Raw genomic sequence first — 113,618 nt, forward strand, 5'->3', positions numbered from 1 at the left:
TCTGGACCGACCTCGACGGCACCGGTGCCCCCGGTGTCTTCGCCGGGACGCTGACCGACGGCGTCGACACCTGGCTGGTCGTCGAGTACCGGGTCAACGTGTTCGGTACGAACAGCAGTCGGGTGTTCCAGGTCTGGATCGGCGTCAACGGGACGCAGGACATCACCTACGCCTACGACCCGGCCAACCTGCCCGCCAGCCCGAACGGCCAGCCGTTCCTCGTCGGGGCGGAGAACGAGTCCGGCCAGGGCGCCATGGCGGCCACGCTGCCGACCGGCGACCTGCGGGTGACCTCGACCGACCCGGTTCCCGGCGACACGGTGACCTACACGCTCGTCGTCCGCGGCGATGCGCGCGGCCCCGGCCAGGTCACGACCGAGATGAACGCGACGGGAGTGCCGGGCACGACGATCGTGAGGACGCCGGTCCAGGTCACCAGACGGTGAGGACCGTGGCCCCCGTCAGCCCCGGCCGGCGGGGGCCAGCACCTCGCTGAGGGCGGTCCAGCGAGCGATCTCGCACCCGTCCGTGCGCCGGTACGTCGCCGCGACCTGCTCGCCGTGCCAGGTGCCGGTGATCGTGGCGGTCTCGGGGCCGCCGTACACCTGGATGCACCGCATGTCGGCCGGCACCGGTGCGAACGGCCGACGGGCCGCCTCGAGCGCCCGGCACGCACCCTCCGGGTCAGGATGGGTCCCGCCGGCAGGGTCGCAGACCAGCGTCCACGTGGTCGGTGGCTGACCGGGCCCGTCCGTGACGGTGACGGTCAGCCGGCTGCTGGCGGGGGAGTCGTCCGGACGCTCGGTCACCTCACCACTGTCGCCCGCGCACGCCCACAGCGCCAGGTTGTCTGACACTTGGTCTCCGCACAGGTGGTTCGGGTACCAAGGAGTGATGGCCTCAACACCTCGGACTCGGGACCCGTGGCTCGACAACGCGAAGATGGGCCTGGTCACGCTCGTCGTGGTCGGGCACCTGCTCGCGCTGCTGCCGTCCGACGGCCCGGGCGGACGGGCGTACGACTTCGTCTACCTGTGGCACATGCCGGCGTTCGTGTTCCTGTCCGGCTACCTGTCGCGGGGCTTCCGCTACACACCGGCGCGGCTGTGGCAGCTGGTGACCACGCTGCTGGTGCCGTACGTCCTCTTCGAGGGTGCGCTGGCCTGGTTCCGGATCAACGTCGGCGGCGAGCACCTCTCGGACCTGTGGACCGACCCGCACTTCCCGCTCTGGTACCTGCTCGCGATGGTCGCCTGGCGATTGGTGACCCCGCTGCTGCGGCCGCTGCGGGGCGGCGTGGTGCTCGCTGTCGGCCTCAGCATCGCGGGTGGTTTCCTCCTCGCTGGGGACTGGACGCGGTGGCTGGACGCCCCTCGGATCGTGGGCTTCCTGCCGTTCTTCGTGCTCGGGCTGAAGACCACGCCCGAGGCGCTGGAGTGGTTGCGTGGGCGGTTCGCGGCTGTGGTCGGCGTCGTGACCTTCGCGGCGCTGTGGGTCGTCGCCGGCTCGCTCGACGAGTGGGCCAGCCGTGACTACCTGTACCAGCGGCCGTTCGCGCTGCTCGACGACCCGACCTCGACCGCGATCCTGACCCGGCTGCTCGTGCTGCTCGCCGGTGTGGCCGGCGCGCTGGCCTGGCTGAGCGTCGTACCCCGGATCGGGGGCTGGTTCACCCGGATGGGCTCGGCGACCCTCGTCGTGTACCTGTTCCACGGGTTCGTGGTGAAGGAGCTCGAGTACCTCGGGTTCGTCGAGTGGGCCCACGACCGGCCCTGGCCCGGCCTGCTCGCCGCGGTCGGCATCGGCGTCGCGGTCGCGCTGGGCCTGGCCGCACCGCCCGTGCGCCGGGTGCTCGAGCGGGTCGTCGACCCGTTCGACGTCGCCCACCGCCGGGTCCGGGAGGCGGTGCAACTGACCGGTGTCGTCCACGAGCAGGAGAGGGACACCGCGGACGCGGGGCTCGTGCCTGCTGGCCGGTAGGGCATGCCGAGGAACGCGGCGCCGTCGCGAGCGACGCTTCGCGCCGCCCTGGCAAGGCGGCGGAGCGACGACGTGCTCGGCCGCACTTCGAGCGACTCCAACGCAGCCAGGGCGGATGCGAGGCGTTGCGCAGCAGGCGGCGGGTTGCTCGGCATGCCCTAACCTTTCGGCATGCCTCTCACCACGGACCGACTCTCGTGAGCGCCGGCCTGTTCGGTCTCCTCGACGACGTCGCCGCCATCGCCAAGATGGCTGCCGCGTCGATGGACGACGTGGGTGCCGCAGCCGGCAAGGCCACCGCCAAGGCCGCCGGCGTGGTGATCGACGACACGGCGGTCACGCCGCAGTACGTCCAGGGCGTCGCCGCCTCGCGTGAGCTCCCGATCGTGAAGAAGATCGCGATCGGCTCGATCCGCAACAAGCTGCTGATCATCCTCCCGGCGTCGCTGCTGCTCAGCCAGTTCCTGCCGGACCTGCTCCCCATCATCTTGATGATCGGTGGCACCTTCCTCGCCTACGAGGGCGCCCACAAGATCTGGCACATGGTCTCCGGCCACGACGAGCACGAGACGCCCGTCGCCGAGGTCGGCCCCGAGGCCGAGAAGGAGCTGGTCTCCGGCGCTATCCGCACCGATCTGATCCTGTCGGCCGAGATCATGGTGATCGCGCTGGCCTCGGTCGAGGACGAGAACTTCTGGACCAAGCTCGCCACGCTGCTGGTCGTCGCCGTCGTGATCACCATCGCCGTCTACGGCGTCGTGGCGCTCATCGTGAAAATGGACGACGCGGGCCTCAGCCTCGCGCAGCGCTCCTCGGCCCTCGCGCAGAAGCTCGGCCGCGGCCTGGTCGCGTTCATGCCGCGGCTGCTCTCGATCATCTCGATCGTCGGCACCGTCGCGATGCTGTGGGTCGGCGGGCACATCCTGCTCGTCAACGTGCACGAGGCGGGTTGGTGGGACGCGCCGTACGAGTGGGTCCACGGCATCGAGCACGACATCGAGCACGCCGTGCACGGCTTCCTCGGCAGCGCGCTGGCCTGGCTCGCCAACACCGGCATCTCCGCGGTGATCGGCCTGGTCGTCGGCTCGATCGTGGTCGCGATCGTGCGGGTGCTGCCGTTCACCGGCGACAAGGACCCGATCGAGCGGTACGACGACGGTGAGCCCGCCGCGCACTGACCTCGTCGATCAGCCGCGGCGGGCCCTCCGCGCGGCGTCGCCTCAGACGGCCGGCAGCTGGACGGTCGCGTCCAGCGCGCTGGCCAGCTCGCGGCCCTTCGTCTCGAAGTGGCGGCGGAAGTAGTCGAGGTGCTCGTCGTGCTCGTGGAAGTGGTGCGGCGTGAGCACCGCCGAGAACACCGGCACGTCGGTCTCCAGCTGGACCCGCATCAGTGCGTCCACGACCGACGACGCGACGAAGTCGTGGCGGTAGATGCCGCCGTCGACGACGAGAGCGGCCGCGGCCACCCCGGCGTACTGACCGGACAGGGCGCGTCGACGTACCTGCAGCGGGATCTCGAACGCACCCGGCACGTGGACGACGTCCACGGCGTAGCCGCGCTCCTCGAGCTCGGCGGTGAAGGTGGTGACGGCGACGTCGACGATGTCGGCGTGCCAGCGGGCCGCGACGATGGCGACGCGGGGGGCGGTGGGTGACATGGGCTCTCCTGTTCGCGTGTCACCCAGGGCGTGACGACGCGCGCGAGGCCCGTCGCGTTCTCTTCCATCCGGACTGTGACCGTCGGCTCCGGAGTCGCACCGGATCTGCTGACCCGACCCGGTCGTAACCGGGCCGGCGCTCGCGGGCTCGGTCGCCCCGGATCGGCCGGGACGCCCTCACCGCCGGTGGGGAGTTCCACCCCGCCCTGAGAACGTACGGCAGCAGCCTACTGGCCCCGCACCGCCTGTCCGCCGCGTGCCCGCCTGATGCCCACGACCCCCGCCGCCACGAACGGCACCGGTGCCAGCGTGGCGACCAGGCCGCCCGGGCGGCCGACCGTGCGGATGGAGGCGGCACCGACCACGACGTCGGTCAGGTCGCTGGCCAGCGCGGTCGTCGCCCAGCGGGTGAGGTCGGCGTCGGGCGCGAGCACGGTGCCCGCCCCGAGCACCAGGTCGCGGACCCCGATCGTGCGCATCAGCAGCTGGAACGACGGGTCGTCGCTGCGGCCGACCAGCCGCGGCGCGGCCAGCATCGCGACGCCCACCGCCATCCGCAGTGCGCCGAGGCCGCGAGCCACGCTGGTGTCGGGCATGGCAGCAGGGTAGGCGCCCTCAGCCGCCGACGCAGTCGTTCGAGCCGGAGTGGCAGGGGTACCGCGGACCGGGCTCCGGCGGGCGCTGTGACCCGTCCCAGTCGATCTGGGGCATCGCGGTCAGCAGCGCCACGACGAGCGCGACCCCGGCCACGGCGAGGTGCCACAGGAAGACCCAACGCCCGCGGCGCAGCGCCGCGGTCACCAGGGTCGTCGCGACCGAGACGGCGAGGGCGGTCGTGAGGAGGCGGTGGACGAGGATCTCGGCGTCGTCCGGGGCGTCGCAACCGCCCCAGCAGAGGTAGACGGAGAATCCGTGCCAGAAGGTCGCCAGCGTCAGGACGGCGGCGGCGACTGCGGCGGTGATCTCGAGGGGCCCGGCCGGGCGGCGATCGGTCATGTCCGCAGGGTCACGTGAGGGGCTCGCGAGAACATGAGTACGCGGCCCCAGATGTCTGGGAATCGCGCACCACCGGAAGATCTGGGGGAGCGGAGAACCCGCCGGCTTGGGATGGTCGGCGTACCGCCGCGACGGCCAGCATCTCGTCCCATGACGACCACCTCCGCGACACCCGCGACCCCGCCGGTCGCCCGGACCGCTGCCGACCGGAAGGTCAGCATCGCCGTCGCCTGCGTGGCGACCGTGATGCTGATGCTCGACGTCAGCGTGGTCAACACCGCCCTCGACGACATCGCGGCCGGGCTCGGCGCGGGCCTGTCCGGACTGCAGTGGGTGATCGACGCCTACACCCTGCCGCTGGCGGCGGTCGTGCTGTCGGCCGGCTCGATCGCCGACCGCTTCGGTCGCAAGCAGGTGTTCCTCGGCGGCATGGCGCTGTTCACCGTCGCCTCGGCTGCCTGCGCCCTCTCGCCGGGCATCGCCACCCTCGTCGCGGCCCGCGCCGTCCAGGGCATCGGCGCGGCGGTGCTGTTCGCCACCGCCCTCGCCCTGATCTCCGAGGTGACCCCGACCGCCGAGGAGCGGGCCAAGGCGCTCGGCGTGTACGGCGCCTCGATCGGCGCCGCCTTCGCCATCGGTCCGTTCGTCGGCGGCGTGCTGACCGACGTCATCGACTGGCGCGCGATCTTCTGGTGCAACGTGCCGATCGGCCTGCTCACCCTCGTCCTGGCCCGCCGGGTCCGGGAGAGCCGGGACCCCGAGGCGCGGCGGCTCGACGTACCCGGCCAGCTCGCCCTCGTCGTCGGCCTGTTCCTCCTCGTGCTCGCCCTGCTGCGCGGCAACGAGCGCGGCTGGGGCAGCGGCCTGGTCACTGGTTCGCTGGCCGGCGCCGCGGTCGCCCTCGTGGCGCTGGTCGTCATCGAGCACCGCTCGCGGGTGCCGATGCTCCCGCTGGTGCACTTCCGGCGGCCGGCCTTCAGCGCGCCGCAGGTGCTGGTCTTCGGCATCTCGGAGTCGTTCTTCGCGGGTTTCCTCTACCTCACGCTGTACCTCCAGGGGGTCGTCGGGCTGAGCCCGCTGCAGACCGGGCTGGCGTACCTGCCCGGAACCGCACTCGTCTTCGTGGTCTCCGGCATGACGGCCGGGCTGATGAACCGGTTCGCCCCGGCCGCGCTGGCCGTCGCCGGCCTGCTGCTGGTCGCGGCCGGCATGGTGGTCTTCGCCTGGACCACCCACGCCGACTCCGGCTGGGCCTCGATCCTGCCCGGCTTCCTGCTCGCCAGCGTCGGCACCGGACTGTTCAACCCGTCCGGCAGCGCCCTCGCCCTCGCCGCCCTCCCGCCCGAGCAGAGTGGCCTCGCCGCCGGCGCGAACGACACCTTCCGGCAGACCGGACTGGCCGTCGGCGTCGCCTGGCTCGGCACCTTCGTCCCCGCCGCCGGACCGTACGGCGCCGACGCCGTCGCGTTCGTCGACGGGCTGCACGACGCGGTGCTCGCGGGTGCGGTCGTCGCGCTCGTGTGTGCCGTGGTGGGCGGCGTGCTGCTCCGGGCGGGAGCGGGGCCGAGCGGTAGTGCTGGGTTGGGTGGGTGAGGGTGACGTAGGGGTCACTCTCACCCACCCAACTGACGGGCCTGGCCGTCAGGCCGCACCCGCCCTCCTTGCCTCGAGGGACATTCCCGATGATTCCGCGGCCCTCGGAGCACGCTTGTAGGGTGTTCTGTGTCATGCGCGGGAGATCCCGACGTAGCGCAGATGCGCCGCAGGGCGAACGACACTCGAACCTCGAGGATCACTTTCATGGACTACAAGGTTGCTGACCTGAGCCTGGCCGAGTTCGGCCGCAAGGAGCTCACCCTCGCCGAGCACGAGATGCCCGGCCTGATGGAGATGCGTCGTCGGTACGGCGCGTCGCAGCCCCTCAAGGGCGCCCGCATCGCCGGCTCGCTGCACATGACGATCCAGACCGGCGTGCTGATCGAGACGTTGACCGCGCTCGGCGCCGACGTCCGCTGGGCCACCTGCAACATCTTCTCGACCCAGGACCACGCCGCCGCCGCGGTCGTCGTCGGCAACGGCACGGTCGAGGACCCCCAGGGCACCCCGGTCTTCGCCTGGAAGGGCGAGACCCTGGCGGAGTACTGGGACGAGGCCGAGAAGGTCTTCCAGTTCAAGGACGCCGAGGGCAACGCGATCGGCCCGAACATGATCCTCGACGACGGTGGCGACATCACGCTGCTCGTCCACAAGGGCACCGAGTTCGAGAAGGCCGGCGCCGTCCCGGGCCAGGACACCACCGACAACGAGGAGTACAAGGAGGTCCTCCGGGTCCTCGCGCGCTCGCTCGACAACGACCCGACGTACTGGACCAACATCGGTGCGGGCATCAAGGGCGTGACCGAGGAGACCACCACCGGTGTCCTGCGCCTCTACGACCGGTTCAAGGACGGCTCGCTGCTCTTCCCGGCGATCAACGTCAACGACTCGGTCACGAAGTCGAAGTTCGACAACAAGTACGGCTGCCGCCACTCGCTCATCGACGGCATCAACCGTGGCACCGACGTCATGATCGCCGGCAAGACCGCGGTCGTCTGCGGCTACGGCGACGTGGGCAAGGGCTCTGCCGAGTCGCTGCGTGGCCAGGGTGCCCGCGTCATCATCACCGAGATCGACCCGATCTGCGCGCTGCAGGCGGCGATGGACGGCTACGAGGTCAAGCGCCTCGAGTCGGTCGTCGACTTCGCCGACATCTTCATCACCACGACGGGCAACTTCGACATCATCCGGGTCGAGCACTTCGAGCGGATGAAGCACCAGGCGATCGTCGGCAACATCGGCCACTTCGACAACGAGATCGACATGGCCGGTCTCGCGAAGATCCCGGGCATCGTCAAGGACGAGATCAAGCCGCAGGTCCACCAGTGGATCTTCGAGGACGGCAAGAAGATCATCGTGCTGTCCGAGGGCCGCCTGCTGAACCTCGGCAACGCGACCGGCCACCCGTCGTTCGTCATGTCGAACTCCTTCACCAACCAGGTGCTCGCGCAGATCGAGCTCTTCACCAAGCTCGAGGAGTACCCGATCGGCGTCTACGTGCTCCCGAAGCACCTCGACGAGGAGGTCGCCCGCCTCCACCTCGACGCCATCGGTGTCGAGCTGACCGTCCTCAACCAGGCACAGGCCGACTACCTCGGCGTGCCGATCGAGGGCCCGTTCAAGTCGGACCACTACCGCTACTGAGCAGCTGCTGATCAGCTACTGAGCAGTACGTCGACGAGGCCCGGCACCGTGGTGGTGCCGGGCCTTCGTCGTGCTCCCGCCTAATATTGCGGCGTGACCCCGCCCAGCACTGCGCCGTACCCCACGAGGGGGCGCGTCCTCGTCGTCGACGACGACGCCCCGCTGGCGGAGATGCTGGGCATCGTGCTGGGGCAGGAGGGCTTCGAGAGCCGGGTCTGCCCGCGTGGCGACCTGGCGCTGGCGGCGTTCCGCGAGTACAAGCCCGACCTGGTGCTGCTCGACCTGATGCTGCCCGGCAAGGACGGCATCGACGTCTGCAAGGAGGTCCGCGCCGAGTCGGGTGTCCCGATCGTGATGCTGACCGCCAAGGGCGACACCGTCGACGTGGTGGTGGGGCTGGAGTCCGGGGCCGACGACTACGTCGTCAAGCCCTTCAAGCCCAAGGAGCTGGTCGCCCGGATCCGGGCGCGGGTACGCCGCACCGAGGCGGTCCCGCACGAGGCGCTCACCATCCGCGACGTCGAGATCGACGTGGCCGGGCACGCGGTGACGCGGGCCGGCGTGGAGATCTCGCTGACGCCGCTCGAGTTCGACCTGCTGCTGTGCCTGGCCCGCAAGCCCGGTCAGGTCTTCACCCGCCAGGCGCTCCTGGAGGAGGTCTGGGGGTACCAGCACGCTGCGGACACCCGCTTGGTCAACGTGCACGTGCAGCGGCTGCGCTCCAAGGTCGAGCACGACCCCGAGCACCCCGAGATCGTGCTGACCGTGCGCGGCGTCGGCTACAAGGCCGGCTCCTCCTAGTGCTCGACGCCCTCCGCCGCTGCTGGGGGTGGCTCGCACCCCGGCTGCGCCGCGCACTGACCTTCTGGCGGCGCTCGATCCAGGCCCGGGTCGTGGCGAGCACGGTCGTGCTGTCCGCGGTCGTGGTCAGCGGCGTCGGCTGGATCCTGCTGCAGCAGACCCGCGACGGCCTGCTGCAACACCGGGCCGAGGTCGTGCTCGGCGAGGTCGACGCGGAGGTCGCCGACGCCCAGGACCGCCTCGCGGCGGCGTCGGGCCGCGAGGTCAACGCCAGCCAGCAGCAGCGCGACCTGGTCGACCCGATCATCGAGCGGGGTGCGAGCCGGGGGTACGCCGTCGTGCTGGCCGGGCCGGAGGGGGAGGACCCCGCGCTGCGCACCGGCGGCGGCGAGTACACCAGCGGCCTCGACCTGGTCAGCATCCCCACCTCGCTCGAGGACCACTTCGACGCCCCGCGCCGCTCCACCGCGTGGACCTACACCGAGATCGTGCGTACGACGGGCGCCGGCTCCGACGCGAGGACCACCCGGGAACCGGGGATCGTGGTCGGCTCGCAGGTGCAGCTGCCCTCGGACGGCAAGACCTACACGCTCTACTTCCTGTTCCCGCTCGCCGAGGAGCAGGACACCCTCGACCTGGTGACCCGGGCGCTGCTGACGGCCGCCGGGCTGCTTCTGGCGCTGGTCGCCGGCCTGACCTGGCTGGTGACCCGGCAGGTGGTCACCCCGATCCGACTGGCCCGACGGGTCGCCGAGCGGCTCGCGGCCGGGCGGCTGCAGGAGCGGCTGCAGGTCACCGGCGAGGACGACATCGCGCGCCTGGCGTACTCCTTCAACCAGATGGCCACCAGCCTCCAGCGCCAGATCCGCCAGCTCGAGGAGCTCAGCTGGGTCCAGCGCCGGTTCGTCTCCGACGTCTCCCACGAGCTGCGCACCCCGCTCACGACGGTGCGGATGGCCTCCGACGTCCTCCACGACGCCCGCGAGAACTTCGACCCGGCGACCGCCCGCTCGGCAGAGCTGATGCAGGCCGAGCTCGACCGGTTCGAGAACCTGCTCGTCGACCTGCTCGAGATCAGCCGCTTCGACGCCGGCGCCGCGGTGCTCGCCAACGAGAACGTCAACCTCGGCGACCTCGTACGACGGGTGGTCGAGGCCGCGCAGCCGCTGGCCGACCAGCGGGGTGTCCGAGTACGGGTGCAGGAGCCGGGGCACCCGGTCCAGGCGGATGTCGACGCACGGCGCATCGAGCGCATCGTGCGCAACCTGGTCACCAACGCGATCGACCACGCCCTGGCCGACGACCCGACCGAGGCGGTCATCGTGCGGCTCGAGTCCGACGACGAGGCGGCCGCGATCACCGTGCGCGACCACGGCGTCGGCCTGGCGCCCGGAGAGGCCTCGATGGTGTTCAACCGATTCTGGCGCTCCGACCCGGCCCGCACCCGCACGAGCGGCGGCACCGGCCTGGGCCTCGCGATCGCGCAGGAGGACGCCCACCTGCACGGCGGCTGGCTGCAGGCGTGGGGCAAGACCGGGCAGGGGGCGCAGTTCCGGCTGACCGTGCCCCGGCACACCGGTGGCACGCTGCGGCACAGCCCGCTGCCGCTGGTCCCCGAGGACGCGATGTCGAGCGACGCCGCTGTCGTGGTGGGGCCCGGCGGCGTCGTACCGGAGGGGGAGGAGCGATGACCCGACTCCGCGCCCTCGCGGTGCTGGTGCTGGCCCTGGCGGTGCTGTGCGGGTGCACGTCGCTCCCGACGTCCGGCCCGGTGGTCCAGAGCCGCGGCACCGACCGCGGCGACACCCGGCGGGCCAGCGACATCGATGCCCGGCCACCGGTCGACGGCGCCTCGCGGACCGAGGTGGTCGCCGGGTTCCTCGACGCGATGACCGCGTGGCCGGTGCAGACCAGCGTCGCCAAGCAGTACCTCACCAAGGAGGCCGCGGCCGGCTGGAACCCCGAGCAGGAGACGGTCATCTACAGCGACTCGCTGCCCGTGCGCGAGAGCGGCGGCTTCGTGTCGGTGTCGCTGACCGCCGCCGACCGGCTCGACTCGGTCGGGGCCTGGCGGGGAGCGATGGGGACCGACGAGCTGACCCTCGACTTCAAGGTCACCGTGCAGGACGGGGAGTACCGGATCACCGACCCGCCGGACGCGCTCGTCGTACCCGCCTCGTGGTTCCGGCAGCGCTACCACCAGGTCTCGCTCTACTACTTCGACCCCGTCGCCAAGATCCTCGTCCCCGAACCGGTGTTCGTGCCGGAGGGCGACCAGCTCGCCACCAGCCTCGTGTCCGGCCTGCTCGCCGGGCCGCCGCCGCTGGCGCAGGGCGTGGTGCGCTCGTTCCTGCCGGCGGGGCTGACCGTCGGACTGTCCGTGCCCGTCAGCGACGCCGGCGTCGCCGACATCTCGCTCGTCGGTGAGGCCCAGTCGGTCACCTCCGAGCAGGCCGAGCTGATGCTCGCCCAGCTCGCGTGGACGCTGCGCCAGGACCCGTCGGTCACCGCACTGCGGGTCAGCGTCGACGGTACGCCGCTGCCGCTGCCGGGCGGCGTCGCGCAGTACTCCGTCGACGCGGCCGCCGCCTACGGTCCGGCCGGCCCCGGCGGCGGCAAGACGCTCTACGGCATCAGCCAGGGGCGCCTGGTCTCCGGCGGCAAGGACACCGAACTCGACCCCGTCACCGGCGTGTTCGGCGACGAGGGGGCGGGCATCACCGCGATCGCGGTCAGCCCCGACAACGAGGAGGCGGCCGGGGTCGATGCCGGCGGGCACCGCGTCCGCCTGGCCCACGTCCAGCAGTCGACGTCCGAGCCCGCCGCGCAGGTGCTGCTCGACGGCGGCAGCTACGCCCGCCCCACCTGGGACCACGCCGGACGGTTGTGGGTGCTCGAGCGCCGCACGAGCGGCGCGGTCGTGTGGCTGTACGACGGCGCGGAGCTGCGCACCGTCCGGGTCCCCGGCATCACCGGCACCCGCGCCCGGAGCCTGGTCGTCAGCCGCGACGGCACCCGGCTGGTCGCCGTGGTCCGCGTGACGGGGCAGGGCGACCAGGTCGTCGGCGCCCGGGTGTTCCTCAACGGCCGCGGCCAGGTCGCTCGGGCGGGCCGGCCGTTCGTCGTACGCGCTCCGGAGGGCAGCGCCATCATCGACATCGGCTGGGCCAGCCCGATCCGGGTCGCGCTGCTGACCGCGACCGTCCCCGGCAACCTCTACGAGGTCGACGTGGTCGCCGCCGACGGCGCCACGGTCGGCGTCGACGTGCTCTCCACGATCGTCACCGGCGAGGTCCTCGGGCTCGCCGTCTCGCCCGTCGAGGACGCGCCGATGTACGCCGTCTACGCCGACCAGTACGTCGACCTGGTGCGCCAGGAGGACCACGAGGCCGGGCCCGGCGGGCTCTCGCAGCTCGACTACACGGGCTGAGTCTCCCGGGCTCTCCACAGCCCCGGGCTCTCTGGTTGCCCGGGTGGGGGCGGCCTGCTGAGGTGGGCCGATGGCCACCGCGCAGCTGCTCGTCGACGGGTTCGTCGACCTGGTGCTCGGATCGCGCTGCGTGGGCTGCGACCGGCCGGGGCGCCCGTGCTGCCCGGCCTGCCGCGACGTGTGCCGGGACCGGGCCGGCGACGCCCGTCCGCACTGGCCGACACCCTGCCCGGTGGGGCTGGCGCCGACCTATGGGGTGGGGGAGTACGACGGCGTGCTGCGCGACCTCGTCCTCGCCCACAAGGAGCGTCGGGTGCTCGCCCTCGCCCGGCCCCTCGGCGAGCTGCTCGCCGGTTCTGTCGAGGCAGCGGCACCTCTCGGACCGCTGGTCCTGGTCCCCGTGCCGTCGCGCGCCACGACCGTGCGCCAGCGCGGCCACGACCCCACCCTGGCCATGACCCGGGCCGCGGCCGCGCTGCTCGGCGCCGAGGTGCGGGTGGCCCGGCTGCTGCGGCTGCGCCCCGGCGTCGTCGACCAGGCCGGACTCGACGCCGCCGGCCGCGCGGCCAACCTCGCCGGCTCGATGACGGTGCCCGCTGCCGCCGTACGACGCCTCGTCCGGCGCTGCCCCCGCGCCCACGTCGTGGTGTGCGACGACGTGCTCACCACGGGCGCCACGTTGCGCGAGGCACAGCGCGCGCTGGAGGCCGCCGGGGTGTCTGTCCACGCTGCCGCGGTCGTCGCGGCAACCCGCCGCAGGAACCCCGCCAGATGAACGGTCTGAACTTCGGATGAAGCCTTTCGCCGTCACCACCGACGGACTAACGTCTGGTCATGGAGTCCGCCCGGGTCCGTGGTTGCGTCGCCCAGGCCGGGTGCGAGCCCAGCCAGGTGCGGCAAGCCGATGCCAGTCGCAGGCGAAACGGTCCACGTAAGCCGGCCCTCGGGCCGGTGATCACGGTGCGGCTTAGTCGTCAGTCCTGCCTCGGTCCGGACGTCAGATACGTCCGGCCCCGGGAGAGGGCCGGTAGTGGCAACAAGCTGCGGAAGCCCCAGCAGGCGGGTGTGGGGACGAAGACCAGGTCGGCCGGGCGGACTCCACTGTGTTCGTCTGGCGCTCGCTTCGCTCGCGCATGTCGGGCGCGCTTCCGCGCGTTGCCTTCCTCCGCTCCGCTCGCTCGTTCCTCGCTCGCTGCGCTGCGTCCAGGCAACGCGGCGCGCCCGACGGGCCGACGCTCGCTGCGCTCGCGCGGCGGCTCTCCCAAGATCTGTGTTGGTGGCGCGGTCCACCTGCACGTAGACGTCCTGCCTGGGCGGCAGGAGAACCCATCACGCCGAAATCCCCTTGGAGGTAACTGATGGATGTTGTGGTCACCGGACGGCACTGCGAGATCTCGGACAGGTTCCGGGAGCATGCCGCGGAGAAGCTCACGAAGCTGGAGAAGCACGATCACCGGATCATCCGGGTCCATGTGGAGGTGGACAGCGAACCCAATCCCCGCCAGCACGACCAGGCGGTCCACGTCGAGCTCACGGCCTTCTCCAAGGGACCGGTGATCCGGGCCGAGGCCGCCGCCGACGACAAGATGGGTGCGCTCGACCTCGCGCTCGACAAGATGGCCGCGCAGATGCGCAAGGCCGCTGACCGCCGGCGGGTGCACCGCGGCCGTCGTACGCCGGTCTCGGTCGGCAAGGCGCTCTCCGACGTCCCGACCACGGTGGTCGAGGAGGAGGACGAGGTCGCGATCGAGCGGCAGGTCGGCCCGATCACGGTCACCGGGGACGGGCCGCTCGTGGTCCGCGAGAAGACCCACCCGGCAAGCCCGATGACCCTCGACCAGGCGCTCTACGAGATGGAGCTGGTGGGCCACGACTTCTACCTGTACGTCGACAAGGAGAGCGAGCGTCCGGCCGTCGTCTATCGCCGCCGCGGCTACGACTACGGCGTCATCTCGCTCGAGGTCGGGGGTGTGGAAGGCTGACGCAGGACTCGCCGTGCGACCGTCGAAACCAGCCTCGAACGGTACTCTCACGCGAGGTCGTGTCATGATGCCGCCGTGGCGGATGGTACTTCGCCGGCCGCAGCACCGGGACAGCCCGTGAGCGAGCCGGTACGTGTGGTGGTGGTCGACGACCAGGAGCTGTTCCGGCGCGGGCTGACCATGCTCCTGGGCATCGAGGACGGCATCGAGGTCGTCGGCGAGGCCAGCAACGGCATCGACGGCGTGAGTCTCGTGGTCAGCAGCGTGCCCGACGTGGTGCTGCTGGACGTCCGGATGCCCAAGCAGTCCGGGATCGAGGCGTGCGTCGCGATCAAGGAGGCGGTCCCGATGACGAAGATCATCATGCTGACCGTCTCCGACGACGAGGCCGACCTCTACGAGGCGGTCAAGAGCGGTGCCTCGGGCTACCTCCTCAAGGACTCGTCCATCGAGGAGGTGGCCCAGGGCATCCGCGTCGTCGCCGACGGCCAGTCGCTGATCAGCCCGTCCATGGCGGCCAAGCTGATCGACGAGTTCAAGACGATGTCGAAGCCCGACCGCGCCGCCGGCCCGGCCCTCAAGCTCACCGAGCGTGAGCTCGAGGTGCTCCGGTTCGTCGCGCGCGGCCTGAGCAACCGCGACGTCGCCGCGCAGCTCGCGATCAGCGAGAACACCGTCAAGAACCACGTCCGCAACATCCTCGAGAAGCTCCAGCTGCACTCGCGGATGGAAGCGGTCATGTACGCCGTGCGCGCCAAGCTGGTCGAGCTGGAGTAGCTCGACCGGCTCGGCCGGGCTGTCGGCGGCTGCTTCTAGGGTGGGCCCGTGCCCACCACGCAGTCGTTGTCGCTCGCCCAGGCCCGCCGGATCGCGCTGGCCGCGCAGGGCTTCCTCGACCCTGCCCACAGCGCCCCGACGCTGCGCACCTTCGACCGCACCCTGGCCCGCACGGGCGTGCTGCAGGTCGACAGCGTCAACGTGCTGCAGCGCGCCCACTTCATGCCGCTCTACTCCCGGATGGGCGGCTACGACGTCGACCTGCTGCAGCGCGCCGCCAGCGGGCGCAACCGGCGGGTGGTGGAGTACTGGGCGCACGTGCAGGCGTTCATGCCCGTCGAGCTGTGGCCCGCGATGCGGCACCGGATGGACGACTACCGCGCCCGGCGCGGGAAGTGGTTCACCGTCGAGGAGGGCGACCAGCTCGAGTCGGCGCTGATCGCCGAGATCACCGACCGGGGCGCCAGCACCGCGCGTGAGCTCGACGACGGCCTGCCGCGCACGAAGGACCACTGGGGTTGGAACTGGTCACGCACCCGCCGGATGCTCGACTACCTCTACATGACTGGCGAGCTGGCCATCGCGGGGCGCAACAGCCAGTTCGAGATCCGCTACGACCTGCCTGAGCGGGTCCTGCCGGCCGCCGCCCTGGACGCCCCGGCGATGACTGCCGCCGAGGCCCACGTCGAGCTCGTACGACGAGCGGCCCGGTCCCACGGCGTGGCCTCGGCCAACTGCCTGGCCGACTACTACCGGATCCGGATCGGGGAGGCCCGGGTCGCGATCGACGAGCTCGTCGCCGCCGGTGAGCTGGAGCCGGTCGAGGTGCAGGGGTGGAAACGCCCGGCGTACCTCCACCCCGAGGCGCGGCTCCCGCGCCGCGTCGGCGCCCGGTCGCTGCTCAGCCCGTTCGACCCGGTGGTGTGGGAGCGCGATCGGGCCGAGGCGCTGTTCGACTTCTTCTACCGCATCGAGATCTACGTGCCGGCCGAGCAGCGGGTGCACGGCTACTACGTGCTCCCGTTCCTGCTCGGCGACCGGATCGTCGGCCGGGTCGACCTCAAGGCCGACCGGGCCACGGGGCGGCTGCTCGTGCAGTCGGCGTGGTCCGAGCCGCACGCCCCCGCGGAGACGGCGGGGGAGCTGGCCGCCGAGCTGGAGCGGCTGGCCGGGTGGCTCGGCCTGGCCGAGGTCGTGGTCGCCCCGAAGGGCGACCTCGCCCCGGCGCTGATCGCAGAGGTGGCTCGGGCTGCCTGACGAGCGGCACCGGCGGGTTGCCGATCAGCCCATTCGATCCGCGCCCCGCCGATCCCGGCCGGAGCACGCCGGGCACGTCGTCGGGGATCCCGTCCATCCGGCGACCTGCAGGAGGCGCGCGACCTTGGCTGCCGTGACGCACGACCGCGCGAGTACCTGTCCGTAGCCGAGGCGCACGGTGTCGGCGCCGTCGAGCGCGGCATCGAGGTCCCGCTCCAGGTCGCGATCCCGGTCCCGCGCGGAGTCGTGACCGAGCCGGCCGTCGAGCTCGACGATCTTGCGCCAGGCGGGCCGTCGTCCGCCGTACACGACGTCGCGGAACATCCGGCGCCCTTGGCTGTCGCGCGCAGCGACCTGCCGAAGTCCGCGGGGCAGGTCGTGGGCGCGCTCGACGCGTGTCAGGTACGCATGCTCCAGCACCGAGCAGGTGCCGTCCGCGATGTCATGCAGCACGTCGGCGAGCAGTTGGCGGCGCGCCAGTCGGGACATCCCGACGATCCGGTCCTGAAGCCGCGCGGCCGTGGTGCGACGGCCCCCGCAGGCGTCCGCGAGGATCGCGACCGCGGCCAGCGCGTCGGGCGCGCGGTCGGCGAGCTCCACGATGGCGTCGTCGTAGTGCTGTCGTGGCGGGCTCAGGTGGGTCTGGACGGCGCCGTCGAAGCGACGCGACTCGCGGATCCGCACGCCCGGCACGGGATCGAGCGCGCGGCCGTGAGGGACGAGCACCTCGATCGGGCTGTCGTCATCGTGCTGTCGCCGCCCGGGACCTTCGTGAGCGCGGACGGCTGACCACCCGGCAAGCGCGGCCGGCCAGCAGGCGAGAACCGCGGCCCAGGCGCGCTGGCGCCACGTGAGCGGGCCGGTGTGGTTCACATAGACGCCGGGATGGACGCGCACCCACTCGCGGCGGCGGACCTTGCGCGCGACGAAGGTGGGAGTGCGGCCGGAGGCCAGGACCTGACGGCGGGCGATGACGCCGTCCTGGCGGTCGAGGAGGTCGTCGATGGGATCCATGATCTCGGCCTGTCCCACGGTCAGGCCGACCAACCATCCGCCGATCGGGCCTGTGGACGGGAGCGTGAGTCGGCGTCGACGAACCGCAACGGCGGGCTGGGGATCAACCTGCTTGATCTCCAGCCCGCCGTTGTGACGTCCGTCCGCGTCAGCGCACCCGCAGCCTCCTGAGCAGCTTCAGCTGCGCATTGCCGATCCCCACGAACTTCTCCAGGGCCATGCCGGCGGGTGGGCCGAGGGGGACCAGGCGCTGGGTGGCGACGGTCTGCGACTCGGTGTACTTCCGCATGCCCTCCGCGCCGTGGCGCCGGCCCAGGCCGCTGTCGCCCATGCCGCCCATCCCGGCCTCGATCGAGCCCGCCGCGGCGGCGGCACCGTCGTTGATGTTGACCGAACCGGCCCGGATCCGCTGAGCCAGCGCCTCGGCGTGGGCGGTGTTGCGCGACCAGATGCTGGCCGAGAGGCCGTAGCGGCCCTCGTTGGCCTTCTCGATCGCGTCGAGGTCGGTGGCCACGCGGTACAGCGAGATCACCGGGCCGAAGGTCTCCTCGAGGCAGACCGGCATGTCGGCGGTGACGCCCTCGAGCACGGTCGGCTCGTGGACGAGCGGGCCGAGGTCGGGGCGCGCCCGGCCACCGGTCAGGACCCGCGCCCCGCCGGCGACGGCGGAGGCGACGTGGGAGGTGACTGCCTCGAGCTGGGCCGGGGAGGCCAGCGAGCCGACGTCGACGGTGTAGTCGTACGTCTGCCCGAGGGTGAGCGCCTCGGTGGCGGCCACCAGGGCGGACCGGAAGGCGTCGTACACGTCCTCGTGGACGATCACCCGCTCGATGTGGATGCACATCTGGCCGGTGTTCGCGAAGGCCGCCGCCACGCAGCCGGCCGCGGCCTTCTCGACGTCGGCGTCGGCGAGCACGATGAGCGGGTTCTTGCCGCCCAGCTCGAGGGAGGCCGCGATCAGCATCTCGCCGGCGCGACGACCGACCGAGCGGCCGGTCGCGGTCGAGCCGGTGAAGCAGATGTGGTCGACGCCGGCACCCGGTGCGTCCGGGGAGCCGATGAGGGCGTCGCCGACGACCGAGCCCGGACCCACGACGACGTGCCAGATGTCGCGGGGGAGACCGGCCTCGGCGAGCAGCGCCCGGGTCCACAGCAGGGTGAGCGGCGTCTGCGAGTCGGCCTTGCTGACCACGCCGTTGCCGGCGAGCAGGGCGGGGAGCACGTCGCCGACGGCGAGGTAGAGCGGGTAGTTCCAGGGCGAGATCATCCCGATGACGCCCTTCGGCACCCGCACCTCGCGGACCCTGGTCAGCCCGGGCATCGCGCCGCGGACCTTGTTGTCGACGAGGTAGCGGCGGCCGTGCCGGGCGTAGTGCCGCGCGATCGTGGCGACCTGGAGGATCTCCTGCCAGGCGCTGAACCGGGACTTGCCCATCTCCCACTGGATCAGGTCGATCACCTCGTCCTGCCGCTCCACGAGCAGGTCGTGGAAGCGCAGCACGATCCCGGCGCGGGTGCTCCACGGCAGCAGCGCCCACCGGTGCTGGGCCGCACGGGCGCCGGCGATCGCGGAGACGACGTCGGAGGCGCTGGAGACGGGTACGTCGGCGGTCGGCTGCCCGTCGTACGGCGCGATCGCGGTGCTCGTCGCGGTCGAGGCCTCGTCGCGGAACACCCAGCGGTTCCACCCGGCGATCCGTTCGTCGGTGACCCAGCCCGGGCGGGCGGTGGCGGCAGGAGCGACAACAGTGGTGGTCACGAGTAGAGCCTCTCCAGGACGTCGGCGTACTTGGCGTGGACGACGCGGCGCTTGAGCTTGAGCGTCGGCGTGAGCTCCTCGGACTCGGCGGTCCACTCGACCGGGAGCAGCTCCCAGGCCTTGACCTGCTCGGGCCGCGAGAGGCGGTCGTTCGCGGCGTCGACGGCCTGCTGGGCGACCGCGAGCATGGCGGGGTGCTGGGCCAGCTCGGCGAGCGAGGTGCCGCCCGGGATGCCGAGCTGCGCGCCGACCAGCGGCGCGATCTCGGCGTCGAGGGTGAGCACCGCGACGACGTACGGCTTGCCCTCGCCGAAGACCAGCGAGTGGCCGACGATCGGGCTCTCCTTGAGGTAGTTCTCGATGTTGGAGGGCGCGATGTTCTTGCCGGAGGAGGTGATGATCATCTCCTTCTTCCGGTCGACGACCTTGAGGAAGCCGTCCGTGTCGATCTCGCCGATGTCGCCGGTGTGCACCCAGCCGTCGGCGTCGATGAGCGCGGCGGTCGCCTCGGGCTGCTTGTAGTAGCCCTTCGAGGCCACCGGGCCGCGGGCCAGGATCTCGCCGTCCTCGGCGAGGGCGATCTCGATGCCGGGCAGGGCGCGGCCGACGGTGCCGAGGCGGAACTGGTCCGGGCCACACGAGGTGACGGCGGCGCAGGTCTCGGTCATGCCGTAGACGTCGTAGATGCGCATGCCGAGGCCGGCGAAGAACCTCGCGACCTCCAGCGGCATCGGGGCCGCGGCGGACGCGGCCCACTCGCAGCGGTCCAGGCCGAGCAGTGCGCGCAGGAAGGCGAGCAGCCCGGCGTCGGCGGCCTGGTAGCGGGCCTCGAGCTCGGGGGAGACCGTGCTGCCGGCCTGGAGCGCCTCGACGTACTCCAGTCCGATGGCGAGCGCGCCCTCGACCTGGGCCTTCTTCTCGGGGTCGGTCTCGGCGGCGAGCTTGGCGGAGATGCCGGTCCTGATCTTCTCCCAGACCCGCGGGACGCCGAAGAAGCGCGTCGGGTGCACCTCCCCGAGGGCGCCGAGCAGCAGCGCGGGGTCGGCGATCAGGTGGATGTGGGCGCCCATGACCTGCGGGATGTACATGCCGAGCGTGCGCTCGGCGATGTGGGCGAACGGCAGGTAGGAGATGAACTCGTTGTGCTGCGTCGGCGAGGCCACGCGCAGCGAGCAGAGGCATTCGTAGAGCACCGCGTGGTGGGTGAGCACCACGCCCTTCGGGTTCCCGGTGGTGCCCGACGTGTAGAGGATCGTCAGCGGGTCGTCGGGGGAGATGCCCGCGGTGCGCTCGGCCAGCTCGGTCGCGTGGTCGCCGCGCCAGGCGGCACCGGAGGCGAGGAAGGCGTCCCAGGCGACGAAGCGGTCGTCGCCCTCGGGTGCGGCCACGTCGATCACGACGACGGTGCGGATCGAGGTGGACTCGGCGAGCGCGCGCTCCCAGCGGGCGAGGTGGTCGGCGCTCTCGAGCACGACGACGGCGGGCTCGGCGTGCCCGGCGACGTAGGCCACCTGGTCGGGGGAGAGGGTGTTGTAGACCGACATCGACACCCCGGCGGCGTGCACGACTCCGAGGTCGGCGACGACGTGCTCGATCCGGTTGCTCGCCATCAGCGCGACCCGGTCGCCCGCGGCGACTCCCGCAGCCATCAGCGCCCCGGCGAGGTCGAGTGCCTGCTCGCGCAGCTCGGTCCAGCCGACCGTGCGCCAGCCGGGTGCGTACCCGGCGGACAGGTCGATCCCGACCTTGTCGGAGTACGCCGCCCGGTCGCCCTCGGCCTCGACGGTGCGGGCCAGGGCGGCGGGCAGGGTGAGGCCGGCGATCTCCTGCTCGATCTCGGCACGGATCGTCAGGGTGTCGGTGCTCATCGTGGTTCCTCTCGGTTCGACGGACGGGACGGGACTACTGCTGGGGGACCTCGGCGGAGCCGCGGCCCTGGGTGCCCTTCGGCGGATCGGTGCAGCGCACGTCGGTGCGCGGCTCGCGGCGGCTGGTGTCCTGGACGTCGCGCTGGACGCTGCGGTCGTAGACGCAGTTCTTGAGGATCCGCGGGACGAGTAGGACCCGGCCGCTGCCGTCGCGGGTGCTGCCGGCCATCACGTCGGCCTGGACCGGCGCCCAGTCCAGCCAGTGCTGGAGGCCGCGCAGGTGCTCGGCGGCCATCTCCGTCAGGGGTACGCCGTCACGAAGCATCCGACGCAGCTGCGGCGAGGCCGCCCGCCACCAGCGCTCGAGACGAGGCACCAGGTCGATGGCGGTCGTGACGGTGCTGCGGACGGCGGGTGTGGCCTTCGCGAGTGACTGGGCGACGGCTTCGAGGTCGGCGGAGAGCCGGCGGATCTCGGGGGAGAGGTCGGCCACCGTGCTCAGCGGTGTCTCGGCCTGCTTCGCGAGCCTCGTGAGGTCCGGCTCGAGGCGGCGCAGCATCGCGAACGCGCTCTCCAGCTCGATCGCCAGCGAGCGCAGGTCGACGTCCTGGTCGTTGTCGCCGAAGATCGCGGCGGTCTCGGTGGCGATGGTCTGCACGTCGGCGACGTCGAGGTGCGACATCAGCCGCTGGGCGTGCGCCAGGACGTCGGGCACGCCCAGCGGCACGCTGGTCGCCGACACGGGAACCGTCGCGCCGTCGGCGAGGTAGGGACCCTTGCCCGAGGACGGACGTACGTCGAGGTACTGCTCGCCGACCGCGGACAGGTTGCGCACCTCCATCGCACTGTCCCGCGGCACCTCGACGCCGGACTCGATCTCGATGCGCGCGACCACGCCGACACCGGGCTTCGCGCTGAGCCGGACGTCGGTCACCTCGCCGATCCGCTGGCCGCGGTAGGTGACGACCGAGCCCTCGTGCAGGCCGGCGGCCTGGGGGAGCTCGACGGTCACGGCGTACGGGTGGTGGAAGAGAGAGCCGCCGACGACCGTGTCGGCGACGTAGACGACGCCGCCGACCAGGATCACGAGGATCAGCGACTGGGCGATCCGGATCCGGCGCCGCCACATCCGGGCCGTGGCGGCGACGGCCTCGATGGGCGTGGGGCGGCGGCTCACTGCGCGCCTCCCGTCGCGGCCAGGGCCTTGAGATCGAGCAGGAAGGTCAGGTCGAAGTTGGCGAAGTCGCCGGGCGCGGCCTTGTCGCTGCCCTCGGCGAAGGCGACCAGGCCGGTCATCACGCCGTCGATGTCGTCGCGGCCGGCGAGCAGGGTCCGGACCACCGGCTTCATGTCCTTCAGCTGGGCGACGAGGTCCTCGCGCACGGCCGCGGTGAGCGGGGTGGCGACGGCGTCGAACCTGCTCAGCGACTCCATCGCCCTGACCAGCTGCGCGCGCTGCTGGTCGAAGGTGGTGACCAGCCCGGTGAGCGTCGTGAGGGAGCGGGTGATCTCGGGCAGGTCGCCGGCCAGCCGGGTGGTCAGCCGGTCCAGTGACGCGGTCAGCCGGTCGACCTGCGGGAAGTCGGCGTTCAGGTCGGTGACCGCGGTGTCGAGACGACCCAGCAGGCGCCGTACGTCGTCGGCGTTGCCGGTCAGCGCGACGTTGAGCTGGTCGATGATCGTGGAGATGTCGGCGAAGCTGCCGCCGGTGACCACCGTGGACAGGGCGCTGAGCAGGTCGGTCACGTCGGGCGCGCTGCCGGTCGCGGCGACCGGGATCCTCGCGCCGTCGGCCAGCACGGCGCCGGTCTCGCCGGGGAACAGCTGCACGAACGCCGTACCCATGGGCGAGGTCAGCCGGATCTCGGCGCGCGAGGAGTCGCGCAGCTGCACGGCCGTCGACAGCGCGAGCTCGACCTCGGCGACGTAGTCGCCCGCCGCGACCGCGGTGACCTGCCCGACGGTCGCGCCGTCGAGCTTCACCGGCGCGTCGACGGGGAGGTTGAGGGCGTCGCCGAACTCGACCGTGACGGCGTACGTCGGACCGTCGACCAGGTCCGGCAGCGGCACGTCCTCCAGGGTCAGCCCGCAGCCGGCGGTGAGGGCGCCGAGGAGGATCGCGAGTGTTGCCAGGGTCCGCCTCATGGGATCGCCCCCGGGAGGCCGTCGTAGACGCCGTCGAGGAGCGGGTCGAGCAGCCCGGTGCCCTGCCCGGTGAAGAGCAGCCCGCAGATCCGGGTGCCGGTGTCGCCGGCGAGCGCCTCCGCGAAGACCCGGCAGCTGTGGTCGCGGAAGGCCGCGGAGAAGGGGCCGGCGCTGAAGGCGAACTGCACGCGCAGCCGGCCGAGGTCCCAGTCGTAGGCGCGGGCGAAGTTCTCCGCCATCGTCGGCATCGTGTCGAAGGCCTCCGCCAGCGAGTCCTGCCGGGAGCGGACCAGGGCGACCACGTCGGCGAGGCCCTTCAGGTCGTTGCCGAGGACGCCACCGTTCTGCTTCAGGAAGCGGTTGGCCAGCCGGGTGAGCTCGTCGAGGCTGTCGAGGGTCGCGACCAGCTCCTGGCGCTGGTCGGCGAGGACGTCGCCGGTGTCGGCGGCGGCCCGGGTGAAGTCGCGGATGCTGCGGTCGCGCTCGGCCAGCGTGCCGACCAGGGTGACCAGGTTGTCGGTGACCGCGGTCAGGTCGCCGTCCTTCGCGTTGATCATCGCCAGCGCGTCGCGGCTCTCGGCGAGCGCGGCCCGCAGGTGCGGCCCGTTGCCGTCCAGGGTCGTGGCGGTGGCGGCGAGCACGTCGCCCAGTCCCTTGCCGCCGTTGCTGCCGGGGCCGTCGGGGCCGCCGTCGAGGGCGAGCACCAGGTCGTCGATCGCCTTCGCGATCTCGTCGACGGTGGCAGGTGCCCGGGTGTGGTCGGCGGCGATGTGGGCGCCCGACGCGAGGGTGGGGCCGTCGGTCCAGGCCGGTCCGAGCTCGACGTACCGGTCCGTGACGAGGGAGCCCTGCAGGATCTCGGCGCCCGCGTCGCGGGGGACCCGGGTGTCCGGGGCGAGGTGCATGACCACCCGCATGGTCGCGCCCTGCGGCTCGATCCGGACGATCTCGCCGACCCTCACCCCGAGGTAGGTGACGTCGTTGCCGACGTACACGCCGGTCGTGTCGGCGAAGTCGGCGGTCACGACGAGGTCGCCGGGGTCGTCGCCGCCGAGCCAGCCGAGCAGCCGGGCGCCGGAGAGGAGGAGGGCCAGGGCGACGACGACCCCGGCTGCGGTGAGGATCCTGGGCCGGCTCACTTGCAGTCCTCCGGCGTGATCGAGCAGACCAGGTCGTCGGGGATGATCGCCCAGGGCGCGTTGACCCCGAGCCACGGCCCGTCGCCGGTCGCGTTGGTGAAGACCCGCATGGTCGGACCGGCGAGCTCGAGGGTCGTGTCGAGCTTCGCGCGGTGCTCGTCGAGGACCCGCAGCACGGTGCGCAGGTCGCGCAGGGCCGGCTTGAGCTGGGGCGCGGTGGCGCGGACCAGCGCGGTGAGACCGGTGACGAAACGGTGCGCGTCCGACAGCAGCGCCCGCAGCGTCTCCTTGCGCTGCTGGACCATCAGCATCACCGTCGTGCCGTGGGCGAGGACCTGGTCGAGCTCGTCGCTCTGGGCGAGGACGACGTCGGTGACCTTGCGGATCGAGGTCAGCAGCCCGTCGAGCTGCTGCTCGCGGTCGTTGGCGATCGCCGACACCCCGGCGATCCCGTCGAGGGCGTCCCGCAGGGCGTCGGGCTCGACGGCGAGGTCGGTCGCCAGTACGTCGACCGCCTGGTGCACCCGGTCGAGGTCGAGCGCCTCGACCTGGGGCGTGGACTCCAGCCAGAACCGCTCGATCGTGTAGCTGTCGACGGCGTGCTCGACGGCGATCGTGCTGTCGTCGCCCAGCGCCGCGCCCTTGCCGGGGGCGAGCGAGAGGAAGCGCTCGCCGAGGATGGAGAGCAGCTTGACCTGCACGCTGCTGTCCTCGGTGACGCCGAGGTCCCCGGGAGCGCCGGTCAGGCTGAACCGGACGTCGACCTGGTCGCGATCGGCCGTCACCGCGATCACCTCGCCGATCTTCAGCCCCGCCATCCGTACGTCGTCCCCGGGCTCCAGTCCCGCGGCGTGCCGGAGTCGCGCGTGGTACGCCGGGTCGCCCGCGAGCGCCCGGACCCCGAGCAGCAGCAGGCCCAGCACGACCAGGGCCGCGACCAGGCGCAGCGGCCAGGCGAGCCGTCCGAGCGTCGCGGACATCAGCGGCACCTCGTCGAGTGCTTGTTGCCGGTCACGCCGAGGTCGAGCTTGAACGGGACGCCGGCACCGCCCGCGGCGAGAGTGCACACGTAGACGTTGAGGTAGCTGCCGTAGCCGAGGGTGCGCAGGTAGGTGTTCAGCTGCCGGGGGACCGCGGCACCGGTCTGCACGAGCAGGTCGCGGCGCTGGGCGAGGTAGCGGAACCACGGGGTGCTCAGGTCGGCCACGTCGACGACCGGCTGACGGACCTCGCCGACCAGGTCGGCGGTCGTGGCCGAGAGCCGGGCGATCGAGTCGAGGCTGGTCGCGATCCGGTCGCGGTCCTTCGCGAGGCCGCCGGTGAGGGACGCCAGACCGTCGACCAGGCGGGTGATCTCGGTGCGGTGCTCGTCGGTGGTGTCGAGGACGAGGGTCACGTTGTCGACGACCTTCGCGAGCGTGGCGTCACGGTCGACGATGCCGGAGGTCAGCTTCGCCGTCTGGTCAAGCAGGTGCGTCATCGTGGGGCCCTGGCCCTGCAGCACCTCCACGATGTTGGTCGCGAGCTGGTTGATGTCGGCGGGCTGCAGCAGGTCGAAGATCGGCTGGAAGGCGTTGAACATCGCGGTCAGGTCGAGCGCGGGCCGCGTGCGGGCGAGCGGGATCCGGGCGCCGTCGGCGAGCCGGCCGGCCTCCGCGGTGCGGTCGGGCCGGGCCAGGGCGACGTACCGCTGGCCCATCAGGTTGAGGTAGTCGACCGACGCGGTCACGTCGTCGTGCAGCCGCTGGTCGGCGTCGACGCTCATCGTCACGACCGCGAGGCCGCGCTCGTCGCCGGTGCCGAGGCGGGTGCCGGTGACTCGGCCGACCCTCACCCCGGCGATGCGTACGTCGTCGCCGGCGCGCAGGCCGGTCGCGTCGCGGAACACCGCGGTGACCGTGATCGCCTCGCCGTGCTGGGCGCGGGACAGGGTGCCGGCGACCATGCTGGTCAGCACGACGGCCACCAGCGCGAAGACGGCGACCCCGAGCACGGCGCCGCGGTGGCGACGCAGCTCGCTGAGCTGGCGGCTCATCGCGTGCCTCCGCAGGGTCCGGTCAGCCCGCGGTAGGTGGGGCAGTCCTTCGGGTCGGCGGGGTCGTAGGGGTCGAGCAGCTGGGGCGCGAGCACGCCCTCCATCTGGATCCGGCCGTTCCTGACCGCGTTGGCGCCGTTGCGCAGCAGCACGGGCACCTTGCGGAGCAGCTCGGCGAAGGCGGGGTAGCGCTCGGCGAAAACCTCGAGCGTCGCGGCGCTGGCGTTGAGCAGCCGGGCCGTGGCCGCGCCGTTCTCGCGCAGGAACGTGGTCACGCCGGTCTCGCCGTCGAGGAGCTCGGGTACGTCGGCCAGCAGCTGCGAGATCTCCGCCTGCTGCTGCACGAAGGTCCGGGCCAGCGGCCGGGTGTCGCGCAGCGCCTCCACCAGCTGCGGCTCGACGTCGGCTGCCAGGTCGGTGTCGCGGGCGAGCAGGTCGAGGTCCTCGCGCACCTGTGGGTGCAGGTCGGCCCAGCGGCCGAGGAAGCCGTTGCCGTCGCGCACCAGCTCCGCGATCCGCGCGCCCCGACCGTCGAGGGCGTCGGCGAGCTGGGACAGCGCGACGTCCCACTGCGCCGGGTCGACGGCCGCGAGCAGCCGCTGGGTCGCGGAGAAGGTGTCCATCAGCCGCAACGTCGCGGTCGACGTGTCCGCCGGTACGACGGCGCCCTCGGCCAGATGCGCGCTCGCGGCGGCGGACGGGGTGGGGATCGCGGCGGAGTCGGCGCTGACCAGGTCGACGTACTCGTTGCCGAACAGGGTGCCCGGCAGCACCCGCGCGACCACGCTCGCCGGGATCAGCGCTGCGTGCTCGGGCGCGACGAGCACCTCAGCGCTCGGGCCGGCGGGGTCGACCTCGACGACGCGCCCGACGCGGAGGCCGTCGTACTTCACGTCGGAGTTGATCCCGAGCGTGTCGCCGACGGTGGGGAGCTGGACGGTCACCCGGACGTCGTCGCTGACGATGCCGAGGGTCTGCAGGCCGAGCACGCCGGTGAGTGCACCGAGCAGCAGGAAGCCGACGACGCCGACCGCGGCCAGCCGCAGCCGCAGGACGCGTGGATCGGCCGACGAATGGGCGAACAGGAACTCGCTCACCGGCTCACCCCGAGATCTGCACCTGCTGGTCCGCGCCCCACAGGAGCAGCGTCAGCAGGATGTCGACGACGGTGAGCGAGATGATGCTGGCCCGGATCGCGCGGCCGGTCGCCCGGCCCACGCCCTCGGGGCCGCCGGTGGCGGTGAAGCCGTGGTAGCAGTGGATGAGGGTGACCACGGTCGTCAGCACGACGACCTTGATCGCCGAGTAGATGACGTCGACCGGCGCGACGAAGGTGCGGAAGTAGTGGTCGTACGTGCCGGCCGACTGGCCGTAGAAGGTGGTGACCATCAGGTCGGTGGCGACGTAGGTGCCGACCAGGCCGATCAGGTAGAGCGGCAGGACGACGATCCACGCGGCGACCAGGCGGGTGCTGATCAGGTAGGGGATCGGGCGGATCGCCATCGACTCGAGCGCGTCGATCTCCTCGCTGATCCGCATCGCGCCCAGCCGGGAGGTGAAGCCGCAGCCGATCCGCGCGGCGAAGCCGAGCGCGGCGACCATCGGCGCGAGCTCGCGGGTGTTGGCGTACCCGGAGATGAACCCGGTCAGCGGCGCCAGGCCGATCACGTCGAGGCCCTGGTAGCCCTCGAGGCCGACCTCGGTGCCGGTGAGCGTCGACAGGAGCAGGACGACGCCGACCACGCCGCCGCCGACGAGGAAGATGCCCGAGCCGAGGGTGACCTCGGCGAGCACCCGCTGGATCTCGCCGCGGTAGCGGGTGAGCGCGATCGGCAGCGCCACGATCGCGCGCCAGGCCAGGACCAGCTGCAGGCCGATGCCGGCCAGTGGCCCGACGACCGCCTTGTCGACGGTCTGCTCGATGGCCCGGGCGGGGTCGATGGCCGTCACCCGATCGGCCCTCCGGCGAAGGTGCTGTAGACCTGTGAGATGACGAAGTTGGCGGCGAAGAGCAGCACGAAGTTGGTCACCACCGCGCTGGTGACCGCCTCGCCGACGCCGGTCGGGCCGCGCTCGGCGCGCAGTCCCTGGTACGACGCGACCAGTGCGCAGATCACCGCGAAGATCGCCGCCTTGGCCAGCGAGAGCCACAGGTCGGAGACCTGGGCGAGGGTCGTGACCGAGGCGAGGTAGCTGCCCGGCGGCAGGTCCTGCAGCACCACGCTGACACTCAGCGTGGTGATGATGGTGAAGAACATGACGACGCCGTTGAGCAGCACGGCGACGGCGATGATCGCGAACATCCGCGGCACGACGAGCCGCTCGACCACGGAGAGGCCCATCACCTCCATCGCGTCGATCTCCTCGCGGATCCGGCGCGAGCCGAGGTCGGCACAGATCGCGGAGCCCGCGACGCCGGACAGCATCAGCGCGGTGATCAGGGGAGAGGCCTGGCGTACGACGGCCAGGGTGTTGCCGGCGCCGGTGAACGCGACGGCGCCGACCTCCTGGGCCAGCACGCCGACCTGCAGCGCGAGGATGATGCCGAACGGGACCGAGACCGCGAGCGCGGGCAGCGTGCAGACCCGGATCGCGTACCAGGTCTGCACCACGGTCTCAGCCAGGGGGAACCGGCGCCCGGTGATCGACCCGAGCGCGGCCGCGAGGACCCGGCGGGTGAACCCGAGCAGTGCGACGACCTCCGCCAGCGGCCTGCCGAGGGCCGGGTGGACCCGCGGGGCGCTGTGGGCGGGCATGGCGCTCCTGTCGTCGTACGGCTGCGGTCAGGCTCGGAGGGGGCACGATGACAGTAGAACTGTCACACACGTACTGTCCACGTCGATGTGACGCACGTCAACCCTTTCGCAGATCCCTCGTTGCACGCGGCAAATGACAGTCGTACTGTGACAGTCATGAGTTCTGTTGCGGGGGTCGACTCGGCGCCCCAGGCCGACGACGGCGGCCCGCTGCGCACCGTCGACGAGCTGGCCGCGGCCGCCGGGCTGACCGTGCGGACCACCCGCTACTACGCCAGCCTCGGCCTGCTCCCGCCGCCCGCGCGACGCGGCCGGATGGCCTGGTACGACGACACCCACCTCGCGCGCCTGGAGATGATCCGCGCGCTGCAGGGCCACGGCTTCACGCTGCAGGCGATCGAGAAGTACCTCGCCTCGTTGCCCGCCGACGCCGGCGTCGAGGACCTCGCCGTGCAGCGCGCGATGCTCACGTCATGGACGGTGGGGGAGCCGCAGGAGCTCACCCGCCGCCAGCTCGACCAGCACGCCGGGCGCCGGCTCACCGACGACGAGGTGACCCTGATCGAGGAGTTCGGCCTGCTCCGCGCGGTCGCCGACGAGCGCGGTGGTGTCCGCTACACCCCGGTCCACGGCTTCGACGTCGCCGTCCAGCTGCTCGAGGTCGACATCCCCGTCGCCGGCATGCGCGCCGCCGGGGATGCCATCGAGCGGCACATGTCGGCGCTCGCCGAGGAGCTCACGCGGGTGCTCCACGACGAGGTGGTCGAGCCCTGGCGTCATGCCAGTGACCACCACTCCCGCGAGGACGCCGAGCAGCTCGAGGCCACCATCAGCACCCTGCGCCGGCTCACCCTCGACGCGATCGTGCGCGGCTTCCAGCGCTCCGCCAACAAGGTCATCGCCCGCTCGCTCGACCGCGGCTGAGGCGCCGCCCGGTCGGCGTACTAAGGTCGCGCCGTGACCCAACGCACTCTCGTCCTGCTCAAGCCCGACGCGGTCCGCCGCGGCCTGGTCGGCAACGTGCTGGCCCGGTTCGAGGCCAAGGGCCTGGGCATCGTCGCCATGGAGCACCGTCACATCGACGCCGCGATGGCCGACGCCCACTACGCCGAGCACGTCGAGCGCGACTTCTACCCGCCGCTGCGCACGTTCGTGACGAGTGGCCCGCTGGTGGCGCTGGTGCTCGAGGGCGACGAGGCGATCGAGGTGGTCCGCGCGCTCAACGGTGCGACCGATGGCCGCAAGGCTGCGCCGGGCACCATCCGGGGCGACCTGTCGCTGTCGAACCGCGAGAACCTGGTCCACGGCTCCGACTCGCCGGAGTCGGCTGCGCGCGAGATCGCGCTCTGGTTCCCCAGCCTCTGAGGTCCGCCCGCTGCAGGGATACCCGCTTCAGCGGGTATCCCGTCGCTTCCTGACCGTTGCAACCGTCAGGAAGCGACGGAACCCGTCAGGTGACGTGACGCGTGTGACTCCTGAGACGCGCCGCGCCGTACGGCGTGCCTGCGCGTCCTGACCCGTCTCGTTCCTTACGCTCGCAAGCGGAGACCGGCGGATCGTGCGCTCGTCGACCTCCCCGGCACACCCCTCGCCACCACGAGGGGAGCGGGCCGGCTTCCCCGACGCGCGCGGACGGGCCTGTCAGTCGACCGGTCCGGTGACGTCTTGCGAGGAAGCGTGAGGGCGAACTCCATCATCGGCCGCGACATGGCCGTCGACCTCGGTACCGCCAACACGCTCGTCTACGTCCGCCGCCGGGGCGTGCTGCTCGACGAGCCGAGTGTCGTGGCACTCAACGACAGCACCGGCGAGGTGATCGCCGTCGGGCACCAGGCCAAGCAGATGCTGGGCCGCACCCCCGACAACATCACCGCCCTGCGTCCGCTGCGCGACGGCGTGATCGCCGACTTCGAGGCGACCGAGCAGATGCTGCGCCACTTCATCGCGCGGGTGCACCGCCGTCGTTACTTCGCCAAGCCCCGCATGGTCATCTGCGTCCCGAGCTCGATCACGCCGGTCGAGCAGCGTGCGGTCAAGGAGGCCGGCTACCAGGCCGGCGCCCGCCGCGTGTACGTCGTCGAGGAGCCGATGGCCGCCGCGATCGGCGCCGGGCTGCCGGTGCACGAGGCGACCGGCAACATGATCGTCGACGTCGGCGGCGGTACGACGGAGGTCGCCGTCATCTCGCTCGGCGGCATCGTCACGTCCCTCTCGGTCCGCACGGCCGGCGACGACCTCGACGCCGCGATCATCGCGTGGATGAAGAAGGAGCACGGCGTCATGCTCGGCGAGCGCACCGCCGAGGACGTCAAGATCACCCTGGGCTCGGCCTTCCCGCGCCCCGGCGAGCCGCAGGGCGAGGTCCGCGGCCGCGACATGGTCACCGGGCTCCCGCGCACCGTCGAGGTGACCAGCGCCGACATCCGGCACGCGCTCGAGGAGCCGCTGCACGCCATCGTCGACGCCGTCCGGGTCACCCTCGACCAGACGCCGCCCGAGCTGGCCGGTGACATCATGGACCGCGGCATCGTGCTCACCGGCGGGGGAGCGCTGCTGCGCGGCCTCGACGAGCGGATCCGCCACGAGACCGGCATGCCCGTCCACGTCGCCGAGGACCCGCTGGTCTCGGTCGCGATGGGTGCGGGCCGCTGCGTCGAGGAGTTCGAGGCCCTCCAGCAGGTGCTCGTCACCAACCAGCGGCGGTTCTGATGGCCATCGACACCCGTCCCCCGACGAGCAAGCCGAACCCCCAGGTACGCCGTACCGGCACCTCCCGCGACCCCGAGCGCGACGCCGGCCGCCCGGCGCGGTCGCTCGTCGTCGCCCTGGTGCTCGCGTCCGCCGCGCTGATGGTGGTCGACAAGGCCGGCGGCGACGGCTCGCCGGTCGACCCGGTCCGCCGCGTGGTGGGAGAGGTCGTCGGCCCGGTCCAGGCCGGTGTGTCGACCGTCGTCCGCCCGCTCGTCGACCTGCCGGGCGCGCTGCGGACCAACGGCTCGCTGCGCGACGACGTCAGCAAGCTCGAGGCCGAGAACGCCGACCTGCGCAACCAGCTCGGCAAGGCCGGGTACGACGACCAGCGGCTCGCCGACCTCGAGGGGCTGCGCGCCCTGTCCGGTGACATCGGCTACGCCCTCGTGCCCGCCCGGGTGATCGCGATCGGGTCCGCGCAGTCGTTCTCCAGCACGGTCACCCTCGACGCCGGCTCCGACGCGGGCCTGCACCCCGACATGACGGTGGTCGCCGCGGAGGGCCTGGTCGGCCGGATCACCTCGGTGACCGCGCACACCGCCACCGTGCTGCTCATCGTCGACGACACCTCCTCGGTCGGCGGCCGGATCGGCGACAACCAGGAGCTCGGCTTCGTCCGTGGTCACGGCACGCTCGGCACCGACGACCGCCTCGAGCTGGAGCTCGCCGACCGCAACCTCGTCCCGAAGATCGGCCAGCCGATCCTGACCTGGGGCAGCGAGGGCGGCTCGCCGTACGTCGCCGGTGTCCCGATCGGCACCGTCGGCAAGGTCTACGAGTCGCTGCGGGAGACGTCGTACCGCGCCGTCATCACGCCGGCCGTCGACTTCACCGCGCTCGACCTGGTCGGCGTCGTGGTGCCGTACGACACCTTGGGCCGCGTGATCGAGGGGGGCACCCAGTGAACCGCCGCGGCCGCCTGATCGCCACTCTCGTCTCGGTGTTCGCCGCCCTGCTGCTGCAGGTGACGGTGCTGCCGAACTTCGCCTGGGACCTCGGCGGACTCGGTGTCGTCCCTGACGTGGTGCTGCTCGTGGTGGTGGCGACCGCCGTCGCCACCGACACCCGGTTCGCCACCCTGACCGGCTTCTGGGCCGGCCTCCTGCTCGACGTCGCGCCGCCCGCCGACCACCTCGCCGGGCGCTGGGCGCTGGCGCTCATGGTCGTCGGGTACGTCGTGGGCCGGCTCGTCCACGACAACGCCGGTGATGTCGGTGCCGGCAGCCGCTTCGCCCGCGAGGGCGTACGACGCCCGCCGCTGCTGCTCGCCCTCGCCGCCGCCGCGGGCGGGTCCTTCGTCGGCACCTCCGTCTTCGCACTGACCGGGCTGCTGCTGCGCGACTCCGGTGCCGCGATCGGCGACCTGCTGCCGGTGGCGCTGATGGCGCTCGTGCTCGACGTGGTGGCGGCCCTGGTCGTCGTACCGGCCACGTTGTGGCTGCTCGACCGCACCACCCGCGACGGCCTGCCGCGTCCCTCCCAGCGCATCCGGGTCCGGGCGTGACTGCAGGCGCCTCCCACCGCAGCCGGTTGCGGCTGATCGTCATCCAGACCCTGGTCTTCTCGCTGCTGGCCACTCTCGGCGCGCGGCTCTACTACCTCCAGGTCATCTCGGGTGAGCGCTACCAGGGCAAGGCGGCCTCGCAGTCGGTCCGCGAGATCGTCGTGCAGCCGCAGCGCGGCCTGATCGTCGACGCGATGGGCCGACCGCTGGTCACCAACCGGCTCACCTGGGTGGTCTCCGTCGACCGCACCCTCATCGGCAAGATGTCGGCCGCCGACCGCGCCGAGCTGCTGGCGCGCACCTCCGACGCGATCGACGTCCCGGCCGAGAAGATCGCCGCCAAGCTGCTGCTCTGCGGCGACAACGGTGCGGTCGCCGGCCAGTGCTGGAACGGCTCGCCGTACCAGCCCGTCCCGGTCGCGCAGGACGTCACGGAGGCCGCCGCGCTGCGGATCCTCGAGCAGCCCGAGGACTTCCCGGGCGTGGTCGTCGACCGGCAGAGCGTGCGGCAGTACCCCGCGCCGTACGGCATCAACGCCGCCCACGTCCTCGGCTACCTCAGCCCGATCACCAAGGACGAGCTCGAGTCCGCCGAGGGCTCCGGCGACAGCTCGGTCAACGGCGCCTCCGTGGTCGGCCGGGCCGGTGTCGAGAAGGAGTACGACGAGTGGCTGCGCGGGCAGCCGGGCTACGACCAGGTCGCCGTCGACTCCAAGGGCCGGGTCCGCGAGGACGTGTCCGGTCTGGAGGCGCAGCCCGGCGACACCCTGGTCACCTCGATCGACGCGAAGGTGCAGAGCGTCGTCGAGGAGCAGCTCGCGAAGATGATCGCGACCCAGCGCCAGACCCGCGACCCCGTCACCAAGCGCAACTTCGAGGCCGACTCCGGTGCCGCCGTGGTGATGGAGGCGAAGACCGGCCGGATCGTGGCGATCGCCAGCCAGCCGACGTACGACCCCTCGGTGTGGGTCGGCGGGATCACCGACAAGCAGCTCAAGCGGCTGTACTCCGAGGCCGCCGGCACGCCCCTGCTCGCGCGCTCCTTCCAGGGCCAGTTCGCGCCGGGGTCCACGTGGAAGCCGTTCATGACCGTCGGCGCGCTGACCCACGGCTACTCGCCGTCCACCGTCCTGCCGTGCTCCTCGGCCGTGCAGATCGGCAACCGCGCCTTCCACAACCACGAGTCGGCGGCGTACGGCCCGATCACCTTCGCCCGCGCGCTCGAGGTCTCCTGCAACACCTTCTTCTTCCAGGTCGGCATGCACTTCTGGCAGACCCTCGGCTCCGACCCCGACAACGTGAAGGCCAAGGACCCGCTGGTCGAGCAGGCCGAGAAGTTCGGCTTCGGCGAGCGCACCGGCGTCGACCTGCCGGGCGAGGCGTCGGGGCGGGTCGCCGACCGCAAGTGGAAGCGCAAGTACTACGAGTCGATGAAGGACTACTACTGCGGCATCGCCAAGAAGCCGCAGGACACCAAGACCTCCGACTTCGTCTACAGGTTCGCCCGCGAGTTCTGCGTGGAGGGCTGGAAGTACAAGATCACCGACGCCGCGAACTTCGCGATCGGTCAGGGCGACACCATCGTGACGCCGCTCCAGCTCGCCCGTGGGTACGCCGCGATCTCCAACGGCGGCACCCTGTGGGAGCCCCGCGTCGGCAAGGCGATCGTCTCGCCCGACGGCAAGGTGATCCGCGAGATCGAGCCGAAGAAGGAGCGCAAGCTCACGATCCCGGCGTCCGTGCTCACGTACCTCGACGACGCGCTCCAGGGCGTCGCGCTGCGCGGCACGATGAACTGGAAACTCCAGGGCTTCCCGCTCGACAAGGTCCAGATCCGCGCCAAGACCGGCTCCGCCGAGGTCTACGGCAAGCAGTCGACGGGCTGGGTCGCGTCGTACACCAAGGACTACGTCGTCGTGATGATGATGAGCCAGGGCGGCACCGGCTCCGGCTCCACCGGTGAGGGCGTCCGGGCGATCTGGGAGGCGCTGTACGGCGTCGACGGCGACCAGGTCGACCCCGGCAAGGCCGCGATCCCCGGCGTCACCCCGCCGGCCCACCTGCCGACCTTCGCCGATGACGGCTCGATCCTCCCGCCCGCGCGATCCAAGGGGGAACAGTGAGCAACCGGATCCAGGCCAGCACCCGCCGTACGACGGCCTCCCGGCGGGTCGGACGCCTCCAGTGGGCCGACCTCGACCTGGTCCTGCTCGGTTCCGTGCTCGTGCTCTCGCTGCTGGGCTGCCTGCTGATCTGGTCGGCCACGCTCGAGCGCGACGACCTCACCGGCGGTGACTCGCGGGCGTTCCTGGTCAAGCAGGTCGTCAACGTCGTGATCGGGATCGGGCTGATGCTGCTGGTGGTGGTCACCGACCACCGCTGGGTGCGGATCCTCGCGCCGATCGGCTACCTGGTCGCGATCGGCGGACTGGTGCTCGTGCTCGTCATGGGCTCGACCATCAACGGCTCCCGCTCGTGGCTGATCCTCGGCGGGATGTCCTTCCAGCCCTCCGAGCTGGCCAAGCTGGCCGTCGTCGTCGGCATGGCCCTGGTCGTCGCCGAGCGCAGCGAGGGCCGCTGGCGCGACCGGGTCGGCACCTCCGACGTACTGCTCATGCTGCTGGTCGCCGGCGTGCCTGCCGTGCTGATCCTGGCCCAGCCCGACCTCGGCACCATGCTCGTGCTCACCGCCACCGTCTTCGGCGTGATCGCCGCCTCGGGCGCCCACCGGCGCTGGCTGGCGCTGCTCGCCGGCGGCGGCGTGCTCGCGGCGGTCGCGGCGGTGTCGAGCGGGATGCTCAAGGCCTACCAGGTCGACCGCTTCCTCGCCTTCACCAACCCCGCGCTCGACCCGAAGGGTGCCGGCTACAACGTCGAGCAGGCCCGGATCGCGGTCGGCAACGGCGGCCTGTTCGGGCAGGGGCTCTTCCACGGCTCGCAGACCCAGTCCGGCTTCGTTCCCGAGCAGCACACCGACTTCGTCTTCACCGTCGCCGGCGAGGAGCTCGGCCTGGTCGGCGCCGCGCTGATCGTGCTGCTGCTCGGCGTCGTGCTGTGGCGGGCGCTGCGGATCGCCACCCGCACTGACGACGTCTTCGGCCGGATCGCCGCCGCCGGCATCGCCTGCTGGTTCGGCTTCCAGGCCTTCCAGAACATCGGCATGTGCCTCGGCATCATGCCGGTCACCGGCGTACCGCTGCCGTTCGTGTCGTACGGCGGCTCCTCGATGTTCGCCGGGATGCTCGCTGTCGGGCTGCTCCAGAACATCCACCTCCGTGCCCTGTCCGCCCCCGCATCGCGACTCGCGCCCCAGCAGCGGGTGCTCGTCCGCGGCTGAGCGTCGCCGGACGTCGAGGAGGTCGCGCAGCGACCGTCACGAGACGCCGGGCCATGCTGCCGGAACTGTCCACGCACAGTCGCGACAGCGCCTCACCGTGGTCTCGTGACGCGTCACGACCTCGCTTGCTTCGCGGCGCGAGTTCGTCGACGCTCCTCGACCTTCGGCCCTGATCCACACCCTCGCAAGCTCGGTTGTGGGGGCCTCCGGCAGGATGGGGTCGTGCTGACCCTCCGCCGCGCGCCGCGCTCCCGCGTGCGCCTCTCGGCGACGCTGGGCAGCCTCGAGAGCGTGACGGCGCTGGCCCTGGCCCACCGGGCGGCCGGGGGAGAGCTCCCGTCGGTCGGGTGGCTGGCCGCCTTCGCGGTCCTCGTGTACGGCGCCGGCCGTGTCGTGCTGCGCGATCGGGCCAGAGTCCGGGTGGTCCTGCCGGCGCTGCTCGGTGCGCAGGTGCTCGGGCACGCGTGGCTGGTCACCCTGGCCCCGGACCTGCACCCGGGCCACGAGCACGCGATGTCGGCGTTCCTCGGCCTCACCCCGGCGATGCTGGGCGCCCACGTGCTGGCGGCCGCGGTCACCGGCGCGATGTGGGTGCTGCGTCGCCGGGCGGTGGAGGTGCTGCTGGGCTGGACCGACGCGGGCGTCGTACCGCTGCCGGTCGTGCGTCCGCTCCGGACGGCGGCGCCGCGTCCGGCCCGCACCGCGCGCGAGCACCGCGCGCTGGCGCCGACCCGGGGCCCGCCGGTGGGCCTGCTCGCGATCGCCTGACTCCGTTTCGGAGGCAGGTCGTTCGCCGCTGCCCTCCCTACGAGTCACCCGATCGAAAGAGACATCCATGCAGATCCGACGCTTCACCCTGCCCACCCTCGGCGCCACCGCGGCGCTCGGGATCGTCGCCCTGACCGCCGGCGCCGCCAGCGCCCACGTCGACGTCGCGCCCGACACCACCGCCGCGGGGTCCTACGCCGTGCTCACGTTCGGCGTGCCCCACGGCTGCGAGGGCTCGCCGACCACCAAGGTCGCCATCCAGATGCCCGCGGACATCCCGCAGGTGACGCCGACCGTCAACCCGGGCTGGACCGTCGAGAAGGTCAGCGAGAAGCTGCCCGAGCCGATCAAGGACGCCCACGGCAACGAGCTCACCGAGCGGATCAGCCAGGTCGTCTACACGGCGAAGACCCCGCTCGAGGACGGCTACCGCGACACCCTCGCGCTGTCCGTCCAGCTGCCCGAGAAGGTGGGCGAGACCCTCACCTTCCCGGTCCTGCAGACCTGCGCGAAGGGCGAGACCGCCTGGAACGAGACCCCGGCCGAGGGACAGGACGAGGAGGAGCTGGAGAACCCGGCGCCCGCCCTGACGATCACCGAGGCCAGCGCCGAGGGCCACCACGGCGGTGCCGCGGAGTCGGACGAGAAGTCCGACGCCAAGGATGACGAGAAGGCCGACGCCAAGGACGACGACGGCGACGGCAACGGCCTCGCCATCGGCGGGCTGGTCGCCGGCATCGGTGGCCTGGCGCTCGGTGGCCTCGCCCTCGCCCGCTCCGGCAAGAAGGCCTGAGCGCTCCGATGATGCGGCGTGTGCCGGCGTACCTCGAAGGGCGCGTCCGGCAATGCCTCGCCTGCTGCGCGACGTTTCCAACTCGATCTGGCTGCGTTGGGACCGCTCGATGGGCGGACAAGCACGACGTCGCGGACCCGCCTTGCCAGATCGGCCGGAAACGCCGCTCGCGACGCCGACGCATTGCTGGACACGCCCTCGCCGTCCTGGTCGCCGTCCTGACGGTGGTCGGGGCGGCGGGTCCGGCGTCGGCACACGCCACCCTCGTCTCCACCGACCCGGCCGAGGGCGCGGTCCTCCCCGAGGCGCCCAGCCAGGTGACCTTCACCTTCGACGAGCCGGTCCAGCTCGTCCCCGACGGCCTGCTCGCCTTCGACGCGGCGGGCAAGCGGGTCGAGGTGGAGCCGTCCGCGAAGGGCGTCGAGGTCACCGGCCGGCTGCCGGGCAAGCTCGACAACGGGACGTACGTCGTCACCTGGCGGGTCGTCTCCGCCGACGGCCACCCGATCGCCGGCTCGCTGACGTTCCACGTCGGTGCGCCCAGCCCGAAGGTGGTGCCGCCCCAGACCGGGCCGGCCGATCCCGGCGCGGTCCCGACCGTGCAGGGCATCGTGCACGGCCTCGACTACGCCGCCCTGCTGCTCGCCGGCGGGCTCGCGATCTTCCTGGCGTGGACCGCCCGCGGCGTCCGCCTGCCCGACGACGTACGACGACGGCTGGTCCGGGTGCTGCGCTGGAGCGCGCTCGTGGCGGTGGTTGCGGCGGCGCTCGCCGTACCGCTGGCGGGGGCGTACCAGCTCGGCTCCGGGCTCGGTGGCGTGCTCGACCCGGGCTCGTTCGATCCCGGCCTGGTGCAGGACGACCTCCAGGTGCTCGCCCTCCAGGTCGCCGGCCTCGGCGTCGCGGCCTGGGCGGCCGGGCAGGCTCGCTCGTCGCTGGTCGTCGACCTCGTCACGGCACTGGCGGTGTGGTCACCGGCCCTGGTCGGGCACACCCGCGCCTACGAGCCCAGCATGCTGCTCGTCGTCACCGACGCGCTGCACCTCAGCGCCGGCGCGGTCTGGCTCGGCGGCCTCGTCGGGCTCGCGCTCACCCTGCCCGCGGTCGCCGGGCGGCCGAAGGACGCGGCACAGCTGATCACCCGGTTCTCGGCGGTCGCGGCCGGACTCCTCGCCGCGCTCGCCGTCACCGGCGTGCTGATGGGCTGGCGGATCGTCGGCGCCTGGGCACCGCTGGTGGAGGAGACCTGGGGCCGGCTGCTGCTGGTCAAGGTCGCCCTCGTGCTCGTGGTCGTCGCGATCGCGGCGTACAACCGGTTCCGGCTGGTGCCGCGCGTGGCCGGCGACGGCGGCCACGACCAGCGCCGGCTCGCGACCGGCCTGGTCCGGCGGACCGTCGTCGCCGAGGCCGCCCTGCTCGTCGCGGTCCTCGGCGTGACCGGCTTCCTCACCCAGAAGCCCCCGGGCGGCGAGGCGCCCGCGCAGGCGCAGACCGCCGACACCGGCGTCGTGACCGGCGTCGCGAACGGCGACCTCAAGGTGCTCGCGGTCCTCGACCCCGGCCCGGGCCTGCAGCGCAAGCTGATCGTCCAGGTGCAGAACCTGGCCGGCGACCCGCTCGACCTGGCTGCCGCCCCGGCGGTCGCGCTGCGCTCCGACAGCGTCGACCTCGGCACCATCCCGGTCGTGCCGAGTGGCGCCGGCACCTACACGGCCGACGTGGTGTTCCCGCACACGGGCGCGTGGAAGCTGCAGGTCAGCATCCGGGTCGACACGTTCACCAGTCCGGTGACGACGGTGGACCTCAGGGTGCGCTGACGTCGTACGACAGCGTGAGCTCGACGCCCGGCTCGGCCGTCACCTTGACCGGCCGGCTCCGGCCGTCGAGCCAGACGTCGGCGTCGAGGGAGTCCGGGAGCATGGCCTGGACCTGCGCGGGCAGCGTGATGCCGGCGAGCGCGGCCTTCGGGTCGAGGGTGATCCGGTAGTGCTCGGTCGCGACGCCGTCGACCTGGTCGGGCCCGATGTGGACCAGCTGCTGGGGGAGGGCGACGTTGTCCAGCGCGTCCGCGATCTGGGCGGTGTCGATGGTGAGGTCGCGGGCGGGGCCGCCGGCCAGCGATGCGCTCACCTTCACGTGGCCCGCCGTGCGCAGCGCGTCGGCGACCGCCTTCAGGACCGGACCCGCATCCACCGTCGTGCCCTCCTGTGCGGAGGGCGCGGAGGTCGGGGACGAGGAGGCTGCCGGGGTCGAGCTCGGCTTCGCGGGCTTGTCGTCGCCCCCGCAGCCTGCGAGGAGCACCGACGAGGTGAGCAGCACGACGGCGGGAAGGGCGGTGCGGCGGTTCACGAGGCCTCCTTCGGGGCGATGACCGGTGCGGTCACCGCGAGCTGGTGGAGCAGTCCGTCGACCCGCACCTGCAGGAACAGGCGGTAGTCGCCGGGCTGGGTGAAGACGGTGTGGAAGGTGAGCACGGTGCCGTCGTCGGTGACCTCGGGGGCGCCGTACGGGTGGACGTGGACGAACCCGCGTGAGTCGATCGCGAAGCCGGTCAGGTGCGCGCTGGTGCCGAGGTAGCTGCCGAGAGCGACCGGATCGCCGTCCTCGTCGGTGACCCGCAGCCGCAGCCGCCCGTTGGGGCCGACCTCGCCCTCGGCCTGCAGCCGCGCCTTCACGACGCCGTCGTCGCCGGTCTCGGCGGCCTTGCCCCGTGGTACGTCGGCCGGCGTCCACCCGCCCGCGACACGCAGCGTCGTGCCGAGGACGATCGGGTTCGCCGCACCCTGCGGGATGAACTCGGCGACCACGCGCCACCTGCCCGGCGAGCCGAGGTCGACGCGGGCGGTCCAGGTGCCGTCGTCGGCCAGGGTCGGGTGGAGGTGGCGGAATTGCGCGAGGTCGTCGCGCACGACGTACAGGTGGAGGAGCTTGGTCTGCTCCTCGGTGTAGGTCGTCAGGGGCGCGCCCGAAGGGGTGAGGATCCGGAACGCGACGTCGCCGGTGCCGTCGGCGCCGGGCAGCCGTACGTCGGTCATCCGGTAGCCCTCGACCTCGGCGCTGGTGCCGTCGCCGACCGGGTTGCCGACCGGCTGGGCGCCGGAGCCGCCGTCCTTGGCGGGTGTGAGCGTGATCCGGTTCGCGTCGTCGGCCGGCTCGTCGCCCGAGGAGCAGGCGGTCAGGCCGAGCGCGAGGACGGTCGCGGTGCCTGCGGCGAGCAGGGCCGTCGTACGACGGTGCCGCCGGGTCATGGCGCCACGGTCAGGAACAGGAAGGCGGCGAGCAGCACGAGGTGCACCGCGCCGTTGAGCGGCTTGGCGCGCCCCGGCACAACGGTCAGCACGCCCACGACGGCCGAGAGGAACAGCAGCGCGAGCTGCAGGGGCGCCAGGCCCAGCTCGAGCGGACCGTCGAGCCAGATCGAGGCGATGGCGATCGCCGGGATGGTGAGGCCGATCGACGCCATCGCGGAGCCGTAGGCCAGGTTGAGGCTGATCTGCACGCGGTCCAGGCGCGCCGCGCGGACCGCCGCGATCGACTCGGGCAGCAGCACGAGCAGCGCGATCACCACGCCGACGGTGGCGTGCGGGAAGCCGAGCGCGTTGACGGCGTCCTCGATCGGGTACGACTCGACCTTCGCGAGCCCGACCACGGTGACCAGCGCGAGCACGAGCAGGCCGAGGCTGGTCCAGGTCTCGCGGTTCGTCGGCAGGTCGGCGTGCCCGTCGCCGTCGAGGTCGCGCACCGGGAGGAAGAACTCGCGGTGCCGCACGGTCTGCGTGAACACGAAGGCGCCGTACAGCGCCAGCGACGCGACCGCCGCGAACGCCAGCTGCTGGCCGGTGAAGACCGGGCCCGGCTCGCTGACGGTGAAGGTGGGGACGACGAGGGTCAGGCCGGCGAGCGAGATGACCGTGGCGAGGGCGGAGCCGGTGCCCTCGGCGTTGAACACCGCCAGGTGGTGGCGCATCGCGCCCACGAGGAGGGCGATGCCGACGATGCCGTTGAGCGTGATCATCACCGCCGCGAAGACGGTGTCGCGGGCCAGGGTGGCGGTCTCGCCGCTGCCCGAGGCCATCAGCGTCACGATCAGGCCGACCTCGATCACCGTCACCGCCACCGCGAGCAGCAGGGAGCCGAACGGCTCACCGACCCGGTGCGCGACGACCTCGGCGTGGTGGACCGCTGCGAGCACCGCGGCCACGAGCGCCACGCCGATCAGGCTGGCCGCGACCGGCCCGGGGTGCGAGCCCCAGTTGATCGCGAGCACGACCGCGGCGAGCGGCGGCGCGAGGACCGTCCACCCGAGTCGTCCGGAGGTGGAGGCGCTCATGGTGGTGGATCCTACGGGGACGGGGCCAGTGACGATGCCGCTCGTGCCCGCGTGCCCTCGTAGAATCGGGGGCATGTCCGTCGAGTCCGTCTTCCCCCGGCTGGAACCCCACCTGCTCTCGGTCTCCAAGCCGATCCAGTACGTCGGCGGCGAGCTCAACATGGTCTCGAAGGACTGGGACGCCGCCGAGGTGCGCTGGGTGCTCATGTACCCCGACGCCTACGAGGTCGGCCTGCCCAACCAGGGCGTCCAGATCCTCTACGAGGTGCTCAACGAGCGGGAGTGGATCCTCGCCGAGCGCACCTACGCCGTGTGGCCCGACATGGAGAAGGTGCTGCGCGAGCAGCAGATCCCGCAGTTCACCGTCGACAACCACCGCCCGGTCGGTGCCTTCGACCTGTTCGGTGTGAGCTTCTCCACCGAGCTCGGCTACACCAACCTGCTCACCGCGCTCGACCTGGCCGGCATCCCGCTGCACGCCGTCGACCGCGACGAGTCGCACCCGGTCGTCGTCGCTGGTGGCCACGCCGCGTTCAACCCCGAGCCGATCGCCGACTTCGTCGACGCCGCCGTCCTCGGTGACGGCGAGGAGGTCGTGCTCAAGATCTCCGAGGTCGTGCGCGAGTGGAAGGGTGAGGGCCGTCCCGGTGGCCGCACCGAGCTGCTGCGCCGCCTCGCCGTGTCCGGCACGGTCTACGTGCCGCAGTTCTACGACGTGTCGTACGACGACAGCGGCGCCATCGCGGCCGTCGTACCCAACCACCCGGAGGCTCCCGACCGGGTCCGCAAGCACACGCTGATGGACCTCGACCAGTGGCCCTACCCGCGCAACCCGCTGGTGCCGCTCGCCGAGACCGTCCACGAGCGCTTCTCGGTCGAGATCTTCCGCGGCTGCACCCGTGGCTGCCGCTTCTGCCAGGCCGGCATGATCACCCGCCCGGTGCGCGAGCGCTCGATCGAGACCATCGGCGCGATGGTCGACAACGGCATCAAGAAGACCGGCTTCGAGGAGGTCGGCCTGCTCTCCCTGAGCTCCGCCGACCACACCGAGATCGGCGACGTCGCCACCGGCCTGGCCGACCGCTACGAGGGCTCGAACGTCTCGCTCTCGCTGCCCTCGACCCGGGTCGACGCCTTCAACATCACCCTCGCCAACGAGTTCTCCCGCAACGGTCGCCGCTCCGGCCTGACCTTCGCGCCCGAGGGCGGCAGCGAGCGGATGCGCAAGGTGATCAACAAGATGGTCACCGAGGACGACCTGATCCGCACCGTCGCCACGGCGTACTCCCACGGCTGGCGGCAGGTGAAGCTCTACTTCATGTGCGGCCTGCCGACGGAGACCGACGAGGACGTCCTGCAGATCGCCGAGCTCGCCAAGCGCGTGATCGCGACCGGGCGCGAGGTGTCCGGCCGCAACGACATCCGCTGCACCGTCTCCATCGGCGGCTTCGTGCCCAAGCCCCACACGCCGTTCCAGTGGGCCGCCCAGCTCGACGCCGAGACCACCGACCGACGCCTGCAGGAGCTACGCGACACCGTCCGCGCCGACCGCCGCTACGGCAAGGCGATCGGCTTCCGCTACCACGACGGGCAGCCCGGCCTGGTCGAGGGACTGCTGTCCCGCGGCGACCGCCGCGTCGGCCGGATCATCGAGCAGGTCTGGCGCGACGGCGGCCGCTTCGACGGCTGGTCCGAGCACTTCTCCTTCGACCGTTGGGCCGCGTCCGCCGCGGTCGCGCTCGAGGGCACCGGCGTCGACCTCGACTGGTACACGACCCGCGAGCGCGAGTACGACGAGGTCCTGCCCTGGGACCACCTCGACTCCGGCCTCGACAAGGACTGGCTGTGGGCCGACTGGGAGGACGCCCTCGCCGTCGGTGCCGGGGAGTCGGACGTGGAGGTCGAGGACTGCCGCTGGACGCCGTGCTACGACTGCGGCGTGTGCCCCGAGATGGGCACCGAGATCCAGGTCGGACCGACGGGGCACAAGCTGCTGCCGCTCAGCGTCGTCTGAGGTGGCCACGCAGGTCGTGGTGACCGAGGAGCGGCGGATCGCTGCGTCTCGGGCCGTCGTGTGGGAGCTCGCCACCGACCCCGCCCACCACCAGCTCCTCTCACCGAAGTGCCGCGTGGTCTCGAGCACCGGCGTTCCGGGCGAGGTCGGTGCTGAGTGCGTCGATGCCGTCCGGGTCGGGCCCTTCCGCTTCCGGCTGCGGTCCCGGGTGGTCGCGGCGACAGTGGGGGAGGAGATCACCTCCGAGAGCTGGCGCGGACGCACGCCTGCGGGCGTGCAGCGGGGCGAGTTCCTCCCCGACGGTGACGGCGTGCTGGTCCGGTGGACCGTCACCCTGCCCGACGGCGGGCTGTCGCCGCGGAAGACCGAGGCGACCTGCCGGACCGAGCTGGTCCGCTGGCTGAGCGCGGTCGAGCGCGAGGCGCTCAGCGCCGGCGGTTCCGCAGCGAGCCACTGACCTTCTTGCGGGGGTGCCCGGCCAGGCAGGTGACGTTGCGGTCACCGAGGAGGCGCCACGACTGCTCCCGCGGGAAGGTGTAGTAGACCTCGTAGCGCGACACCCCGTAGGGCTTGCCGACGAACTTCTCGAACAGCTTGATGCAGCGAGCTGCACGCCGGTCGATCGCGGCCTCCCCGGGGTAGTCGCCGTCGGGGAGCTCGATGATCCTGAAGACCTCCAGGTCGTGCTTGCGCTCGCATGGCAGGAGGGTGACGGTCTGCGTGTCGACGGTCTCGTCCGGGGCCATGCCCTGGAGGGCGTCGGAGTCGAAGCAGTCGCCGTTCTGCAGCTTCAGGATCGAGATCTCCCGCGGTTCGCCGGAGTCGCGGGCCTTGTCGGCCTCGCGCTCGAGGCTCTCGTTGGCGCTGTCGCGGATGTCCTCGAGCACGCTGGGGACCATGGCCGCCTGCAGGATCGTGGCGCCGATGCCGATCGCGAGCGTCAGCACCGCGACCCAGCGGGGCTGGAACCGGCGCCGCGCCAGGGCGACGATCGCGATGACGATGCCGACCAGGGGCAGGCACGGGACACAGAAGGCGACAGCCAGGCCGAAGCCGGTCCAGCCGAGTCCCTTGTCCGACGACGGCGGTACGGCGTAGGGCGGGGTCGCGCCGCCGTACGCGTTGAAGGACGGCAGCGGCGGGGGCGGGGGAGGCGGCGGCTCGTGGGAGCCGGGCTGGTCGACGGGGCCTCCGGGTGGGACGAGGTCGCTCACGCTGTCTCCTGACTGCCGTCACCGATCTGACCGGTGAGCTCGTCGCCGTCGACGCGCTCCACGTGGCAGAAGAAGCTGTCCCCGCTCTCGGGCTGGTCGTCGTCGAAGGCGTCCGACTCGACGCGCACGTCGTAGTCGCCGCTCTCGATGGCCGACCGGTAGCCCGGGGCCAAGCCGGGCAGGCCGCCGCAGAACCCGGCGGGCGACACCGTGCGGAACAGGTCGGCCAGGTCGTCGTCGAAGGCGCCGACCCAGATCACCTCACCCGCGTGCGGCTCGCTGCAGTGCGCCTTGATCGGGTCGTCGAGGAAGTCGAGGTCGATGCACTGACCGACCCTGGCCTCGTCCTCCCAGACCGTGCGGCTGCCCATGACCCCGGCGAAGATCACGAACCCGATGCCGGCGAGCACGGCGACCACACCCACCACGAGGCCGGTGACAGCGGCCCACCGTCCCGAGCGCCGACCCGCGCGGGTGCGCACGATGCCGGCGATGCCGAGCCCGATCCCGACCGGCGCGGCGCAGCACGTGAGCGAGCAGATGAGCGCGGCGACGGACAGGCCGTCGTACGGCACCCGGGTCCCGTACGACGACGACCCGTACGAGCCGGACGACCCGTCGTACGGGTTCGAGCCCGGCTCGTAGGAGGGGTAGCCGCCGTACGGGTTCGTCATCCGAGAGGGGCGATCAGGTCAGAGGATCGGCTTGGTGAGCTTGTCGTCGGGCTCGACGTAGCAGACCAGGTGGTCGCCGACGGACACCTTGTCGGGGTCCTCGATGACCGCGTTGATGTCCTGGATGTACGGCGTGAGCTTGGCCAGGTCGTCGGAGTCGATCGCCTTGGCGCAGTAGCCGGCCATGCTGTCCTTGACCTCGCTGAGGTTGGCGGAGGTCACCTTCGCGACCCCGACGATCTCGGCGTCGTGCGACTCGGTGCACTTCTTCTCGCGCATCAGGATGGTGCCGTCGCTGTCGTCGATGTCGACGCACTGACCGACCTTGGCCTCGGCTGGCGTGACCAGCGAGTCGACGACAAAGAACACGAAGATTCCACCGACGACCATTCCGATCGACAGGAGCAGGCCGATCACGAGCCCCGCGACGGCCAGCCCGCGGCCCTTGCGCTGCCCGCCCTTGGTGCGAGACAGGCCCACGAAGCCGAGGATCACGCCGAGCGGTGCGAGGCAGCACGTCAGGCTGGTCACCAGCGCGGCGATCGAGACGCCGTCGGTCTTGGGCGGCATCGGGTCGGAACCGCCCGGGAAGCCGCCCGGAGCGCCGTACCCACCGCCGGCACCGGAGGCGTACGGCGCGGGCGGCGGTGCCGGCTGGCCGTACGGGTTCGGGGGCTGGTTCTGGCCGTAAGGGTTCTGCGGCGGGTTCTGGCCGTAAGGGTCGCTCACGGGCGACACCCTAGGCGAACACGATGGGGTCGCACCGGGGATGTGCCGAACCCGGCCGCGTTGTGCCCGCGCGCCCCACATTAGAATCGGCGCATGCCCGAGCCGACACCTGCCGTCCGCGACACCGGAACGCGCCGGGCATGACCAGGTACGACTACGTCGTCGTGGGGGGCGGCATCGTGGGGGCCGCGACCGCGCGTGCCCTGACCGAACGCTTCCCGGGCAGGACCGTGCTGCTGCTCGACAAGGAGGACGGCTTCGGTCGTCACCAGACCGGGCACAACTCGGGCGTTATCCACTCGGGGATCTACTACACGCCGGGGAGCCTCAAGGCCGAGCTCTGCCGAGCCGGCGCCGCTGCGACCGAGCGCTTCGCCGAGGAGCACGGCGTGCCGTGGGAGCGGATCGGCAAGCTCCTGGTCGCCACCACGCCCGCGGAGGTCGCCGGCATGCGAGCGCTCGCGCAGCGAGCCGAGGTCAACAAGATCCCCGCAACACTCCTCAGCGCCGCCGAGCTGCGCGAGCGCGAGCCCCACATCGTCGGTCTCGGCGCACTGCACCTGACGTCCACGGGCATCACCGACTATCGCCGGATCAACACGAGGCTCGCTGGTCTGGTCGAGGAAGCGGGCGGCACCCTGATGACGCGCACCGCGCTCACAGGCGTGCGCGAGACGAGCAAGGAGGTGGTGCTCTCCACCACCTCCGGCGAGGTGGTGGCCGACTACGTCGTCTATTGCGCCGGGATCCAGGCCGACCGGGTCGCCGCGATGGCAGGCATCGAGGTCGACTTCGCGATGATCCCGTTCCGCGGCGAGTATTACGACGTCCGGCCCGAGCGTGCGGACCTCGCGCGCACTCTGATCTACCCGATACCCGACCCGGACCTGCCGTTCCTCGGCGTCCACCTGACGCCGACCGTCGATGGTGGCCTCAACGTCGGGCCGAACGCGGTCCTGGGCCTGGCCCGTGAGGGATATCCGAAGTTCTCCTTCGATCGGCGCGACGCCGCCGACATCGTGAAGTTCCCGGGCATCTGGCACGTCGCTCGCAACAACGTGCGCACTGGCGCGCGGGAGATGTGGAACTCGGTGTCGAAGCGCGGCTACCTCAAGCTGTGCCAGAAGTACTGCCCCGACCTGCGCCTCGAGGATCTCACCCCCCGCGAGGCCGGCATCCGGGCACAGGCCGTGATGCGTGACGGCTCGTTCGTCCACGACTTCCTGCTGCGCGAGACCCCGCGGAGCCTCCACGTCGTCAACGCGCCGTCCCCGGCCGCGACCTCCGCCCTGCCCATCGCCGGCGAGATCGTCCAGCGGGTCACACAGGCGCAGGGAGCCTGATTCCCGAACTCAGAGCTCGTCGTCCTCGATGCCGGGATCGTGGTGGATCGGGCCCCGCCGGCGTCGCTCGTAGACACCGACCGCGGCGGCAGCCGCGGCAGTCACGATGTCGGCAGCGGTGAGCATGACCCGGGACACGGCAGCCAACGCGATCGCGGTCCCGGTGCCGACATGCGGAGCCAGCGCGGTGACGATCACCAACTCCCGGACGCCCGCGCCAGAGGGCAGGATGAAGAAGAACAGGCCGGAGATCATCGCCACGGCCATCGTGCCGATGCAGGTGAGCAGCAGTCCGGCGCCGGCGCCGGCCCCGTCGGTCAGCAGCCACAGGTGGACCCCGAAGAATGCGTACGACGTCACCGCGGCCGACAGTGACAGGACGATTGCCCGGCCACGGACGGGATGGTCGCGCTGGGGGCGTCGCAGCACCTTGAACCCGATGCCGACCAGCCGGTCGAGCACACGCGGGTGCAGACAGACCAGGCCGACGGGTAGGAGCAGGTACAGCCACTGAAGTGGCGCCAAGGAGTCGTCGTTGTCGATGAGGGACGGGATGACCAGAGCACCGGACAGCAGTGCAGCGACGACGGCCACTGCGAGAGAGAACACGGTCGCAGTGAAGATCCGGGCGCGGGCGAGGCCGGCCCGGCGGCCGAGCTCCATCTGCAGCACGTAGGCCCACACGGAACCGGGGAGATACTTGCCGAGTTGTCCGACCAGGAAGATCTGTGCGCCGCGGGCGGGTCCGATCGGCTCCCCGATCTCGTCGACCAGGAACTGCCAGCTCAGCGTGGAGCACGCGATGGCGAGAGGCAGGGCGAGGAACGCCGGAAGCAGGGTCGTCCACGACATCGTGCTGATCGTGTCGCTGACCTCGGACCAGTGGGACCGGACCGTCCAGAACGCGGCTAGGACCACGGCCAGGACCATGGCGACGCGGCCCCAGTGGAAGAGGCGGCCGATGAGACTGTGCGTCGGTGCGGGTGATGTCGTCGGGGTGGCCGCGGTCGAAGTGGTCGGCGTGGCGTCGCGCGAGGACATCAGGCTCTCCGGTTCGGGGATGGATGGACACCTCATCCTGCCTCACGGACGACGCAAACCGTGGATCCCAGGCCCGCACGGCGTCTCCGGTACAGTTCCCGCGTCCTGACGTCCAGTGCTAGGTCTCCCGCATGTCTGCACCGCTCCGTGTCGCCCTCATCGGTTCCGGCTCGATGGGGCGCAACCACGCCCGCGTCATCGCCACCAGTGAGCGCACCGATCTCGCCGTGGTCGTCGACCCGCACGAGGAGACCGGACGAGCGGTCGCCGAGCAGCACGGCTCCACCTGGGTGCCCTCGCTCGACGGTCTCGGCGATGTCGACGCGGCCGTGATCGCGGCGCCGACCGAATACCACTTCGACCTCGCGCGCGACGTCATCGCGAGCGGCCTCCCGCTGCTCGTAGAAAAGCCGCTATGCCCCTCGCTCGCCCAGACGCAGGAACTCGTCGATGCCTCGGCCGCTGCCGGAACGCCGCTGATGTGCGGCCTGCTCGAGCGGTTCAACCCGGCGGTGATGGTAGCGCTGCGCATGGTGGAGGAGCCGCTCTACGTGCGAGCGACGCGGCACTCGCCTTACGCGCCCCGGATCAAGACCGGCGTCGCCTGGGACCTCCTCGTCCACGACGTCGACCTGGTCGTACGAGTCTTCGGCGGCGACCACCCTGACAAGTTCGACGTCGAGGTCGGCCAGTATCACCCGCAGTCGGTGCCCGGCGCCGAGGACATCGTCGAGGCGTCGCTGCGCTTCACCTCGGGAGGGATCGCCTCCGTCTCCGCGAGCCGGATGGGCCAGACGAAGGTCCGCACCATGGTGATCCAGGAGCTCGACCGGATGATCGAGGTCGACCTGCTGCGCCGTGGACTCACCAGCTACCGCCATGCGACCGTCGCCGAGGACGAGGGACAGAGCGGGTTCCGCCAGTTCACCGAGATGGAGATTCCCGACATCGCCGGCGTGGAGCCACTCGTGGGTCAGCTCAACCACTTCGTCGACCTGGTGGGTGGCAAGATCGACGTCGACCTTGAGCGGGACTCGATCCTGCCAGCGCACCGGGTCGTCGACCAGGTGCTGGCGCTTCGCTCGGCCTGACTAGGCCGGAGGGAACGTCGGCCGCGACGGATCGCTGAGGTCGACCGTCGCGACCACCCGCGCCGGAACCCCGGCGACGACTGTCCGCGACGGCACGTCCGCGGTGACGACGGCGCCCGCACCGACGACGGCCTCGTCGCCGATCTCCACCCCCATGTTGACGATGGCGCCCGCGCCGATGAACACACGGTCGCCGATCCGCACGGGCATGCGCTCGACCTCGGGGAACTGACGGCCGCTCACACATCGCTTTGCCGACGAGTGCGTGTAGATGTGCACGCCCGACGAGATGTCGCATCCGCGACCGATGACCAGACCGCCGGAGCCGTCGATGACGGTAAACGCACCGATCCAGGTGCCCTCACCGATCTCCGGCTCACCGACTATCCAGGCATGCTCGTTGTACGGGTTCGGGGGCAGGGACGCGCCCACGGGATCAGTCGGCCCGGATGAGGTCGGTCATCCCCTTGACCACGTCGATCGTCGGCTCGAAGCCGAGGATCTCCTTCGCCCGCGTCACGTCGGCCGCACGCCGGGCGACCAGCACGTCGCGCGGGTTGAAGATCGGCTCGACGTCGGCGCCCACGGCGTCGATCAGGATCCGGGCCAGCTCAGCGATCGAGGTGTCGATGCCGGTGCCGACGTTGACGGGCACGTTGGCCTGCTCGGACTCGAGCGCCAGCACGACCGAGCGTGCGATGTCGTGGACGTGGATGAAGTCCATCGACTGCTCGCCCTTGCCGTCGATGACGGGCGGCTCACCGTTGCGGATCCGGTTGACGAAGTGGTTGATGACCGACGTGTAGTAGGCGGTGGTCTTCTGGCCCGGGCCGTAGACGTTGAAGAAGCGCAGCGCGATCCAGGACAGGTCGCTGCGACGCTCGTAGAAGCCGAGCAGGTCCTCGCCGGCGCGCTTGGCGATGCAGTACGGCGTCAGCGGGTTGAGCACGTCGTCCTCGTGCATCGGCAGCTTCTCCGGGTCGCCGTACACGGACGCCGAGGAGCAGTAGACGAGCCGGTCCACGCCGTGATCGGCAGCAGCCGCGAACACGTTGTGGTTGCCGATCATGTTGATGTCCATCGACTCGTACGGGTCGGCCTGGCTCTTGTTGATCGACACCGCGGCGGCGTGGATGACCTTGGTGCAGCCCTTCATCGCCGCGTGTACGGCGCCGCCGTACCGAATGTCCTGGTCGATCAGCTCGACATCGTCGCCGAAGGCTGCGATCGCGTCCCGGTCGCCGCGGAACATGTTGTCGAAGATCCGGACCTTGTAGTCCTTCTCCAGCAGCATCGGGACGACGTGCAGGCCGATGAAGCCCGCGCCTCCGGTGAAGAAGACGGTCTCGGAAGTCATGTTGGTGGGGCTCCTCAGGCGCAGTTCGGGTAGGTCGGGCGGGTAGCCGACGTCGGGAAGGCTACCAACGGGGGAGTCAGACGCTGGTACGGGACGAGACGAGGTCGCCGAGGACCTCGAGGTGCTGGTCGAGCACCCGCTCGAGGGCGAAGTGCTGGTCGACGACGGTGCGTGCCTTCGCGCCGACCTCGCGGGTCGCCTCGGGGTCGTCGAGCGCGCGGATGATGCGCTCGCCGAGGCCCGTCACGTCCCCGACCTCGCACATGTAGATCTCGCGGCCGTCGACCATCGGGACGCCCGGGAAGTTGTCGATGCGACCCCACGCGACCACGGGGACGCCGGCAGCCATCGACTCGAGGGTCGCCGTGCCGAGGCCGAGGCCCTGCTCGTGCGACTCCACGCGGGCGGCGGCGAGCAGATGGGGGATGTCCGCCTTCGGCACGGCCCCGAGGGCGCGCACCGCGTGGTCGACGCCGAGCTCCTTGGCGCGCTGGAGGAAGAGGTCGTAGTAGACCCGTCCCACGACGGCGAGGACGGCGTCCGGGTGCTTGTCGAGGATCGCCGGCATGGCTTCGACGAGGCCGAGCCGGTCGCGCAGGGGAATCACGTGACCGACGGACAGGATGACGGGCGTCTCGGCATCGACGCCGATGAGCTCGCGACCGCGGACTGCGTCGCCGGCTCGCACCCAGTCCGGGTCGACCCCGACAGGGATGGCGACGAGGTCGCGGTACCCGCCGCTGTAGCGCTCCTCGATGTAGTCCTGCATGTAGCTGTCCATGACCACCAGCGACGGCTTGTTCAGGCGCAGGCGTGGGGCGACCAGGCTGGCGTCGAGGAACCGGAAGGCGTGGCGGTAGCGGGCGACCGGGTTCTCCAGGCGGGTGTGGATGCTGAGCAGGGAGGGGATCCGGCGGCGGCGGGCGTAGGCGCCGGTCGACCAGGTGAGGTCCATGAACTGGCCGTGTTGGTGGATGACGTCGGGCTTGAACTCGTCGAGGAGCGTGGCCAGCCGGCGCCGGATGCTGGGCCGGGTCGCGAACGAGAGGTCGAATGACACGGCCAGGCGGCTCTCGGGCAGCGTGACGGCCGGCAGCCGCACGATCCGGATGCCGTCGCGCACCTCCTCCGACGGGGCGTCCTGGTACGCAGCCGTCACGACGAGGACGTCGTGGCCGCGCCGGGCGTAGCCGCGGGCCAGCGCCTCGCTGAGGTGGGCGCTGCCGCCGACGCGGGGCGGGAAGAAGTTGTTCACGACGACGATGCGCACGCTCTGCTGTCTCCGATCGAGGCCGCGGTGCACGTCGGACGTTCCGGCGGCACACACGGACCAGCGCAGCATCGTAGCCGCGGTTCCGGGGGAGCCGGGAATCAGCGCAAGGGCTCAGGCACCGGCGCGCACAGTGGTGTTGACTGCGGTGACGATCCGCTCGAGCTCTCCCTTGCTCAGCGACGGGTGCACCGGCAGCGAGATGACCTCGCGGGCCGCGACCTCCGTCTGAGGCAGGTCGAGACCCGGCGCGAATTTCTCCAGCGACGCGAGGCGGTGGTTGGGGATTGGGTAGTAGACACCCGTTCCGACCTGGTGCTCCTCACGGAGCGCCGAGACGATCCGGTCACGCTCGGCACCGTCGACCCGGATTGTGTACTGGTGGTAGACGTGGGTGGCCTGTGCGGCCACCGGCGGCACCGTCACGCCCTCCAGGTGCTCGTCGAAGTACGCCGCGTTGGTCTGGCGGGTCGCCGTCCAGCCGCTGACCTTGCTGAGCTGGACCCGGCCGATCGCTGCGTGCAGGTCGGTCATCCGGGCGTTGAAGCCCACCACCTCGTTGGCGTACTGGCGCTCCATGCCCTGGTTGCGCAGCAGTCGGACCTGTCGGGCCAGGTCGTCGTTGGCCACGGAGACCATGCCGCCCTCACCCGAGGTCATGTTCTTGGTGGGGTAGAGGCTGAACATCGCGAAGTCGCCGAACGTGCCGACCGCGCGGCCCTGCCAGGTCGCGAGGTGCGCCTGCGCGGCGTCCTCGAAGAGGCGTAGGCCGTGCTCCGCAGCGACCGTACCCAGGGCGTCCATGTCGGCGGGGTGACCGTACAGGTGGACCGGCATGATCGCGGCAGTGCGGTCGGTGACGGCGGCGCGCACCGCGTCGGCGGAGAGGCAGAAGTGGTCGGGCTCGATGTCGGCGAAGACAGGGGTGGCCCCTGTCAAGGCCACGGCGTTCGCGGTCGCGGCGAACGTGAAGGACGGGACGATGACCTCGTCACCCGGCCCGATCCCGGCGGCGAGCAGACCGAGGTGGAGGCCGGACGTGCCGGAGTTCACCGCGACGCAGGTTCGCCCCTGGGTCACCTGCTCGGCGAACTCCGACTCGAAAGCCGCGACCTCCGGACCCTGGGCGATCATCCCGGAGAGGAGGACGCGGTCGACGGCTGCGCGCTCCTCCTCGCCCAGGATCGGCTTGGCGGGGGGGATGAAAGCTTCGGACATCGAAGGGCCTCTCGGTTGTTCGGGTGAGGTGCTCAGGCGTCGAGGCGCTCGAGCCAGGCGGTGATCGAGGGGAGGAGCTGGCCGGGAAGCCCGGCGGTCTCGCGGGAGCCCCCGAGCAGGACAGCAGTCAGGTGTGCGTGCTGGTCCTCGGCGACGCCGAGGCGCTGCAGTCGGTGGGTGTTGAGGCGCCGCGGACGGGCGGGAACGCCCATGCTGACGACGTACGGCGGCAGGTCGGTGGTCACCGCGGCCTGCATGCCGATCATGCTTCCGGCCGGCACGACGCGGCGTTGGTGGACGACGGCACCCAGGCCGAGGTTGGCTCCGTCCTCGACCGTGACGTGCCCGGCGGCGACCACCATCGCGGAGATGGTCACGTCGTCGCCGATCCGGCAGTCGTGGTTGACGTGGGCCTTGCTCATGAAGAAGCCGTCATTGCCGATCGACGTCTCGTGGGCCCAGCCGCCGCTGACGGTGACGTGCTCCTTGAAGACGTTGCGGGAACCGATCTGGACGGGCTGGCCGTCGATCTCTTCCTCCCACGCGGGGGTGAAGTCGTGGCCGCGGACCTCGGGGAGGCCGCCGATGCAGGCGAAGGCGGACACATAGTTGTCGTCACCGAGAACGACCGGACCCTGCAGCACGGCGTACGGACCGATGACATTGCCCGTGCCGAGCCGGACCTGCGGACCGAGGACGGCGGTCGGGTGGATCCGGTTGGTCATGCGTGCAGCTCCCGCGCACTCACGCCCGGACTCCGGCGCCGCCCACGACTTCGCGCACGACCGAGGCGACGTAGCTGACGTCGTCCTCGGTGAGGTTGGCATGCATCGGAAGAGCGAACTGCGTTCGGAACAGGCGGGCCGCGACCGGGCATTCCTGGGTCGAACCGTAGACGGGCTGGACGTGGCTGGAGTAGGTGCCGATGTTGCTGCCCACGCCGCGCTCGCGCAGGGCCATCACAACCGCGTCGCGGTCGACTCCGTCGCCGGCCGTCAGCAGGTAGGACTGCCAAGGGTGGGTGCGGTCGTCGAGGACGACCGGCAGGCTGACCTGCTCCAGGTCGCCGAGCTGCTCGGCGTACTGGTCGGCGGCCCGGCTGCGTGCGGCAACCAGGTCCGGGAGCCGGCGCAGCTGGACCCGCATGATCGCGGCCTGCACGTCGGAGAGCCGGTAGTTGTGGCCGGCCATGTCGAAGCTCGGCACGGCGAGAGCGTTGCTGCCCTCGCGGCTCACGGCTGGTGCGATGCCGTACGTGTGCAGCTTGCGAGCCAGGTCCATCCGGTCCACGTCGTCACCGACCAGCGCGCCGCCCTCGCCGCTCGTGATGCCCTTGCGGCCGTGGAAGCTGAAGGCGGCAAGGTCGGCGAGGGAGCCCGCCGGGCGGCCCTTGTACGTGGCACCAGCGCTGCACGCGGCGTCCTCGAGCAGCCACAGGCCGTGCTTGTCCGCGAGGGCGCGCAGCTCGTCGTAGTCGGCGGGCTGGCCGACCAGGTCGACGGCGATGATGCCGACCGTGCGCTCGGTGACGAGCGCTGCCGCGGCCTCGGGATCGATCGTGCCGATGTCGGCCCGGACGTCGGCGAACACAGGCGTGGCGCCGGTCCACATGACCGAGTGACCGGTGGCAGGGAAGGTGTAATCGGCGACGATCACCTCATCGCCCGGACCGGCGCCCAGGACCTGGAGAGCGAGGTGGAGGGCAGAGCCGCAGTTCGACGTCGACAGCGCGTGGCTGGTCCCGACCGTCGCGGCGAACTCCTTCTCGAAGGTGACGCATGTCGGTCCGGCGCCTGAGATCCAGCCGCTGGCAAAGACCTCACGAAGTGCTTCGATCTCCTCCTCGCCGACGGTGGGTTGGCCCAGAGCGACCTGACGAAGGTCCTGCATGTCGTACCTTTCCTGCTGACCGGGGAGTCTTCAACGTAGTGCGGACGTCATGGAGTGGTGAAACCGTGACCGCCGGCGTGTTTCACCACAAGGTGAGGCACCAGCTCAGGACGCTGATGGTCGCCAGGGCGCCGAGCACGCGGGCGAACCACGGGTGGTCCTTGAACAGGAGCAGGACGACCAGCACGAAAAGGGGAGCCAGCGAGATCGAGTACCTGGAGACGATCGGGTGGTCGATGCCGACGTTCACGGCGTTCGACAACCGCAGGAGCGGCGGATAGAGCAAGAAGCCGAGCAGGGCCGACACGCTGAGCAGACGCAGCGGGGACGTGGCCCGATGTGCCTCGGGAGCTTCAGAGGTCGAGTCGTCCGCGGGAGCAAGGTCGGCCGGCGCAGGACGGTTGCCAGAGGTGCGGACGAGGACGGTGCCGACGGCGCCCGCGGCGCCGGCCAGGAGCCCACCAATAACAGCGACCGTGACGGGTAGGGGAAGGGAGACGCCGGCGGTGCGGGCATACGCCCTGGGGAGGCTGAGCGAGGCCGGGATGAGCTCGCTGTCGTCGGACCACGGGTCGTGGAGGCTGAAGACCTCGCCCCAGACGCCGAGCAGCACCTTCGACCAGTCGGCGAGAACGTACCCGGCGTAGATCTCGTCGTTGGTCATTGTGGCCCGTGAGCTGGTCCAGAGTCCGAACACGACGATGGGGACGACGAGGATCGCGGCCAGGACGCCGGCCTGCCACCATCGCGGGATCCAGCCACCCGTGAACTCGTGGCCTCGCCGGCGCGCCACCAGTCCGATCAGGCAGGCGATCAGGAACACGCCTCCGGGCAACGACGACGTCACTGCCACGCCTGCCGCGAATGCCGTCGCGGCGGCCAGCCACCAGAAGCCGCGACCTGTCGTCATCCACCGGATCCCGGCCCCAGCGACGAGCGCCCCGCACAGCGGCGCCATCGACATCGGGTTCACCATGGTCGCGAAGACCAGGATGCCTCCTGCAGCGACGGGGGTGAGCGCTGCCGCCAGCAGGCTGCTGCCCCGCAATCCGACCAGCCGGGCCATCGCCGCGCAGGCCACGACTCCCAGCAGGGTGACCACGGCCGCGTACTGCCGGTAGGAGTCGATCTCGTACCGCGGCGAACCGAGGACGCGGTCGTGGACCTGGCGGAACAGCTCTCCGCCGAGGAAGTACGTGGGGTAGTGGATGTAGCCGGTCGTGTAGGAGCCAGAGGGGATCAGGTTGGGGCGGGACTGCTTCGAGTGGCAGCGCGCTGTCCAGTCGACGTACGCGTGACCGGTGTAGCAGGTCCAGGTGTCGACGGTCTCCTGGTTGATCTTGTCCCCGCGGAACGGGTAGTTGCCGTGGTGCACCTTGAAGGCGGTGTCGGCGTGCACGGTCTCGTCGATGGCGGAGAAGGGCTTGCCCTCGCCGGCGACCCGGTAGGTGACGATCCCCAGCATCGCGACCGCGCCGACGAGAATCGCGAGGCTCGACCACGTCCCGAGCCGGGAGGCGATGGAAGACGCTCGATGACCCGAGTGGTGGGACCTCATGGAACCGGGATCCTAGTGCGGGGATACGAGTGTGCCTGGCTCCAGGGTGGTGCCCTAGCCTGTTGACGTGCCGCGGAACCAGCCCGAACAACAGGCCCCGCCTGTCCAGAAGATCCGGATCCGGTACGCCAAGCGCGGCCGGCTGCGCTTCACCAGCCACCGCGACGTGAGCCGCGCGATCGAGCGCGCCGTCGTGCGCGCCGGCATCCCGATGGCGTACTCCTCCGGCTTCCACCCGCACCCGCGGATCTCGTACGCCGGAGCCTCGCCGACCGGTGCGGCTAGTGAGTCGGAGTACGTCGAGCTCGGGCTCGCCGAGACCCGGGCCCCGGCGGAGGTGGGGGAGGCGCTCGATGCCGTCCTGCCCGACGGGCTCGACGTTGTGGTGGCCGTCGACGCAGCCACGACGGCCGCAGGGTCGCTCGCGGACCTGCTGACCGCCAGCCACTGGCTGATCGACCTCGGGGGAGCCGAGCCCGACCGTGCCAAGGCCGCGGTCGACGCGTTCCTGGCGACGGCGTCGGTCACCGTGGAGCGGATGACCAAGAAGGGGCTGCGCTCCTTCGACTGCCGCGCGGCCGTCGTGCGGCTGCTGGTGACGCCCGAGGGCGACCTGGACCTGCTGCTCGAGCACACGGTGCCCGCCGTACGGCCGGACGACGTGCTCACCGGGCTGCGCGAGGTCAGCGGTCTCGACGTGGCCGCGACCGGGCTGCTCACCCGCATCGCGCAGGGGGTCCTCGAGCGGTCCACCGAGTCGATCGGCGACCCGCTCGCGACCCGCTGACGAGCCAGTGATGCCGGTTGCGTGAGAGCCGTGTGCGATACTCGCCACAGATTTCCACCCGCGCGCGTCCCACAGGACAGCGAGCGGAGAGATCGACGACGTTCTCGCCGGACGGCAGGTGACTGACCGCCCGGCACGGTGGAGACGGACCACCGCCCGACGCGACGCACACGGCGACCGCGGCAGGCGAGCGGCCCCGTCTCCGGCGACGCATCACCGCGGAGGGTGTCGTCCCACGCAGGCTTGTGGCGCCGCCCTGGGCGAGCGCCGACGACACACCCCGGGCGCCGAGCGCCCGGGTGGAGGAGCATCGCAATGACCGACGCGCCCACTGACACCCCGACCGAGGCTCCCGCCGACAAGGCGGTGAAGGCAGACAAGCCGGAGAAGAAGGCGGCGGCCAAGAAGACCGCTGCCAAGAAGACGGCCGCGAAGAAGACCGCGGCCAAGAAGACCGCGGCGAAGAAGACCACCGCGGCGAAGAAGACGACGGCCAAGAAGACCGCCGCGAAGAAGACCACCGCGGCGAAGAAGACGACCGCGAGCCGGGCGAAGGCCAAGGCCGCGCCCGCGCCCACCTCCGAGCAGCTCGAGCTCACGCCCGAGGTCGAGGAGACCGCTCCCGAGGCGCCCGCGGCCGAGGCCCCGGCGACCGCCGTGCTCTTCCAGGCGCCCGTGGCGCCTGCTGAGGAGCCGGTTGCCGAGGAGCCTGCCGAGGAGCTCGCCGAGGAGCCCGCCGAGGAGGAGCCGGCCACGGAGGAGACGCCCGCCGCCGAGGAGCCTGCTGCCGGGCCCGAGGCCGCCGAGGAGCCGAGCGACGAGGACGACGACGAGGACGGCGAGGGCGAGGAGGCCGGCACGGGGTCGGGTGCTGCGCGCCGGCGCCGCCGCCGCGGTGGCCGACGCCGCCGCAAGCCGGCCGCGAATGCCGAGGGCGAGGATGCCGAGTCCGCCGAGGGCGACGAGGCGGAGGGTGCCGAGTCCGGCACCGCCAAGGACAAGGACGCCGAGAGCGCCGAGGGCGAGGACGCTGCCGCCGAGGGCGAGGAGTCCGAGGACGGCGAGGGCGCCGCGTCCGGCGGCTCCTCCTCGTCGCGCCGGCGCCGCCGGCGCCGGCGTGCCGGTGAGGGTGGCGGCGACGGCGAGGGCGACGACCCGGAGAACACCGTCACCCGGGTCCGCAAGCCGCGTTCGTCCGAGGACGAGATCACCTCGATCTCCGGCTCCACCCGCCTCGAGGCCAAGAAGCAGCGCCGCCGCGAGGGCCGCGAGGCCGGCCGCCGCCGTGCGCCGATCGTGAGCGAGGCCGAGTTCCTGGCCCGCCGCGAGTCCGTCGAGCGCGTGATGGCGGTCCGCCAGCGCAAGGACCTCACCCAGATCGCCGTGCTCGAGGACAAGGTCCTCGTCGAGCACTACGTCGCCCGCGAGTCGCAGACCTCGCTGATCGGCAACGTCTACCTCGGCCGCGTCCAGAACGTGCTGCCCTCCATGGAGGCCGCGTTCATCGACATCGGCAAGGGCCGCAACGCGGTCCTGTACGCCGGCGAGGTCAACTGGAGCGCACTGGGCCACAAGGACGGCGAGCCCCGCAAGATCGAGTCGGTCCTGCAGTCCGGCCAGACCGTGCTGGTCCAGGTCACCAAGGACCCGATCGGCCACAAGGGTGCCCGGCTCACCAGCCAGGTCAGCCTCGCCGGCCGGTTCCTGGTCTACGTGCCGGACGGCACCACCTCCGGCATCTCCCGCAAGCTGCCCGACACCGAGCGCTCGCGCCTGAAGACCCTCCTCAAGGAGATCGTCCCCGACACCGCCGGCGTCATCGTGCGCACCGCGGCCGAGGGCGCCTCGGAGGAGGAGCTGACCCGCGACGTCGAGCGGCTCAAGGCCCGCTGGGAGGACATCGAGGGCAAGGTCGCCAAGGGCAACGCCCCGCAGCTGCTGTACGGCGAGCCGGACCTCACCCTCAAGGTCGTGCGCGACCTGTTCACCGAGGACTTCGCCAAGCTCGTCGTCCAGGGCGACGACGCCTGGACCACCGTCAAGGAGTACGTCGACCAGGTCGCCCCCGACCTCGCCGAGCGCCTCGAGCGCCACGACTCCGGTGACGGCGTCCCGGACCTGTTCTCGACGTACCGCATCGACGAGCAGATCTCGAAGGGCCTGGACCGCAAGGTCTGGCTGCCGTCGGGTGGCTCGCTGATCATCGACCGCACCGAGGCGATGACCGTCGTCGACGTCAACACCGGCAAGTTCACCGGGTCGGGTGGCAACCTCGAGGAGACGGTCACCAAGAACAACCTCGAGGCCGCCGAGGAGATCGTCCGTCAGCTCCGGCTGCGCGACATCGGCGGCATCATCGTCGTCGACTTCATCGACATGGTGCTCGAGTCGAACCGCGACCTCGTGCTGCGCCGCCTCGTCGAGTGCCTGGGCCGCGACCGGACCCGCCACCAGGTCGCCGAGGTGACCTCGCTCGGCCTGGTGCAGATGACCCGCAAGCGGATCGGTACCGGCCTGCTCGAGGCGTTCAGCGAGAACTGCACCACCTGCCAGGGCCGCGGCATCGTCGTCCACGACCTGCCGGTGGAGCCCAAGCGCGGGGGAGGCGAGCAGGACGAGTCCCGCCGCCCGAGCCGCCGCCGCAAGGGCAAGGGGGGCAACCAGGCCGACAACCAGGCCGACAACCAGGCCGAGACGCCCGCCGAGGGGCCGAAGGCGGTGCCGTCCCCGAAGGACATCGCCGCCATGGCCAAGTCGTCGGACCACGACCACGAGCACCCGGATGCCGAAGCCCCGGCCGTGGAGGCCCCGGAGACCGAGGCCCCCGAGGCTGAGCAGCCCGTCGTCGACGCGGCTCCTGTCGAGGTCGTGGAGGCCGTCGTCGAGGCGGTCGAGGCGGTCGAGGTGGCGCCCGAGCCGGAGCCCGAGCCCGAGCTCGTCGAGCCGGAGCCCGAGCCGGAGCCCGAGCCGGAGCCGGAGCCGGAGCCGGCCCCCGTGGCCACCACGACCGTGGTGACCCGGACCCGCCGTCGCGCGGCCACCCGCCCCGCGGGCCCGCCGGCCGAGGTCGCGGAGCCCGCCGCCCAGGCAGCTCCCGAGCCGGCCCCCGAGAGCACGGACGAGCCGGCGGCGGACGACTCGCACGAGGACTCCCACGAGGAGCCCCACGTCGAGCACGTCCCGATCAAGCGCAAGGGCGGCTCGCGCAAGCGCTAGTCGTCACCACGCAGCCGGGCCGGAGGGCCCCGTTTTGGCGGAATCCGGCCCGGCTGCGTAACATTGTTCGTCGGTGCGCCGCCGAGGCGTGCCGTTCTGCTGGCACCCGGCATCGTGCGACGTACGTCGCGGCGTGGGATCCGCAGTGTGCCGTAGACAACAGACGTTGAACCAGAAGGAGCCCGGTGGTGTACGCGATCGTGCGCGCAGGCGCGAAGCAGGAGAAGGTCGCTGTCGGCGACGTCATCGAGATCGACAAGGTCTCCACCCCGGTCGGCGACACCCTGACCCTGCCGGTCGTGCTCGCCGTCGACGGCGACAAGGTGACGGCCACCGGCCTCGACAAGGCGGCCGTGACGGTCGAGGTCCTCGGTGCCACCAAGGGTCCGAAGATCATCATCCAGAAGTACAAGAACAAGACCGGCTACAAGAAGCGCCAGGGTCACCGCCAGAAGTACACCCAGGTCAAGGTCACCGACATCAAGCTCTGACCCCGGTCAGCACGACACCCCAAGGACTGAAACATGGCACACAAGAAGGGCGCGGCGTCCACCAAGAACGGCCGCGACTCGAACGCCCAGCGCCTCGGCGTGAAGCGCTTCGGCGGCCAGCTCGTCAACGCCGGCGAGATCATCGTTCGCCAGCGCGGCACCCACTTCCACCCGGGCTCCGGCGTCGGCCGCGGCGGCGACGACACGCTGTTCGCGCTGATCCCCGGCTCGGTGGAGTTCGGCAAGAAGCGCGGCCGCAAGGTCGTCAACATCGTCCCGGGTGAGTGAGCTGACGCTCGCTTGACCTGAGGCTTCGAAGGGCGTCCCGGTGAGGGGCGCCCTTCGTCCATTTCTACTGAAAGACTGAATCCATGGCCGTCCCCACCTTCGTCGACCGCGTGGTCCTGTCCGTGTCCGCCGGTCGCGGCGGCAACGGCGTCGCGTCCGTGCACCGCGAGAAGTTCAAGCCGCTCGGCGGCCCCGACGGTGGCAACGGCGGTCCGGGTGGCTCGGTCATCCTGCGCGTCGACCCCGACGTGACGACGCTGCTCGAGTACCACCACAGCCCGCGGCGCAAGGCCGAGCACGGCGGCCACGGCGCCGGTGACCGGCGCAACGGCTCGCACGGCGCCGACCTGGTGCTCGCCGTACCTGCCGGCACGGTCGTCAAGCAGCGCAACGGCGAGATGGTCGCCGACCTGGTGACGCCCGGCGCCGAGCTGGTCGTCGCCCAGGGCGGACGCGGTGGCCTCGGCAACGCCGCGCTGGCCTCCAAGTCCCGCAAGGCTCCCGGCTTCGCGCTGCTCGGCGAGCCCGGCGACGAGCTCGACGTCGTGCTCGAGCTCAAGGTCGTGGCCGACGTCGGCCTGGTGGGTTACCCCAGCGCCGGCAAGTCCAGCCTGATCGCCGCGATCTCGCGGGCCCGGCCCAAGATCGCCGACTACCCGTTCACCACGCTGGTGCCCAACCTCGGCGTGGTCACCGCCGGCGAGACCGTGTTCACGGTCGCCGACGTCCCCGGCCTGATCGAGGGCGCGGCCGAGGGCCGCGGTCTCGGCCACGACTTCCTGCGCCACATCGAGCGCTGCGCGGCGATCGTGCACGTCCTCGACACGGCCACCCTCGAGCCGGGCCGCAACCCGCTCGACGACCTCGACGTGATCGAGGACGAGCTGCGCCGCTACGGCGGCCTCGACGACCGGCCGCGTCTGGTCGCCCTCAACAAGGTCGACGTCCCGGACGGCCGCGGCATCGCCGAGCTCGTCGTCGAGGAGCTGCGCGAGCGCGGCCTGCGGGTCTTCGAGATCTCCGCCGTGTCCGGCGAGGGCACCCGGGAGCTGATCTACGCGATGGCCGAGATCGTGCTCGAGGCCCGGCGGGCCAAGGCGACCGAGATCCCGGCGCGGATCGTCGTGCGCCCCAAGGCCGTCAACGACGACGGCTTCTCGGTCAAGCGGACCGGTGAGGGTTGGCGGGTCGTGGGTGCGAAGCCCGAGCGGTGGGTCCGCCAGACCGACTTCAGCAACGACGAGGCCGTCGGCTACCTCGCCGACCGCCTCAACCGGCTCGGCGTCGAGACCCGGCTGCTCCAGCTGGGCGCGGAGGAGGGCGACGCCGTCCTCATCGGGCCCACCGACAACGCGGTGGTCTTCGACTTCAAGCCCGGCATCGACGCGGGTGCCGAGAACCTGTCGCGCCGTGGTGAGGACGACCGCTTCCACGAGGAGCGGCCCGCCGCTGCCCGTCGTCGCGAGATCCAGGAGCAGATGGGCGACCGGTCCGAGACCGAGACCCGCGCGGACGTCGCGCGGCGGATCGACCAGCCCGACGTCTACGGTCCGAGCTCCTTCGAGATCGGCTCCGAGGAGGACCCGGACACGAAGCCGGTGACGGGCTTCGAGGACGACTGGCTGGAGGACGACCCCGGTGAGTGAGCGCGCCCTCGTGACGCAGGCGCGCCGGGTCGTGGTCAAGGTCGGCTCCTCGTCGCTGACCACCACGTCCGGCGGCATCGACCCGGAGCGGATGAGCGCCCTGGTCGACGTCCTCGCGGCCGCCCGCGCGCGGGGCGCCGAGGTGGTCCTGGTGTCCTCCGGCGCGATCGCGGCGGGACTCGCGCCCCTCGGACTCACGAAGCGGCCGCGCGGCCTCGCGGCCCAGCAGGCCGCGGCCAGCGTGGGCCAGGGCCTGCTCGTGCACCGCTACACCGAGGAGCTCGCCCGCCACGGCCTGATCGCCGGGCAGGTGCTACTCACCCTCGACGACGTCACCCGGCGCTCGCACTACCGCAACGCGCACCAGACGTTCGCGCAGCTGCTCGAGCTCGGCGTGATCCCGATCGTCAACGAGAACGACACGGTCGCGACCACCGAGATCCGGTTCGGCGACAACGACCGGCTGGCGGCCCTGGTCGCCCACCTGGTCCACGCCGACCTGCTGGTGCTGCTCTCCGACGTCGACGGGTTGTACGACGGCCCGCCGTCACGTCCCGGCGCCCAGCTGATCCCCGACGTGCGCACGGACGCCGACCTCGCCGACGTGGTGGTCGGCTCGGTGGGCGCGGCCGGCGTCGGCACCGGCGGCATGGTGACCAAGGTCGACGCCGCCGCGATCGCCACCGGCTCCGGGATTCCCGTCGTCCTCACCTCGGCCGACCGGGCCGGTGAGGCGCTGGCGGGCAAGCCGGTCGGGACGTTGTTCCACCCCACCGGAAAGCGCCGCCCCACGCGGCTGCTGTGGCTGCGTCACGCCACCGAAGCCAAGGGCGCCCTCGTCCTCGACGCGGGTGCCGTCCGCGCCGTCGTCGACCGCCGGGCCTCGCTGCTGGCGGCCGGCGTGATCGGTGTCCAGGGCGACTTCAGCGCCGGCGACCCGGTCGACCTGCTCGACCCCGACGGCACCGTCGTGGCCCGCGGCCTGGTCAACTTCGACGCCTCCGAGGTGCCCCACCTGCTCGGCCGCTCGTCCAAGGAGCTCAAGCGCGACCTGGGTGCGGCGTACGAGCGTGAGGTCATCCACCGCGACGACCTCGTCATCCTCTGAGGGTCCGCAGCACCACCGCGTCGGGCACCAGCGCCGAGAGCCGGTGCACGGCGGCCGGCGCGTCGACGATCTTGCTGGCCGCCCGGGAGGCCCGCACCCACCGCTCGGTGGCATGACGGCGCTCCCGCTCGAACTCCGCGAAGGCGGCCGCCGGCGTCCCCGGTACGGCGAGCAGCGGTGCCAGCACCGCCGCGTCGACCAGCGCCTGACCACCGCCCTGCCCCAGGTGCGGGCGCATCGGGTGGGCGGCGTCGCCCAGCACCACGACCGGTCCGTCGGTCCAGCGGCGCAACCGCTCGCGGTCGAGCACGTCGTTGCGGCTGACCGTTGCCGGGTCGGTGGTGGCCAGCACTCGCGCGACCGGGTCGGGCCAGCCGTGGAACGCCCGCACGAGGTGGGCGAGCTCGTCGGGCGCCGTCCCGCCCTCGGGCTCGCGGACCGTGGCGAACCAGTAGGCGAGGTCGTCGCCGAGCGGCACCACGCCGAGCTCCTGCCGCTCGCCCCACAGCTGCACCGGCGCCAACCCCGGTGCGGTGGTCAGGCCGCGCCAGGCCGGGAAGCCGGCGTAGGTCTCGGTGAGCCCGGGCTGCAGCGTCCGCGCCACCAGCGACCGGAAGCCGTCGGCGCCGACCAGCGCCGCCGCGTCGATCGATCCGGCGGCCGTCTCCACCCGCACGCCCGCACCGGTCCGCCGGTAGCCGGTGACCGCGCACCCGAAGGTGACGGTGCCGGGGGTGACGGCCGCGTGCAGGAGCTCGACCAGCAGCCCACGGCGTACGGCGAGCAGCGGCAGGTCGAGCGAGCGGATCGTCCGCCCCGCACGGGTCCGGACCGAGCCGGGACCGACCGGGTGCCCTGCCGCGCGGACAGCCGCGCCGACGCCGATCCGGTCCAGCGCGTCGAGCGCCGCCGGCCACAGCGAGATCGCGCCGCCGGTGCTGCCGAGGGCGGGGCGCTCGTCGAGGAGCCGGTAGCGCCAGCGGGCACCGGCGTGGCTGAGGCCCGCGGCGAGGGCGAGGCCGGCGATCCCGGCGCCGGCGATCACCAGCTCGTCGCTCACGCGGCCACGGTAGCGGCCGGGGCCGGGGGTGCCTCGTGAACGGTTGGTGACCACGAGGTGCCCGTGGTTGGTCGCCGCTCCCGGGGGCGCCGTAACCTTGGAGGCGCCATGAACGACTCCCGGACGGTCTACCTCGACCACGCCGCGACGACGCCGATGACCGACGTCGCGGTGGAGGCGATGACCGCCCACCTGCGGGAGGTGGGCAACGCCAGCTCGCTGCACGCCTCGGGCCGTCGCGCCCGCCGGGTGGTGGAGGAGTCGCGCGAGACCGTGGCGCAGGCGCTGGGCTGCCGTCCGGGCGAGGTGGTCTTCACCTCCGGCGGCACCGAGGCCGACAACCTGGCGGTCAAGGGGCTCTACTGGTCGCGCCGAGACGCGGACCCGCGCCGCACCCGGATCCTGGCGACCGCGGTCGAGCACCACGCGGTGCTCGACGCGTTGGCCTGGCTCGAGGAGCACGAGGGCGCTGTCGTCGAGCTGCTGCCCGTCGATCAGGACGGTCGGGTCGCGGTCGACGCGTTGCGGGAGGCGGTGGAGCGGGAGCCGGAGTCGGTCGCGCTGGTCACCGTGATGTGGGCCAACAACGAGGTCGGCACCCTCCAGCCGGTCGGCGAGGTCGTCGCGATCGCCCACCCGCACGGCATCCCCGTGCACACCGACGCCGTCCAGGCCGTCGGCGCCATCCCGGTCGACTTCGCCGCCTCGGGCGTCGACGCGCTGTCGCTGTCGGGGCACAAGGTCGGCGGTCCGCAGGGCGTCGGCGCGCTGGTCGTACGACGCGAGGTCGAGCTCGCCGCGCTGGTCCACGGCGGCGGCCAGGAGCGCGACGTGCGCAGCGGCACGCTCGACGTGCCCGCCATCGCCGGCTTCGCGGCTGCGGTCGAGCTCGCGGTCAAGCAGCAGAGCGAGCACGCGGCCCGCCTCACCGGCCTGCGCGACGACCTCGTCGACGCCGTACGACGGGCCGTGCCGGACGCCGTCCTCAACGGCGACCCGGTCGAGCGGCTGCCCGGCAACGCCCACCTCAGCTTCCCGGGCTGCGAGGGCGACTCGCTGCTCATGTTGCTCGACGCCCGCGGCATCGAGTGCTCGACCGGCTCGGCCTGCTCGGCCGGCGTACCGCAGCCCTCGCACGTCCTGCTCGCGATGGGGCGCACCAGCGACGGCGCCCGCAGCTCGCTGCGGTTCAGCCTCGGCCACACCAGCAGCGCCGCCGACGTCGAGGCGGTCGCCGGTGCGATCGGTGCCGTCGTCGAGCGTGCCCGCGCGGCCCGCGCCTGAGCGCCGGGAGTCGAGATGAAGGTCGTCGCCGCCATGTCCGGGGGAGTGGACTCCGCCGTCGCTGCCGCGCGGGCTGCCGAGGCCGGGCACGAGGTCACCGGCATCCACCTGGCGCTCTCGCGCAACCCGAAGTCGTACCGCACGGGCGCCCGCGGCTGCTGCACCATCGAGGACGCCAACGACGCGCGACGTGCGGCCGACGTGATCGGCATCCCGTTCTACGTCTGGGACCTCTCCGACCGCTTCCACACCGACGTGGTCGAGGACTTCATGGACACCTACGCGGCCGGGCAGACGCCGAACCCGTGCCTGCGCTGCAACGAGAAGATCAAGTTCGCCGCCGTCCTCGACAAGGCGCTCGCGCTGGGCTTCGACGCGGTGGCGACGGGGCACTACGCGTCCGTGCGTACGTCGACCGGTGGCGACATCGAGCTGCACCGGGCCGTCGACGGGGCCAAGGACCAGTCCTACGTCCTCGGCGTGCTCGACGAGCAGCAGCTGCGGCACTCGCTGTTCCCGCTGGGCGACACCCCGAAGCCGCAGGTGCGGGTGGAGGCCGCCGCGCGCGGGCTTCTGGTCGCGGACAAGCCCGACAGCCACGACATCTGCTTCGTCGCCGACGGCGACAACACCGGCTGGCTGCGCGAGAAGCTCGGCGACCGGGCACCCAACCACAGCGGCGAGATCGTCGACGACCTGACCGGCGAGGTGCTCGGCGAGCACACCGGGACCTTCGGCTTCACGATCGGCCAACGCAAGGGGCTGCGGCTCGGGCACCCGGCGCCCGACGGCCGACCGCGCTACGTCCTCGACATCGAGCCGGTCTCCGGCACGGTGACGGTCGGACCGCGCGAGCGGCTCGCCGTCGACCGGGTCGAGGGTGACCGGGTGCGCTGGTGCGGCCGCCCGCTCGACGCGGGCACGCTCCTCGCGGGAGACGGCGTGACCGTTCAGCTGCGTGCCCACGGTGCCGAGCACCGCGCGGTCGTCCACGTCGGCGCCGACACGCTGCGCGTCGACCTGGTCGAGCACGCCGAGGGCATCGCGCCCGGCCAGGCCGTGGTCGTGTACGACGGCACCCGGGTCGTCGGGTCCGCCACCATCACGGCCACCCGGCGGGTGTCGGCGTGAGGGGTACCGGCGTCGGCTCCTTCCCGGGCGACACCCAGCGCGACTACGACGAGGCCCTGTCCGTCGTCCTCGGCGAGCTCGCGAGCGACCCGCACGGACTGGCGTTCGTGCCCGAGGTGCCCGGCCGCGGTGCGGGCGCCGCGATGACGGGCCGCACGCTGGGTCTGGTCACCGAGCTCGACGCCGACCTCCAGCCCCAGGGCTGGCGGCTCACCGGCACCTCCGGCGCCTCGCCCCTCGACCAGCGCCGGGCCCGCAGCCTGCTCGCCCAGGACCTCGACGCCCTCGAGGACCAGGCCGCCGGTCACGCCGGGCCGTTCAAGGTGCAGGTCACCGGTCCGTGGACGCTGGCCGCCACCGTCGAGCGGCCCCGCGGCGACAAGCTGCTCGCCGACCACGGTGCCCGCCGCGAGCTCGCGCAGGCGCTCGCCGTCGCCGTGACCGACCACCTGGCCGACGTACGCCGGCGCCTGCCGGACGCCACCGAGCTGGTCCTGCAGCTCGACGAGCCTGCGTTGCCGGCGGTGCTGTCGGCCGGCGTACCCACGGCGTCGGGGTTCGGCAAGCACCGCATGGTCCACCCGCCCGAGGCCAGCGAGACCCTGGCGTGGGTCCTCGACGCCGCGAGCGCGGCCGGCGCGACCCCGTGGGTGCACTGCTGCGCGCCCGACGTGCCGATCGGGCTGCTCCGCGGCGCCGGCGCGCGGGGCGTGATGGTCGACCTCGACCTGCTCGACGCCGACGGCCACGACGCGGCCGCCGAGGCGCTGGAGGCGGGCGCCACGATCGTGCTCGGCGTCGTCCCGACGACCGGCCCGCTTCCCGGCGACAAGGCACTCGTGGAGCGGGTGCTGCGGTGGCTCGACATGCTCGGCCTCGACCCCGAGAAGGTCGGCGCCGGGCTCGCGGTCTCGCCCACCTGCGGGCTCGCCGGCAGCACCTCCGCCGGAGCCCGCCGCGCCCTGGAGCTGGCCCGGAACGTTGCGAGGTCCGTGTCAGGCTGACCGGGTGAACCCTCGGGTCTACCTGCTCAAGAACCTGGCCGCGGGGCTGGTCGTGCTCGCCGTGGTCGCGGGGATCGTCGCCCTCGGCCACTGGATCAGCGGTCCGGACGAGCCCGACGACCGCCCGGCGCCCGCGACGAAGAAGGCGATCGCCGCCGTGGCGGTCGAGGTGCTGGACCTGCACCCGACGTCCTTCAACGTGAACCCGTACTACGACGTCCCCGACCCGCTCGGCGTCGAGATCCGGTTCCGGCCGCCGGGGGACGAGGGCGACTCGCACTACCTGCACGTCGGGGTCGGTCCGGCCGGTGATGCCGACGACGCCTGCAGCGAGTACCACGACTGCGCCGACTGGGACGGCCGTGGCGGCCACTTCCACCTGGCCTGGCAGGACGAGGAGCCCGAGGAGGACCCCGGCATCCTCACCCTGACCTTCCGCACCGCGGCGGGTGAGGAGCGCAGCGTCACGTACGCCGGCGCGCTCATCGAGGGCGACCCGCGCGAGCAGGACCTGCCGCTCAGCGTCGAGGGCGACCTGGTGCGGCTGCTGACCGACGACCGGTTCTCCGCGACCACCACGCAGGCCATGGTCGACGCCGACCTGCCGAAGTGGCCGAAGGACGACACCCTCGGCGACCCGGTCCCGACCACGCCGGAGGTCGTCGCGCAGTGGATGGTGGAGGAGGGCGTGCGGGACGTGCCGGACCGGCGTCCTGCCGACACGACGGCGTACGGCGACGGCGCGGTCGGCGTCGAGCTGGTCGCCCGCGACCACACCACGAGCGTGGTGCTGGTGCCGAAGGACAGTCCGGCGGCGCCGACGTGCGGCGCGGGCTGGCACTGCGTGACGACGCGGGGTGTCCTGCGCGGCTGGCAGCCGGGCGTGGCCATCGCGATCCGGCAGACGGCCGACGCGGTCGCGCTGGTGACGGTCCGCGCGCCGGGTGTCAACGGGCCGATCGGGCGGCGTACCGGGGACGGCCGGGTGGGGGAGGACTACCTCGCGCTGGCCGACGGGTTCGCCGCGTTCACGCTGTCGACGACGAAGGAGTTCGCGGGCGGCGTGTCCTGACAGCCAGCACGCGACCAGATCGTTCGATCGAGCAGTTCGATCACCGGGAGACGCCGAGACCCCGATCAAACGGCTCGATCGAGCGGTTTGATCGGGGTCTCGCAGGGTCGGGATCAGCCGACGTGGACACCCTCGGGCGCGTCGCCCGCGAGCTCGGTGTGCTTGACGTTGAGGAGCAGCCACACGATCAGCGAGGCGGTCCACATCATGAAGGAGCCGACGAGGAAGGCGTGGGTGGCGCCGTCCGCGAAGGACATCGGACCGTTGAGCTGGTTGGTCGGGTCGCCGGCCACCAGGTCGCCCAGCTTCGAGGTGGTGAAGTGGGCGGCCACGGCCGACAGGGTGGCCAGGCCGAGCGCGCCGCCGACCTGCTGCATGGTGTTGAGGACACCCGAGCCGATGCCGGCGTCCTCGGTGCGGACACCGTGGACGGCGACCAGGGTCATCGGGACGAAGGTCAGGCCCATGCCGAGCGACATCAGCACGATGTACGGGGCAATGTCGGTCCAGTAGTTCTCGGCGCCGAACTCGAGGCGGGAGAACATGAAGAGCGCGAAGCCGGCGATCAGGGTGCCGGTGCCGGCGAGGAAGCGCGGGTCCATCTTCGCGATCAGCTTGGAGGACAGGGTCGCGCCGAACACCATGCCGACGCAGAACGGCAGGAACGCGAAGCCGGCCTTGAGCGGCGAGTAGCCCATGATGTTCTGGATGTAGAGCGAGAGGAAGAAGAACATCGCGAACATCGCGGCCGGGGTGATCATCATCGACACGAAGGCGACCGCGCGGGGGCGGCTGGCGAAGATCGACAGCGGCATGAGCGGGTTCTTCACGCGCGTCTCGGCGATCACGAACGCGATCAGGGCGACGACACCGAGGCTGATCGCGGTGAGAGCCACCGGGTCGCCCCAGCCGTAGCTGGTGCCGTGCGGGTTGAGCGCCGTCATGGTGTCGGGGTCGGCGTTGCTGGTGCGGGTGATGCCGTAGACCAGGGCGAGCAGGCCACCGGTGCCGAGGACGGCGCCGGGCAGGTCGAGCACGCCGGCGTGGTGGTCGGTGTCGGGCAGCAGCTTCGGGGCGAAGTACGCCGCCGCGAGGCCGATCGGGACGTTGATCAGGAAGGTCAGGCGCCAGCCCCAGTTGGGGTCGAGGTCGGTGAGCCAGCCACCGAGGATCAGGCCGATCGCGGCACCGACACCCGACATCATCGCGAACACGGAGAACGCGCGGTTGCGCGCCGGGCCGGCCGGGAAGGTCGTGGTGATCAGGGCGAGCGCGGTCGGCGAGGCGAGCGCGGCGCCGAGGCCCTGGAGCCCCCGCGAGCCGAGCAGCATGGCCTCGTTCTGGGCGATGCCACCGAGCGCGGAGGCGATCGCGAACAGCGCGACGCCGGCCATGAACACGCGGCGGCGGCCGTACAGGTCGCCGAGGCGGCCACCGAGCAGCAGCAGGCCACCGAACGCCAGCGCATAGCCGGTGACGATCCAGGACAGGTTGGAGGCGTCGATCTTGAGGTCGTCGCCGATGTAGGGCAGCGCGATGTTCGCGATGGTGCTGTCGAGCACGACCATCAGCTGCGCCACGCAGATGAGGACGAGTGCCCAGCCCAGGTGCTTCGAGGCGGGTGCGGCCTGCTCCTTCTCGGGCAGGTCGGAGGCGGTCATTTCGGCCACAGTGATTCCTTGGGTGTGAGGAGTTGTGTGAGGAGCGGTCAGCCGCGGGTGGCGGCCGGGATGATGACCTGGTCCACCACGCGGGCGATCAGGTCGGGGGTCGGCTGGTCGCCGAGGAGGAACATGCGGTGCAGCACGATCCCGGGGAGCGCAGCGGAGAGGATCTCGATGTCGACGTCGTCGCGGAGCTCGCCCCGCTCGTGGGCGCGGTCGTAGATCTGCCGGGCGACGGCGACCTTGGGGGCGATGAACCGCTCCCGGAACGCGGCGGCGAACTCGGCGTCGCGCCCGATGGCAGTCACCACGGACCCGAGGATCGCGGTCTGGTGCTCGTCGGTGAGTCCGCCCGGGGCGCAGAACACGCCGAGCAGGTCGCCCCGCAGGCTGCCGGTGTCCTGGGGGACCTCCAGCGGTGTCTTCTGCGAGATCAGGGCGTCGATGACGAGCGCGGCCTTGCCGTCCCACTTGCGGTACAGCGTGGCCTTCGATGCCTTCGCCTTCGTGGCGACGGCGTCCATGGTGAGGCGGTCGTACCCGACGTCGACCAGCACGGCCAGCGTCGCGTCGAGGATCTCCTGCTCCCGGTCGCCCTCGACGCGGGGTCGGGTCGGCGCCTCACGGCGGCTGAGACGAGGGACCATGGATGAAACGGTACGGTTTCGTTTCGTCCGGTGCAAGTCCATTTCCGGTGACGTGGCCGACGGCCGGTGCGCGGAGGTGTCGGTACGACGGTGAAGAATGCGGGTCATGAGCGACGCCGCCGACCTCCCCGCCGTCCCGCCCGAGGCCCGCGACGAGCACGCGACGATCAGCGAGGTGATCGAGGACGCCCGCTACCGCTACTACGTCCTCGACGACCCGACGCTGTCCGACGCCGACTTCGACCAGCGGATGCGCCGGCTCGAGGCGCTCGAGGAGGAGTTCCCCGAGCTGCGTACGCCGGACTCGCCGACTCAGAAGGTCGGTGGCGCGGTCGCGACCGACTTCACCGCGGTCGACCACCTGCAGCGGATGGAGAGCCTCGACAACGCCTTCTCGTTCGAGGACCTCGGCGCCTGGTACGCCCGGCTCGGCCGCGACGGTGTCGAGGCGCCCGCGCTGCTGTGCGAGCTCAAGGTCGACGGCCTGGCGATCAACCTGCTCTACGAGCAGGGCCGCCTGGTCCGCGCGCTGACCCGCGGCGACGGCCGCACGGGGGAGGACGTCACGCCCAACGTGAAGACCATCGCCGCCGTACCGCACCGGCTCACCGGCACCGACGAGTTCCCCGTGCCGGCGCTGGTCGAGGTGCGCGGCGAGGTCTTCCTGCCCGTCGCGGCCTTCGAGGCGCTCAACGTCTCGATGACCGAGGCCGGGCGGCCCGCCTTCGCCAACCCGCGCAACGCGGCTGCCGGTTCTCTGCGCCAGAAGGACCCCCGGGTCACCGCCTCCCGCGCGCTCGGGATGGTGTGCCACGGCATCGGTGCGCGCGAGGGCTTCGAGCCCCGGGCCCAGTCGCAGGCCTACGAGGCGCTGGCCGCCTGGGGCCTGCCGATCTCCGAGCAGGTCCGGGTGCTGCCCACGCTCGCCGACGTCGAGGGCTACATCGCGAACGCCGGCGAGAACCGGCACACGATCGTCCCCTACGAGATCGACGGCGTCGTGGTGAAGGTCGACGACGTCACCCTCCAGCGCCGACTGGGCTCGACGAGCCGCGCGCCGCGGTGGGCGATCGCCTACAAGTACCCGCCCGAGGAGGTCAACACCAGGCTGCTCGACATCGCGGTCAATGTCGGCCGCACCGGCCGGGTCACGCCGTACGGCGTCATGGAGCCGGTCAAGGTCGCCGGCTCCACGGTCGAGAACGCCACGCTGCACAACTTCCACGAGGTCGAGCGCAAGGACGTGCGCCCCGGCGACACCGTCATCCTGCGCAAGGCCGGTGACGTGATCCCCGAGATCGTCGGCCCGGTGCTGCCGCTGCGTCCCGAGGGCTTGGCGCCCTGGGTCGCGCCGACGACCTGCCCGGCCTGCGCGACCGAGCTGGTCGAGCAGAAGGAGGGCGACAAGGACCGGCGCTGCCCCAACCACGAGTCGTGCCCGGGGCAGGTGCGCGAACGGGTCTTCTTCGTCGCCGGCCGCAGCGCCTTCGACATCGAGGGGCTCGGCTACGAAGCGGCCGTCGCGTTGCTCGACGCGGGCGTGATCACCAACGAGGGCGACGTGTTCGACCTCAGCGCCGACCAGCTCCGCGCCACCGAGCTGTTCACCCGTGCGCCGAAGAAGGACGAGGACGGCCCGCAGCTCTCCGCCAACGGCGAGAAGCTCCTCGCCAACCTCGACGCCCGCAAGGACGTCGCCCTGTGGCGGGTCATCGTCGCCCTCTCCATCCGGCACACCGGCCCGAGCGCGTCGCGCGCGCTCGCCCAGGAGTTCGGCTCGATGGAGGCCATCCGCGCCGCCACCGAGGAGGAGCTCGCCGCTGCGGAGGGCGTCGGCCCGACCATCGCGCGGGCGGTCATCGAGTGGTTCGAGGTGCCGTGGCACGTCGCGATCGTCGACAAGTGGACCGCCGCCGGCGTCTCCATGGCCGACGAGCGCGACGAGTCCGTCGAGCGCACCCTCGAGGGCCTGACGGTCGTCGTGACCGGCTCGCTGCAGGACTTCTCCCGCGACTCCGCCAAGGAGGCGGTCCTGTCCCGCGGCGGCAAGGCGGCCGGGTCGGTGTCGAAGAAGACCGACTTCGTGGTGATAGGCGAGAACGCCGGTTCCAAGGCGGAGAAGGCCGAACAGCTCGGCGTCCCGATCCTCGACGAGGACGGGTTCAAGAAGCTGCTGGCCGAGGGGCCGCCCCCGGCCAGCAGCGATCAGGACTCGTAGGAGTTCCCGCTGACCTTGAGGCTCGCGTCGGGGTCGAGGGTGACCGGCGTCGGCACGCACGCGCCGGTGTCGGGGTCGCAGGACCGGACGGACGTGCCGTCGACCTGGAGCAGCCGTCCGGTCGCGGTCCAGCCGTACTCGCCGTACGTCAGCCGGACGGTCGTCCGCTGGCCGCTGGTCAGGTCGACCACAGTCGCCTCGGGGCCGTCGAAGCTGCACTGGGGCTTGTCCGCGTAGCAGTTCGCCATCGGCGTCAGCAGGACGTGCGAGCCGTCCGGCGACAGCCGGGGCCACGTGTCGTCGTCCTGCTGCAGGGGCAGCAGGACGGAGCCGGTGGCTGCGTCGATCACGTCGATGGTGCCCCGGCGGTCGTCGGACACCACGTCGCGACCACCAGCGGTCTCCGGCATGTGGGTCGGGATCGAGGTCGTGCGCACCTCCCCGGTGCGCCACCGCACGTCGAGCAGGGTGCCGTCGACGCCGACGTACACGTGGTCGCCGGACAGCGCCACCGGCGGCGCGACCCAGCCGCCCCAGGTGAACGCGCCCTCGACCGGGATCCGGGTGGCGACCTCGCCGGTGCGGACGTCGCGCAGCACCACGGTCCAGTGCTCGGCGTCGTCGCCGGCGGTGGCGTAGGCGAGGTAGGGCAATGTCGGGTCGGTGCCCGGCTTGCGGTCGCCGAGTCGCAGCCCGAAGTCGGAGCGGGTGCCGTCGGGCGCGATCAGCCAGTACGCCGAGTCGGGGGCGTCGGTGTCGGGCGACTTCCCGATCCGCACCAGCATCCCGGCCGAGGTGTAGTACATCGCCTTCACCTGCCCGGGCACGTCGGCCGAGGCGCCGGTGCCGAGATGGACGGTCGAGCCCTGGGCCACGGCCCAGTCGCTGTCCGTGGCCGGTACGGCGGCCGCGAGGTCGCGCCCCGTCGGCTGCTGGTCGCCGCCGAGCCGGGTGCCGGCGACGGTCACCGCGGCGACGACTGCGGCGACCCCGAGCACGGTCCCGCCGCGGCGGACCCGGCGTCGGGTGCGCAGGCCGCGCCCGCGTCGTACGACATCGTCGGCGGGCAGCGGCGGCACGGCGAGGTACACCGCCTCCTCGTGCAGCAGGGCGGCGAGGCGCTCAGTCATGGTCGGCTCCCTGGGGGATCACGGCGTCGCCGAGGCTGGTGCGCAGCTTCGCGAGCGCCTGAGAGGTCTGGCTCTTGACGGTGCCCTGGGTGACCCCGAGGGCGTGGGCGACCTGGGCGACGCTCTGGTCCTCGTAGAACCGGAGCACGACGACCGCCCGCTGTCCCGGCGGCAGCTCGGCGAGGGCGGCCATCAGGTCGGTGCGGGCGCTGGCGTCGACCTCGGGACCGGGAGTGTCCGGCAGCTGCGCGGACGGTCGCTCGTTGCGCCAGCCCTTCTTGCGGAACCACGAGGCGGCGGTGTTGACGAGCGTGGCCCGGGCGTACCCGCCGGCGCTCTCGATGCTCTGCACCCGGTGCCAGTTAGTGTAGGTCTTCGCCAGTGCGGTCTGCACCAGGTCCTCGGCCTCGGCGTGGTCGCCGAGGAGCAGGTACGCCGTCCGGTACAGCCCGGCCCAGCACCCGTGCATCAGCTGGACGAACTCGTCGTCGGTGAGTCTTCGCGGCATCGACTTCCTCTCCTCGTCACCCTCACAGATGCCGTGGGGTGCGGGAAAGGTTGGCCGGGCGTCAGCCGAACGAGCGTCGCGGCGTCCGGGCGGTGCTGTAACACGTTGTCCATCTCACTTGTCGCCGGCTGTCAGCGCGACACGCCGGCGACACGCCGTGGCTGGTGCTGACAACCGCCAGGTAGTCGGGTGGACGGCGTGTTACAGCGGGGCTGGCGACGCGATTCCCGCCACGCCGGCCGCGTCGGTGAACGCGATGCAGATGCCGAGGACGGATCGTGCGTGCTGGAGGAGCTGCTCCGGTCCACGACGTGGGTCGATCTCTTCGTCGATGGTCGGTTCGGCGGAGAGGCGCGAGGAGAGACGGGCGTACTCGCGCCGGGTCAGCTCGTACTCGGACGCGACGACGGCCAGGACGCTGTTCATCTCGTCATGTGCCGTACCAACGGCGTCGTCGAGGACCTGGATGCTGACGTCGAGCCAGCGGTGGTCGTCCTGCGCCGATTCCTCCAGCGTGTCGACGACGAGGTTGAAGAGCATCATGTGGGCGGCCTCGAGGATCGGCCACGAGCCCTCTCGTCGGTCGAAGGGCTTGGTGGCCGCGCGGTGCAGGAGTCTGTCGGCGGCCGCCTCGTCCCCGTGCCGGAGCGCGGTCGCCGCCTTCTCGAGGAGGTTCGTGCAGGCGCCTGCGGTGTCGAAGGAGATGGCCTGCCGTTGTCGCGCGGACGGAGTGAGGTCGCCGAAGGGCGAGGGTCCGGTGCCCATGCTGTTCAGGAAGTCAGGGGGTACGTCGGTCATCGATAGCTACCTCTCCAGCGAGCGAAGCCAGCTCTCCGCGGTGTCCGGGTCCGGGAGCCGGACGACGGCCAGCCGGGGATGGATCGCGGGTGCGCGGTCGACCCAGCCGAGGTCGGGCCCGCGCTCGCGGGCATCGGAGCGGATCCGGCGCAGGGTGCGGCGTACCTTTCCGGCGAACGAGGCGGACTCCAGCTCGACCCGGACCAGGACGTCGGTGCGCTCGAGGACGAGCGGGCGGGCCCAGGCCTCGTCGGCCGTCGTCACCCAGCCGTCGAACGCCGCCAGCCGTGCCACCTCGCCCGGCCCGGACAGGTCCGCGAGCGGGACGAGGGGGACGTCGAGGGTGGTCGCGAGGCGCGTCAGGAAGGCCGCGAGCGGGTCGCCCGGAGTGCCGGCCACGACCACGCGCTGCGGCAGGCGGCGCGGGACGGGGACAGAGGCGTACACCCGGCGAAGTCTAGGGACCGGATCGCGGCCTAGAATCGCGGGCATGTCTCAACTCTCCCGCGACGAGGTGGCCCACCTGGCCGACCTCGCCCGGATCGACCTCGATGACGCCGAGCTGGACCACCTGGCCCCCCAGCTCAACGTGATCCTCGAGGCGGTCGCGTCCATCAGCGGAGTGGCCGGCGACGACGTGCCGCCGACCTCCCACCCGATCCCGCTCACCAACGTCTTCCGTGAGGACGTCGTCCGCCCGAGCCTGAGCGCCGAGCAGGCGCTGTCCGGCGCGCCGGCGGTCGAGGAGCAGCGGTTCCGGGTCCCGCGGATCCTGGGGGACGAGCAGTGAGCGAGCTGATCACGAAGACCGCCGCCGAGCTGGCCGACGCGCTGGCCGCCGGCGAGACGACCTCTGTCGAGCTCACCCAGGCGCACCTCGACCGGATCGCCGCCGTCGACGGCTCGGCGGAGGCCGGCGTGCACGCCTTCCTGCACGTCGACGCCGAGGGCGCGCTGGTCCAGGCCGCCGAGTCCGACGCCCGCCGCGCCGCGGGGGAGACCCGGCACCTGCTCGACGGCGTCCCGATCGCGGTCAAGGACGTGCTGGCCACGCAGGGCCTGCCGACCACCTGTGGCTCGAAGATCCTCGAGGGCTGGGTGCCGCCGTACGACGCCACCGTGGTGCGCCGCATCAAGGAGGCCGGTCTGCCGATCCTCGGCAAGACCAACATGGACGAGTTCGCCATGGGCTCCTCGACCGAGCACTCGGCGTACGGCCCGACCCGCAACCCGTGGGACCAGACCCGGATCCCGGGCGGCTCCGGCGGTGGCTCGGCCGCGGCCGTGGCGGCCTTCGAGGCCCCGCTGGCCCTCGGCACCGACACCGGCGGCTCGATCCGCCAGCCCGGCGCCGTCACCGGCACCGTCGGCGTGAAGCCGACGTACGGCGGTGTCTCGCGCTACGGCCTGGTCGCGCTCGCCAACAGCCTCGACCAGGTCGGTCCGGTCACCCGGACCGTCCTCGACTCGGCGCTGCTGCACGAGCTGATCGCCGGCCACGACCCGCTCGACTCGACGTCGGTCGACGTCCCGGTCGGCAGCTTCGTGGAGGCCGCCCGCCAGGGCGCGACCGGCGACCTCGCCGGCCTCAAGGTCGGTGTGATCAAGGAGCTGGCCGGCGACGGCTGGCAGCCCGGCGTGATGCAGCGCTTCGCCGAGACGGTCGACCTGCTGAAGGAGCTGGGCGCCGAGGTCACCGAGATCTCCTGCCCGACCTTCGTGCACGCGATGGCGGCCTACTACCTCATCCTGCCGGCGGAGTGCTCCTCCAACCTCGCCAAGTTCGACGCCATGCGCTACGGCCTGCGCGTCGTCCCCGACGGCGACCCGAGCGCCGAGGCCGTCATGAAGGCGACCCGCGACGCCGGCTTCGGCGACGAGGTCAAGCGCCGCATCATGATCGGCACCTACGCCCTGTCGAGCGGCTACTACGACGCCTACTACGGCCAGGCGCAGAAGGTCCGCACGCTCATCTCGCGCGACTTCGCGGCTGCCTTCGAGAACGTCGACGTGCTGGTCTCGCCGACCTCGCCGACCACGGCGTTCCCGCTGGGCGACAAGCTCGACGACCCGCTGGCGATGTACCTGCAGGACCTCGCCACGATCCCGGCCAACCTGGCCGGCGTACCCGGCATCTCGGTCCCCGCCGGCCTCGCCGACGAGGACGGCCTGCCGGTCGGCTTCCAGGTGCTGGCGCCGGCGCTCGCCGACGACCGGCTCTACCGCGTCGGCGCTGCCGTCGAGGCGGCCCTGACCTCCCGCTGGGGTGGTCCGATCCTTGCCAAGGCTCCGACGCTGGAGGGTCCCCGATGAGTGAGACGCTGGTCCCGTTCGACGAGGTCATCGCGAAGTACGACCCCGCCCTCGGCCTCGAGGTGCACGTCGAGCTCAACACGAACACGAAGATGTTCTGCGGCTGCCCCGCGGTCTTCGGTGGCGAGCCCAACACCCAGGTCTGCCCGACCTGCCTCGGCCTGCCCGGCGCTATGCCGGTCGTCAACGCCAAGGCCGTCGAGTCGGCGATCCGGATCGGCCTGGCGCTGAACTGCTCGATCGCCGAGTGGTGCCGGTTCGCGCGGAAGAACTACTTCTACCCGGACATGCCGAAGAACTTCCAGACCTCCCAGTACGACGAGCCGATCGCCTTCGACGGCTGGCTCGACGTCGAGGTGGAGGGGGAGACCTTCCGGGTCGAGATCGAGCGTGCCCACATGGAGGAGGACACCGGCAAGTCCACCCACGTCGGTGGCGCCACCGGCCGCATCCACGGTGCCGACTACTCGCTGGTCGACTACAACCGCGCCGGCATCCCCCTCATCGAGATCGTCACCCGCCCGATCCTGGTGCCGGCCGAGAAGGCGCCGGCCGTGGCCCGCGCGTACGTCGGTCAGCTCCGCGACCTGATCCTCGCCCTCGACGTCTCCGACGCCCGGATGGACCAGGGCTCGATCCGCGCCGACGTCAACCTGTCGCTGGCGCTGAAGGGTGCGGACAAGCTCGGGACGCGCTCGGAGACGAAGAACGTCAACTCGCTGCGCTCGGTCGAGCGTGCGGTCCGCTTCGAGATGTCGCGGCACGCCGGCATCCTCGACGCCGGCGGCTCGGTGCTGCAGGAGACGCGGCACTTCCACGAGGACACCGGTACGACGTCGTCGGGTCGCGAGAAGTCCGACGCCGAGGACTACCGCTACTTCCCCGAGCCGGACCTGGTGCCGGTCGCGCCGTCGCGGGAGTGGGTCGAGGAGCTGCGGGGCACGCTCCCGGAGAACCCGCTCCAGCGGCGGAACCGGCTCCAGACGGAGTACGGCTTCTCCGACCTGGAGATGCGCGACGTCTGGGCCGCCGGTGCGCTGCCGCTGATCGAGGCCACCGTCGCCGAGGGCACCGCCCCGCAGTCGGCGCGCAAGTGGTGGGTCGCCGAGCTGCTGCGTCGTGCCAACGACGCCGGTGTCGAGCTGGCCGAGGTCGGCGTCACGCCGAAGCAGGTCGCCGAGGTGCAGGCGCTGGTCGACGCGAAGACGATCAACGACAAGCTCGCCCGCCAGGTCTTCGACGGTCTCATCGCCGGCGAGGGCACGGCCGCCGAGGTGATCGAGAAGCGCGGCCTGGCCCTCGTCTCCGACGACGGCCCGCTGCTCGCCGCGATCGACGAGGCGCTCGCCGCCCAGCCCGACATCGCCGAGAAGATCCGGGGCGGCAACCACGCCGCCGCCGGGGCGGTCATCGGCGCGGTCATGAAGGCGACCCGGGGCCAGGCTGACGCCGCCCGGGTGCGGGAGCTGATCCTCGAGAAGCTCGCCTGACGGTCCATCTGCTCCACTGCTGCGGAGCCGTCACCGAACCCGGGCAAACCGGGGGCGGGGCGGCTCCGTTGCCGTTAGCGTCGCGCCCGGACGGCCGTCATCCCGACGGCCGCAGCTCATGGGGAGTGACCAACGATGACGCTGTTCCGCGCCCGGCGACCCCGCCTCGCCGTCCTTTCCCTCGTCCTCGGCCTGGCCGGCGGCCTGCTGGCTCTCGCGGGCGCCGGCCCGGCCACGGCCGCCAGCCACACCGGTGACCTGCTCGCCAAGGGGCCGGCCGGATCGGCGTACACCACCAGCCCGATGGTCAGCCAGGTCGGCCGCGCCGGGGCCACCGTGTCCTTCACGGTCCAGGTGAAGAACACCGGCCCGACGCTCGCGCAGTACCGGCTGCGCCTCACCGATCTCGGCGGCGCCGCCCCGTCGAACCTGTACGACGGTCCGCTGGCCCTGCGGCCCCTCGCCGGCACGACCGACGGCTACTACACGCGCGCCCTCACGCCGGGCACCGCGCAGACACTGACGGTGAAGGTCGTCGTACCGAAGACCGGCTTCCACTTCCAGACGGTCCTCGCCCTCTACGCCACCGACGGCCCGCTGCTCGACGTGCTCTACCTCGACACCGAGCGCACGACCGATGTGGCCGGCACCTCGGCCACCGACCTGATCGCCAAGCAGGGCAGCCAGCTGCCGGTCGGCGGCGGCCAGGACTACCAGGTCCTCACCGCCCCGACCGTCACCGCGACCGGCTCGGCCGTGTTCTCGCTGACCCTGCAGAACAGCTCGACCGCGCCCTCGGCCATCGCGTTCAAGCTCGCCGACGCTGCCTGTGGCTACACGGTGACGGTCAAGGACGGCGCCACGAACGTCACCGCCGCGGCCCTCGCCGGCACCTACGTGACGCCGACGCTCGCCGCGAAGGGCAAGCGGCTGCTGACCGTCACCGTGAAGTCCTCGGCGACCGCCTGCACCGCGTCGAGCTGGATCGCCCAGAGCGGCGTCCCCGGCCAGCCGTGGGCGCACGCCACGAACCTGCTGGTCAACAAGGCGGCCTGAGCAGATCAGGCCGCCAGGTCGGCGTACGTCTCACGGAGGACGGCGCGCACCAGGCCCGGGTGGTGCATCACCTGGGCCCAGGTGAACCGAAGTACGCGCCAGCCAGTGGCGGTGAGGGCGTTGTACCGCTCGCAGTCCGTCTCGAACGCGCGCCTGTCCTTGCCGTGGAACTCCCACGACTCGGCCTCGAGCACCACCCCAGCCAGCGGATCGACCAGGTCGGGATGCAGCACGAGCCCACGCGCGTGGATCTCGAACTGCGCCACCACCGGCACGGCCTCCTCGATCGCCAGAGCCCTCAAGGCCGACTCGAACGGGTTGGCAGCGAGCCTGGTCGCGTGGAGCACGACCTTGCGGTCGCGCCCGGTGGCTGCGGCCCGCAGGTCGTCGTACGCGACCGCCCGGTGCCGGAGGGCCGAGTCGGCCACGGTCAGCGCATCCGCGAACGGCAGGTCGCGCGCGCACTGGAGGACGGTCGCGAGCGGACTGGTCGCCCAGCCCTCGGTTGCCGTGCCGCGCGGGAGGCGGCGTACGTCGGCGGCGGTCACACGGGGCACTGGCCGCCCGTGGGGGACGCCGACCTGCGGGCGCCGGGGCGGGATCCGGACCTCCCAGCCCCAGTGCAGGGCTGCGCTGAGATGGGTGACGTGACCGCCGACGAGCACGGCCGCGCGCCGGGCCTGATCGGCGGCAGGAAGCGCGTAGCGACCGTGACCAGCGCGCAGGACCGTGCGCCGGTCGACAGCGGTTCGGAGCCGGCGGCGTGACGTGAGCAGGAGCAGGTCGTGCGCCGTGGCGATTCCGCCCAGACGCTCGAGTGCCTCCACCGGATCCACCCGCTCACCCTCTCCCGATCAGGGGCTTGGTGCATCCGGCTCTCCACAGGCCAACGTGTGCACCCGCGGGGCACCGACACGCCGCCCGGCCGGCGTGTCGCGATGTCGCGACCGCACCAACTGGTCGGCGATGGGCGGATGAGGGCGCAGGGGCCGAGCGGAGGTACCCTGAGCCGGTTACATCGAGAACACGCCCGTGGTGGGGGAAGCCGGTCGAATCCCGGCGCTGACCCGCAACCGTGGACCGCCCCTCGGGGGAGCGGTGAGCCGGAGCACCCGCCATGGCGCGTCCTGACACAACGCTGTCGCGGAGAGCAGCGGGTCAGTGGCACAGGAGATCTGGGCCCGCCCGTCGGCTGCAGCGGGAAGGCCCCACATGTCCACCTCCATGTTCGTACGCCGGGCGGTTGTTGCCGTCGCCGGCAGCGCCGTCGTCGCAGGCGGTCTGATGGCGATTGCGCCGGCTCCGGCCGCGCACGCGGCCCCGGCCCCGCCCAACCCCGAGGCGAGCGCCGCCGCGGCGTGGCTGAGCGATGCCATCGGCGGTGACGGCCTGATCCCCGGTGGCGGGGTCGGAGGCTTCTTCTACGGCGCCAACCTCGACTTCGGCATCAGCCTTGCGGCCACCGGACAGGCGCCGTCCGCCGCGCTGACAAAGCTCACCGATGGCATCGACGCCACCGTCGCCGACTACGTCGGCGACGTCAATGCTGCGGCGAACGTAGGCAAGGTCGCCCACGCGGCGTACTTCTATGCCGTGACCGGCGGCAACGCCTCCGACGCAGGCGACGACCACCTGGACCTCGCTGCGGCGCTGGCCACCCAGGTCGACAACGCGACGGGCCAGCTCGGTAGCACCGACACCGTCTACAACCAGGTCTGGGCGGTCTTCGCGCTCCAGACGCTTGGTAGCAACGAGGCGCCGAAGGCGCGTGACTTCCTCGTCGGCCAGCGCGGTCCCGCTGCGACCGATGGCTGGGGCTATGACGCCGGTGGCTGGACCAACGACGTGGACGCCACGTCCTGGGCACTGCAGGCCCTCGCGCCCTGGCAGTCGGAAGTCGCCGTCAAGGCCGCGATCGACTCGGGAGTTGCCTACCTGCGCTCGACCCAGAAGCCGAGCGGCGGGATCGACGCGGGCTTCCTCGGCGTGAACGCCAACAGCACCGGGCTCGCCGCGTACGCATTCGGCCTCACGGGGCGCACGACCGAGGCCTCCGCTGCGGCGTCGTGGGTCGCGGCCCACCAGTCCGTCGCCCTCCCGGGTTGTGGTGTGCCCGGCCCGAACGCCGGTGCCATCGCCTATGACGACCTCGCATTCGCTGGCGGCGTGACCGCCGACGAGGTCGACCAGGCCGGTCCGGCGACCGCGCAGGCCCTGGAGGGACTGGCCTACCTTCCCGCGGCCCAGCCGAGCCTGCCGAAGTTCGCAGACGCTGGTACGACGGCGACCCTGCCGCTCCAGGGAGCACGCAACGGTCTGCAGGTCTGCATCACCGGTCTGGGCGCCCCCCAGCAGTTGACCGCGCCGGCATCCGCCACGTACGTAGTGCCGGCAGGTACCGCCGACCACCCGGTCACGCTGACCTTCCTCGGTGGCAGCACGACCATGACCCTCAAGGCCCTCGACGCCAAGAAGCTCAAGGTCAAGGTCGCCACCAAGCTCAAGGCGAAGAAGAAGGCGACGGTCAAGGTCAAGGGTCTCGCCGCCGGCGAGAGCGTGACCGTCACGATCGGCAAGAAGACCGCCACCGGCACCGCGAACGCCAACGGCGTCGCGAAGGTGAAGATCAAGGTCACCAAGCGCGGCAAGGCCAAGGTCAAGGTGGTCGGCCAGTTCCCCGACCGCAAGGGCAAGGCCACCACCCGGGTCGTCTGATGACCTTCAGCAGCACCCTGCGCGCGACTGCCGCGACGATCCTCGTCGCGGCAGCCGTCGTGCTGCTCCCACAGGTGTCGGCCTCGGCCGCCGCCTGTGGTGGGAGCACCGGCATCACCGTCGTCGTCGACTCCAACCAGCTCGGCGCCGGCATCAGCGCGGGCTGCGACGCTGATGGCGGCACCGCGGCGAACAACTTCGCAGACGCCGGCTACAAGCTCGAGTACAGCCAGGCGGCCGGCATGAGCGGCTTCGTCTGCAAGATCAACGGCAACCCGGCCAACGGCGACTGCACCGAGACCGACGCCTACTGGAGCCTGTGGTGGTCCGACGGCAAGGCGGGCACGTGGACGTACGCCGCGCGCGGGGTGGCGAGCCTGCGGGTCCCTGATGGCGGGTACGTCGCCTTCGCGTGGCACCAGGGCAGCGGCCAGGCTGCACCGCCCGACGTCACGCCGACCCCGCGGGTCCAGGAGGCGAAGCCGACGCCTGCGCCGAGCCCGACGAAGACCACGAAGCCGAAGCCGTCGCCGACCAAGAAGTCGACGGCCAAGCCGACCCCCAAGCCCTCGGCGAGCGCGACCTCGGCGACCCCGAGCGCCAGTGCCAGCGCCACCCCGAGCGCATCCGGGAGCACGGCGACGCCGACGGAGGCGACGACCGAGGCGACCCCGGCCGACACCCCGAGCCAGACCACGACGACCGGGCTGCCGTCGATCGACGAGATCACCGACGGCCCCAGGACGACGGCCGCGGACGCGGACGGCAAGGACGACGGCGGCGGGTTCCCGGCGTGGCTGGGGATCGGGCTGGTCGTGGTGGTGCTGGGGGCGGCGGGCGCCGTACCCCTGATCCGTCGACGCAGGGCCTGAGCGGGTCGTGGGCGCAGGACGGCTGGCACGGGACCTCCACCCCGTCGCGTGGTGGGTCTGGGCGGTGGGGCTGGCCGTGGCCGCCTCCTGCACGACCAACCCGTGGCTGCTGCTCGTCCTGCTCGGCGTGATCAGCCTCGTCGTGCTCACCTGCCGCTCCGACCAGCCGTGGGCGCGCTCGTTCCGGCTCTACGTCTGGCTCGGTGTGGTCGTGGTCGTGGTGCGGATCCTGTTCCGTGTCCTGCTCGGCGGTGACGTGCCGGGCCACGTCCTGTTCACGCTGCCGAGCATCCCGCTGCCGGACTGGGCGGCGGGCATCTCGCTGCTCGGGCCGTTCACGCGTGAGGAGCTGCTCGCGGCGACGTACGAGGGCCTGCGCCTGGCGACCCTGCTGATCGCGGTCGGTGCCGCCAACGCGCTGGCCAACCCGAAGCGGCTGATGAAGTCGCTGCCGCCGGCCCTCTACGAGATCGGTACGGCGATGACGGTGGCGATCAGCGTCGTCCCGCAGCTGGCCGACAGCGCGCGCCGGGTGCGGGCGGCGCAACAGCTGCGTGGGGGAGCGGAGGGTCGGTTCCGCCGGATCCGGGGGGTACGACGCCTGCTGGTCCCGATCCTCGAGGACGCCTTCGACCGCTCGCTCGCGCTCGCCGCCGGCATGGACGCCCGCGGCTACGGCCGCACCGGCGAGCTCACCGCCCAGCAGCGGCGCCGCACGGGCGCGCTGATCATCGCCGGCCTGATCGGTGTCTGCGTCGGCGTCTACGCCTTCCTCGACAGCACGGCGCCGCGCGTGCTGGCTCTGCCGATGCTGGTCCTCGGGATGCTCCTCGCCCTCGGCGGCTTCGCGCTGGCGGGCCGGCGAGTGCAGCGCACCCGCTACCGCCCCGACCGCTGGCGGCTCCCCGAGCTCATGGTCGCCGGGGCCGGGATCGCCGCAGGTGCGGGGATGTGGGCGCTCCAGCGCTGGGAGACGGCCGTCGCGCACCCCGGCGTACTGGTCCGCCCCGACGTCTCGCTGCTCGCCCTGGCTGCCGCGCTGGTCGCGGTGGTCCCGGTGTGGGCCGCGCCGCTGCCGGTCACCGCCCAGCGACGTGAGGAGGCACTCGTCTGATGCTCGAGCTGCGCGGGATCACACTGACGTACGACGACCCGGAGACCACCACCCGGACCACCGTCCTCGACGGGATCGACCTGACCGTCACCGACGGCGAGCTGGTCGTGCTCGCCGGGCCGACCGGCGTCGGCAAGTCGACGCTGCTCGGCGTCGTGGCCGGCCTGGTGCCGTCCTACACCGGCGGCACGCTCACCGGCGACGTCCTCCTCGACGGCGCCAGCATCGTCGAGCAGCCGGCCCGGGAGCGCGCACACGCGATCGGGTACGTCGGCCAGAACCCCGCCGCGTGGTTCGTCACCGACACGGTGGAGGAGGAGTTGGCGTTCGGGATGGAGCAGCTGGGCCTGCCCGCGCCGACGATGCGCCGCCGGGTCGAGGAGACCCTCGACCTGCTCGGCATCGCCGACCTGCGCCACCGCGACCTGCGCACCCTGTCGGGGGGCCAGCAGCAGCGCGTCGCGATCGGCGCCGTGCTCACGACCCATCCCCGGTTGCTGGTCCTCGACGAGCCCACCTCGGCGCTCGACCCGACCGCGGCCGAGGACGTCCTCGCCACGCTCACCCGGTTGGTCCACGACCTCGGCGTCTCGGTGCTGGTCGCCGAGCACCGCCTCGAGCGCGTGGTGCCCTTCGCCGACCGGCTCTGCCTGCTCCACGGTGGTGGCCGCGTCGAGGTGGGCGACCCCGCCGAGGTGCTCCAGGACGCCCCGATCGCGCCGCCGCTGGTCGAGCTGGGCCGGCTCGCCGGCTGGCAGCCGCTGCCGCTCACCGTTCGCGACGCCCGGCGCCGCGCGCCCGCGCTGAAGGAGCGGCTGGGCGCGCCGCCGCACCGTGAGCAGCCCGCCAGCGCGGAGCCCGTCGTCGACGTACGGCGCCTGGTGCTGGCCCACGGCCGGACCCCCGTCCTCCGCGAGGTTGACCTGACCCTGCGGCCCGGGACCGTCACTGCGCTGATGGGCCGCAACGGCGCCGGCAAGTCGACGCTGCTCTGGGCACTGCAGGGCCGCCACACCGCGGCCTCGGGCACCGTGCGGGTGGCCGGCCAGGACCCGGCCGACCTCAAGCCCGAGCAGCGCCGGGCCACCACCGGCCTGGTGCCGCAGAGCCCCGCCGACCTGCTCTACCTCGAGACCGTCGCCGAGGAGTGCGCTGCCGCCGACCGGTCCGCCCGCGCGGACGCCGGCACCTGCCGCGCCGTCCTCGACCGGCTCGCGCCGGGCATCGACGCCGACCGGCACCCCCGCGACCTCTCCGAGGGGCAGCGGCTCGCGCTGGCGGTGGCGATCGTGCTCACCGCCCGGCCGCCCGTGCTGCTGCTCGACGAGCCGACCCGCGGCCTCGACTACCCGGCCAAGCGCGCCCTCGCCGGCCTGCTCCGCGAGCTCGCCGCCGAGCCCGGTGCGGCCCGCGCGGTGCTGGTCGCCACCCACGACGTCGAGTTCGTCGCGCAGGTCGCCGACGACCTCGTGGTCCTCGCCGAGGGCGAGGTCGTCTCGGCCGGGCCCGTGGTGCCGACGGTCTCCGAGTCGCCCGCCTTCGCGCCGCAGGTCACCAAGGTGCTCGGCGCCGGTTGGCTGCGCGTCGACGACGTGGCCGCGAGCCTGGCGACCGAGGTCGCCCGGTGAGCCCCACCACGAGCCGGACCCGCTCGGCCGCCGTACCGCTGCAGCTGCGCTCCAGCATCGTCCTCGCGATCACCTCCGTGATAGGGCTGCTGATGCTCGCCTGGCCGCTGCTCCTCGACGTGCCGGCCGACACCGAGCGGGTCGACCCGCCGTTCCTCTTCCTGCTCCTGCTGCCGGTGATCCTGGGCGTGGTCCTCGCCGAGATGAGTGAGGGCGGCATGGATGCCCGCGTGCTCGCGATCCTCGGCGTCCTCAGTGCGGTCAACGCGGTGCTCCGCCTCGTCAGCGCCGGTACGGCGGGCCTGGAGCTGGTGTTCTTCCTGCTGATCCTCGGCGGGCGGGTGTTCGGAGCCGGGTTCGGCTTCGTGCTCGGCTGCACCTCGCTGTTCGCCTCCGCCCTGATGACCGCCGGCGTCGGTCCGTGGCTGCCGTTCCAGATGCTCGTCGCCGCATGGGTCGGCATGGGCGCCGGGCTGCTCCCGCGCCGGGTCCGTGGACACGCGGAGATCGCCCTGCTGGCGGCCTACGGCATCGTGTCGGCCTACCTCTACGGCCTGCTGATGAACCTGCAGGGCTGGCCGTTCATGGCCGGCATCCAGGTGCCCGGGCAGGACTCGACCGAGATCTCGTACGTCCCCGGCGCGGGAGTGGTCGAGAACCTGCACCACTTCGTCGTCTACACGCTGCTGACCTCGACCGGCGGCTGGGACACCGGCCGCGCGGTCACCAATGCGCTCGCGATCGTGCTGCTCGGCCCGGCGGTGCTGGTCACCCTGCGCCGCGCGGCCCGCAAGGCCCGGATCGACCCGGGGGCGGCTACGGCTCGATGAGCAGGATCCGGTCGTCGTCGGCGCCCGGGGTGCCGCGACCGTCCTTGTTGCTCGTGCTCAGCCACAGCCGCCCGTCGGGTGCGCGGGCCACGGTCCGCAGCCGGCCGTACTCGCCGGCAGCGCCCTTCTTCTCCCCGGCGAAGTACGCCGTCGGGTCGCTCACCTGGCCGTCGGCCACCTTGATCCGCCACAGCCGCTCGCCGTTGAGCGCAGCCATCCACAGGTACGTGCCGGCGTACGCCAGGCCGGAGGGGGACGCCTCGTCGGGCGACCAGGTCAGCAGCGGCTGGGTGTACTTGGCCGGGCCGCCGGTGCCCTCGACGATCGGCCAGCCGTAGTCCTCACCGGGCACGATCCGGTTGAGCTCGTCGGCCTTGGCGTCACCGAACTCGGAGGCCCAGAGCAGGCCCTTGTCGTCCCAGGCGAGGCCCTCGACGTTGCGGTGTCCCCACGACCACACGGCGTCGCCGAACGGGTTGCCGGGGGCGGGCTGGCCGTCCGCGGTGATCCGCAGGATCTTGCCGGCGTACGACTTCTTGTCACGCGCCAGCTGGTCGTCGCCGGTCTCGCCGGTGGAGACGTAGAGGAAGCCGTCGGGGCCGAACGCGAGTCGGCCGCCGTCGTGGATGCGGCCGTTGGGGATCCCGGTGAGGATCGGCTCGACGGCGCCGAGCCGGTCGCCGGACAGCTGCGCGCGTACGACGCGGTTGTCGTCCTTGGTGCAGACGTAGAAGTAGACGAGACCGTCGGAGGAGAAGCTGGGGGAGACGGCCACGCCGAGCAGGCCGGCCTCGCCGCCGGGCGCCGTCTCGGGGATGGTGCCGACCTCGACGACCTTGCCCTCGTCCTTCGTGGTCTTGCCGTTGCCGCCGACCTTCGGCGGGGTGATCACCACGACCCGGCCGCTGTCGCGCTCGGTGACCACGCCGCGGCCATCGGGGAGGAAGTCGATGCCCCACGGCGTCGCCAGTCCACTCGCCACGGTGGCGACGACGTCGGGGATGCCGTCGATGGTGAAGATGACCTTGCCGTCGACGACCGACCCGGTGGGGGCCGCCGTGGCGGTGCCCATCACGTCGACCTTGCTCACGTTGCCGCCCTGGCCGCAGCCCGCAGCGAGCAGCGCGAGCGCGGCGAGGCCGGCTGCGCTGCGGGGACGCCGCCTCACGACAGCTGCTCCAGGAACTCGAGCAGCAGGCCGTGGACGCGCTCGGGCTGCTCGAGCTGGACGAAGTGGGAGCCGCGCAGCTCGACGTACGTGCTGTCCTTGCCTGTCTCGGTGAGCCGCCGGGAGGCGCTGGCCATGTCACGGGCACCGGCCAGGACGTCCCACGTCGCGGAGACGAACATGGTGGGCACCTTGATCTGGCTGAGCCGCACCCGCGGGTGCTTCGAGGTGCTGATCGCGAGGTGGGCGTACCAGTCGACGGGGGTGGTCGCGAACTCCTGCAGCCCGATCGCGGCCGCCTCGGGGTCGGCCACGGGGAACATGAACCCGGTCCGTCCCAGGAGTCGCACCGTGCTCGCGTTGATCGGGAGGTGCCGGACCAGCGGGTTGACCGCCCAGCCGGCGTACTGCGCGACCCGGCAGGCGTTGACGGTGACCGCGCGGGCGACCAGCCGCGGCAGGTGCAGCGGGCCGAGCATGGTGGCGAAGGTGTCGCCGGGGACACCGCACATCGCGAAGATGCCGCGGACCCGCTCGGGGTGCCGGTAGGTCAGCTCGAAGGCGGTGTTGACGCCCATCGACCAGCCCATGAGCACGGCGCTGTCGATGCCGAAGTGGTCCATGACGGACAGCCCGTCCTGGACGAAGTGCTCGATCTCGACGTGCTTCGGGTCGGCCGGGCGCTCGGAGCCGCCGACGCCGCGGTGGTTCCACGACACCACGCGTACGCCGCAGTCGGGCTCGAGCAGCCACGGCCACAGGTACGGGTTCGTGCCCAGCCCGTTGCAGAGCACGACGGTGGGCCCGTCGATCTCGCCGTCCGGGTCGTTCGTCCAGGCACGGACGTGCGTCCCGTCGTCGGACAGGATGTCGCGGAAGGCGATCGACGCGGACCGGACGCGCTGTCCGGGCCGGGGAGCGGAGGTCGACATGCGTCGATTCTGCCGGACCCGGACCGGATCAGGCGGTTCCTCAGGCGTGCAGCGAGACGGAACCCTCGACAACAGGGGTACGACGCGCGTCGAATCGGGCGGCGAGGAAGGCCTCGACGTCCTCGCGCTCGGCGCGGCGCTGGGTGCACGCGGTGAGCGCGACCATGGCGTTGCGGCGGGCCCGCTGCTGGAGGGCGACGGACCAGGTGTGGGCGAGACGGATCATGGGCTCAGGCAGTGACATGGGGGTGTCGACTTCCGGAAGGGGAGGTGGCGGAGTACCGACACTACGACCGCGGTGGGCGCCCCAGGTCACGTCGGAGTGACATCTGGGTGAACCTCGGCGCGCGTCGCCCGGGTCGCCCCCACGCTGGCGACCACGACGCAGCCGATCGCCACCCACTGGACCGGAGCGAGGGACTCGCCGACCACGACGAGCCCGGCCAGCGCCGCGGCGGCCGGCTCGAGGCTCATCAGTACGCCGAAGGTCGCCGCCGGCAGGGTCCGCAGGGCGGCCAGCTCGGCGCTGTAGGGCACCACCGAGCTGAGCAGGCCGACGGCGGCGCCGAGCAGGAGCACCCGCTGGTCGGCGAGGTCGGCGGTGTCGACGGTGAGCAGCAGGGGAGTCAGCAGGAGGACGGCGACGATGCTCGCCACCGCCAGCCCGTCGATGCCCTCCCAGCGGCGGCCGGTGGCCGCGCTGGAGAGGATGTAGCCGGACCACGCGGCTCCGGCGAGGACGGCGTACATGATGCCGAGGGGGTCGAGGTGGCCTCGCTCGAAGCCGAGGAGGAGTACGCCGAGCCCGGCCAGGACGACGCAGCCGAGGTCGCGCGGGCGACGGAAGCCGATCGCCGCGAGGACCAGCGGGCCGATGAACTCGATGGTGACCGCGACGCCGATCGGGATCCGCGAGAACGACTGGTAGATGCCCCAGTTCATCGCGCCGAGGCAGGCGCCGTACCGCGCCGCGACCAGCCAGTCCTCCCGGCTGCGACCGCGCAGCCGGGGCCGGGCCCACAGCATCAGGACCAGCGAGCTGGTCGCCAGCCGCAGCCACACCACGCCGTTGGGAGCGACGTCGTCGAAGAGGAGCTTCGCGAAGCCGGCGCCGAGCTGGACCGAGCCGATCCCGAGCAGGACCAGCCCGATCGCCACCCCGAGGGGCGGGCCGTGGCGGGGCGACGTGTGCACGGACAAGAAGGTAGGACGTCTCGCGGGAAAGCGACGAACCGCCGATCCCCCCATCGGACCGGCGGCTCGTCGCCCCCTCGGGCGGATGGCGCTACTTGGCGGCGACGATGCCGTCGATGGTGACCTTGCGTCCGGTCTTGCTGACGACCTTGATCTTGAGGGTGCCGGTCTGGACGCTGCCGAGGTCGAGGACCGGGACGGTGACCTGGCCGGTCTTGCCCTTGAGGTTGATGGTCTTCACGACCTTGCCGTTCCAGTAGACCTTGACCTTGCCGCCCTTCTTGGCCGTGGCGACAATCAGGTCGATGTGGTGGGCCTGGACACCGGTGAGGACGAGCTTGCGGCCGTTCCTCTTGGTGGTGGTGGCGGTGTTGTTGAACGCCCCGGCCTTGGCGATCCGCTTCCACTTCTTGCCGACGAGGGCGGTGTCGTCGAGCGGGACGGTGGTGCAGCGCTCGGTGGAGCGGAAGCCGAGGTTGTTGGCCTTGTCGATGCCCTGGGCCTGGAAGCAGTAGGTGCTGCCGAAGGTGCCGGCGAAGGGCTGGGTGGAGGTGGTGACGTTGTTGGCGATGACCTGCTGGGGGCCGAAGCCGCCGTTCCAGGCTGCGGTGCGGACCATGACGTCGGTGCTCTTCACGCCGGACAGGGAGTCGGAGACGTTCCACGCGACATCGAAGCTCGGCGAGCCGACGACCGCACCAGGTGCGGTGATCTTCGCGGCCGGACCGGCGACGTCGAGGAAGTCGGCCTGCACGTAGGAGTTGAAGGCGTTCTCGACGACGCCGACGGCGACGACGTTGCCCTCGCGGTCCATGTCGGCGGCGAAGGCGCCGTCAGTGGCGCCGGCGTCGTACTGGCCCCACGGGAGCACCGGGTTGGTGTGGTGGCGCAGGGTCAGCTGGTCGGCGTCGTTGTGCACGACGACCTGGTCGGCGCCGTCGGAGACCAGGCTGCGGTGCTGCTGGCTGAGGGTGGTGCCGGGCTCGGCGATGCCGGCGGTGCCGAAGCCCTGAGCGGGCTTGGCGACCGCCGCGCGGACGACGTACCCGCCGTTCTCGAACGCGCTCCACGTGGCCTGCATCGTGCCGTTCGGGCTCATCGCCAGGTCGCGCCAGGTCGCGTTGACGCCGTCGGCCGACAGCACCTGGGGGAAGCCGAGGGTGCCGGTCGGGGACACCCGGGTCACGACGGCGCGCACCTTGCCGTCCTCCATCCCGCCCATCATCACGGCGCCCTCGCCGTTGTCCGCGAGGACGGCGACGGTGTCGTCCATGACGTTCTCGATCCAGGAGAGCGACTTCGGGCCGGTCCAGCCGACGTTCGCGTTGCGCCGGGTCGCCTTGACCTCGGTGCCGTTGGTGCTGTCGAAGTAGGACATCAGCACGTCGCCGGCCTCGTTGACGTCGAGCGACGGCTCGAAGCTGTCGTCGTCGAGGGCGGAGAGCTGCGGCGCGGCACCGGGGATCCACATCGTCGTCTGCACGCGGTGCTCGCCGTTGTTCACCGCCTCGTAGGCGAGGTGAACCCGACCGGCGCCGTCCATGCCGGCGTCGAGCGAGAGCACGGTCTCGAGGTCGACCGCGGGGCTGAGCAGCGTGGAGCCGTCCCAGCTGCCGTTGGCGAGGTACCGCGAGCCGCGGACCTTCTCCTCCCCGCCCGTGGTCTGGTTCCACACGACGGCGAGGTCGCCGTTGGCGTTGGCCACGGCGTGGGCGTCGTGGGCGTCGGTGACCGGGGCGGCGGTGACCGTCTTCGCGGCTCCCCAGACGCCGTCGGTGGCGATGGCGGCGTACACCTTGGTGCCGCCGACCACCGGCCGGGTCCAGGTCGCCAGCGCGTCGCCGGAGCCGAAGGCGGTGACGTCGACCGAGGTGGGGACGTCGCCGTAGTTGCTGATGTTGCCGCCGTCGATGCCGCCCACCGCCTGGGCGGGGCTGCCGGTGAGGCCGATGGTGCCGACGGTGACGGCGGCGGCCGCCAGGCCGAGGACCTGCTTGCGGATCGAGGTGCTCTTCGTGGTGCGCATGGTGTTCTCCCTGTGCTGGTCGGGCGGGGCCCGGTTCGTTGTCGTTGGGAGTAGGAGCAGCGGGCGGGGGAGACCTTGCAGGTTTTCCGGAGAAGTTTCTTGCCGGTCCCGCCGGAAATGGCACGAACCGCCGGCCCCCCACGGGCCGGCGGTTCGTCGCCCCCTGCGGGGCGGAGGGTGGAGCTACTTGGCGGCGACGATGCCGTCGATGGTGACCTTGCGTCCGGTCTTGCTGACGACCTTGATCTTGAGGGTGCCGGTCTGGACGCTGCCGAGGTCGAGGACGGGAACAGTGAGCTGGCCGGTCTTGCCCTTGAGGTTGATGGTCTTCACGACCTTGCCGTTCCAGTAGACCTTGACCTTGCCGCCCTTCTTCGCGGTCGAGGCGAGGAGGGAGAGGTGGCGGGCCTGGACGCCGGTCAGGACCAGCTTGCGGCCCTTCTTGCTGGTGGTGGTGGCGGTGTTGTTGAAGGCGCCGGCCTTGGCGATCCGCTTCCACTTCTTGCCGACGAGGGCGGTGTCGTCGAGCGGGACGGTGGTGCAGCGCTCGGTCGAGCGGAAGCCGAGGTTGTTGGCCTTGTCGATGCCCTGGGCCTGGAAGCAGTAGGTGCTGCCGAAGGCGCCGGCGAAGGGCTGGGAGGAGGTGGTGACGTTGTCGGCGATGACCTGCTGCGGGCCGAAGGCGCCGTTCCAGGCCGCGGAGCGGACCATGACGTCGGTGCTCTTCACGCCGGACAGGGAGTCGGTGACCTTCCAGGCCACGCCGAAGGCCGGCGCGGCGACGACGGGGCCGGGCGACGTGATCGAGGCAGCGGGGCCGGCGATGTCGAGGAAGTCCCCCTCGACGTACGACGAGAAGCCGTCCTCGACGACGCCGACGGCGACGACGTTGCCCTCGCGGTCCATGTCGGCGTCGAACGCGCCGTCAGTGGCGCCGGCGTCGTACTGGCCCCACGGGAGCACCGGGTTGGTGTGGTGACGCAGGGTCAGCTGGTCGGCGTCGTTGTGCACGACGACCTGGTCGGCGCCGTCGGACACCAGGCTCACGTGCGCCTGACTGGAGATCGTCTTGGGCTCGGCGAGGGCGGCGGTGCCGAAGCCCTGGCCGGGCTTGGCCACGGCGGCGCGGATCACGTAGGTGTTCCCACCCTCGAACGCGGTCCAGGTGGCCTGCAGGGTGCCGTTGGGGCTGACCGCGAGATCGCGGTACGAGGTGCTGACCCCGGTCGGGGAGACCAGCTCGACGTTGCCGAGCGTGCCGTCGGGGCTGACTCGGACCACGAGGGCCCGGGTCTTGGCGGCCTCGATGCCGCCCATCATCACGGCTCCGCTGCCGTCGTCGGCCAGCTCCGCCTCGGTCTCGTTCTGGGTGTCGCCGGGCCAGACGATCGGCTTCGGGCCCAGCCAGCCCACCGATGCGTTGCGCCGGGTGACCATGATCGTGTCCTGGCCACTGTCGGTGTCGTAGTACGACAGCAGGACGTCGCCCGCCGGGTTCACGTCGATCGAGGGCGCGAACGTGTGGTCCGCGAAGGTGTCGACGGAGGGCAGCGCGCCCTTGGGCCACGAGGACGTCTGGATCCGGTCGACGCCCTGGTTCTCGGTGCCGAGCGCGACGTGCACCCGGCCGGCCGCGTCGATCCCGGCGTCGATGGTGTCGATCGTCGAGATGCCGGTGCTCGCGCTGAGCAGCGTGGAGCCGTCCCAGGTGCCGTTGGCGAGGTACCGCGAGCCGCGCACCTTCTGCTCGCCGCCGATCGTCTGGTTCCACACGACGGCGAGGTCGCCGTTGTCGTTGGCGACGGCGTGGGCGTCGTGGGCGTCGGTGACCGCGGCGGCGGTCACGGCCTGGGGGCTGCCCCAGACGCCGTCGGTGGCGATGGCGGCGTACACCTTGGTGCCGCCGACGACCGGCTTGGTCCAGGTGGCCAGGGCGTCACCGGAGCCGAAGGCGGCGACGTCGACCGAGGTGGGCACGTCGCCGGAGGTGCTGATGTTGCCGCCGTCGATGCCGTCGACGGCCTGGGCCGGGGCGGACAGACCGAGGGCGACGCTGCTGACGGCGAGTGCTGCGGTGGTCAGTCCGAGAAGCTGGGTACGCATGGTGCTGCCTTTCGCGGAGGGGGGTGATCGACGGGAGTAGGAGCAGCCCGCCGGCAGGACCTTGCAGATTTCCGACGACTTCTTCTCGGAGATCCGGTGTGGCCCGGTGACACCTACGTTCGTCCCGTCGGGGGTCCGGCCACATCCGCGCGCACCACGCAACCAACGCCGGGCGGTACGGACGCAACACGGAGCCAAGACCTCGCGAGCTGGTTTCGAGACGCGTCGAGTTGCGCGCGTTCGCGAGCTCACGCGCGGCGGCGCCGCCTACGATGCCGACGTGCGCTCCCCGGTGCTCGTCTCTCGGACCCACGAACGGGCGCGCCTTCGTACTGCCCTCGAGGCGCTCGGCGAGGGCCGGGGCGGGCTGTGGGTGCTGCGCGGCGACCCCGGAATCGGGAAGTCGCGGCTGGCGACGGCGCTCGTGGCGGAGGCCACGGAGCGGGGCTTCGAGGTGCTGTCCGGGCGAGCCGTCCCCTCGGGTACGCCGACCCCGCTCCGCCCCCTCAGCGAGGCCCTGCTCGGCTGGCTGCGCACCCATGATGTCCCGGACGACCGGTTGCTGGCGCCGTACCTGCCCGCGCTCGCGCGGCTCGCGCCCCAGCTCGGCCCGGTCGCGCCCGACGGCGTCTCCTCGGTGATGCTGCTCGGGGAGGGGCTGCTGCGGCTGGCCCGGACGGTCCCGGCGCCGGGCATGGTGCTCGTCATCGAGGACCTGCACTGGGCCGACCCGGAGACCCTCGCGCTGGTGGAGTACCTCGGCGACAACACCGGCGAGGTGCCCCTCCTGGTGGTGGTCACCAGCCGGCTGCACGAGTCGCCGGAGGCCAACGAGCTGGTCACCGCGCTCGAGTGGCGGCGCTCCGCCGAGACCGTCGACCTGCTGCCGATGGCCGACGACGACATCGCTGCCATGGCGCGGGCCTGCCTCGACGTGGAGCCATCGGACGCGGTGGTCGCCTGGCTGCAGAAGTACAGCGCCGGCTACCCGCTGTTCGTCGAGGAGATGCTGGCCGACCTGCGTGATGCCGGGCTCCTGGAGGGCCCGCTGCCGGTGCTGGTGCCCCGTCCGTTCGCCCGCTCGGTCGAGGCCCGGCTGGCCGAGGTGGGTCCCGCGGCCCGCGACGTCGCCATGGCCGCCGCGATGCTCGGGCCCGAGTTCGACTGGAAGCTCGTGGCCGACGCGCTCTCGCTCCCCGACACCGAGGTCGCCGGCGCGCTGCGGGAGCTGCGCGACATCGCCTGGTCGTGGCCGCATCGACCGACCGGTTCGTGTTCCGGCACGCGCTCACCCGGGAGGCGGTGCTCTCCGGCCTGCTGGCCCCGGAGCGCTCACGCCTCGCCGGGCTGCTCGCCGCCGCGCTCGCAGGACGTACGACGGACTCCGCGGACGACCACCTCCAGCTCGCCGAGCTCTTCGAGGCCGCCGGCGACGACGAGCGGGCTGTCGAGCTGTGGCTGGCGACCGCGCGGGACGCGATCGACCGGGGTGCGCTGGTCAGCGCCCGCGAGGCGATCGGCCGCGCACTGCAACGCAGTACGCCGGGCAGCGGGCTCGAGAGCCGGGCGCGCGAGGCCGAGGTCGAGGTGCACGCGCTCGCGGGCGACGTGCCTCGCGCGTTGGAGGCGGGGGAGCGGCTCACCGCGGAGCTCGTCGACGAGCCGGGCCGGCTGGCCGCCGTACGTCTCCGGTTGGCGCGGGCCCTGCTCGCCGGTGGCCGGTGGGACGAGGCCGACGCGATGCTCGACGCGGCCGCCGGCCACGACCCGGTGCAGGAGCACGTACTCGCCGCGCGGCTCGCGCTCGGCCGGGAGGACGACCTCGCCGCGGCGGAGCGGGCATCTGCCGCGCTGGCCGTCGTGGGGGAGGGCCGCCCGGAGATCGCCTGCGAGGCGTGGGAGGTGCTCGGCCGGGCCACCCGGGCGCGCGACCACGTCGCCGGCGAGGAGGCCTTCGAGGCCGGCTACCGGCTCGCCGACGCCGAGGACCTGCCATTGTGGCGCTGCCGGCTGCTCGCCGCCCTCGGTGCGCTGGACCTGGCCGCGCGCCGCCCGAGCGAGGACCGGCTGGTCGCCGCCCGGCGGGTCGCGCTCGACGTCGGCGCCATCGCCGTGGCCGCGCGGATCGAGATCGACCTCAACCTGGTGCGGATCCGCTACCTGGACCTCGACGACGCGATGGCCGCGATCGACAACGCGATCGCGATGATGGGCCGGCTCCGGCTGCCGGAGCTGCCCACGGCGTACCTGCTGCGTGCGGCGACCCACGGCCTCGCCGGCCGTGCCGATGCGATGGAGGCCGACGTCGTGACGGCCAGCGGGATGCCGATGGACGAGGCGCTGCGCCTGGTCGGGATCCCCGGGCACATCCGGTCGTTCGTCGCCCTCGGTCACGGTCGGTACGACGAGTCGCGGGCCCAGCTCGCGACTGCCATGGAGTACCACCGCCGCTCGCCCAGCCTGCCGTTCTCCCTGCGCGGGTTCTGGGCGCTGCTCGAGACGGCGCTGGGAGACGGTGCCGCGGCGCGCGAGGAGGTGCGCTCCGGCCCGCAGGCCAACAGTCCCCACAACGCCTTCGCGCTGCGGTACGCCGACGCGATCGCCCTCGGCCGCGCCGGCGACGCGGCGGAGGCGGAGCGGGTCTTCGCCGACGCCGAGTGGGGCCTGCCCGGCCGCGAGCCGTGGCCCGAGCTGCACGCCCGCCTGCTCGTCGCGACGGCGGCGGCCCGTGACGGCTGGGGGACGCCCGAGCCGTGGTTCCGGCACTGCCTCGACGGGCTGGTGGGGTACGGCCTCACCGAGGCCGCGTCGGGGTGTCGCGTCGCGATGCGCGAGGCCGGCTTCGCCGTACCGAGGAAGGCGGCGGGCGCCCAACGTGTCCCCGCCCACCTGCAGCGACTCGGGGTGACGGCCCGCGAGCACGACGTGCTCGGGCTGGTGGCCGAGGGCCTGCAGAACAAGCAGATCGCGGACCGGCTCTACCTCTCGGTGCGGACCGTCGAGACCCATGTCGCGCGGCTCCTGCAGCGCACCGGCTGCGCCGATCGCAGCGAGCTGGGCGCGCACCTGGAGGCACCTACAGCGTGATGCTGGGCCGGGTGGCCAGGCCGAGGTCCTCGACCGCCTCCAGCCGCTCGCACCACCACGACCGGGCGGTGTCGTGGGTGCCCGGCTCGAGCGCCGCCTCGAGGTCGCGCACGGCGGCCCCGTCGGCCAGCTCCACGACCACGGTGCAGCGGTCGTGGTCGGCGGCCAGCAGCCAGCGACTGGTCACGAAGCCCGGCAGTCGCCGCAGCCACGGCGCCACCTCGCTGCGCAGCCGGGTCAGCACCTCGTCGCTGCGGTCGGGCACGAGGACCAGGGTGGCCAGCAGCGTCGTCATGGCTCCAGCGTCGTTGCTGGGGCCGGGGCGCTACATCCGTGGCGGCTACGGACTCAAGAAATGACCGCCGGCAGCGATGACTTCTGTCGGTGGTCGGGGTCACAGTGGGGAGGACCAGGTCGGTCGGCGCAGGCCAGCGAGGAGGAACGATGACCACGATCCTGATGGTGGGCACCCGCAAGGGGCTCTGGGTGGGCCGGTCCGAGGACCGGGTCGACTGGGACTTCACCGGTCCGCACCACGACATGGAGGAGGTCTACTCCTGCCTGGTCGACACCCGCGGCGCTGCCCCACGGATCTTCGCCGGCGCGTCCTCGAGCTGGCTCGGCCCGCAGCTGCGCTGGTCCGACGACCTCGGCGCGACCTGGCAGGAGACACCCAACGGCGCGATCCGGTTCCCCGAGGGCGCCGGCGCGACCGTCGAGCGGATCTGGCAGGTCGTCCCCGGCGTCGGCGACGGCGTCCTGCACGCCGGCACCGAGCCCGGCGCGGTGTTCACCTCGCGCGACGGCGGTGCCAGCTTCGCGCTCGAGGAGGGGCTGTGGAACCACCCGCACCGCGAGCAGTGGGGCGCCGGGTTCGGCGGCCAGGCCTTCCACACGGTGCTTCCGCACCCGAGCGACCCGGCGTCGATGACGGTCGCCATCTCCACCGGCGGTGTCTACCGCACCACCGACGGCGGTGCCTCCTGGGAGCCGCGCAACCAGGGCATCCGCGCCGACTTCCTCCCCGAGGACCAGCGCTACCCCGAGTTCGGGCAGTGCGTCCACAAGGTCACCCGCCACCCCTCGCGTCCCGAGCGCCTCTACGCCCAGAACCACGGTGGCGTCTACCGCTCCGACGACGAGGGCGGCTCCTGGACCTCGATCGGCGACGACCTGCCCAGCGACTTCGGCTTCCCGATCGTCGTCCACCCCCACCGCCCCGACACGATCTGGGTGTTCCCGCTCGGCGGCGGCGACCGCCGCTACCCGCCCGACGCCAAGCCGCGGGTGTGGCGCTCCGACGACGCGGGTGAGTCCTGGACGCCGTACGGCACCGGTCTGCCGGACGCCTTCTACGTCGGCATCATGCGCGACGCCATGTGCGCCGACTCCCACGACCCCGCGGGCCTCTACCTCGGCGCCCGCAACGGCTCGGTCTGGGCCTCCGCCGACGACGGCGAGACCTGGCGCCAGATCGCCGCCGACCTGCCCGACGTCATGTCGGTCAAGGTCGGGGTCTCCTAGGCTTTCGCCATGCCTGCTTCTCGCAGACCCACGAGACGACCATCGCCGCCCCGCCCGCGACCGTCCACGCCCTCGTCGCCTCGTTCCCGGAGTGGACCAGGTGGTCCCCGTGGGAGGACCTCGACCCCGACATGACGCGGACGTACGACGGCGACGGCGTCGGGGCGTCGTACGCCTGGTCGGGCAACAAGAAGGCCGGCGAGGGGCGGATGACCTTCACCTCGATCACTCCGGCGCAGGTCGTCGTCGACCTCGAGTTCCTCAAGCCCTTCAAGGCCGAGAACGTCGTCACCTTCGACCTCACGCCGGTCGGCGAGAGCACCCGGGTGGCCTGGACGATGAGCGGGCAGCGCAACCTCGCCTTCGCGGTGATGGGCAAGCTGTTCTTCGACAAGGCGATCGCCAAGGACTTCCGGAAGGGACTGGCCTCGCTGAAGGCGGCAGCCGAGCAGGGCTGAGATCGGCTCCGGGTGGCGTGGCCCACAGGCGTAGCCTTGCGCCATGCCCACCCTTCGTTCCGCGACGTCCACCTCGGGCCGCAACATGGCCGGCGCGCGTGCCCTGTGGCGCGCCACCGGCATGACCGACTCGGACTTCGGCAAGCCGATCATCGCCATCGCGAACTCGTTCACCGAGTTCGTCCCCGGTCACGTCCACCTGCGTGACCTCGGCAAGATCGTCGCGGAGTCGGTCGTAGCGGCCGGCGGTGTCGCGAAGGAGTTCAACACGATCGCCGTCGACGACGGCATCGCGATGGGCCACGGCGGCATGCTCTATTCCCTGCCGAGCCGCGAGCTGATCGCGGACGCGGTCGAGTACATGGTGCAGGCGCACTGCGCCGACGCCATCGTCTGCATCTCCAACTGCGACAAGATCACCCCGGGCATGCTGCTGGCCGCGCTGCGCCTCAACATCCCGGTCGTCTTCGTGTCCGGTGGCCCGATGGAGGCCGGCAAGACCACGGCCATCGAGGGCATCGTGCACAGCAAGCTCGACCTGGTCGACGCGATGGTGGCCTCGGCCAACGAGGCCGTGACCGACGAGCAGCTCGACACCATCGAGCGCTCGGCCTGCCCGACCTGCGGCTCCTGCTCGGGCATGTTCACCGCCAACTCGATGAACTGCCTGACCGAGGCGATCGGCCTGTCGCTGCCGGGCAACGGCTCGACTCTGGCCACCCACGCCAAGCGCCGTGCGCTGTTCGAGGAGGCCGGCCGGGTCGTGATGGACCTGTGCCGTCGCTACTACGACGGCGACGACGAGTCGGTCCTGCCGCGCAACATCGCCAACCGCGAGGCGTTCGAGAACGCCGTGGCGCTCGACGTCGCGATGGGCGGCTCGACCAACACGGTCCTTCACCTGCTCGCCGCGGCCCGTGAGGCCGAGCTCGACTTCGACGTCCACGACATCGACGCGATCTCACGTCGCGTCCCGTGCCTCAGCAAGGTCGCGCCGAACTCGCCGAAGTTCCACATGGAGGACGTCCACCGCGCCGGCGGCATCCCCGCCCTGCTCGGTGAGCTGCGCCGCGGCGGCGCCCTCAAGGAGGGCGTCCACTCCGTGCACTCGCCCAACCTCGACGAGTGGCTCGACACGTGGGACATCCGCGGTGCGAATCCGTCGCCCGAGGCGCTGGAGCTGTTCCAGGCCGCCCCCGGCGGCGTCCGTACGACGGAGCCGTTCTCCACCGAGAACCGCTGGGGCACCCTCGACACGGATGCCGCCGAGGGCTGCATCCGCGACTTCGACCACGCCTACTCCGCCGACGGCGGTCTGGCGATCCTCACCGGCAACATCGCGGTCGACGGCTGCGTCGTGAAGTCGGCCGGTGTGCCCGAGGAGTCGCTGGTCTTCCACGGCACCGCGATCGTCTTCGAGTCCCAGGACGCCGCTGTGGAGGGCATCCTCGGAAAGAAGGTCGAGGAGGGCCACGTCGTGGTCATCCGCTACGAGGGCCCCAAGGGCGGCCCCGGCATGCAGGAGATGCTCTACCCGACGGCCTTCCTCAAGGGTCGCGGCCTGGGCCAGAAGTGCGCGCTGATCACCGACGGCCGGTTCTCCGGCGGCACCAGCGGCCTGTCCATCGGGCACATCTCGCCCGAGGCGGCGGGCGGTGGCCTGATCGCGCTGATCGAGGACGGCGACCCGATCTCGATCGACATCCCCAACCGGACCATCCACCTCGACGTCGACGACCACACGCTGTTCGAGCGCAAGATCCTGCAGGAGAAGCGGGACAAGCCCTACACCCCGCTCGACCGCCAGCGTCCGGTCTCGGCCGCGCTGCGGGCGTATGCGTCGATGGCCACCGCGGCCTCCGACGGTGCGTACCGCCGCGTCCCCGAGTAAGCGATGGGGAAGGTCCACGCGAGGGTCGACGGACGGCTCCGGGAGTTCGTCGACGCGCAGCAGGTGTTCTTCGTCGCGACCGCGCCGCTGGCCGGTGACGGGCACCTGAACCTGTCGCCGCGCGGCATCCCGGGGACCTTCGGCCTGGTCGACGAGACCACCTTCGCGTGGCTCGACGGCACCGGCAGCGGCAGCGAGACGATCGCCCACCTGCGCGAGAACGGCCGGATCACGGTGATGTTCTGCGCCTTCGAGGGCGCACCCAACATCGTCCGCTTCCACGGCCGTGGCCGCGTGGTGACGGTCTACGACGAGGAGTACGCCGGTCTCGCGGCCCGCTTCACCGACCTGCCCGGCGCGCGGGCCGTGGTCGTCGTCGACATCGAGCGGATCTCCGACTCGTGCGGCTGGTCGGTCCCGCTGATGGAGTACGCCGGCGAGCGGGACCTGCTGGCGCCGTACTTCGAGCGCAAGGGGGTCGACGGCTCCGCCGACTACCGCCGCCGCAAGAACCGCACCAGCATCGACGGGCTGCCCGCCTTCGACTTCGACCCGCTCGACGAGTGGTCCACGCTCGCGGGCCTGGGCCGGATCCGGGAGCGGCTCGCCGCGCAGATCGACGGCTGGCGGGCGCCGTGCTCCTGGGCGCTCGCGCTCGACGGCGAGATCGGTCACGTCAACGCGCCCGGCGCCCAGCACGGCCTGCCGGCGGTCATCCTCGCGACGGTGCTCAAGCACGACGGCGCCACCGCGACGATCGAGGTGAGCCGCCAGCAGCTCGACGAGGCAATCACCACGCTGGCGCCCGCGACCGCCTGCACCGAGGTCGGACATCCCAACCTCGCCGCCTGGCGGGCGCTGCGCGACGCGCACGACGAGCGTGGCGGCACGATCACCGCCGTCTTCGTCCGCGACGCGGCCGACCCGGAGTCGTCCCAGACCGACGCGACCCTGCGCTCGCTCTGGTGACCGGTCCGCACCGCGTCGCCGCCGTCCTCATCCTGGGGCTGGCGCTGCTGCTGGCCGCGTTCACGGACCCGGGGCACACCAACCGGGACCGCGACCGCGCGCCCGCGGCCGCCGTACCTCCGACGAAGCCCGCGCCCGTCGCGCCGTCGCCGCCGAATCTGCCCACCGGCACGCCCCGTTGGCAGAGGGAGCGGGTCCTGCCGGACCGCGGCATGCTCGTGGCCTACTACGGCACGCCCGGCACCGGTTCCCTCGGCGTGCTGGGGGAGACCTCGCCGACGAAGGCGTTTCGCCGCCTGCAGCGCGCCGCCGCGCCCTTCGAGCGCCCCGGCCGCCCGGTGCGCCCGGTGTTCGAGCTGATCGTCAGCGTCGCCGACGGCCACCCCGGCAAGGACCGCGACTTCAGCCACGACATCGGTCGTGCCGCCGTCCAGGAGTACGTCGACGCGGCCCGCGACCTCGGCGCCCTCCTCGTGCTCGACCTCCAGACCGGCCGTACCGACTTCCTCGAGGTCGCGAAGCGCTGGGAGTGGGCGCTCGAGCAGCCCCACGTCAGCCTGGCCATCGACCCCGAGTGGCGCGTACGACGTGGGCAGCGCCCGGCCCAGGTCATCGGCAGCGTCGGCGCCGGCGAGGTCAACCGCACCAGCGCCTGGCTCTCGAGGCTCGTCGTCGAGAACGACCTGCCCGAGAAGCTGTTCGTCGTCCACCAGTTCCGCACCTCGATGGTGCGCCACATCGGCCGGGTCAAGGCCCGCGACGGCCTCCAGCTGCTCCAGCACGTCGACGGCTTCGGCAACCGCGGCCAGAAGCTGGCCACCTACCGTGCCGTCGCGCGACCTGACATCTTCGCGATGGGCTTCAAGCTCTTCTACGACGAGGACTACAACCGGATGGGTGCGAAGGCGGTCCACCGGATCCGCCCACGGGTCCGGTTCGTCTCGTACCAGTGAGCGAGAGGACGTCGATGCAGACCAACGAGCACGGCCAGGCGATCGGCGTCCCGGTTGCCGACTGGGAGCCGCGGCCGTGGCCCGAGCCGGTGCTGCTGCAGGGCCGGTACGTCGCCGTCGAGCCCCTCGGCTCGGCCCGCTACGCCGAGCTGTTCGCCGCGACCTGCGGCGAGGCGGACGGCGACCTGTGGACCTACCGGCCGATCCCGAAGCCGCGGAACCTGCCCGAGCTGTGGATGCACCTCGCCGCCCACCTCGACGACCCCGCGATGGTGACCTTCGCGCTCGTGCCGCTGGAGGGCGAGGCCGCGGGTACGGCGGCCGGCATCGCGTCGTACATGCGGATCGATCCCACCCACGGCCAGGTCGAGGTCGCCGGCGTCCTCCTCGGCCGCGCCCTGCAGCGCACCCGGGCTGCGACCGAGGCGATCCACCTGCTGATGAGGAATGCGTTCGACCTCGGCTACCGGCGCTTCGAGTGGAAGTGCGACAGCCTCAACGAAGCGTCGCGTCGCGCTGCGCTGCGGCTCGGCTTCGTCGAGGAGGGCCGGTTCCGCAACCACATGGTCGCCCAGGGCCGCAACCGCGACACCGACTGGTTCGCGGTCACCGACGGGGAGTGGCCCGCGATCCGCGCGGCCCACGAGCGGTGGCTGGAACCGGCGAACTTCGACGACACCGGCCGGCAGCGGACGGCCCTCTCCGCCGCCCGCTAGCGACCGAGGACCTGCAGCACCGACCGCGCCTGCGCCCGCGCGCCGGCGGAGTTCGGGTGCGCGGGTACGGCGACGGCGAGCCCGTTGAGCGAGACCACGCCGAGCCCCTCGACGTACCTCGTCAGCGGGCCGGTGCACACGTGGTGCCCGGTGCTGAGCGGGTGCGTGTCGACCAGCTCGGCGTCGCCGCGGTCGGCGGCCCGCACGAGCATCGCGTTGAGCCTGGCGAAGGTGTCGTGCAGGTAGGCCATGTCGGGGTTGGTGATCGGGACGACCGGCCAGCAGCCGCGCTCCGGGATCGCGTCGAGGTAGTTGACCAGCAGCACCCGGGCCTCGGGGGAGCGGCGGTGGATCTCCTCGAGCGCGCCCACCACCTTGTCCTCGGACGCCTCGATGTTCGCCGCCAGCCGGTCGACACCGCCCGCGGTGAACCGCTGCTTGCAGGCGCCCAACGGCGGCTGCGACACGTCGACCAGCGGCAGCACGTCGGGCAGCGGCAGGCTCGGCGCCGGGATGCCGATCGGCGACAGCGAGATGCACGACATCGCCCCGCTCGCGATCCCGGCATCGTTGCCGCCGATGCCGACCGTCACCAGGTCGGTGGTGGGCGTCAGGCGGTCGAGCTGGGGCGGGTTCACGCCGCCGAGAGGTAGCTTCTGCGGCTGCGTGAAGTCGTCGGTGGTCGCGGATCCACAGGTGGCGTCGCGGAAGGTCGTGACGCCGAGCTGCTTCGCCACCAGCTTCGGGTAGTTGCTGTGCGACTGCGCGCAGTCGATCGGCACGTACGTCGCGTCCGGCAGCCCGTCCTTGTCGAGGAAGACCACGTCGGCCGACCAGGAGTCGCCCAGGGCGACGTACTCGTCGAAGGTGGGCTGGTCCACTGCCCGTGACGGCGCCGGGGCTGCGACGGCGAGGACCGGGGCGGCCAGGGCGAGGGAGCCGAGCAGGACGCGCAGGGTGGCGGTACGACGTGGGAGCATGTTCTCCACAACGAGCGGCTGTGACGGCGGTCACTGTCGGGGCCCGGTGCTTGAGTGGCAGGCATGGACCAGCGGATCAGCTTCATCACCCTCGCCGTCGACGACCTCGACGCCACCCGGCGCTTCTACCGCGACGGCCTGGGGTGGGTGCCCGAGCTCGACGTGCCCGGCGAGGTGCTCATGTTCAAGGCGGGCCAGCTGCTCGTCCTCTCGTTGTGGGAGCGCAGCCACTTCGAGGCCGAGGTGGGCGCGACCATGCGCGGTCCGGGCGTCCCCCCGATGACGATCGCCCACAACATGCCCACGCCGGCGGGCGTCGACGAGGTGCTCGAGGCGGCGCGGGCAGCCGGTGCGCCCGAGGTGCACGCCGCGGTCCAGCGCGACTGGGGCGGCTACTCCGGCTACTTCGCCGACCCCGACGGCTACCGCTGGGAAGTCGCCTACAACCCCGGGCCGGTGGGGGAGGTGGTGCTTCCCTGACCGACGACCCACAACTCAACAGGGAGCCAGCAGGCAGCCTCAGGCCACCAGCTCACCCACCTGGCGCAGCACGTCGAGCAGCAGCCGCGACGCCGCGCGCTCGTCGTCCGGACGGTGCACGGCGAGCAGGGTGCGGTGCATCGGCGGGTCGAAGCCGCGCGAGACCACGCCGGGCAGCGGTGCCCGCCGCGGGTCGAGGCTGTGCCACAGGCACGACGCGACGCCGCTGCTGACGGCCGCCAGCCAGGCGTGCCGCTCGTCGGTCTCGACCGCGACGTCGGGCGTGATCCCGCAGCCCTCGAAGAACGCGTCGAGCGTCGCGCGCCGGTCCGAGCCGGCGGTGGGCAGCACGAGCGGGACGCTCGCCAGGTCGGCGAAGGTGACGCGCTCCGGCAGGTCGAGGCCCGCGGGGGAGTAGAGCCGCACCTCGGCCCGGCCGATCACGACCTGGTGCAGGTCGGCCGGGACCGCGCTGTCGCACAGGCCGAGGTCGGCGCGGCCCTCGGCGACGAGCTCGGCGACCTCGGCCGAGCTGCCGGCACCGAGCAGGCGGGCGTGGAGCCGCGCGCCGTGCTCGCGCAGCCCGGCGATGATCGGGATGGCGAGAGCCGCCTGCAGCGTGGGCGACGCGGCGATGACGAGTGGTGCCGAGCCCTGGTCGGCGGCGACGGTGGTGCCCAGCTGGTCGATGCTGCGCAGCACGGCGCGGGCGCGGTGCACGAAGGTCTGGCCGGCCGGGGTCAGGGCGACGCCGCGTCCGTCGCGGGCGAACAGCGGCAGGTCCAGCTCGCGCTCCAGCTGCCGGACGGCACGGCTGAGCGCCGGCTGGGCCACGAACAGGGCCGCGGCGGCGGCGGTCATGCTGCCGCGCTCGGCGGTCGCGACGACGTACCGCAGCTGCTGGATGTTCATCTCACCTCCGGGACGGTGCCATGCCGAACAGGTCTTGGACGCGTGCACGTCCGGGCCCTGAATGTAGAACGCGTTCCACTCGGGTACCACCCTCCACGAGGAGATCGCGATGCGTCCTGTTCCCTCCCGCCCCCTGCTCCCGCGCCTGCTGGCCGCCGGTGTCGGCCTCGCTGCCGGTGTCGCCGGCATCGTCGCCGCGTCGCCCGTCACCGCGGCGCCGTCCGAGACGGTGACCGCCGGGACGACCGCGCCGCCCCTGGCCGGGCTCAAGGTGCTGCTCACCAACGACGACAGCGCCCGCGGCGCCGACGCCGGTTTCGGCACCGACGGCAAGGGCCTGTACGTCCTGCGTCGGGCGCTGTGCAACGCCGGTGCCGACGTCCTCGTGGTCGCGCCCTGGTCGCAGCAGAGCGGTGCGGGCGCCCGGATGACCTCGCCGGGGTTCGCGCCGGTGCCGCTGACGGTCCAGGCCGTGACGGTGCCGGCGGCGTACGCCGGTGACTGCGCCGGTACGTCGACCGGCGGCGCCGTGTTCGGCGTCTGCGCCGCGGCCGGTCCCTGCTCGTCGACCACGCCGTCGGCGTCGCCCGCCGACGCGGTCAACGTCGGCCTGAGCCGGTTCGCGAAGAACTACTGGAGCGGCGGCCCGGACGTGGTGCTGTCCGGCACCAACTTCGGCCAGAACATCGGTGCCACGCTCAACCACTCCGGCACGGTCGGCGCGGTCGTGACTGCCCACGAGTACGCGGTCCCCGCGGTCGCGGTGAGCGCGGAGGTCCCGCGCGACCTGGCCCAGATCCCCAACGTCCCGTTCACGGGCGCGGCCGACTTCACGGTCAAGCTGCTCGGCGGCCTGGTGAAGCGCAACCTGCTGGCCGACGACCTGGTCCTCAACGTGAACTTCCCGTTCGTGGGCGCCGGCGAGACCCTGGGCCGTGCGGTCAAGGCCGACGTGGGCCGCAGCAGTGACCTGGGCCTGACCTACGCCGGCAACGTGCCGGCCACGGGCGGCACGTACCTCCTCTCCGCGGGCGCCCCGGCGACCGAGACCCGGCCCAACGCCGACACCACGGCGCTGGCCGCCAACAACATCCCGGTGACCGCGCTCGACGGCGACTGGGGCCGGCCGATGCCGGTCGGGATCTGGCTGCTGCTGGGCTCGCTGCGCTGATCGCGCGCTGATCGCACCCTGATCTCGGGAAGATCCGCCCTGCCGGGGCGTCCGTCAGAATGGGAGGTGTGGCGGACACCCCGGCAGGCGACCTGCTCTCCACCGTGATCGGCGACCTGGTCGCCGACATCCGCGCCGGGCGGGAGCCGGCCCTGGCCGACGAGCCCGACGCGGTCCACCAGCTGCGAACGTCGGTGCGCCGGCTGCGCAACGTGCTGGCCGGCTTCGGGCGGTACGTCGAGAAACGGCCGGCGCGGGAGCTGCGGGCCCACCTGGCGTCGTACGGTGCCCTGCTGGGCGCCGGCCGCGACCTCGAGGTCCGGGCCGAGGACTGCCGGCGGGTGCTGGTCGAGCTGGGCCGCACCGACCTCGGGCGCGGGCTCGTCGATCCGCTGCTCGCCGCCCACGACGGGGCGCACGCGGTCCTCGTCGCCTGGCACGACTCCCCGGACGCAGCGGCCCTGGACCACCTCCTCGGCATGTGGGGCGAGGAGGTCCGGCTCGCCGGCCGGGCCCGGCGTCGTGCCGACCGGGTGACGGGGACGGTGCTGCGCCACGAGGTGCAACGGGTCCTGGACCGGGCGGCCGAGGGGGAGACCTCCCACGACGTCCGCAAGGCCGCGCGCCGGCTGCGCCACGTCGCCGACGCCGTGGGGGACAGCGAGCGAGCCGCCGCGGGCAAGGACATCCAGGGCCGGCTGGGTGACCACCGCGACGCGCTCCTGCTCGCAGGGCACCTGTGGTCCGCCGGCGCCCCGGCCGTCGTGGTCGCCCACGTCGAGACCGTCGCGAGCCGGACGCTGGACGGACTCCCTGAGGCGATCGCCGCGCTCCGGGCGCTGGCCGACGAGATGGACAAATCCTGAGACTGCTGTCTTGACATTTGAGACGTGTGAGACACTGGTTCGACGGCACGACGTGCGGCGGCTACGGTGATTCCATGCATGACCTGCTTCTCGTACGCACCGGACGCGCCGGCTGATCCTGACCAGGACAATCCGTCAGTCAATCGCCAGCGCGTCCACCCCTCGTTGCCCAGCAACCGAGGGGTTTTTTGTTGAGTTACGACCAGCAGTTCAGCCCACCACAGCAGACAAGGAACGACTCGGATGAGTGAGCAGCAGGGCTCGGGCGAGACCATCACCGGCGCACAGAGCCTGGTCCGGTCCCTCGAGGCGGCCGGTGTCACCGACATCTTCGGCATCCCGGGTGGAGCGATCCTCCCGGCGTACGACCCGCTGATGGACAGCAGCATCCGGCACATCCTCGTGCGCCACGAGCAGGGTGCGGGCCACGCCGCGCAGGGGTACGCCGCCGCGTCCGGCCGGGTCGGCGTCTGCATGGCGACGTCCGGCCCCGGTGCGACCAACCTGGTCACCCCGCTCGCCGACGCCCACATGGACTCGCTGCCGATGGTCGCGATCACCGGCCAGGTCGGCGCCTCGCTGATCGGCACGGACGCCTTCCAGGAGGCGGACATCCGCGGCATCACGATGCCGATCACCAAGCACAGCTTCCTGGTGACCGACCCCGCGGAGATCCCCACCAAGATCGCCGAGGCCTTCCACATCGCCTCGACCGGCCGGCCGGGCCCGGTCCTGGTCGACGTGACGAAGTCCGCGCTGCAGTCCGGCACCACCTTCCAGTGGCCCACCGAGCTGAACCTGCCCGGCTACCGCCCGGTGACCCGGCCGCACGCCAAGCAGATCCGCGAGGCCGCGCGCCTCATGCTCGAGTCGCGCAAGCCGGTCCTGTACGTCGGCGGCGGCACCATCCGCTCCGGCGCCTCCAAGGAGCTGCTGGCCCTCGCCGAGCTCACCGGCATCCCGGTGGTCACCACGCTGATGGCCCGCGGCGCCTTCCCCGACAGCCACCCGCAGCACCTCGGCATGCCCGGCATGCACGGCACCGTGGCGGCCGTCGCGGCGCTGCAGAAGAGCGACCTGATCATCAGCCTCGGCGCCCGCTTCGACGACCGCGTCACCGGCAACCTCGACTCGTTCGCGCCCGGCGCGAAGGTCATCCACGCCGACATCGACCCGGCCGAGATCGGCAAGAACCGGTACGCCGACGTCCCGATCGTGGGCGACGTGCGCGAGGTGCTGGTCGACCTGATCACCACCCTGCGCACCGAGCAGGAGGCCGGCAACACCGGCGACTACGAGGGCTGGGTCGCGTTCTGCGCCGGGGTGAAGAAGAAGTACCCGCTCGGCTACGACCGTCCTGCGGACGGCGGCCTCGCGCCGCAGTACGTCCTCGAGCGGCTCGGCGTCATCTCCGGCCCCGACACGATCTACACCGCGGGCGTCGGCCAGCACCAGATGTGGGCCGCGCACTTCGTCGGCTACGAGCGCCCCAACACCTGGATCAACTCCGGCGGTCTCGGCACCATGGGCTTCTCGGTCCCGGCCGCGATGGGTGCGAAGGTCGCGATGCCCGACCAGACCGTGTGGTCGGTCGACGGTGACGGCTGCTTCCAGATGACCAACCAGGAGCTCGCCACCTGCGCGATCAACAACATCCCGATCAAGGTCGCGATCATCAACAACGAGTCGCTCGGCATGGTGCGCCAGTGGCAGACGCTGTTCTACAACTCGCGCTACTCCAACACCGACCTGCACTCGAAGCGGATCCCCGACTTCGTGAAGCTGGCCGACGCCTACGGCTGCGTGGGGCTGGCCTGCGAGTCGCCCGACGACGTCGACGCGACCATCCAGAAGGCGATGGAGATCAACGACGTGCCCGTGGTCGTCGACTTCCGGGTCCACCGCGACGCCATGGTGTGGCCGATGGTCGCCGCCGGCACCAGCAACGACGACATCAAGTACGCGCGCGACCTCGCGCCCCAGTTCGACGAGGACGACCTCTGATGGCCAAGCACACCCTGTCCGTCCTCGTCGAGGACAAGCCCGGCGTCCTGGCGCGCATCTCCGCGCTGTTCAGCCGTCGCGGCTTCAACATCGAGTCGCTCGCGGTCGGCCCGACCGAGCACGACGAGATCTCGCGGATGACGATCGTGGTCAGCGTCGATTCCTCGCCGCTCGAGCAGGTCACCAAGCAGCTCAACAAGCTGGTCGAGGTCATCAAGATCGTCGAGCTCGACCCGACCGCCTCGGTCAACCGCGAGCTGGTGCTGGTCAAGGTCGCCGCCACGGCGGAGAACCGCGGCGAGGTCCTCGACGTCGTCCAGCTGTTCAAGGCGAAGGTCATCGACGTCGCCTCGGACGCCATCACCATGCAGATCGTCGGCAACGACGGCAAGATC

General features: G+C 72.1%; 104 protein-coding genes, 1 pseudogene and 1 riboswitch (2 of these 106 cut by a window edge). Of the genes and pseudogenes, 59 read left to right on the top strand and 46 right to left on the bottom strand.

Annotated elements, in window-relative coordinates:
- A protein-coding gene (locus ACZYRU_RS16255; RefSeq protein WP_488958140.1) for a S8 family serine peptidase crosses the window boundary here: on the top strand, positions 1-446 show its end. The gene continues 2,878 nt to the left of window position 1, outside the view; 446 of the gene's 3,324 nt are visible here — the last part of the coding sequence; its start codon lies off the left edge, out of view; it ends in the stop codon at positions 444-446.
- 15 nt (positions 447-461) lie between these two features.
- Here the strand turns inward: ACZYRU_RS16255 and ACZYRU_RS16260 are convergent, their stop codons facing one another.
- Positions 462-857, bottom strand: coding sequence for an SSI family serine proteinase inhibitor (locus ACZYRU_RS16260; protein WP_488958141.1), 396 nt, complete (start codon positions 855-857; stop codon positions 462-464).
- 37 nt (positions 858-894) lie between these two features.
- Between ACZYRU_RS16260 and ACZYRU_RS16265 the strand changes: the two genes are divergently transcribed.
- Positions 895-1,980 carry an acyltransferase family protein gene (locus tag ACZYRU_RS16265; protein ID WP_488958142.1) on the top strand — a complete coding sequence of 362 codons (1,086 nt, stop codon included), beginning with the start codon at positions 895-897 and terminating at the stop codon, positions 1,978-1,980.
- A gap of 197 nt (positions 1,981-2,177) precedes the next feature.
- Positions 2,178-3,158, top strand: a complete 981-nt coding sequence (locus tag ACZYRU_RS16270; RefSeq protein WP_488958143.1) for a DUF808 domain-containing protein — start codon at positions 2,178-2,180, stop codon at positions 3,156-3,158.
- A gap of 42 nt (positions 3,159-3,200) precedes the next feature.
- Here ACZYRU_RS16270 and ACZYRU_RS16275 read toward each other — a convergent pair whose 3' ends face one another.
- From ACZYRU_RS16275 to ACZYRU_RS16285, 3 genes are all read right to left on the bottom strand, one after another.
- A complete protein-coding gene (locus tag ACZYRU_RS16275; protein WP_488958144.1) occupies positions 3,201-3,638 on the bottom strand; it encodes a 6,7-dimethyl-8-ribityllumazine synthase in 438 nt (145 codons plus the stop codon).
- A gap of 52 nt (positions 3,639-3,690) precedes the next feature.
- Positions 3,691-3,856, bottom strand: a riboswitch (FMN riboswitch).
- Positions 3,857-3,865: 9 nt separating this feature from the next.
- On the bottom strand, positions 3,866-4,234 hold the full coding sequence (locus tag ACZYRU_RS16280; RefSeq protein WP_488958145.1) for a hypothetical protein: 369 nt from the start codon (positions 4,232-4,234) through the stop codon (positions 3,866-3,868).
- 19 nt (positions 4,235-4,253) lie between these two features.
- Complete coding sequence (locus ACZYRU_RS16285) at positions 4,254-4,634, bottom strand: DUF6234 family protein (protein ID WP_488958146.1); 381 nt, start codon at positions 4,632-4,634, stop codon at positions 4,254-4,256.
- A 150-nt stretch (positions 4,635-4,784) separates the two neighbouring features.
- Here ACZYRU_RS16285 and ACZYRU_RS16290 point away from each other — a divergent pair, with 150 nt between their 5' ends.
- The 9 genes from ACZYRU_RS16290 (at position 4,785) to ACZYRU_RS16330 (ending at position 16,121) form a co-directional block, all read left to right on the top strand.
- Positions 4,785-6,227, top strand: a complete 1,443-nt coding sequence (locus ACZYRU_RS16290) for an MFS transporter (RefSeq protein WP_488958147.1) — start codon at positions 4,785-4,787, stop codon at positions 6,225-6,227.
- Between the two features lie 207 nt (positions 6,228-6,434).
- Entirely contained in the window at positions 6,435-7,874 is a 1,440-nt protein-coding gene (gene ahcY / locus ACZYRU_RS16295; protein WP_488958148.1) for an adenosylhomocysteinase, read from the top strand.
- Between the two features lie 93 nt (positions 7,875-7,967).
- Positions 7,968-8,675: an MtrAB system response regulator MtrA gene (mtrA, locus tag ACZYRU_RS16300; protein ID WP_488958149.1), complete on the top strand. Its 708-nt coding sequence runs from the start codon at positions 7,968-7,970 to the stop codon at positions 8,673-8,675.
- Positions 8,675-10,366: an MtrAB system histidine kinase MtrB gene (mtrB, locus tag ACZYRU_RS16305; RefSeq protein WP_488958150.1), complete on the top strand. Its 1,692-nt coding sequence runs from the start codon at positions 8,675-8,677 to the stop codon at positions 10,364-10,366. The genes mtrA and mtrB overlap by 1 nt, the downstream gene beginning before the upstream one ends.
- Positions 10,363-12,105 carry an LpqB family beta-propeller domain-containing protein gene (locus tag ACZYRU_RS16310; RefSeq protein ID WP_488958151.1) on the top strand — a complete coding sequence of 581 codons (1,743 nt, stop codon included), beginning with the start codon at positions 10,363-10,365 and terminating at the stop codon, positions 12,103-12,105. The genes mtrB and ACZYRU_RS16310 overlap by 4 nt, the downstream gene beginning before the upstream one ends.
- Before the next feature lie 70 nt (positions 12,106-12,175).
- The gene (locus ACZYRU_RS16315; protein WP_488958152.1) at positions 12,176-12,880 is read left to right on the top strand and encodes a ComF family protein; all 705 of its coding nucleotides are present in this window, start codon (positions 12,176-12,178) and stop codon (positions 12,878-12,880) included.
- A gap of 583 nt (positions 12,881-13,463) precedes the next feature.
- Entirely contained in the window at positions 13,464-14,087 is a 624-nt protein-coding gene (gene hpf, locus ACZYRU_RS16320; RefSeq protein WP_488958153.1) for a ribosome hibernation-promoting factor, HPF/YfiA family, read from the top strand.
- 117 nt (positions 14,088-14,204) lie between these two features.
- On the top strand, positions 14,205-14,864 hold the full coding sequence (locus ACZYRU_RS16325) for a response regulator (protein ID WP_488958154.1): 660 nt from the start codon (positions 14,205-14,207) through the stop codon (positions 14,862-14,864).
- A 48-nt stretch (positions 14,865-14,912) separates the two neighbouring features.
- Positions 14,913-16,121, top strand: a complete 1,209-nt coding sequence (locus tag ACZYRU_RS16330) for a winged helix-turn-helix domain-containing protein (protein ID WP_488958155.1) — start codon at positions 14,913-14,915, stop codon at positions 16,119-16,121.
- Positions 16,122-16,145: 24 nt separating this feature from the next.
- Here the strand turns inward: ACZYRU_RS16330 and ACZYRU_RS16335 are convergent, their stop codons facing one another.
- The 11 genes from ACZYRU_RS16335 to ACZYRU_RS16385 form a co-directional block, all read right to left on the bottom strand.
- The gene (locus ACZYRU_RS16335) at positions 16,146-17,135 is read right to left on the bottom strand and encodes a type IV toxin-antitoxin system AbiEi family antitoxin domain-containing protein (RefSeq protein WP_488958156.1); all 990 of its coding nucleotides are present in this window, start codon (positions 17,133-17,135) and stop codon (positions 16,146-16,148) included.
- 148 nt (positions 17,136-17,283) lie between these two features.
- Positions 17,284-18,894 (bottom strand): succinic semialdehyde dehydrogenase, encoded by a 1,611-nt coding sequence (locus tag ACZYRU_RS16340; protein ID WP_488958157.1) that lies wholly within the window; start codon positions 18,892-18,894, stop codon positions 17,284-17,286.
- Entirely contained in the window at positions 18,891-20,762 is a 1,872-nt protein-coding gene (locus ACZYRU_RS16345) for an AMP-dependent synthetase/ligase (protein WP_488958158.1), read from the bottom strand. Before ACZYRU_RS16345 ends, ACZYRU_RS16340 begins: the two co-directional genes overlap by 4 nt.
- 34 nt (positions 20,763-20,796) lie before the next feature.
- A complete protein-coding gene (locus tag ACZYRU_RS16350) occupies positions 20,797-21,939 on the bottom strand; it encodes an MlaD family protein (protein WP_488958159.1) in 1,143 nt (380 codons plus the stop codon).
- Positions 21,936-22,907, bottom strand: a complete 972-nt coding sequence (locus ACZYRU_RS16355) for an MCE family protein (RefSeq protein WP_488958160.1) — start codon at positions 22,905-22,907, stop codon at positions 21,936-21,938. The genes ACZYRU_RS16350 and ACZYRU_RS16355 overlap by 4 nt, the downstream gene beginning before the upstream one ends.
- On the bottom strand, positions 22,904-24,046 hold the full coding sequence (locus tag ACZYRU_RS16360) for an MCE family protein (protein ID WP_488958161.1): 1,143 nt from the start codon (positions 24,044-24,046) through the stop codon (positions 22,904-22,906). Before ACZYRU_RS16360 ends, ACZYRU_RS16355 begins: the two co-directional genes overlap by 4 nt.
- Positions 24,043-25,026 (bottom strand): MCE family protein, encoded by a 984-nt coding sequence (locus tag ACZYRU_RS16365; RefSeq protein ID WP_488958162.1) that lies wholly within the window; start codon positions 25,024-25,026, stop codon positions 24,043-24,045. Before ACZYRU_RS16365 ends, ACZYRU_RS16360 begins: the two co-directional genes overlap by 4 nt.
- Complete coding sequence (locus ACZYRU_RS16370) at positions 25,026-26,081, bottom strand: MCE family protein (protein WP_488958163.1); 1,056 nt, start codon at positions 26,079-26,081, stop codon at positions 25,026-25,028. The genes ACZYRU_RS16365 and ACZYRU_RS16370 overlap by 1 nt, the downstream gene beginning before the upstream one ends.
- Positions 26,078-27,178: an MCE family protein gene (locus ACZYRU_RS16375; RefSeq protein ID WP_488958164.1), complete on the bottom strand. Its 1,101-nt coding sequence runs from the start codon at positions 27,176-27,178 to the stop codon at positions 26,078-26,080. The genes ACZYRU_RS16370 and ACZYRU_RS16375 overlap by 4 nt, the downstream gene beginning before the upstream one ends.
- A gap of 4 nt (positions 27,179-27,182) precedes the next feature.
- Positions 27,183-28,031, bottom strand: a complete 849-nt coding sequence (locus ACZYRU_RS16380; protein WP_488958165.1) for an MlaE family ABC transporter permease — start codon at positions 28,029-28,031, stop codon at positions 27,183-27,185.
- The gene (locus tag ACZYRU_RS16385) at positions 28,028-28,837 is read right to left on the bottom strand and encodes an MlaE family ABC transporter permease (protein ID WP_488958166.1); all 810 of its coding nucleotides are present in this window, start codon (positions 28,835-28,837) and stop codon (positions 28,028-28,030) included. Before ACZYRU_RS16385 ends, ACZYRU_RS16380 begins: the two co-directional genes overlap by 4 nt.
- 156 nt (positions 28,838-28,993) lie before the next feature.
- On the opposite strand from ACZYRU_RS16385, the gene ACZYRU_RS16390 reads away from it, so the two are divergent.
- From ACZYRU_RS16390 to ACZYRU_RS16435, 10 genes are all read left to right on the top strand, one after another.
- Entirely contained in the window at positions 28,994-29,761 is a 768-nt protein-coding gene (locus ACZYRU_RS16390) for a MerR family transcriptional regulator (RefSeq protein ID WP_488958167.1), read from the top strand.
- Between the two features lie 33 nt (positions 29,762-29,794).
- A complete protein-coding gene (gene ndk / locus ACZYRU_RS16395) occupies positions 29,795-30,202 on the top strand; it encodes a nucleoside-diphosphate kinase (protein ID WP_488958168.1) in 408 nt (135 codons plus the stop codon).
- Positions 30,203-30,514: 312 nt separating this feature from the next.
- On the top strand, positions 30,515-31,546 hold the full coding sequence (locus ACZYRU_RS16400; protein WP_273520086.1) for a rod shape-determining protein MreB: 1,032 nt from the start codon (positions 30,515-30,517) through the stop codon (positions 31,544-31,546).
- A complete protein-coding gene (mreC, locus tag ACZYRU_RS16405; RefSeq protein ID WP_488958169.1) occupies positions 31,546-32,493 on the top strand; it encodes a rod shape-determining protein MreC in 948 nt (315 codons plus the stop codon). The genes ACZYRU_RS16400 and mreC overlap by 1 nt, the downstream gene beginning before the upstream one ends.
- Positions 32,490-33,092: a rod shape-determining protein MreD gene (gene mreD, locus ACZYRU_RS16410; protein ID WP_488958170.1), complete on the top strand. Its 603-nt coding sequence runs from the start codon at positions 32,490-32,492 to the stop codon at positions 33,090-33,092. Before mreC ends, mreD begins: the two co-directional genes overlap by 4 nt.
- Complete coding sequence (gene mrdA, locus ACZYRU_RS16415; protein ID WP_488958171.1) at positions 33,089-35,215, top strand: penicillin-binding protein 2; 2,127 nt, start codon at positions 33,089-33,091, stop codon at positions 35,213-35,215. Before mreD ends, mrdA begins: the two co-directional genes overlap by 4 nt.
- Positions 35,212-36,429 (top strand): rod shape-determining protein RodA, encoded by a 1,218-nt coding sequence (rodA, locus tag ACZYRU_RS16420; RefSeq protein ID WP_488958172.1) that lies wholly within the window; start codon positions 35,212-35,214, stop codon positions 36,427-36,429. Before mrdA ends, rodA begins: the two co-directional genes overlap by 4 nt.
- Before the next feature lie 222 nt (positions 36,430-36,651).
- Entirely contained in the window at positions 36,652-37,197 is a 546-nt protein-coding gene (locus ACZYRU_RS16425) for a hypothetical protein (RefSeq protein WP_488958173.1), read from the top strand.
- A gap of 67 nt (positions 37,198-37,264) precedes the next feature.
- Entirely contained in the window at positions 37,265-37,990 is a 726-nt protein-coding gene (locus tag ACZYRU_RS16430) for a YcnI family copper-binding membrane protein (RefSeq protein WP_488958174.1), read from the top strand.
- Positions 37,991-38,214: 224 nt separating this feature from the next.
- Complete coding sequence (locus tag ACZYRU_RS16435) at positions 38,215-39,807, top strand: copper resistance CopC/CopD family protein (RefSeq protein ID WP_488958175.1); 1,593 nt, start codon at positions 38,215-38,217, stop codon at positions 39,805-39,807.
- On the opposite strand, the gene ACZYRU_RS16440 is transcribed toward ACZYRU_RS16435, so the two are convergent.
- Genes ACZYRU_RS16440 through ACZYRU_RS16450 form a run of 3 tightly spaced genes read right to left on the bottom strand, consistent with a single transcriptional unit; the run spans position 39,794 to position 42,320 of the window.
- Entirely contained in the window at positions 39,794-40,339 is a 546-nt protein-coding gene (locus ACZYRU_RS16440) for a hypothetical protein (RefSeq protein WP_488958176.1), read from the bottom strand. The genes ACZYRU_RS16435 and ACZYRU_RS16440 overlap by 14 nt on opposite strands.
- Positions 40,336-41,238, bottom strand: a complete 903-nt coding sequence (locus ACZYRU_RS16445) for a DUF8832 domain-containing protein (RefSeq protein ID WP_488958177.1) — start codon at positions 41,236-41,238, stop codon at positions 40,336-40,338. The genes ACZYRU_RS16440 and ACZYRU_RS16445 overlap by 4 nt, the downstream gene beginning before the upstream one ends.
- On the bottom strand, positions 41,235-42,320 hold the full coding sequence (locus tag ACZYRU_RS16450; protein WP_488958178.1) for a calcium:cation antiporter: 1,086 nt from the start codon (positions 42,318-42,320) through the stop codon (positions 41,235-41,237). The genes ACZYRU_RS16445 and ACZYRU_RS16450 overlap by 4 nt, the downstream gene beginning before the upstream one ends.
- 73 nt (positions 42,321-42,393) lie before the next feature.
- Between ACZYRU_RS16450 and ACZYRU_RS16455 the strand changes: the two genes are divergently transcribed.
- The gene (locus ACZYRU_RS16455) at positions 42,394-44,334 is read left to right on the top strand and encodes a TIGR03960 family B12-binding radical SAM protein (RefSeq protein ID WP_488958179.1); all 1,941 of its coding nucleotides are present in this window, start codon (positions 42,394-42,396) and stop codon (positions 44,332-44,334) included.
- Position 44,335: 1 nt separating this feature from the next.
- Complete coding sequence (locus tag ACZYRU_RS16460; RefSeq protein ID WP_488958180.1) at positions 44,336-44,791, top strand: SRPBCC family protein; 456 nt, start codon at positions 44,336-44,338, stop codon at positions 44,789-44,791.
- On the opposite strand, the gene ACZYRU_RS16465 is transcribed toward ACZYRU_RS16460, so the two are convergent.
- The 3 genes from ACZYRU_RS16465 to ACZYRU_RS16475 are packed head-to-tail and all read right to left on the bottom strand — an operon-like array spanning position 44,760 to position 46,951.
- Positions 44,760-45,548, bottom strand: coding sequence for a septum formation family protein (locus ACZYRU_RS16465; protein WP_488958181.1), 789 nt, complete (start codon positions 45,546-45,548; stop codon positions 44,760-44,762). The two genes, ACZYRU_RS16460 and ACZYRU_RS16465, sit on opposite strands and share 32 nt — an antisense overlap.
- The gene (locus tag ACZYRU_RS16470; RefSeq protein WP_488958182.1) at positions 45,545-46,222 is read right to left on the bottom strand and encodes a hypothetical protein; all 678 of its coding nucleotides are present in this window, start codon (positions 46,220-46,222) and stop codon (positions 45,545-45,547) included. The genes ACZYRU_RS16465 and ACZYRU_RS16470 overlap by 4 nt, the downstream gene beginning before the upstream one ends.
- Before the next feature lie 18 nt (positions 46,223-46,240).
- Positions 46,241-46,951 carry a DUF4190 domain-containing protein gene (locus ACZYRU_RS16475; protein ID WP_488958183.1) on the bottom strand — a complete coding sequence of 237 codons (711 nt, stop codon included), beginning with the start codon at positions 46,949-46,951 and terminating at the stop codon, positions 46,241-46,243.
- Positions 46,952-47,091: 140 nt separating this feature from the next.
- Here ACZYRU_RS16475 and lhgO point away from each other — a divergent pair, with 140 nt between their 5' ends.
- Positions 47,092-48,294 (top strand): L-2-hydroxyglutarate oxidase, encoded by a 1,203-nt coding sequence (lhgO, locus tag ACZYRU_RS16480; protein WP_488958184.1) that lies wholly within the window; start codon positions 47,092-47,094, stop codon positions 48,292-48,294.
- Positions 48,295-48,303: 9 nt separating this feature from the next.
- On the opposite strand, the gene ACZYRU_RS16485 is transcribed toward lhgO, so the two are convergent.
- Positions 48,304-49,335, bottom strand: coding sequence for a lysylphosphatidylglycerol synthase domain-containing protein (locus ACZYRU_RS16485; RefSeq protein ID WP_488958185.1), 1,032 nt, complete (start codon positions 49,333-49,335; stop codon positions 48,304-48,306).
- A 131-nt stretch (positions 49,336-49,466) separates the two neighbouring features.
- Here ACZYRU_RS16485 and ACZYRU_RS16490 point away from each other — a divergent pair, with 131 nt between their 5' ends.
- The gene (locus ACZYRU_RS16490) at positions 49,467-50,426 is read left to right on the top strand and encodes a Gfo/Idh/MocA family protein (protein ID WP_488958186.1); all 960 of its coding nucleotides are present in this window, start codon (positions 49,467-49,469) and stop codon (positions 50,424-50,426) included.
- Here the strand turns inward: ACZYRU_RS16490 and ACZYRU_RS16495 are convergent, their stop codons facing one another.
- The 7 genes from ACZYRU_RS16495 to ACZYRU_RS16525 form a co-directional block, all read right to left on the bottom strand.
- Entirely contained in the window at positions 50,427-50,858 is a 432-nt protein-coding gene (locus tag ACZYRU_RS16495) for an acyltransferase (protein ID WP_488958187.1), read from the bottom strand.
- A gap of 4 nt (positions 50,859-50,862) precedes the next feature.
- Positions 50,863-51,783: an NAD-dependent epimerase/dehydratase family protein gene (locus tag ACZYRU_RS16500; RefSeq protein ID WP_488958188.1), complete on the bottom strand. Its 921-nt coding sequence runs from the start codon at positions 51,781-51,783 to the stop codon at positions 50,863-50,865.
- 76 nt (positions 51,784-51,859) lie between these two features.
- The gene (locus ACZYRU_RS16505) at positions 51,860-53,053 is read right to left on the bottom strand and encodes a glycosyltransferase family 4 protein (RefSeq protein ID WP_488958189.1); all 1,194 of its coding nucleotides are present in this window, start codon (positions 53,051-53,053) and stop codon (positions 51,860-51,862) included.
- A 114-nt stretch (positions 53,054-53,167) separates the two neighbouring features.
- Complete coding sequence (locus tag ACZYRU_RS16510) at positions 53,168-54,271, bottom strand: DegT/DnrJ/EryC1/StrS family aminotransferase (protein ID WP_488958190.1); 1,104 nt, start codon at positions 54,269-54,271, stop codon at positions 53,168-53,170.
- 32 nt (positions 54,272-54,303) lie between these two features.
- Positions 54,304-54,996: a hypothetical protein gene (locus tag ACZYRU_RS16515; protein ID WP_488958191.1), complete on the bottom strand. Its 693-nt coding sequence runs from the start codon at positions 54,994-54,996 to the stop codon at positions 54,304-54,306.
- A 19-nt stretch (positions 54,997-55,015) separates the two neighbouring features.
- The gene (locus ACZYRU_RS16520) at positions 55,016-56,161 is read right to left on the bottom strand and encodes a DegT/DnrJ/EryC1/StrS family aminotransferase (RefSeq protein WP_488958192.1); all 1,146 of its coding nucleotides are present in this window, start codon (positions 56,159-56,161) and stop codon (positions 55,016-55,018) included.
- An 82-nt stretch (positions 56,162-56,243) separates the two neighbouring features.
- Positions 56,244-57,719 carry a hypothetical protein gene (locus tag ACZYRU_RS16525; protein WP_488958193.1) on the bottom strand — a complete coding sequence of 492 codons (1,476 nt, stop codon included), beginning with the start codon at positions 57,717-57,719 and terminating at the stop codon, positions 56,244-56,246.
- A gap of 67 nt (positions 57,720-57,786) precedes the next feature.
- Between ACZYRU_RS16525 and ACZYRU_RS16530 the strand changes: the two genes are divergently transcribed.
- The 6 genes from ACZYRU_RS16530 (at position 57,787) to proB (ending at position 65,255) form a co-directional block, all read left to right on the top strand.
- Positions 57,787-58,506: a TIGR03936 family radical SAM-associated protein gene (locus tag ACZYRU_RS16530; RefSeq protein ID WP_488958194.1), complete on the top strand. Its 720-nt coding sequence runs from the start codon at positions 57,787-57,789 to the stop codon at positions 58,504-58,506.
- Positions 58,507-58,821: 315 nt separating this feature from the next.
- Positions 58,822-61,722: an Rne/Rng family ribonuclease gene (locus ACZYRU_RS16535; RefSeq protein ID WP_488958195.1), complete on the top strand. Its 2,901-nt coding sequence runs from the start codon at positions 58,822-58,824 to the stop codon at positions 61,720-61,722.
- A gap of 188 nt (positions 61,723-61,910) precedes the next feature.
- The gene (gene rplU, locus ACZYRU_RS16540) at positions 61,911-62,213 is read left to right on the top strand and encodes a 50S ribosomal protein L21 (RefSeq protein ID WP_141799750.1); all 303 of its coding nucleotides are present in this window, start codon (positions 61,911-61,913) and stop codon (positions 62,211-62,213) included.
- 33 nt (positions 62,214-62,246) lie between these two features.
- Positions 62,247-62,501 carry a 50S ribosomal protein L27 gene (gene rpmA / locus ACZYRU_RS16545; protein WP_179724573.1) on the top strand — a complete coding sequence of 85 codons (255 nt, stop codon included), beginning with the start codon at positions 62,247-62,249 and terminating at the stop codon, positions 62,499-62,501.
- An 83-nt stretch (positions 62,502-62,584) separates the two neighbouring features.
- A complete protein-coding gene (gene obgE / locus ACZYRU_RS16550; protein WP_488958196.1) occupies positions 62,585-64,147 on the top strand; it encodes a GTPase ObgE in 1,563 nt (520 codons plus the stop codon).
- Positions 64,140-65,255: a glutamate 5-kinase gene (gene proB / locus ACZYRU_RS16555; RefSeq protein ID WP_488958197.1), complete on the top strand. Its 1,116-nt coding sequence runs from the start codon at positions 64,140-64,142 to the stop codon at positions 65,253-65,255. The genes obgE and proB overlap by 8 nt, the downstream gene beginning before the upstream one ends.
- Here proB and ACZYRU_RS16560 read toward each other — a convergent pair.
- Positions 65,245-66,315: an FAD-dependent monooxygenase gene (locus ACZYRU_RS16560; protein WP_488958198.1), complete on the bottom strand. Its 1,071-nt coding sequence runs from the start codon at positions 66,313-66,315 to the stop codon at positions 65,245-65,247. The genes proB and ACZYRU_RS16560 overlap by 11 nt on opposite strands.
- 108 nt (positions 66,316-66,423) lie before the next feature.
- Between ACZYRU_RS16560 and ACZYRU_RS16565 the strand changes: the two genes are divergently transcribed.
- From ACZYRU_RS16565 to ACZYRU_RS16580, 4 genes are read left to right on the top strand one after another with little or no spacing between them, the layout of a single operon-like run.
- The gene (locus ACZYRU_RS16565) at positions 66,424-67,599 is read left to right on the top strand and encodes a cysteine desulfurase family protein (protein ID WP_488958199.1); all 1,176 of its coding nucleotides are present in this window, start codon (positions 66,424-66,426) and stop codon (positions 67,597-67,599) included.
- Between the two features lie 15 nt (positions 67,600-67,614).
- Positions 67,615-68,730, top strand: a complete 1,116-nt coding sequence (gene mnmA, locus ACZYRU_RS16570) for a tRNA 2-thiouridine(34) synthase MnmA (protein WP_488958200.1) — start codon at positions 67,615-67,617, stop codon at positions 68,728-68,730.
- Positions 68,727-69,734, top strand: a complete 1,008-nt coding sequence (locus tag ACZYRU_RS16575; RefSeq protein WP_488958201.1) for a uroporphyrinogen decarboxylase/cobalamine-independent methonine synthase family protein — start codon at positions 68,727-68,729, stop codon at positions 69,732-69,734. The genes mnmA and ACZYRU_RS16575 overlap by 4 nt, the downstream gene beginning before the upstream one ends.
- A gap of 4 nt (positions 69,735-69,738) precedes the next feature.
- Positions 69,739-70,806, top strand: coding sequence for a hypothetical protein (locus ACZYRU_RS16580; protein ID WP_488958202.1), 1,068 nt, complete (start codon positions 69,739-69,741; stop codon positions 70,804-70,806).
- A gap of 113 nt (positions 70,807-70,919) precedes the next feature.
- On the opposite strand, the gene ACZYRU_RS16585 is transcribed toward ACZYRU_RS16580, so the two are convergent.
- Both ACZYRU_RS16585 and ACZYRU_RS16590 read right to left on the bottom strand, forming a co-directional pair.
- Positions 70,920-72,467 (bottom strand): MFS transporter, encoded by a 1,548-nt coding sequence (locus tag ACZYRU_RS16585; protein ID WP_488958203.1) that lies wholly within the window; start codon positions 72,465-72,467, stop codon positions 70,920-70,922.
- A gap of 47 nt (positions 72,468-72,514) precedes the next feature.
- Entirely contained in the window at positions 72,515-73,117 is a 603-nt protein-coding gene (locus ACZYRU_RS16590) for a TetR/AcrR family transcriptional regulator (RefSeq protein WP_488958204.1), read from the bottom strand.
- 106 nt (positions 73,118-73,223) lie between these two features.
- Between ACZYRU_RS16590 and ligA the strand changes: the two genes are divergently transcribed.
- The gene (gene ligA / locus ACZYRU_RS16595; RefSeq protein ID WP_488958205.1) at positions 73,224-75,335 is read left to right on the top strand and encodes an NAD-dependent DNA ligase LigA; all 2,112 of its coding nucleotides are present in this window, start codon (positions 73,224-73,226) and stop codon (positions 75,333-75,335) included.
- Here the strand turns inward: ligA and ACZYRU_RS16600 are convergent.
- From ACZYRU_RS16600 to ACZYRU_RS16615, 4 genes are all read right to left on the bottom strand, one after another.
- Positions 75,323-76,465, bottom strand: coding sequence for a hypothetical protein (locus ACZYRU_RS16600; protein ID WP_488958206.1), 1,143 nt, complete (start codon positions 76,463-76,465; stop codon positions 75,323-75,325). The genes ligA and ACZYRU_RS16600 overlap by 13 nt on opposite strands.
- The gene (locus ACZYRU_RS16605; protein ID WP_488958207.1) at positions 76,458-76,973 is read right to left on the bottom strand and encodes a SigE family RNA polymerase sigma factor; all 516 of its coding nucleotides are present in this window, start codon (positions 76,971-76,973) and stop codon (positions 76,458-76,460) included. The genes ACZYRU_RS16600 and ACZYRU_RS16605 overlap by 8 nt, the downstream gene beginning before the upstream one ends.
- Positions 76,974-77,174: 201 nt before the next feature.
- Positions 77,175-77,771 (bottom strand): hypothetical protein, encoded by a 597-nt coding sequence (locus ACZYRU_RS16610; protein WP_488958208.1) that lies wholly within the window; start codon positions 77,769-77,771, stop codon positions 77,175-77,177.
- A 6-nt stretch (positions 77,772-77,777) separates the two neighbouring features.
- Positions 77,778-78,218 carry a hypothetical protein gene (locus tag ACZYRU_RS16615; RefSeq protein WP_488958209.1) on the bottom strand — a complete coding sequence of 147 codons (441 nt, stop codon included), beginning with the start codon at positions 78,216-78,218 and terminating at the stop codon, positions 77,778-77,780.
- A 43-nt stretch (positions 78,219-78,261) separates the two neighbouring features.
- Here ACZYRU_RS16615 and gatC point away from each other — a divergent pair, with 43 nt between their 5' ends.
- The 4 genes from gatC (at position 78,262) to ACZYRU_RS16635 (ending at position 82,630) form a co-directional block, all read left to right on the top strand.
- The gene (gene gatC, locus ACZYRU_RS16620) at positions 78,262-78,561 is read left to right on the top strand and encodes an Asp-tRNA(Asn)/Glu-tRNA(Gln) amidotransferase subunit GatC (protein WP_488958210.1); all 300 of its coding nucleotides are present in this window, start codon (positions 78,262-78,264) and stop codon (positions 78,559-78,561) included.
- Positions 78,558-80,084 carry an Asp-tRNA(Asn)/Glu-tRNA(Gln) amidotransferase subunit GatA gene (gene gatA, locus ACZYRU_RS16625; protein ID WP_488958211.1) on the top strand — a complete coding sequence of 509 codons (1,527 nt, stop codon included), beginning with the start codon at positions 78,558-78,560 and terminating at the stop codon, positions 80,082-80,084. Before gatC ends, gatA begins: the two co-directional genes overlap by 4 nt.
- Complete coding sequence (gatB, locus tag ACZYRU_RS16630) at positions 80,081-81,574, top strand: Asp-tRNA(Asn)/Glu-tRNA(Gln) amidotransferase subunit GatB (RefSeq protein WP_488958212.1); 1,494 nt, start codon at positions 80,081-80,083, stop codon at positions 81,572-81,574. The genes gatA and gatB overlap by 4 nt, the downstream gene beginning before the upstream one ends.
- Before the next feature lie 135 nt (positions 81,575-81,709).
- Complete coding sequence (locus ACZYRU_RS16635; RefSeq protein ID WP_488958213.1) at positions 81,710-82,630, top strand: hypothetical protein; 921 nt, start codon at positions 81,710-81,712, stop codon at positions 82,628-82,630.
- Positions 82,631-82,635: 5 nt separating this feature from the next.
- Here the strand turns inward: ACZYRU_RS16635 and ACZYRU_RS16640 are convergent, their stop codons facing one another.
- Positions 82,636-83,466: a hypothetical protein gene (locus ACZYRU_RS16640; RefSeq protein ID WP_488958214.1), complete on the bottom strand. Its 831-nt coding sequence runs from the start codon at positions 83,464-83,466 to the stop codon at positions 82,636-82,638.
- Positions 83,467-83,842: 376 nt separating this feature from the next.
- Here ACZYRU_RS16640 and ACZYRU_RS16645 point away from each other — a divergent pair, with 376 nt between their 5' ends.
- Genes ACZYRU_RS16645 through ACZYRU_RS16665 form a run of 5 tightly spaced genes read left to right on the top strand, consistent with a single transcriptional unit; the run spans position 83,843 to position 89,789 of the window.
- Complete coding sequence (locus tag ACZYRU_RS16645; protein ID WP_488958215.1) at positions 83,843-85,345, top strand: hypothetical protein; 1,503 nt, start codon at positions 83,843-83,845, stop codon at positions 85,343-85,345.
- Positions 85,345-86,217, top strand: coding sequence for a hypothetical protein (locus ACZYRU_RS16650; protein ID WP_488958216.1), 873 nt, complete (start codon positions 85,345-85,347; stop codon positions 86,215-86,217). The genes ACZYRU_RS16645 and ACZYRU_RS16650 overlap by 1 nt, the downstream gene beginning before the upstream one ends.
- Before the next feature lie 7 nt (positions 86,218-86,224).
- The gene (locus ACZYRU_RS16655; RefSeq protein ID WP_488958217.1) at positions 86,225-87,331 is read left to right on the top strand and encodes an energy-coupling factor transporter transmembrane component T; all 1,107 of its coding nucleotides are present in this window, start codon (positions 86,225-86,227) and stop codon (positions 87,329-87,331) included.
- Positions 87,331-88,959: an ABC transporter ATP-binding protein gene (locus ACZYRU_RS16660; RefSeq protein ID WP_488958218.1), complete on the top strand. Its 1,629-nt coding sequence runs from the start codon at positions 87,331-87,333 to the stop codon at positions 88,957-88,959. The genes ACZYRU_RS16655 and ACZYRU_RS16660 overlap by 1 nt, the downstream gene beginning before the upstream one ends.
- The gene (locus ACZYRU_RS16665; RefSeq protein ID WP_488958219.1) at positions 88,956-89,789 is read left to right on the top strand and encodes an ECF transporter S component; all 834 of its coding nucleotides are present in this window, start codon (positions 88,956-88,958) and stop codon (positions 89,787-89,789) included. The genes ACZYRU_RS16660 and ACZYRU_RS16665 overlap by 4 nt, the downstream gene beginning before the upstream one ends.
- Here ACZYRU_RS16665 and ACZYRU_RS16670 read toward each other — a convergent pair.
- From ACZYRU_RS16670 to ACZYRU_RS16695, 6 genes are all read right to left on the bottom strand, one after another.
- Positions 89,776-90,957 carry a PQQ-dependent sugar dehydrogenase gene (locus tag ACZYRU_RS16670; RefSeq protein ID WP_488958220.1) on the bottom strand — a complete coding sequence of 394 codons (1,182 nt, stop codon included), beginning with the start codon at positions 90,955-90,957 and terminating at the stop codon, positions 89,776-89,778. The genes ACZYRU_RS16665 and ACZYRU_RS16670 overlap by 14 nt on opposite strands.
- Positions 90,954-91,889, bottom strand: a complete 936-nt coding sequence (locus ACZYRU_RS16675) for an alpha/beta fold hydrolase (protein WP_488958221.1) — start codon at positions 91,887-91,889, stop codon at positions 90,954-90,956. Before ACZYRU_RS16675 ends, ACZYRU_RS16670 begins: the two co-directional genes overlap by 4 nt.
- A 40-nt stretch (positions 91,890-91,929) precedes the next feature.
- Positions 91,930-92,115 (bottom strand): hypothetical protein, encoded by a 186-nt coding sequence (locus ACZYRU_RS16680; protein WP_488958222.1) that lies wholly within the window; start codon positions 92,113-92,115, stop codon positions 91,930-91,932.
- Positions 92,116-92,201: 86 nt separating this feature from the next.
- Positions 92,202-93,083 carry an EamA family transporter gene (locus tag ACZYRU_RS16685; protein WP_488958223.1) on the bottom strand — a complete coding sequence of 294 codons (882 nt, stop codon included), beginning with the start codon at positions 93,081-93,083 and terminating at the stop codon, positions 92,202-92,204.
- 91 nt (positions 93,084-93,174) lie between these two features.
- A complete protein-coding gene (locus ACZYRU_RS16690) occupies positions 93,175-95,109 on the bottom strand; it encodes a hypothetical protein (protein WP_488958224.1) in 1,935 nt (644 codons plus the stop codon).
- A gap of 183 nt (positions 95,110-95,292) precedes the next feature.
- On the bottom strand, positions 95,293-97,212 hold the full coding sequence (locus ACZYRU_RS16695) for a hypothetical protein (RefSeq protein ID WP_488958225.1): 1,920 nt from the start codon (positions 97,210-97,212) through the stop codon (positions 95,293-95,295).
- 292 nt (positions 97,213-97,504) lie between these two features.
- On the opposite strand from ACZYRU_RS16695, the pseudogene ACZYRU_RS16700 reads away from it, so the two are divergent.
- Both ACZYRU_RS16700 and ACZYRU_RS16705 read left to right on the top strand, forming a co-directional pair.
- Positions 97,505-97,996 (top strand): annotated as a pseudogene (locus tag ACZYRU_RS16700) (ATP-binding protein); the annotation flags it as partial.
- A gap of 464 nt (positions 97,997-98,460) precedes the next feature.
- Positions 98,461-100,299, top strand: a complete 1,839-nt coding sequence (locus ACZYRU_RS16705; protein ID WP_488958226.1) for a LuxR C-terminal-related transcriptional regulator — start codon at positions 98,461-98,463, stop codon at positions 100,297-100,299.
- Here the strand turns inward: ACZYRU_RS16705 and ACZYRU_RS16710 are convergent.
- The gene (locus ACZYRU_RS16710) at positions 100,289-100,594 is read right to left on the bottom strand and encodes a hypothetical protein (protein WP_488958227.1); all 306 of its coding nucleotides are present in this window, start codon (positions 100,592-100,594) and stop codon (positions 100,289-100,291) included. The genes ACZYRU_RS16705 and ACZYRU_RS16710 overlap by 11 nt on opposite strands.
- A 149-nt stretch (positions 100,595-100,743) precedes the next feature.
- On the opposite strand from ACZYRU_RS16710, the gene ACZYRU_RS16715 reads away from it, so the two are divergent.
- Genes ACZYRU_RS16715 through ACZYRU_RS16740 form a run of 6 tightly spaced genes read left to right on the top strand, consistent with a single transcriptional unit; the run spans position 100,744 to position 106,810 of the window.
- On the top strand, positions 100,744-101,823 hold the full coding sequence (locus ACZYRU_RS16715; RefSeq protein WP_488958228.1) for a WD40/YVTN/BNR-like repeat-containing protein: 1,080 nt from the start codon (positions 100,744-100,746) through the stop codon (positions 101,821-101,823).
- Positions 101,763-102,281 carry an SRPBCC family protein gene (locus ACZYRU_RS16720; RefSeq protein WP_488958652.1) on the top strand — a complete coding sequence of 173 codons (519 nt, stop codon included), beginning with the start codon at positions 101,763-101,765 and terminating at the stop codon, positions 102,279-102,281. The genes ACZYRU_RS16715 and ACZYRU_RS16720 overlap by 61 nt, the downstream gene beginning before the upstream one ends.
- A gap of 43 nt (positions 102,282-102,324) precedes the next feature.
- Complete coding sequence (gene ilvD / locus ACZYRU_RS16725) at positions 102,325-104,172, top strand: dihydroxy-acid dehydratase (protein ID WP_488958229.1); 1,848 nt, start codon at positions 102,325-102,327, stop codon at positions 104,170-104,172.
- Positions 104,173-104,175: 3 nt separating this feature from the next.
- Positions 104,176-105,141 (top strand): pyridoxamine 5'-phosphate oxidase family protein, encoded by a 966-nt coding sequence (locus tag ACZYRU_RS16730; protein WP_488958230.1) that lies wholly within the window; start codon positions 104,176-104,178, stop codon positions 105,139-105,141.
- Positions 105,138-106,094 carry a hypothetical protein gene (locus ACZYRU_RS16735; protein WP_488958231.1) on the top strand — a complete coding sequence of 319 codons (957 nt, stop codon included), beginning with the start codon at positions 105,138-105,140 and terminating at the stop codon, positions 106,092-106,094. Before ACZYRU_RS16730 ends, ACZYRU_RS16735 begins: the two co-directional genes overlap by 4 nt.
- Positions 106,095-106,108: 14 nt before the next feature.
- Positions 106,109-106,810, top strand: a complete 702-nt coding sequence (locus ACZYRU_RS16740) for a GNAT family N-acetyltransferase (RefSeq protein ID WP_488958232.1) — start codon at positions 106,109-106,111, stop codon at positions 106,808-106,810.
- Here ACZYRU_RS16740 and ACZYRU_RS16745 read toward each other — a convergent pair.
- Positions 106,807-107,790, bottom strand: coding sequence for an SGNH/GDSL hydrolase family protein (locus ACZYRU_RS16745; protein WP_488958653.1), 984 nt, complete (start codon positions 107,788-107,790; stop codon positions 106,807-106,809). The genes ACZYRU_RS16740 and ACZYRU_RS16745 overlap by 4 nt on opposite strands.
- A gap of 63 nt (positions 107,791-107,853) precedes the next feature.
- On the opposite strand from ACZYRU_RS16745, the gene ACZYRU_RS16750 reads away from it, so the two are divergent.
- Positions 107,854-108,270, top strand: a complete 417-nt coding sequence (locus tag ACZYRU_RS16750) for a VOC family protein (protein WP_488958233.1) — start codon at positions 107,854-107,856, stop codon at positions 108,268-108,270.
- Between the two features lie 39 nt (positions 108,271-108,309).
- Here the strand turns inward: ACZYRU_RS16750 and ACZYRU_RS16755 are convergent, their stop codons facing one another.
- Positions 108,310-109,182, bottom strand: coding sequence for a LysR family transcriptional regulator (locus tag ACZYRU_RS16755; RefSeq protein WP_488958234.1), 873 nt, complete (start codon positions 109,180-109,182; stop codon positions 108,310-108,312).
- 109 nt (positions 109,183-109,291) lie between these two features.
- On the opposite strand from ACZYRU_RS16755, the gene surE reads away from it, so the two are divergent.
- The 4 genes from surE to ilvN form a co-directional block, all read left to right on the top strand.
- Positions 109,292-110,353: a 5'/3'-nucleotidase SurE gene (gene surE, locus ACZYRU_RS16760; protein ID WP_488958235.1), complete on the top strand. Its 1,062-nt coding sequence runs from the start codon at positions 109,292-109,294 to the stop codon at positions 110,351-110,353.
- Between the two features lie 68 nt (positions 110,354-110,421).
- Positions 110,422-111,219: a CHAD domain-containing protein gene (locus tag ACZYRU_RS16765; RefSeq protein WP_488958236.1), complete on the top strand. Its 798-nt coding sequence runs from the start codon at positions 110,422-110,424 to the stop codon at positions 111,217-111,219.
- A 243-nt stretch (positions 111,220-111,462) separates the two neighbouring features.
- Positions 111,463-113,223, top strand: a complete 1,761-nt coding sequence (locus ACZYRU_RS16770) for an acetolactate synthase large subunit (protein WP_488958237.1) — start codon at positions 111,463-111,465, stop codon at positions 113,221-113,223.
- Positions 113,223-113,618 carry the 5' portion of an acetolactate synthase small subunit gene (ilvN, locus tag ACZYRU_RS16775; RefSeq protein ID WP_488958238.1) on the top strand. The gene runs 144 nt beyond the window's last position, so the window shows 396 of its 540 coding nt (coding positions 1-396); it begins with the start codon at positions 113,223-113,225; its stop codon lies beyond the right edge, outside the window. The genes ACZYRU_RS16770 and ilvN overlap by 1 nt, the downstream gene beginning before the upstream one ends.

It is taken from the genome of Nocardioides sp. F233 (genome assembly GCF_057813895.1).

What these genes read in the sequence shown, in the direction of transcription:
- ACZYRU_RS16265 (WP_488958142.1), top strand. Translation starts at nt 895, where the DNA reads ATGGCCTCAACACCTCGGACTCGGGACCCGTGGCTCGACAACGCGAAG.
- ACZYRU_RS16275 (WP_488958144.1), bottom strand. Translation starts at nt 3,638, where the DNA reads ATGTCACCCACCGCCCCCCGCGTCGCCATCGTCGCGGCCCGCTGGCAC.
- ACZYRU_RS16280 (WP_488958145.1), bottom strand. Translation starts at nt 4,234, where the DNA reads ATGCCCGACACCAGCGTGGCTCGCGGCCTCGGCGCACTGCGGATGGCG.
- ACZYRU_RS16285 (WP_488958146.1), bottom strand. Translation starts at nt 4,634, where the DNA reads ATGACCGATCGCCGCCCGGCCGGGCCCCTCGAGATCACCGCCGCAGTC.
- ACZYRU_RS16290 (WP_488958147.1), top strand. Translation starts at nt 4,785, where the DNA reads ATGACGACCACCTCCGCGACACCCGCGACCCCGCCGGTCGCCCGGACC.
- ahcY (WP_488958148.1), top strand. Translation starts at nt 6,435, where the DNA reads ATGGACTACAAGGTTGCTGACCTGAGCCTGGCCGAGTTCGGCCGCAAG.
- ACZYRU_RS16310 (WP_488958151.1), top strand. Translation starts at nt 10,363, where the DNA reads ATGACCCGACTCCGCGCCCTCGCGGTGCTGGTGCTGGCCCTGGCGGTG.
- ACZYRU_RS16315 (WP_488958152.1), top strand. Translation starts at nt 12,176, where the DNA reads ATGGCCACCGCGCAGCTGCTCGTCGACGGGTTCGTCGACCTGGTGCTC.
- hpf (WP_488958153.1), top strand. Translation starts at nt 13,464, where the DNA reads ATGGATGTTGTGGTCACCGGACGGCACTGCGAGATCTCGGACAGGTTC.
- ACZYRU_RS16335 (WP_488958156.1), bottom strand. Translation starts at nt 17,135, where the DNA reads ATGGATCCCATCGACGACCTCCTCGACCGCCAGGACGGCGTCATCGCC.
- ACZYRU_RS16345 (WP_488958158.1), bottom strand. Translation starts at nt 20,762, where the DNA reads ATGAGCACCGACACCCTGACGATCCGTGCCGAGATCGAGCAGGAGATC.
- ACZYRU_RS16355 (WP_488958160.1), bottom strand. Translation starts at nt 22,907, where the DNA reads ATGAGGCGGACCCTGGCAACACTCGCGATCCTCCTCGGCGCCCTCACC.
- ACZYRU_RS16365 (WP_488958162.1), bottom strand. Translation starts at nt 25,026, where the DNA reads ATGTCCGCGACGCTCGGACGGCTCGCCTGGCCGCTGCGCCTGGTCGCG.
- ACZYRU_RS16370 (WP_488958163.1), bottom strand. Translation starts at nt 26,081, where the DNA reads ATGAGCCGCCAGCTCAGCGAGCTGCGTCGCCACCGCGGCGCCGTGCTC.
- ACZYRU_RS16385 (WP_488958166.1), bottom strand. Translation starts at nt 28,837, where the DNA reads ATGCCCGCCCACAGCGCCCCGCGGGTCCACCCGGCCCTCGGCAGGCCG.
- ACZYRU_RS16390 (WP_488958167.1), top strand. Translation starts at nt 28,994, where the DNA reads ATGAGTTCTGTTGCGGGGGTCGACTCGGCGCCCCAGGCCGACGACGGC.
- mreC (WP_488958169.1), top strand. Translation starts at nt 31,546, where the DNA reads ATGGCCATCGACACCCGTCCCCCGACGAGCAAGCCGAACCCCCAGGTA.
- ACZYRU_RS16430 (WP_488958174.1), top strand. Translation starts at nt 37,265, where the DNA reads ATGCAGATCCGACGCTTCACCCTGCCCACCCTCGGCGCCACCGCGGCG.
- ACZYRU_RS16445 (WP_488958177.1), bottom strand. Translation starts at nt 41,238, where the DNA reads ATGACCCGGCGGCACCGTCGTACGACGGCCCTGCTCGCCGCAGGCACC.
- ACZYRU_RS16450 (WP_488958178.1), bottom strand. Translation starts at nt 42,320, where the DNA reads ATGAGCGCCTCCACCTCCGGACGACTCGGGTGGACGGTCCTCGCGCCG.
- ACZYRU_RS16455 (WP_488958179.1), top strand. Translation starts at nt 42,394, where the DNA reads ATGTCCGTCGAGTCCGTCTTCCCCCGGCTGGAACCCCACCTGCTCTCG.
- ACZYRU_RS16470 (WP_488958182.1), bottom strand. Translation starts at nt 46,222, where the DNA reads ATGACGAACCCGTACGGCGGCTACCCCTCCTACGAGCCGGGCTCGAAC.
- lhgO (WP_488958184.1), top strand. Translation starts at nt 47,092, where the DNA reads ATGACCAGGTACGACTACGTCGTCGTGGGGGGCGGCATCGTGGGGGCC.
- ACZYRU_RS16485 (WP_488958185.1), bottom strand. Translation starts at nt 49,335, where the DNA reads ATGTCCTCGCGCGACGCCACGCCGACCACTTCGACCGCGGCCACCCCG.
- ACZYRU_RS16490 (WP_488958186.1), top strand. Translation starts at nt 49,467, where the DNA reads ATGTCTGCACCGCTCCGTGTCGCCCTCATCGGTTCCGGCTCGATGGGG.
- ACZYRU_RS16500 (WP_488958188.1), bottom strand. Translation starts at nt 51,783, where the DNA reads ATGACTTCCGAGACCGTCTTCTTCACCGGAGGCGCGGGCTTCATCGGC.
- ACZYRU_RS16510 (WP_488958190.1), bottom strand. Translation starts at nt 54,271, where the DNA reads ATGTCCGAAGCTTTCATCCCCCCCGCCAAGCCGATCCTGGGCGAGGAG.
- ACZYRU_RS16515 (WP_488958191.1), bottom strand. Translation starts at nt 54,996, where the DNA reads ATGACCAACCGGATCCACCCGACCGCCGTCCTCGGTCCGCAGGTCCGG.
- ACZYRU_RS16520 (WP_488958192.1), bottom strand. Translation starts at nt 56,161, where the DNA reads ATGCAGGACCTTCGTCAGGTCGCTCTGGGCCAACCCACCGTCGGCGAG.
- ACZYRU_RS16525 (WP_488958193.1), bottom strand. Translation starts at nt 57,719, where the DNA reads ATGAGGTCCCACCACTCGGGTCATCGAGCGTCTTCCATCGCCTCCCGG.
- ACZYRU_RS16535 (WP_488958195.1), top strand. Translation starts at nt 58,822, where the DNA reads ATGACCGACGCGCCCACTGACACCCCGACCGAGGCTCCCGCCGACAAG.
- rpmA (WP_179724573.1), top strand. Translation starts at nt 62,247, where the DNA reads ATGGCACACAAGAAGGGCGCGGCGTCCACCAAGAACGGCCGCGACTCG.
- obgE (WP_488958196.1), top strand. Translation starts at nt 62,585, where the DNA reads ATGGCCGTCCCCACCTTCGTCGACCGCGTGGTCCTGTCCGTGTCCGCC.
- ACZYRU_RS16565 (WP_488958199.1), top strand. Translation starts at nt 66,424, where the DNA reads ATGAACGACTCCCGGACGGTCTACCTCGACCACGCCGCGACGACGCCG.
- mnmA (WP_488958200.1), top strand. Translation starts at nt 67,615, where the DNA reads ATGAAGGTCGTCGCCGCCATGTCCGGGGGAGTGGACTCCGCCGTCGCT.
- ACZYRU_RS16585 (WP_488958203.1), bottom strand. Translation starts at nt 72,467, where the DNA reads ATGACCGCCTCCGACCTGCCCGAGAAGGAGCAGGCCGCACCCGCCTCG.
- ACZYRU_RS16590 (WP_488958204.1), bottom strand. Translation starts at nt 73,117, where the DNA reads ATGGTCCCTCGTCTCAGCCGCCGTGAGGCGCCGACCCGACCCCGCGTC.
- ligA (WP_488958205.1), top strand. Translation starts at nt 73,224, where the DNA reads ATGAGCGACGCCGCCGACCTCCCCGCCGTCCCGCCCGAGGCCCGCGAC.
- ACZYRU_RS16600 (WP_488958206.1), bottom strand. Translation starts at nt 76,465, where the DNA reads ATGACTGAGCGCCTCGCCGCCCTGCTGCACGAGGAGGCGGTGTACCTC.
- ACZYRU_RS16605 (WP_488958207.1), bottom strand. Translation starts at nt 76,973, where the DNA reads ATGCCGCGAAGACTCACCGACGACGAGTTCGTCCAGCTGATGCACGGG.
- ACZYRU_RS16610 (WP_488958208.1), bottom strand. Translation starts at nt 77,771, where the DNA reads ATGACCGACGTACCCCCTGACTTCCTGAACAGCATGGGCACCGGACCC.
- gatC (WP_488958210.1), top strand. Translation starts at nt 78,262, where the DNA reads ATGTCTCAACTCTCCCGCGACGAGGTGGCCCACCTGGCCGACCTCGCC.
- gatB (WP_488958212.1), top strand. Translation starts at nt 80,081, where the DNA reads ATGAGTGAGACGCTGGTCCCGTTCGACGAGGTCATCGCGAAGTACGAC.
- ACZYRU_RS16635 (WP_488958213.1), top strand. Translation starts at nt 81,710, where the DNA reads ATGACGCTGTTCCGCGCCCGGCGACCCCGCCTCGCCGTCCTTTCCCTC.
- ACZYRU_RS16645 (WP_488958215.1), top strand. Translation starts at nt 83,843, where the DNA reads ATGTCCACCTCCATGTTCGTACGCCGGGCGGTTGTTGCCGTCGCCGGC.
- ACZYRU_RS16650 (WP_488958216.1), top strand. Translation starts at nt 85,345, where the DNA reads ATGACCTTCAGCAGCACCCTGCGCGCGACTGCCGCGACGATCCTCGTC.
- ACZYRU_RS16660 (WP_488958218.1), top strand. Translation starts at nt 87,331, where the DNA reads ATGCTCGAGCTGCGCGGGATCACACTGACGTACGACGACCCGGAGACC.
- ACZYRU_RS16675 (WP_488958221.1), bottom strand. Translation starts at nt 91,889, where the DNA reads ATGTCGACCTCCGCTCCCCGGCCCGGACAGCGCGTCCGGTCCGCGTCG.
- ACZYRU_RS16680 (WP_488958222.1), bottom strand. Translation starts at nt 92,115, where the DNA reads ATGATCCGTCTCGCCCACACCTGGTCCGTCGCCCTCCAGCAGCGGGCC.
- ACZYRU_RS16690 (WP_488958224.1), bottom strand. Translation starts at nt 95,109, where the DNA reads ATGCGCACCACGAAGAGCACCTCGATCCGCAAGCAGGTCCTCGGCCTG.
- ACZYRU_RS16695 (WP_488958225.1), bottom strand. Translation starts at nt 97,212, where the DNA reads ATGCGTACCCAGCTTCTCGGACTGACCACCGCAGCACTCGCCGTCAGC.
- ACZYRU_RS16710 (WP_488958227.1), bottom strand. Translation starts at nt 100,594, where the DNA reads ATGACGACGCTGCTGGCCACCCTGGTCCTCGTGCCCGACCGCAGCGAC.
- ACZYRU_RS16715 (WP_488958228.1), top strand. Translation starts at nt 100,744, where the DNA reads ATGACCACGATCCTGATGGTGGGCACCCGCAAGGGGCTCTGGGTGGGC.
- ilvD (WP_488958229.1), top strand. Translation starts at nt 102,325, where the DNA reads ATGCCCACCCTTCGTTCCGCGACGTCCACCTCGGGCCGCAACATGGCC.
- ACZYRU_RS16730 (WP_488958230.1), top strand. Translation starts at nt 104,176, where the DNA reads ATGGGGAAGGTCCACGCGAGGGTCGACGGACGGCTCCGGGAGTTCGTC.
- ACZYRU_RS16740 (WP_488958232.1), top strand. Translation starts at nt 106,109, where the DNA reads ATGCAGACCAACGAGCACGGCCAGGCGATCGGCGTCCCGGTTGCCGAC.
- ACZYRU_RS16745 (WP_488958653.1), bottom strand. Translation starts at nt 107,790, where the DNA reads ATGCTCCCACGTCGTACCGCCACCCTGCGCGTCCTGCTCGGCTCCCTC.
- ACZYRU_RS16750 (WP_488958233.1), top strand. Translation starts at nt 107,854, where the DNA reads ATGGACCAGCGGATCAGCTTCATCACCCTCGCCGTCGACGACCTCGAC.
- ACZYRU_RS16755 (WP_488958234.1), bottom strand. Translation starts at nt 109,182, where the DNA reads ATGAACATCCAGCAGCTGCGGTACGTCGTCGCGACCGCCGAGCGCGGC.
- surE (WP_488958235.1), top strand. Translation starts at nt 109,292, where the DNA reads ATGCGTCCTGTTCCCTCCCGCCCCCTGCTCCCGCGCCTGCTGGCCGCC.
- ACZYRU_RS16770 (WP_488958237.1), top strand. Translation starts at nt 111,463, where the DNA reads ATGAGTGAGCAGCAGGGCTCGGGCGAGACCATCACCGGCGCACAGAGC.